At 70.6% G+C, this 113,733-nt stretch carries 101 protein-coding genes and 1 tRNA gene (1 of these 102 only partly in view); 44 read left to right on the top strand and 58 right to left on the bottom strand.

All coding sequences use genetic code 11. The features are described 5' to 3' along the window. Positions 1-219, bottom strand: the beginning of a protein-coding gene (locus tag ACIBI5_RS10880; RefSeq protein WP_397245493.1) for a lipase family protein. Its footprint begins 912 nt before the window's first position; only the first 219 of its 1,131 coding nucleotides appear in the window; the start codon lies at positions 217-219; the stop codon falls past the left edge of the window. A gap of 127 nt (positions 220-346) precedes the next feature. Here ACIBI5_RS10880 and ACIBI5_RS10875 point away from each other — a divergent pair, with 127 nt between their 5' ends. Next, complete coding sequence (locus tag ACIBI5_RS10875) at positions 347-925, top strand: hypothetical protein (protein ID WP_397245491.1); 579 nt, start codon at positions 347-349, stop codon at positions 923-925. Here the strand turns inward: ACIBI5_RS10875 and ACIBI5_RS10870 are convergent. Next, entirely contained in the window at positions 866-1,828 is a 963-nt protein-coding gene (locus ACIBI5_RS10870; RefSeq protein ID WP_397245489.1) for a LysR family transcriptional regulator, read from the bottom strand. The genes ACIBI5_RS10875 and ACIBI5_RS10870 overlap by 60 nt on opposite strands. A gap of 73 nt (positions 1,829-1,901) precedes the next feature. Here ACIBI5_RS10870 and ACIBI5_RS10865 point away from each other — a divergent pair, with 73 nt between their 5' ends. Continuing rightward, positions 1,902-2,153 (top strand): hypothetical protein, encoded by a 252-nt coding sequence (locus ACIBI5_RS10865; RefSeq protein WP_397245487.1) that lies wholly within the window; start codon positions 1,902-1,904, stop codon positions 2,151-2,153. Then, complete coding sequence (locus ACIBI5_RS10860) at positions 2,150-2,800, top strand: cyclase family protein (RefSeq protein ID WP_397245485.1); 651 nt, start codon at positions 2,150-2,152, stop codon at positions 2,798-2,800. The genes ACIBI5_RS10865 and ACIBI5_RS10860 overlap by 4 nt, the downstream gene beginning before the upstream one ends. Positions 2,801-2,815: 15 nt before the next feature. Here the strand turns inward: ACIBI5_RS10860 and ACIBI5_RS10855 are convergent, their stop codons facing one another. The 4 genes from ACIBI5_RS10855 to ACIBI5_RS10840 are packed head-to-tail and all read right to left on the bottom strand — an operon-like array spanning position 2,816 to position 7,848. Next, a complete protein-coding gene (locus ACIBI5_RS10855; protein WP_184970998.1) occupies positions 2,816-2,995 on the bottom strand; it encodes a hypothetical protein in 180 nt (59 codons plus the stop codon). Positions 2,996-3,037: 42 nt separating this feature from the next. After that, complete coding sequence (locus ACIBI5_RS10850; RefSeq protein ID WP_397245483.1) at positions 3,038-5,668, bottom strand: AAA family ATPase; 2,631 nt, start codon at positions 5,666-5,668, stop codon at positions 3,038-3,040. 3 nt (positions 5,669-5,671) lie between these two features. Next, entirely contained in the window at positions 5,672-6,457 is a 786-nt protein-coding gene (locus ACIBI5_RS10845) for an NAD(P)H-binding protein (RefSeq protein ID WP_397245481.1), read from the bottom strand. Next, entirely contained in the window at positions 6,454-7,848 is a 1,395-nt protein-coding gene (locus tag ACIBI5_RS10840; protein ID WP_397245478.1) for a DsbA family protein, read from the bottom strand. The genes ACIBI5_RS10845 and ACIBI5_RS10840 overlap by 4 nt, the downstream gene beginning before the upstream one ends. A gap of 73 nt (positions 7,849-7,921) precedes the next feature. Between ACIBI5_RS10840 and map the strand changes: the two genes are divergently transcribed. Then, entirely contained in the window at positions 7,922-8,770 is an 849-nt protein-coding gene (gene map, locus ACIBI5_RS10835) for a type I methionyl aminopeptidase (protein ID WP_397245476.1), read from the top strand. Here map and ACIBI5_RS10830 read toward each other — a convergent pair. The 4 genes from ACIBI5_RS10830 to ACIBI5_RS10815 form a co-directional block, all read right to left on the bottom strand. Continuing rightward, a complete protein-coding gene (locus ACIBI5_RS10830) occupies positions 8,757-9,146 on the bottom strand; it encodes a sensor histidine kinase (protein ID WP_397245474.1) in 390 nt (129 codons plus the stop codon). The two genes, map and ACIBI5_RS10830, sit on opposite strands and share 14 nt — an antisense overlap. A gap of 178 nt (positions 9,147-9,324) precedes the next feature. Then, positions 9,325-11,301 (bottom strand): cytochrome c oxidase assembly protein, encoded by a 1,977-nt coding sequence (locus tag ACIBI5_RS10825; protein ID WP_397245472.1) that lies wholly within the window; start codon positions 11,299-11,301, stop codon positions 9,325-9,327. After that, positions 11,298-11,873, bottom strand: a complete 576-nt coding sequence (locus ACIBI5_RS10820) for a copper resistance protein CopC (protein ID WP_397245470.1) — start codon at positions 11,871-11,873, stop codon at positions 11,298-11,300. The genes ACIBI5_RS10825 and ACIBI5_RS10820 overlap by 4 nt, the downstream gene beginning before the upstream one ends. A 51-nt stretch (positions 11,874-11,924) precedes the next feature. Next, entirely contained in the window at positions 11,925-13,208 is a 1,284-nt protein-coding gene (locus ACIBI5_RS10815) for a helix-turn-helix domain-containing protein (RefSeq protein ID WP_397245468.1), read from the bottom strand. A gap of 449 nt (positions 13,209-13,657) precedes the next feature. On the opposite strand from ACIBI5_RS10815, the gene ACIBI5_RS10810 reads away from it, so the two are divergent. Further along, the gene (locus tag ACIBI5_RS10810; protein WP_397245466.1) at positions 13,658-16,480 is read left to right on the top strand and encodes a BTAD domain-containing putative transcriptional regulator; all 2,823 of its coding nucleotides are present in this window, start codon (positions 13,658-13,660) and stop codon (positions 16,478-16,480) included. Between the two features lie 13 nt (positions 16,481-16,493). Here the strand turns inward: ACIBI5_RS10810 and ACIBI5_RS10805 are convergent, their stop codons facing one another. Next, entirely contained in the window at positions 16,494-17,972 is a 1,479-nt protein-coding gene (locus ACIBI5_RS10805) for a PucR family transcriptional regulator (protein WP_397245464.1), read from the bottom strand. A 94-nt stretch (positions 17,973-18,066) separates the two neighbouring features. Here ACIBI5_RS10805 and ACIBI5_RS10800 point away from each other — a divergent pair, with 94 nt between their 5' ends. The 3 genes from ACIBI5_RS10800 to ACIBI5_RS10790 are packed head-to-tail and all read left to right on the top strand — an operon-like array spanning position 18,067 to position 21,946. Further along, entirely contained in the window at positions 18,067-20,265 is a 2,199-nt protein-coding gene (locus ACIBI5_RS10800) for a xanthine dehydrogenase family protein molybdopterin-binding subunit (RefSeq protein WP_397245462.1), read from the top strand. A gap of 9 nt (positions 20,266-20,274) precedes the next feature. Next, a complete protein-coding gene (locus tag ACIBI5_RS10795) occupies positions 20,275-20,508 on the top strand; it encodes an EF-hand domain-containing protein (RefSeq protein ID WP_184970631.1) in 234 nt (77 codons plus the stop codon). Between the two features lie 58 nt (positions 20,509-20,566). Continuing rightward, entirely contained in the window at positions 20,567-21,946 is a 1,380-nt protein-coding gene (locus tag ACIBI5_RS10790) for an NCS2 family permease (protein WP_397245460.1), read from the top strand. A gap of 17 nt (positions 21,947-21,963) precedes the next feature. On the opposite strand, the gene ACIBI5_RS10785 is transcribed toward ACIBI5_RS10790, so the two are convergent. Beyond that, positions 21,964-22,920 (bottom strand): excalibur calcium-binding domain-containing protein, encoded by a 957-nt coding sequence (locus ACIBI5_RS10785; protein WP_397245458.1) that lies wholly within the window; start codon positions 22,918-22,920, stop codon positions 21,964-21,966. Positions 22,921-23,093: 173 nt separating this feature from the next. Here ACIBI5_RS10785 and ald point away from each other — a divergent pair, with 173 nt between their 5' ends. Continuing rightward, a complete protein-coding gene (gene ald / locus ACIBI5_RS10780; RefSeq protein WP_397245456.1) occupies positions 23,094-24,209 on the top strand; it encodes an alanine dehydrogenase in 1,116 nt (371 codons plus the stop codon). A gap of 2 nt (positions 24,210-24,211) precedes the next feature. Here the strand turns inward: ald and ACIBI5_RS10775 are convergent, their stop codons facing one another. After that, positions 24,212-24,919 carry a DUF3105 domain-containing protein gene (locus tag ACIBI5_RS10775; RefSeq protein WP_397245454.1) on the bottom strand — a complete coding sequence of 236 codons (708 nt, stop codon included), beginning with the start codon at positions 24,917-24,919 and terminating at the stop codon, positions 24,212-24,214. Positions 24,920-25,036: 117 nt separating this feature from the next. On the opposite strand from ACIBI5_RS10775, the gene ACIBI5_RS10770 reads away from it, so the two are divergent. Continuing rightward, on the top strand, positions 25,037-25,645 hold the full coding sequence (locus ACIBI5_RS10770; RefSeq protein ID WP_397245452.1) for a DUF305 domain-containing protein: 609 nt from the start codon (positions 25,037-25,039) through the stop codon (positions 25,643-25,645). Beyond that, positions 25,642-27,036 (top strand): phytoene desaturase family protein, encoded by a 1,395-nt coding sequence (locus tag ACIBI5_RS10765; protein ID WP_397245450.1) that lies wholly within the window; start codon positions 25,642-25,644, stop codon positions 27,034-27,036. Before ACIBI5_RS10770 ends, ACIBI5_RS10765 begins: the two co-directional genes overlap by 4 nt. A gap of 4 nt (positions 27,037-27,040) precedes the next feature. Here ACIBI5_RS10765 and ACIBI5_RS10760 read toward each other — a convergent pair whose 3' ends face one another. The 5 genes from ACIBI5_RS10760 to ACIBI5_RS10740 form a co-directional block, all read right to left on the bottom strand. Beyond that, positions 27,041-28,090, bottom strand: coding sequence for a threonine aldolase family protein (locus ACIBI5_RS10760; protein WP_397245448.1), 1,050 nt, complete (start codon positions 28,088-28,090; stop codon positions 27,041-27,043). After that, on the bottom strand, positions 28,087-28,716 hold the full coding sequence (locus ACIBI5_RS10755; RefSeq protein WP_397245446.1) for an SDR family NAD(P)-dependent oxidoreductase: 630 nt from the start codon (positions 28,714-28,716) through the stop codon (positions 28,087-28,089). Before ACIBI5_RS10755 ends, ACIBI5_RS10760 begins: the two co-directional genes overlap by 4 nt. Continuing rightward, on the bottom strand, positions 28,713-30,773 hold the full coding sequence (locus ACIBI5_RS10750; protein ID WP_397245443.1) for a DUF6421 family protein: 2,061 nt from the start codon (positions 30,771-30,773) through the stop codon (positions 28,713-28,715). The genes ACIBI5_RS10755 and ACIBI5_RS10750 overlap by 4 nt, the downstream gene beginning before the upstream one ends. A gap of 214 nt (positions 30,774-30,987) precedes the next feature. Further along, the gene (locus ACIBI5_RS10745; protein ID WP_397245441.1) at positions 30,988-32,427 is read right to left on the bottom strand and encodes an alpha/beta fold hydrolase; all 1,440 of its coding nucleotides are present in this window, start codon (positions 32,425-32,427) and stop codon (positions 30,988-30,990) included. A gap of 180 nt (positions 32,428-32,607) precedes the next feature. Next, positions 32,608-33,834 carry a serine hydrolase domain-containing protein gene (locus ACIBI5_RS10740; RefSeq protein ID WP_397245439.1) on the bottom strand — a complete coding sequence of 409 codons (1,227 nt, stop codon included), beginning with the start codon at positions 33,832-33,834 and terminating at the stop codon, positions 32,608-32,610. A 196-nt stretch (positions 33,835-34,030) separates the two neighbouring features. On the opposite strand from ACIBI5_RS10740, the gene ACIBI5_RS10735 reads away from it, so the two are divergent. From ACIBI5_RS10735 to ACIBI5_RS10720, 4 genes are all read left to right on the top strand, one after another. Beyond that, positions 34,031-34,690, top strand: coding sequence for a helix-turn-helix domain-containing protein (locus tag ACIBI5_RS10735; protein WP_397245437.1), 660 nt, complete (start codon positions 34,031-34,033; stop codon positions 34,688-34,690). 285 nt (positions 34,691-34,975) lie between these two features. After that, the gene (locus tag ACIBI5_RS10730; RefSeq protein ID WP_397246765.1) at positions 34,976-36,202 is read left to right on the top strand and encodes a serine hydrolase domain-containing protein; all 1,227 of its coding nucleotides are present in this window, start codon (positions 34,976-34,978) and stop codon (positions 36,200-36,202) included. A 207-nt stretch (positions 36,203-36,409) separates the two neighbouring features. Next, complete coding sequence (locus ACIBI5_RS10725; RefSeq protein WP_397245435.1) at positions 36,410-36,973, top strand: AAA family ATPase; 564 nt, start codon at positions 36,410-36,412, stop codon at positions 36,971-36,973. Positions 36,974-37,044: 71 nt separating this feature from the next. Beyond that, positions 37,045-37,683 (top strand): hypothetical protein, encoded by a 639-nt coding sequence (locus tag ACIBI5_RS10720; RefSeq protein WP_397245433.1) that lies wholly within the window; start codon positions 37,045-37,047, stop codon positions 37,681-37,683. Positions 37,684-37,788: 105 nt separating this feature from the next. Here ACIBI5_RS10720 and ACIBI5_RS10715 read toward each other — a convergent pair whose 3' ends face one another. Continuing rightward, positions 37,789-38,679: a helix-turn-helix domain-containing protein gene (locus tag ACIBI5_RS10715; RefSeq protein WP_397246763.1), complete on the bottom strand. Its 891-nt coding sequence runs from the start codon at positions 38,677-38,679 to the stop codon at positions 37,789-37,791. Positions 38,680-39,022: 343 nt separating this feature from the next. Here ACIBI5_RS10715 and ACIBI5_RS10710 point away from each other — a divergent pair, with 343 nt between their 5' ends. The 3 genes from ACIBI5_RS10710 to ACIBI5_RS10700 are packed head-to-tail and all read left to right on the top strand — an operon-like array spanning position 39,023 to position 42,829. After that, entirely contained in the window at positions 39,023-39,553 is a 531-nt protein-coding gene (locus ACIBI5_RS10710; protein WP_397245431.1) for a (2Fe-2S)-binding protein, read from the top strand. Beyond that, positions 39,540-40,541 carry an FAD binding domain-containing protein gene (locus tag ACIBI5_RS10705; protein WP_397245429.1) on the top strand — a complete coding sequence of 334 codons (1,002 nt, stop codon included), beginning with the start codon at positions 39,540-39,542 and terminating at the stop codon, positions 40,539-40,541. The genes ACIBI5_RS10710 and ACIBI5_RS10705 overlap by 14 nt, the downstream gene beginning before the upstream one ends. Continuing rightward, on the top strand, positions 40,538-42,829 hold the full coding sequence (locus ACIBI5_RS10700) for a xanthine dehydrogenase family protein molybdopterin-binding subunit (RefSeq protein ID WP_397245427.1): 2,292 nt from the start codon (positions 40,538-40,540) through the stop codon (positions 42,827-42,829). Before ACIBI5_RS10705 ends, ACIBI5_RS10700 begins: the two co-directional genes overlap by 4 nt. 208 nt (positions 42,830-43,037) lie before the next feature. Here ACIBI5_RS10700 and ACIBI5_RS10695 read toward each other — a convergent pair whose 3' ends face one another. Continuing rightward, the gene (locus ACIBI5_RS10695; RefSeq protein ID WP_397245424.1) at positions 43,038-43,730 is read right to left on the bottom strand and encodes a winged helix-turn-helix transcriptional regulator; all 693 of its coding nucleotides are present in this window, start codon (positions 43,728-43,730) and stop codon (positions 43,038-43,040) included. Positions 43,731-43,771: 41 nt separating this feature from the next. On the opposite strand from ACIBI5_RS10695, the gene ACIBI5_RS10690 reads away from it, so the two are divergent. Beyond that, positions 43,772-44,191 (top strand): DUF1761 domain-containing protein, encoded by a 420-nt coding sequence (locus tag ACIBI5_RS10690; RefSeq protein ID WP_397245422.1) that lies wholly within the window; start codon positions 43,772-43,774, stop codon positions 44,189-44,191. 347 nt (positions 44,192-44,538) lie between these two features. On the opposite strand, the gene ACIBI5_RS10685 is transcribed toward ACIBI5_RS10690, so the two are convergent. Both ACIBI5_RS10685 and ACIBI5_RS10680 read right to left on the bottom strand, forming a co-directional pair. Further along, positions 44,539-46,080: a serine/threonine protein kinase gene (locus ACIBI5_RS10685; RefSeq protein ID WP_397245420.1), complete on the bottom strand. Its 1,542-nt coding sequence runs from the start codon at positions 46,078-46,080 to the stop codon at positions 44,539-44,541. Beyond that, entirely contained in the window at positions 46,077-47,525 is a 1,449-nt protein-coding gene (locus tag ACIBI5_RS10680) for a hypothetical protein (RefSeq protein WP_397245418.1), read from the bottom strand. Before ACIBI5_RS10680 ends, ACIBI5_RS10685 begins: the two co-directional genes overlap by 4 nt. Before the next feature lie 105 nt (positions 47,526-47,630). Here ACIBI5_RS10680 and ACIBI5_RS10675 point away from each other — a divergent pair, with 105 nt between their 5' ends. Together ACIBI5_RS10675 and ACIBI5_RS10670 are read left to right on the top strand one after the other, a co-directional pair. Beyond that, the gene (locus ACIBI5_RS10675; RefSeq protein ID WP_397245416.1) at positions 47,631-49,610 is read left to right on the top strand and encodes a hydantoinase/oxoprolinase family protein; all 1,980 of its coding nucleotides are present in this window, start codon (positions 47,631-47,633) and stop codon (positions 49,608-49,610) included. Continuing rightward, positions 49,601-51,283 (top strand): hydantoinase B/oxoprolinase family protein, encoded by a 1,683-nt coding sequence (locus tag ACIBI5_RS10670; RefSeq protein ID WP_397245414.1) that lies wholly within the window; start codon positions 49,601-49,603, stop codon positions 51,281-51,283. Before ACIBI5_RS10675 ends, ACIBI5_RS10670 begins: the two co-directional genes overlap by 10 nt. On the opposite strand, the gene ACIBI5_RS10665 is transcribed toward ACIBI5_RS10670, so the two are convergent. From ACIBI5_RS10665 to ACIBI5_RS10625, 9 genes are all read right to left on the bottom strand, one after another. Further along, positions 51,232-51,852, bottom strand: coding sequence for a Uma2 family endonuclease (locus tag ACIBI5_RS10665; RefSeq protein ID WP_397245412.1), 621 nt, complete (start codon positions 51,850-51,852; stop codon positions 51,232-51,234). The two genes, ACIBI5_RS10670 and ACIBI5_RS10665, sit on opposite strands and share 52 nt — an antisense overlap. A 21-nt stretch (positions 51,853-51,873) precedes the next feature. Further along, positions 51,874-52,512: an adenosylcobinamide amidohydrolase gene (locus tag ACIBI5_RS10660; protein ID WP_397245410.1), complete on the bottom strand. Its 639-nt coding sequence runs from the start codon at positions 52,510-52,512 to the stop codon at positions 51,874-51,876. After that, positions 52,509-53,282 carry an ABC transporter ATP-binding protein gene (locus ACIBI5_RS10655; protein WP_397245407.1) on the bottom strand — a complete coding sequence of 258 codons (774 nt, stop codon included), beginning with the start codon at positions 53,280-53,282 and terminating at the stop codon, positions 52,509-52,511. The genes ACIBI5_RS10660 and ACIBI5_RS10655 overlap by 4 nt, the downstream gene beginning before the upstream one ends. Continuing rightward, complete coding sequence (locus ACIBI5_RS10650; RefSeq protein ID WP_397245405.1) at positions 53,279-54,316, bottom strand: FecCD family ABC transporter permease; 1,038 nt, start codon at positions 54,314-54,316, stop codon at positions 53,279-53,281. The genes ACIBI5_RS10655 and ACIBI5_RS10650 overlap by 4 nt, the downstream gene beginning before the upstream one ends. Then, complete coding sequence (locus tag ACIBI5_RS10645; protein ID WP_397245403.1) at positions 54,316-55,260, bottom strand: ABC transporter substrate-binding protein; 945 nt, start codon at positions 55,258-55,260, stop codon at positions 54,316-54,318. Before ACIBI5_RS10645 ends, ACIBI5_RS10650 begins: the two co-directional genes overlap by 1 nt. Before the next feature lie 197 nt (positions 55,261-55,457). Next, the gene (locus tag ACIBI5_RS10640) at positions 55,458-56,318 is read right to left on the bottom strand and encodes a Gfo/Idh/MocA family protein (protein ID WP_397245401.1); all 861 of its coding nucleotides are present in this window, start codon (positions 56,316-56,318) and stop codon (positions 55,458-55,460) included. Between the two features lies 1 nt (position 56,319). Next, positions 56,320-57,504 carry a cytochrome P450 gene (locus tag ACIBI5_RS10635; RefSeq protein WP_397245399.1) on the bottom strand — a complete coding sequence of 395 codons (1,185 nt, stop codon included), beginning with the start codon at positions 57,502-57,504 and terminating at the stop codon, positions 56,320-56,322. Continuing rightward, complete coding sequence (locus tag ACIBI5_RS10630; protein ID WP_397245397.1) at positions 57,450-58,451, bottom strand: phosphotriesterase; 1,002 nt, start codon at positions 58,449-58,451, stop codon at positions 57,450-57,452. The genes ACIBI5_RS10635 and ACIBI5_RS10630 overlap by 55 nt, the downstream gene beginning before the upstream one ends. Positions 58,452-58,512: 61 nt before the next feature. Then, positions 58,513-59,280 carry a phytanoyl-CoA dioxygenase family protein gene (locus ACIBI5_RS10625; RefSeq protein ID WP_397245395.1) on the bottom strand — a complete coding sequence of 256 codons (768 nt, stop codon included), beginning with the start codon at positions 59,278-59,280 and terminating at the stop codon, positions 58,513-58,515. A gap of 78 nt (positions 59,281-59,358) precedes the next feature. On the opposite strand from ACIBI5_RS10625, the gene ACIBI5_RS10620 reads away from it, so the two are divergent. After that, a complete protein-coding gene (locus tag ACIBI5_RS10620) occupies positions 59,359-60,255 on the top strand; it encodes a TIGR03621 family F420-dependent LLM class oxidoreductase (RefSeq protein WP_397245393.1) in 897 nt (298 codons plus the stop codon). A 43-nt stretch (positions 60,256-60,298) separates the two neighbouring features. Then, positions 60,299-60,886 carry a histidine phosphatase family protein gene (locus tag ACIBI5_RS10615; protein ID WP_397245391.1) on the top strand — a complete coding sequence of 196 codons (588 nt, stop codon included), beginning with the start codon at positions 60,299-60,301 and terminating at the stop codon, positions 60,884-60,886. A gap of 30 nt (positions 60,887-60,916) precedes the next feature. On the opposite strand, the gene ACIBI5_RS10610 is transcribed toward ACIBI5_RS10615, so the two are convergent. The 6 genes from ACIBI5_RS10610 to ACIBI5_RS10585 all read right to left on the bottom strand — a co-directional run bounded on the left by ACIBI5_RS10610 (position 60,917) and on the right by ACIBI5_RS10585 (position 64,296). Beyond that, positions 60,917-61,183: a sigma factor gene (locus tag ACIBI5_RS10610; RefSeq protein ID WP_379626756.1), complete on the bottom strand. Its 267-nt coding sequence runs from the start codon at positions 61,181-61,183 to the stop codon at positions 60,917-60,919. Further along, positions 61,183-62,058, bottom strand: a complete 876-nt coding sequence (locus tag ACIBI5_RS10605) for a maleylpyruvate isomerase family mycothiol-dependent enzyme (RefSeq protein ID WP_397245389.1) — start codon at positions 62,056-62,058, stop codon at positions 61,183-61,185. The genes ACIBI5_RS10610 and ACIBI5_RS10605 overlap by 1 nt, the downstream gene beginning before the upstream one ends. 24 nt (positions 62,059-62,082) lie before the next feature. After that, a complete protein-coding gene (locus tag ACIBI5_RS10600) occupies positions 62,083-62,859 on the bottom strand; it encodes a hypothetical protein (protein ID WP_397245387.1) in 777 nt (258 codons plus the stop codon). Between the two features lie 45 nt (positions 62,860-62,904). Continuing rightward, entirely contained in the window at positions 62,905-63,150 is a 246-nt protein-coding gene (locus tag ACIBI5_RS10595) for a hypothetical protein (protein WP_379626762.1), read from the bottom strand. 87 nt (positions 63,151-63,237) lie between these two features. Then, a complete protein-coding gene (locus ACIBI5_RS10590) occupies positions 63,238-63,474 on the bottom strand; it encodes a DUF397 domain-containing protein (RefSeq protein ID WP_184970552.1) in 237 nt (78 codons plus the stop codon). Then, positions 63,475-64,296: a helix-turn-helix transcriptional regulator gene (locus ACIBI5_RS10585; RefSeq protein WP_184970964.1), complete on the bottom strand. Its 822-nt coding sequence runs from the start codon at positions 64,294-64,296 to the stop codon at positions 63,475-63,477. A gap of 223 nt (positions 64,297-64,519) precedes the next feature. Here ACIBI5_RS10585 and ACIBI5_RS10580 point away from each other — a divergent pair, with 223 nt between their 5' ends. Together ACIBI5_RS10580 and ACIBI5_RS10575 are read left to right on the top strand one after the other, a co-directional pair. Next, entirely contained in the window at positions 64,520-65,023 is a 504-nt protein-coding gene (locus ACIBI5_RS10580; protein WP_397245385.1) for an ATP-binding protein, read from the top strand. Positions 65,024-65,111: 88 nt separating this feature from the next. Continuing rightward, on the top strand, positions 65,112-67,511 hold the full coding sequence (locus tag ACIBI5_RS10575) for a helicase-associated domain-containing protein (protein ID WP_397245383.1): 2,400 nt from the start codon (positions 65,112-65,114) through the stop codon (positions 67,509-67,511). On the opposite strand, the gene ACIBI5_RS10570 is transcribed toward ACIBI5_RS10575, so the two are convergent. Beyond that, positions 67,495-68,136 carry a TetR/AcrR family transcriptional regulator gene (locus ACIBI5_RS10570; protein WP_397245382.1) on the bottom strand — a complete coding sequence of 214 codons (642 nt, stop codon included), beginning with the start codon at positions 68,134-68,136 and terminating at the stop codon, positions 67,495-67,497. The genes ACIBI5_RS10575 and ACIBI5_RS10570 overlap by 17 nt on opposite strands. Positions 68,137-68,172: 36 nt before the next feature. Here ACIBI5_RS10570 and ACIBI5_RS10565 point away from each other — a divergent pair, with 36 nt between their 5' ends. Further along, positions 68,173-68,508, top strand: a complete 336-nt coding sequence (locus tag ACIBI5_RS10565) for a rhodanese-like domain-containing protein (RefSeq protein WP_397245380.1) — start codon at positions 68,173-68,175, stop codon at positions 68,506-68,508. A gap of 18 nt (positions 68,509-68,526) precedes the next feature. Here the strand turns inward: ACIBI5_RS10565 and ACIBI5_RS10560 are convergent, their stop codons facing one another. After that, positions 68,527-69,780 (bottom strand): ArgE/DapE family deacylase, encoded by a 1,254-nt coding sequence (locus ACIBI5_RS10560; RefSeq protein ID WP_397245378.1) that lies wholly within the window; start codon positions 69,778-69,780, stop codon positions 68,527-68,529. 87 nt (positions 69,781-69,867) lie between these two features. Here ACIBI5_RS10560 and ACIBI5_RS10555 point away from each other — a divergent pair, with 87 nt between their 5' ends. Further along, positions 69,868-70,734 carry an endonuclease/exonuclease/phosphatase family protein gene (locus ACIBI5_RS10555; RefSeq protein ID WP_397245376.1) on the top strand — a complete coding sequence of 289 codons (867 nt, stop codon included), beginning with the start codon at positions 69,868-69,870 and terminating at the stop codon, positions 70,732-70,734. A gap of 21 nt (positions 70,735-70,755) precedes the next feature. On the opposite strand, the gene ACIBI5_RS10550 is transcribed toward ACIBI5_RS10555, so the two are convergent. Genes ACIBI5_RS10550 through ACIBI5_RS10540 form a run of 3 tightly spaced genes read right to left on the bottom strand, consistent with a single transcriptional unit; the run spans position 70,756 to position 73,143 of the window. After that, entirely contained in the window at positions 70,756-71,319 is a 564-nt protein-coding gene (locus tag ACIBI5_RS10550) for a DUF1349 domain-containing protein (RefSeq protein ID WP_397245374.1), read from the bottom strand. Between the two features lie 4 nt (positions 71,320-71,323). Further along, positions 71,324-72,274: a spherulation-specific family 4 protein gene (locus tag ACIBI5_RS10545; RefSeq protein ID WP_397245372.1), complete on the bottom strand. Its 951-nt coding sequence runs from the start codon at positions 72,272-72,274 to the stop codon at positions 71,324-71,326. Beyond that, a complete protein-coding gene (locus ACIBI5_RS10540; RefSeq protein WP_397245370.1) occupies positions 72,271-73,143 on the bottom strand; it encodes an NAD-dependent epimerase/dehydratase family protein in 873 nt (290 codons plus the stop codon). Before ACIBI5_RS10540 ends, ACIBI5_RS10545 begins: the two co-directional genes overlap by 4 nt. Positions 73,144-73,374: 231 nt before the next feature. On the opposite strand from ACIBI5_RS10540, the gene ACIBI5_RS10535 reads away from it, so the two are divergent. Further along, on the top strand, positions 73,375-73,695 hold the full coding sequence (locus ACIBI5_RS10535) for a GroES family chaperonin (RefSeq protein WP_379625626.1): 321 nt from the start codon (positions 73,375-73,377) through the stop codon (positions 73,693-73,695). Positions 73,696-73,702: 7 nt separating this feature from the next. Here the strand turns inward: ACIBI5_RS10535 and ACIBI5_RS10530 are convergent, their stop codons facing one another. Then, on the bottom strand, positions 73,703-74,620 hold the full coding sequence (locus tag ACIBI5_RS10530) for a hypothetical protein (RefSeq protein WP_397245368.1): 918 nt from the start codon (positions 74,618-74,620) through the stop codon (positions 73,703-73,705). Between the two features lie 53 nt (positions 74,621-74,673). After that, positions 74,674-75,108: a TIGR02611 family protein gene (locus tag ACIBI5_RS10525; RefSeq protein WP_397245366.1), complete on the bottom strand. Its 435-nt coding sequence runs from the start codon at positions 75,106-75,108 to the stop codon at positions 74,674-74,676. Between the two features lie 119 nt (positions 75,109-75,227). Between ACIBI5_RS10525 and ACIBI5_RS10520 the strand changes: the two genes are divergently transcribed. From ACIBI5_RS10520 to ACIBI5_RS10510, 3 genes are read left to right on the top strand one after another with little or no spacing between them, the layout of a single operon-like run. Then, positions 75,228-76,133 carry a phosphotriesterase gene (locus ACIBI5_RS10520; protein ID WP_397245363.1) on the top strand — a complete coding sequence of 302 codons (906 nt, stop codon included), beginning with the start codon at positions 75,228-75,230 and terminating at the stop codon, positions 76,131-76,133. Positions 76,134-76,153: 20 nt separating this feature from the next. Beyond that, entirely contained in the window at positions 76,154-77,047 is an 894-nt protein-coding gene (locus ACIBI5_RS10515) for a sensor histidine kinase (RefSeq protein WP_397245361.1), read from the top strand. Positions 77,048-77,060: 13 nt separating this feature from the next. Next, on the top strand, positions 77,061-77,714 hold the full coding sequence (locus ACIBI5_RS10510) for a response regulator (protein WP_397245359.1): 654 nt from the start codon (positions 77,061-77,063) through the stop codon (positions 77,712-77,714). Here the strand turns inward: ACIBI5_RS10510 and secY are convergent. Beyond that, positions 77,707-78,972, bottom strand: coding sequence for a preprotein translocase subunit SecY (gene secY / locus ACIBI5_RS10505; RefSeq protein ID WP_397245357.1), 1,266 nt, complete (start codon positions 78,970-78,972; stop codon positions 77,707-77,709). The two genes, ACIBI5_RS10510 and secY, sit on opposite strands and share 8 nt — an antisense overlap. 85 nt (positions 78,973-79,057) lie before the next feature. On the opposite strand from secY, the gene ACIBI5_RS10500 reads away from it, so the two are divergent. Further along, the gene (locus ACIBI5_RS10500; RefSeq protein WP_397245355.1) at positions 79,058-79,654 is read left to right on the top strand and encodes an AAA family ATPase; all 597 of its coding nucleotides are present in this window, start codon (positions 79,058-79,060) and stop codon (positions 79,652-79,654) included. Here ACIBI5_RS10500 and ACIBI5_RS10495 read toward each other — a convergent pair. Beyond that, positions 79,596-80,207: a TetR/AcrR family transcriptional regulator gene (locus ACIBI5_RS10495; protein WP_397245353.1), complete on the bottom strand. Its 612-nt coding sequence runs from the start codon at positions 80,205-80,207 to the stop codon at positions 79,596-79,598. The genes ACIBI5_RS10500 and ACIBI5_RS10495 overlap by 59 nt on opposite strands. 48 nt (positions 80,208-80,255) lie before the next feature. Here ACIBI5_RS10495 and ACIBI5_RS10490 point away from each other — a divergent pair, with 48 nt between their 5' ends. Further along, positions 80,256-82,427, top strand: coding sequence for an excinuclease ABC subunit UvrA (locus ACIBI5_RS10490; RefSeq protein ID WP_397245351.1), 2,172 nt, complete (start codon positions 80,256-80,258; stop codon positions 82,425-82,427). Here the strand turns inward: ACIBI5_RS10490 and ACIBI5_RS10485 are convergent. Next, a complete protein-coding gene (locus tag ACIBI5_RS10485; RefSeq protein WP_397245349.1) occupies positions 82,390-83,163 on the bottom strand; it encodes a putative hydro-lyase in 774 nt (257 codons plus the stop codon). The genes ACIBI5_RS10490 and ACIBI5_RS10485 overlap by 38 nt on opposite strands. A gap of 47 nt (positions 83,164-83,210) precedes the next feature. On the opposite strand from ACIBI5_RS10485, the gene ACIBI5_RS10480 reads away from it, so the two are divergent. Continuing rightward, on the top strand, positions 83,211-84,653 hold the full coding sequence (locus ACIBI5_RS10480) for a hypothetical protein (RefSeq protein ID WP_397245347.1): 1,443 nt from the start codon (positions 83,211-83,213) through the stop codon (positions 84,651-84,653). A 69-nt stretch (positions 84,654-84,722) separates the two neighbouring features. Here ACIBI5_RS10480 and ACIBI5_RS10475 read toward each other — a convergent pair whose 3' ends face one another. The 4 genes from ACIBI5_RS10475 to ACIBI5_RS10460 form a co-directional block, all read right to left on the bottom strand. Further along, positions 84,723-85,973 (bottom strand): sugar ABC transporter permease, encoded by a 1,251-nt coding sequence (locus ACIBI5_RS10475; protein ID WP_397245345.1) that lies wholly within the window; start codon positions 85,971-85,973, stop codon positions 84,723-84,725. Continuing rightward, entirely contained in the window at positions 85,970-86,740 is a 771-nt protein-coding gene (locus ACIBI5_RS10470; RefSeq protein WP_397245343.1) for an ATP-binding cassette domain-containing protein, read from the bottom strand. The genes ACIBI5_RS10475 and ACIBI5_RS10470 overlap by 4 nt, the downstream gene beginning before the upstream one ends. A gap of 1 nt (position 86,741) precedes the next feature. Continuing rightward, the gene (locus ACIBI5_RS10465; protein WP_397245341.1) at positions 86,742-87,860 is read right to left on the bottom strand and encodes a sugar ABC transporter substrate-binding protein; all 1,119 of its coding nucleotides are present in this window, start codon (positions 87,858-87,860) and stop codon (positions 86,742-86,744) included. Positions 87,861-87,937: 77 nt separating this feature from the next. Further along, on the bottom strand, positions 87,938-88,348 hold the full coding sequence (locus tag ACIBI5_RS10460; RefSeq protein ID WP_397245339.1) for a winged helix-turn-helix transcriptional regulator: 411 nt from the start codon (positions 88,346-88,348) through the stop codon (positions 87,938-87,940). Positions 88,349-88,415: 67 nt separating this feature from the next. On the opposite strand from ACIBI5_RS10460, the gene ACIBI5_RS10455 reads away from it, so the two are divergent. From ACIBI5_RS10455 to ACIBI5_RS10430, 6 genes are all read left to right on the top strand, one after another. Then, positions 88,416-89,333: an NADP-dependent oxidoreductase gene (locus ACIBI5_RS10455; protein ID WP_397245336.1), complete on the top strand. Its 918-nt coding sequence runs from the start codon at positions 88,416-88,418 to the stop codon at positions 89,331-89,333. 68 nt (positions 89,334-89,401) lie between these two features. Next, on the top strand, positions 89,402-90,466 hold the full coding sequence (locus ACIBI5_RS10450; protein WP_397245333.1) for an ATP-binding protein: 1,065 nt from the start codon (positions 89,402-89,404) through the stop codon (positions 90,464-90,466). Then, positions 90,463-91,515: a VWA-like domain-containing protein gene (locus ACIBI5_RS10445; RefSeq protein ID WP_397245330.1), complete on the top strand. Its 1,053-nt coding sequence runs from the start codon at positions 90,463-90,465 to the stop codon at positions 91,513-91,515. Before ACIBI5_RS10450 ends, ACIBI5_RS10445 begins: the two co-directional genes overlap by 4 nt. Continuing rightward, the gene (locus ACIBI5_RS10440) at positions 91,512-92,180 is read left to right on the top strand and encodes a hypothetical protein (RefSeq protein ID WP_397245328.1); all 669 of its coding nucleotides are present in this window, start codon (positions 91,512-91,514) and stop codon (positions 92,178-92,180) included. The genes ACIBI5_RS10445 and ACIBI5_RS10440 overlap by 4 nt, the downstream gene beginning before the upstream one ends. Before the next feature lie 245 nt (positions 92,181-92,425). After that, on the top strand, positions 92,426-93,358 hold the full coding sequence (locus ACIBI5_RS10435; protein ID WP_397109087.1) for a LysR family transcriptional regulator: 933 nt from the start codon (positions 92,426-92,428) through the stop codon (positions 93,356-93,358). An 83-nt stretch (positions 93,359-93,441) separates the two neighbouring features. Further along, a complete protein-coding gene (locus ACIBI5_RS10430) occupies positions 93,442-94,887 on the top strand; it encodes a S1 family peptidase (RefSeq protein WP_397245326.1) in 1,446 nt (481 codons plus the stop codon). Positions 94,888-94,941: 54 nt separating this feature from the next. Here ACIBI5_RS10430 and ACIBI5_RS10425 read toward each other — a convergent pair whose 3' ends face one another. After that, a complete protein-coding gene (locus ACIBI5_RS10425) occupies positions 94,942-95,469 on the bottom strand; it encodes a histidine phosphatase family protein (RefSeq protein ID WP_397245324.1) in 528 nt (175 codons plus the stop codon). 129 nt (positions 95,470-95,598) lie between these two features. Here ACIBI5_RS10425 and ACIBI5_RS10420 point away from each other — a divergent pair. Both ACIBI5_RS10420 and ACIBI5_RS10415 read left to right on the top strand, forming a co-directional pair. Next, positions 95,599-95,672: transfer RNA gene (locus ACIBI5_RS10420), tRNA-Ile, on the top strand. Positions 95,673-95,867: 195 nt separating this feature from the next. Next, positions 95,868-97,262: a tyrosine-type recombinase/integrase gene (locus tag ACIBI5_RS10415; RefSeq protein WP_397245322.1), complete on the top strand. Its 1,395-nt coding sequence runs from the start codon at positions 95,868-95,870 to the stop codon at positions 97,260-97,262. A 412-nt stretch (positions 97,263-97,674) separates the two neighbouring features. Here ACIBI5_RS10415 and ACIBI5_RS10410 read toward each other — a convergent pair whose 3' ends face one another. Beyond that, the gene (locus tag ACIBI5_RS10410) at positions 97,675-98,616 is read right to left on the bottom strand and encodes a hypothetical protein (RefSeq protein WP_397245320.1); all 942 of its coding nucleotides are present in this window, start codon (positions 98,614-98,616) and stop codon (positions 97,675-97,677) included. Between the two features lie 111 nt (positions 98,617-98,727). Here ACIBI5_RS10410 and ACIBI5_RS10405 point away from each other — a divergent pair, with 111 nt between their 5' ends. After that, positions 98,728-100,872, top strand: coding sequence for a restriction endonuclease (locus ACIBI5_RS10405; RefSeq protein ID WP_397245318.1), 2,145 nt, complete (start codon positions 98,728-98,730; stop codon positions 100,870-100,872). Between the two features lie 50 nt (positions 100,873-100,922). After that, positions 100,923-101,255: a hypothetical protein gene (locus tag ACIBI5_RS10400; protein WP_397245316.1), complete on the top strand. Its 333-nt coding sequence runs from the start codon at positions 100,923-100,925 to the stop codon at positions 101,253-101,255. Between the two features lie 40 nt (positions 101,256-101,295). Here the strand turns inward: ACIBI5_RS10400 and ACIBI5_RS10395 are convergent, their stop codons facing one another. The 5 genes from ACIBI5_RS10395 to xerC form a co-directional block, all read right to left on the bottom strand. Continuing rightward, positions 101,296-102,378 carry a hypothetical protein gene (locus ACIBI5_RS10395; protein WP_397245314.1) on the bottom strand — a complete coding sequence of 361 codons (1,083 nt, stop codon included), beginning with the start codon at positions 102,376-102,378 and terminating at the stop codon, positions 101,296-101,298. Beyond that, positions 102,375-106,778 carry a hypothetical protein gene (locus ACIBI5_RS10390; RefSeq protein WP_397245312.1) on the bottom strand — a complete coding sequence of 1,468 codons (4,404 nt, stop codon included), beginning with the start codon at positions 106,776-106,778 and terminating at the stop codon, positions 102,375-102,377. The genes ACIBI5_RS10395 and ACIBI5_RS10390 overlap by 4 nt, the downstream gene beginning before the upstream one ends. Then, on the bottom strand, positions 106,775-107,506 hold the full coding sequence (locus ACIBI5_RS10385) for a hypothetical protein (RefSeq protein ID WP_397245310.1): 732 nt from the start codon (positions 107,504-107,506) through the stop codon (positions 106,775-106,777). Before ACIBI5_RS10385 ends, ACIBI5_RS10390 begins: the two co-directional genes overlap by 4 nt. After that, positions 107,503-109,104, bottom strand: a complete 1,602-nt coding sequence (locus tag ACIBI5_RS10380; RefSeq protein ID WP_397245308.1) for a hypothetical protein — start codon at positions 109,102-109,104, stop codon at positions 107,503-107,505. The genes ACIBI5_RS10385 and ACIBI5_RS10380 overlap by 4 nt, the downstream gene beginning before the upstream one ends. Before the next feature lie 1,488 nt (positions 109,105-110,592). Beyond that, the gene (gene xerC, locus ACIBI5_RS10375) at positions 110,593-112,194 is read right to left on the bottom strand and encodes a tyrosine recombinase XerC (RefSeq protein WP_397245306.1); all 1,602 of its coding nucleotides are present in this window, start codon (positions 112,192-112,194) and stop codon (positions 110,593-110,595) included. Between the last annotated feature and the right edge of the window lie 1,539 nt (positions 112,195-113,733).

Here is a 113,733-nt window from a genome sequence, read left to right as displayed (position 1 = left end):
CACGAGCACGGTCGCGGAGACGGCATTGGGCGCGCCGGTCGCGGAGGTGGAGCGGTAGAGCACGTTCCAGGCGTTCACCGGGACTTCCAGGAGCTTGCCCGGCAGCAGGTACACCGTGGTCGGCTGGGCGGAGATCACGTCTCCGGCCGAGGCCGCCTGAGCGGGTACCGGGAGCAGGATGAGCGAGATGACCAGGGATAAGATCACGGACAGTCTCATGGCGCCGTCCTCCCGCGCGAAGACCACGCTGGCCGCGTGGAAACCACGCTGATCGTTACCCGGCGGTAACCTTCTGTCAAGGCCCGAAATAACGCCGGTCAGGACATCCGTCCGGCAGTATGGTCGGATGGACTCAGGGTCTGTGGCCTTCCTCCGCGAGCTCCTCGCCGACACAGGCTGGATCGAGCGCACCCGCGAACTCGGCATGGCCCTGCGGGCCACCCGATCCCCCGGCGGCCTGCTCCTGGTCGGCACCCCCGACGACGAGCCGTGGCACCTGACCGCGCATCTGGGCGACGAGGCGCGCCTGTCCGGCCTGCCGCAGCTCGCGCCCACGCTGGTGCGCTGGCAGCCGCCCGCCGACGCCCCCGCCCACCTGCGGATCGGGCTGGAGCGCATCGAGGCGGCCCGGCGCGGCGAGACGTTGTTCGTGGTCGCGGAGCAGCAGGCGCCGGTGCCGCTGCTCGAGCGGGTGGACGACGCCCGCCGGATCGGCGCGACGATCGTCGCGCTGGAGAGCGGCGACCCGGAGCTGACCGGCCTCGCGCACGAGGCGCTGGCGATCCCGCAGCACGGGCTGATCACCTTCGACGGCGCGCAGCACCTGGTCAGCACCGCCGCGGGCGAGATCCCGCAGCGGCCGAGCCTACGTGACCGCCTCGCCAGGCTCCTCGACCGCGTGAGCGGACCGCAGGTGACCGACTAGCTCCCGCGTCGCGTCCTCGATCGCGCCGATCACGACCGCCTGCACGGGGTCGGGCTCCCCCGACCGCGTACGGCTGACGCGCGTCACGGCGTCCAGCCGCCGGGCCCCGACGTCCTTGATGTAGCTGACCCGCACCTCGCCCTCGGGCACGTCGAGCAGGGCCAGCTCGGGCACGATGGCGACCCCGTGCCCGGCCACGACCAGCGACAGCGTCGGGCCGAACTCGGTGATGACGTGCACCTTGCGCGGCTCGAACCCGTGGATCGCGGCCAGCCGGTCGAGCGCCTGCCCGCAGGCCTGCGAGGGCTCACCGGCCACCCAGGGCATCCCGGTGAGCTCGCCGATCGTGCGCGGGGCCTCGGGCCAGGCGGGCGGGGCGACGATGCGGTACTCGTCGACGTAGAGGGTCCGCGTGGACAGCGACGGCTGCGACAGCGCGGGCAGGCTCATGTCCTGCTCGGTGATCAGCACGTCGACCTGGCCGAGCCTGAGCTCCTGGAGGGCGGGCGGGCCGTACACCTCGTGGATGATCGGAATGATCTTCGGATGGTGTACGGCGAGCCGCTGGATCGCCGGAACCAGGATGTGCTTGATCACGGTCGGGAAGGCGGCGATCCGCACCGGCCCGGCCAGCCGCTCGGTGAAGCGGGTGAGCTCGCGCCGGGCCTCGGCGAGCTCGTCCTCGACGCGTTCGGCGTATCCGGCCAGCACGCGGCCGGCGGGCGTGAGCGACACGCGGCGCTGGGAACGGTCGATGAGCGCCAGGCCGACCTCGCGCTCCAGGTGGGCCAGCTGCTGGGAGACGGCGGAGGGAGTGAGGAAGAGCGCCTCTGCCGCGCGCATGACGCCACCGCGGCGGGCCACCTCGTGCAGGACACGCAGGCGCCGAGGATCGATGTCCATGCAGGTCAGCTTACGCGCAGATTTAGATCTCGTTACTTGTGCTTGAGCTGGGGACATCCGGAGAATGTGCGCCATGGAGTTACTCCTCGACGCCCTCGGCTGGCTGGGCGCGGCCACCCTGCTGTACGGCTACGCCATGGTCTCCTCGGGGAGGATGTCCGGGGACGGCCTGCCGTACCAGGTGATCAATCTGTTCGGGTCGGTCAGCCTGATGATCAACAGCGGGTACAAGGCGGCGTGGCCGTCGGCGGCCCTGAACCTCATCTGGGCCGGGATCGGTATCGTCGCCCTCGTCAAGCTCTACCGTCTGGGAGTCGCCCGATGATCGTCGAACTGAGCCACCGCATCGTCGAAGGCATGACCACCTACCCGGGCGTTCCTGGGCCCGTGCTCGGCCTCCACCTGAGCAGGGAGGACTCCCGGGAGGTCTACGCGCCGGGCACGGAGTTCGAGATCGGCGTGATCACACTGGCCGCCAACACCGGCACCTACCTGGACACCCCGCACCACCGCTACCCCGGCGGCGCGGACCTCGCGCGCGTCCCGATCGAGAAGCTCGCCGACCTGCCGGGACTCGTGGTCCCCGCCGAGGGCCGCCGCGCGATCGGCCTCGACGCCTTCGACGGCCTCTTCGTCCGCGGCCGCGCCGTCCTCGTGCGGACCGGCTGGGACGCGCACTTCGGCACCGAGGCGTACACGAGCGGCCACCCGTTCCTGACCTCCGAGGCCGCCGAATGGCTCGCTGAGCAGGGCGCCGCGCTGGTCGGCATCGACTCGCTGAACATCGACGACACCCCGCCACGCGGCGAACGCCCCGCGCACACCGTCCTGCTCGCCGCGGGCATCCCCATCGTCGAGCACCTCACCGGCCTGTCCGCGCTGCCGGCCGGCGGCTTCCGCTTCCACGCCGCGCCGCCCATGGTGTCCGGCATGGGCACCTTCCCGGTGCGCGCCTACGCCGTCATCCCGTAGTCACGGCACGGCGTCTCAGTCGTCCTCGTCCTGGTCGGCCTCGTCCCACGCCTTGTTCCGCGCGGCGGCGCGTTCCAGTGCGCCCGCGGCCTCCTCCTGGGTGGCGTAGGGACCCATCCGGTCCTTGTTGGGGCATCCCTGGTCGGGCTCCACCCTCATGTGCTTGAGGCAGAACCACCACTGGCCTTCGCTCACGTGAGCAATGATGCCCCTTTGATCCCTTCCCAAGCATGAACATCAGAGGCCGAGTCCGGCCAGTTCCCCCCGCGAAGCCACGCCCAGCTTGGGAAACGCGTTGTACAGGTGATAGCCGACCGTGCGCGGGCTCAGGAACAGCCGTGCCCCGATCTCCCGGTTGCTGAGCCCCTGGGCGGCCAGCCGTACCGCCTGGAGCTCCTGGGCGGTGAGCCGTTCCGCGAGGTCGGGCGCGTGCGCGCGCACCGCGCGGCTCTCCCCCGTCGCGCGCAGCTCGCGCCGTGCCCGCTCGGCCCACGGCGGCGCGCCCAGGCGCTCGAAGGCCTCGGCGGCGGTCCGCAGCCACGTGCGGGCCTCGCTCATCCTGCGCTCGCGCCGCAGCCGCTCCCCGTACAGGAGCCCGGCGCGCGCCCGGTCGAGCGGAAAGGCCTCATGGTGTACGGCCGGCGCGTAGTCGTCCAGGTCGTCGGTGAGCAGCGCCCGGTTGCGCAGGGACACGCCCCGGGCCCAGGCCTGACCGCTCTCGTGGGCCCACCGCTCGTAGGTCGCGGCCGGACCGGCGGCGTCGGCGGGGCGGCCGAGCCGTACCGCGGCCTCGACCATGATGGGCAGCGCGGCCAGCATCCCCATCGGCCGCGAGCCCGCGAGGACGGCGGCCAGCCGGTCGAAGGCCGGCTCGTAGCGGCCGAGCCCGAGGTCGAGCAGGCTGAGCGCGGCGGCGGCGTGCACCGAGCCGGGGGCGAGCCCGCGCTCCAGCGCCTCGGCCGTCAGCTCGCGGCAGCGTTCCTCCTCGCCCTCGACGGCGGCCAGTTCGGCGAGGACGGCGCGCAACTCCAGCGCGGGCCGGGTCTGCCCGGTGTCGGCGGCGATGCGCAGCCCGTCCTCGGCGGTGAGCCGGGCGTCGCGGTGCGCGCCGGTGAACAGCTGGCAGCGGGCCAGGATCACCTGGACGGCGGGCAGTGTGCCGAGCGCGCCGTGCTCACGGGCGTCGCGTTCGAGCCAGGAGACCTCACCGTAGGCGCCGGCGATGTCACCGGTGATGAGGCGCATCCGGGCGAACAGCAGCCGGTCGCGCACGTCGGCGTCCTCACCCGGCGGGTCGGCGAGCAGGTCGCGCAGGGCGGCCAGGCCGTCGGCCACCTCGCCGCGCTCGACGCGGTTGGCGGCCAGGGCGGCGGTGGCCAGCGTGGCGACCGGGGCGCCGCCCGCCAGCGTGCTCGCGAAGCCGCCCATCATCTCGACGCACTCGAAGTCGTTGTTGCGCCAGGCCGCCGCGACCGCGTTGCGCAGCAGGACGACGGAGTCGTCCGGGGCCGACGGATCGGTCTCGTGGAGCAGGATGCGGTAGGCGTCCTGGGCGTCGTCGCGGGACTCGGCGAGCACGGCGCGCAGCTTGGCGGCGTGCACCCGCTCCTCCATCCCGGTCAGCCGCAGCAGCTCGGCGGCCTTCTCGAACTGCCCGGCGTCGGTGGCCGCGCGGGCGGCGGCGACGTGGCGGCGGGCGCGTACGGCCGGGTCGGGGGTGAGCTCGGCGGCCCGCGCGTAGGCGGCGGCGACGGCCGCGTAGCCGCCGCGGTCTCTGGCCCGCTCGGCGGTGGCCGCCAGCGCGGCGGCGACGTCCTCGTCGGGTTCCTGGGTGGCGGCGGCCAGATGCCAGACGCTCCGGTCGCCGTCGAGGACGTCGGCCAGCGCCCGGTGCGCGGCCATCCGCCTGGCCAGCGGCGCGCGCCGGTAGACGGCGCTCCTGATCAGCGGGTGGCCGAAGGCCAGGCGGGCGCCGGAGGCGGTGAGCAGTTCCGCGCGTTCGGCCGGTTCGAGGTCGGCGGGCCCGGCGCCGAGCAGTCCCGCGGCGGCGAGCACGGCGGCCGCCTCGCCGGTGTCGTCGGCGGCGGCCACCAGCATCAGCGTCCGCGTGGCCTCGGGAAGGGCGGCGACCCGGTCGGCGAACCCCTGCTGGATCCTGCTCTGCACCGGCACGATCCCCATGGAGTAGGGCCCGGACCGGCGCCGCGACGCCGACAGCTCCAGCAGGGCCAGCGGGTTGCCCGCCGACTCGACCAGCACCTCCTCGCGCTCGGTGGCCGACAGCCCGCCCGCGCGCTCGGTCAGCAGAGCCTGGGCGCTCTCGTCGGCCAGGCCTCCCAGGCGTAGCTCGGCCAGGCCGGCCGCCGGGAAACCGGGGGCGTGCGGCTCGCGTACCGTCAGCAGCATCACCACCCCCTCGGCCTCCAGCCGCCGCGCGGCGAACAGCAGCGCCGCGGCGGAGGCGTGGTCGAGCCATTGGGCGTCGTCGACGAGGCAGACCAGCGGTCCCGCCTCGGCCAGCAGGGTCAGCACGGCCAGTCCCACCAGGAACGGCTCGCCCTCCCCCGCGGGTCCGGTGCCGAGCGCGGCGGCCAGCGCCCTGGCCTGACCCTCCGGCAGCCGGTCCAGCCGCTCGGCGGTACGGCCCAGCAGCAGGCTGAGACCGGCGTAGGGCAGCTCGTGCTCCGACTCGATCCCGGCGCCCCGCAGCACCGGCAGCTCCCCGGCGCGCGCGGCGGCGGCCTCCAGGAGCGCGGTCTTGCCGATGCCCGCTTCACCCCTGATGACCAGCGCCGCGCTGGTGCCTTCCCGGGCTCCGGACAGCAGCCGCTCGATCATGGCCGTCTCGTCCGTCCGCCCGTGCAGCATGCCTCAGAGGCTACCCGCGAAGTCCCCGGCGTGATCGGCGGCCCACTCCCGGTAGGTGCGCGCGGGCCTGCCGGTCAGCTTCTCGACGGTGTCGGTGACCCGTTCCGGCGGGAAGTCCTGGAGTGCGTCGGCGAAGTCGCCGTACAACGCGGCGATCTCCTCGCGGGTCATGTTCTCGAAGCGCAGCGGCCGCCGCAGCACCTCGCCGAGCACGCGCACCCGCTGCCCGGCGTCGAGCGGCTCCGGGCCGGTGAGCACGTAGGTCCGCCCGGCGTGGCCCGGGTCGAGCAGCACGCGGACGCCGGCGGCGGCCAGGTCGGCCTCGTGGATCAGCGTCCGCTTCCAGTCACCGAAGGGCCCGCGGGCCACCTCTCCCCGCGCGAGGCTGGGCGTCCAGCGCAGGTCGTTGGTGGCCAGGCCGGTGATGCGGAGGAAGGTCCAGTCCGCTCCGGACTCCCTGACCAGGCGTTCCATCTCACCGTGGGCGGAGTTGACCGGATCGGCGGCGCCGGCCTCGGCCGAGGAGAAGTAGACGACGTGCCTGCCCGGCCGGGCGATCTTCGCGACCGCCTCCGCCTTCCTGGGGTCGCCGAGGACGGGCCAGACGAGGAAGACCTTGTCCACGCCGTCGAGCGCGGCGTCGAGGGTCGCGGGGTCGGTCAGGTCGCCGTAGACCTCACCGGGCCGCTTCGGGTCGCGGGTCAGCGCCCGCGCCTCGACACCCTGCTCGCGCAGCTGGGCGACCACCTGGCCGCCGACGCTTCCGGTTCCTCCGGTCACCAGGATCATGACGCTTCCCCGATCAGCTCGTAGAGGGTCTCGACGGACTGGGCGCCGGACAGCGTGCGCGATCCGGCCTCGAACACCGGAACCCCGGTGACCTCGATCTCCGCGAGCCTGGCCCGCAGCTCGTCCTCGCCGCCGTCCTGCCAGGTCACGCCGGTCTCGGCGGCCAGGTCCTTGAGCGTCGCGAGGTCGGACAGGTCCAGGCCGTCGGTGAAGTAGGCGCGGAACAGCCGTTCGGTCATCTCCTCGCCGCGCCCCTGCGCGGAGGCGAGGGCGATCAGCCGGTGCGCCTGGAAGGTGTTGGCGAACCGGGCGCGGTCGAAGCGGTAGTCGAGGCCCTCCGCCGCGCCCAGGCGGGTCATCCGCTCGGTCGACCTGGCGGCCTCAGGGCCGAAGGCCCGCTCGTGCACCAGGGTCAGCGGCTCGACCTCCCGCACGTCGGGAGCCAGCTGGTACGGACGGAAGACGACCTCCACCCGGGCGCCCTCGGCCCTGCGCCGCTCCAGCGCCTTCCGCAGCCGGTTGAAGCCCAGGTAGGACCAGGAGCAGGCCAGGTCGAGCGTCATCGTGACCGTGGGCGGGGCGAAATCGGCGCGGTGGTCGGCCACCCACTCCCGGTAGGTGCGCGCCGGCCGCCCGGTGACCTCCTCGACCGTGGTGGTCACGGGCTCAGGCCGCGCGATGAGCCGGCGCATGTCCTCGAAGGTGTCGTCGACGGCCTCCGGCGGCAGCCACGTCTCGAAGTAGGCCCTGGCCTCCGTCAGCGGCATCTCCTCGAAGCGCAGCGGCCGCCCGATGACCTCGCCGATGATCTCCACCCGCTCCTGCTGTGTCTGCGCCTCGGGCCCGGTCACGTCGTACGCGGCCCCGACGTGGTCGTCGTCCAGCAGTGCCCGCACCCCCACGGCGGCCAGGTCGGCCTCGTGCACCAGCGACCTGGCCCACCCGCCGAACGGCTCCCGCACCACCCCGTCGTCCCGGATGCCCGCCACCCAGCCCAGGTCGTTGCCGGCGAAGCCGCCGCCCCGCACGAACGTCCACTCGACGCCCGACTCCCTGATCAGTCCCTCGATCATGTGGTGGGAGGCGTTCACCGGATCGGCCCCCTCCTCCGCCCCCAGCGAGGACAGGTAGACCACCCGGCGCACCCGCTCCGTGATCTTCTTCAGCACCTCGGCGGCCCGCTCGTCGGCCGACAGCGTCGGCCACACGAGGAACACCTTGTCCACGCCGTCGAGCGCGGCGTCCAAGGTGGCGGGGTCGGCGAGGTCGCCATAAACCTCACCGGACCGCTTCGGATCGCGGGTCAGCGCCCGCGCCTCGACACCCTGCTCACGCAACTGGGCGACCACCTGGCCGCCGACTTTTCCGGTTGCTCCGGTAACAAGAATCATGTCTGCGACCGTACGGGCCGGGTGCGTGACGCAACATCTGTCAACCGACTGGGGCTCGGTAGACTCGTGTCCCATGACGACACTGCTCCAGCCCGGACGGATCTCGCCCATGCGTAAGGTCCCCGCCCATATCGAGCGGCCGGAGTACGTCGGCAAGAAACGCCCCAAGACCGGTGAGTCCGACGTGAAGACGCCGGAGGTCATCGCGCGCATGCGGGTCGCCGGCAAGCTGGCCGCCCAGGCGCTCGACGAGGTCGGCAAGCACGTACGGCCGGGCGTCACCACCGACGAGCTCGACCGGGTCGGCCACGAGTTCCTGCTCGACCACGGCGCCTACCCGAGCACGCTCGGCTACAAGGGCTACCCCAAGTCGCTGTGCACCTCGATCAACGAGGTCATCTGCCACGGCATCCCCGACGACACCGTGCTGCGCGACGGTGACATCGTCAACGTCGACATCACCGCCTTCATCGGCGGCGTCCACGGCGACACCGACGCCACCTACCTGGTCGGCGAGGTCGACGAGGAGTCCAGGCTGCTGGTCGAGCGCACCCGCGAGGCCATGATGCGCGCCATCAAGGCGGTCGCCCCCGGCCGCCAGCTCAACGTCGTCGGCCGCGTCATCGAGTCCTACGCCAAGCGCTTCGGCTACGGCGTCGTCCGCGACTTCACCGGGCACGGCATCGGCACGAGCTTCCACTCCGGCCTGATGGTCCCCCACTACGAGGACCCCTCGCTGCGCGTGGAGCTGCGAACGGGCATGACGTTCACGATCGAGCCGATGCTCACGCTCGGCACCATCGACTACGACATGTGGGCCGACGGCTGGACGGCGGTGACCAAGGACGGCAGGCGCACCGCGCAGTTCGAGCACACCATCCTGGTGACCGACAGCGGCAGCGAGATCCTCACCCTCGCCTAGGCACCACTCCGGTCACCGTCGTGCCCTCGCCGCGGACGCTGCTGACCGACAGGCTGCCGCCGATCTCGACGAAGTGGGCCCGCATCCGCGTGATGCCCCGCCCCACGTCGGCCGCGTGGAATCCGTCTCCGTCGTCGCTGACCGTCATCCGCAGGCCGCTCTTGCCGGCCGTCACGGCGACGGAGACCACCCGTGCTCCGCTGTGCCGCTCGACGTTGGCAAGGGCTTCCTGGACAACCGCGAGCACCGCCCGCGCGATGGGTTGCGGGACCTCGACCGTGGGCAGCGCCCAGGTCTCCACCGTGATCCCGGTGCGTTCGCCCCAGTCGCCGAGACAGCCTTCCAGCTCCTCGGCCAGGCTCCGCCCCCCGCGCATGCGCGTCTCTTCCGCCAAGTGATCTCGCCCTTCTAACAAGCGGGCAACGCACCGGACCTGACTCCGGCATCCCGAGGCCACAGCATGCGGCCGTGAGAACTGCCCGGCTCCCCCACGTGAGAGCCTACTAGGGGCATCCGTCGCTCGTGGGGGGTGACAAGATTCTGTGACGCGGGAGTTAGTCGCCCTTGTCCGCCTTGTTGAGCCGCGCGAGATAGTCGTTGTAGTCGTTGAGCGCCGTGTCGCCCGCCGGGTTGCGGTCCGCGCGCCGGTCCTCCCGCCGCGCCGTGCGATCCTCGTCGCGATACCACTGTACGGCGATCGCCAGCAGAACGATCAAGGTCGGGATCTCGCCGAACCCCCACGCGATGGCTCCGCCGTTGTTCTGGTCGGCCAGCAGCGGCCCGCCCCACGTGCGCCCGAGCTGCTCGTACCAGTCGGCGGCCAGCACCGTCCCCATCATCATCAGCGCGATGCCGAAGAACGCGTGGAACGGCATGGTCACGAACAGCAGCAGCAGCCGCCCCACGTACGGCAGCTTGTGCGGCGACGGGTCCACACCGATGATCACCCAGAAGAACAGGCTGCCGCTCAGCAGGAAGTGCAGCGTCATCGCGATGTGGCCCAGGTGCTCCTCCATCGCGCCGGCGAACAGCGGGGTGAAGTAGAGCGCGTAGGTGGAGGCGATGAAGATCGCGGTGGCGATCGCCGGGTGCGCGATGACCTTCACGGCCCTGCTGTGCAGGATCGTCGTCAGCCACTCGCGCGGGCCCCGGTCGCCGCGGCGGGCGGCGGGCTTGAGCGCGCGCAGCGCCAGCGTCACCGGGGCGCCCAGCACCAGGAAGATCGGGACGATCATGGACAGCGTCATGTGCTCGACCATGTGCACGCTGAACATGACCTTGGCGTAGCGGGCCACGCCGCTCTGGGTGGCGATCACCAGGATGGCCACGCCGACGAACCACGACGCCGTGCGGCCCCAGGGCCACTTGTCGCCGCGCTTCAGCAGGCGGTGGACGGCGGCGCCGTACAGGATGGCGAGGGCGGCGGCGATGGCGGCGAAGAACAGATCGAACCACCACATCGACGCCAGCGTCCCCAGCGTCATCGGCGGCGGCATCGCGAAGCCCAGCAGCTCGAACGCGCGGTCGGCGGGCAGGCTCACCACCGGCGGCGGGGTGCGTGAGAGCGCCACGGCGAGGCCGACCGTGGCGAACATCAGCAGCGCCTCGCCGGCCGCCAGCCGGGTGAACGCCCCCGGCCGGCCGGCCTCCAGACTGACCATGGTGCGCTGGCGGTGGTACCAGCCGATGTAGCCGAGCAGCACGAAGCCCACGGTCTTGGCCACGATCAGCACGCCGTAGCTGGAGGTCCACAGGTCGGAGACGGCGGTCAGCCGCGCGACGACGCTGAGCAGCCCCGAGAGGCCGACGACCACGTAGAACCAGAGCGCGGCGCGGGAGAAGCGGGCGGCCGTCTGCTCCAGCTGCGGCGCCTTGCGCACCGCGTGGACCACGAGCACGACCAGCCCGCCGACCCACAGCGCGAGGCCGGTCAGGTGCAGCGAAAGCCCGGCCGTGGCCAGGTCGTGGTTGGGTGAGGAGGAGGCGTGCCCCGTCAGCGCCGGGGGAAGCAGCGCGACCAGCCCGAGCACGAGCAGCCCCGCGGCCGCCCCGGCCGTGATGGCGCCTCGCGAGAACAGCGCGATGGCCACCCCGAACAGGATCACCAGCGTCAGCGCGATGCCGTTGCCGACCTGCGTGGCGTAGCTCGGGATGTAGTTCTTGAGAACGACGTTCGCCACCGAGTCGGTGTAGAGGTCGGACAGCTGGAAGAGCATCAGCAGGAACGCGAAGCCCGACCACGACAGCGCCGTCCACGAGGCGGCCTTGACGTAGCCGAGCGCGCTCTTGCCGAGCATTCCCTTGTCGCTGGGCAGCAGCAGCGCCGCCACGAGCAGCAGTCCGACGGTCGCCACGGCCGCCGCGTCCATGCCGAGCTTCGACAGCGGCAGCCCCCAGCGCGTCAGCGCCCCCGCCACCGGAATACCGGGAATGACCCGGGGGAACGCCGCGCCACCGGCGATCAGCGCGATGACCAGCCCGGCGACGGCTGCGGCCACGGTCCCGAGCGCCACCCGGGCGGTTTTGCTCACGGCTTCTTTCTCCGCATGCTCAGCAGGAACCCGATGCCGATGCCCACCAGGGCGCCGACCACGATGATCAGCCAGATCGGGAACCCGGCCGACTGGTCCTGCTCGGCGCTGGCCGGAGTCTGATCCGGCGTCTGCACCTGCTCGGACGGCGACGGCGACGGCGCCGCGGCGCTCGTGCTCTCCGCCGGAGTGGCCGAGGTCTCGGGCTTGGGCGCGCCCTTCACCGTGAACGGGATCTCGCCCTCGATCGGGTGCCCGTCGGAGGAGACCACCCGGTAGGCGATCGTGTACTTCCCGTCCTGCAGCGCACCCTTGAGCACCTGCGACACCACCTTGCCGTCGAGCTCCGGCTTGCCCTCGTGGAACTCGCCGCCGTCACCCCTCACGATGACGAACGGCATGCGCACCTTGGCGGTGAACTCCAGCTTCACCTGGTCCACGGACTTGACCGTGCTGCCCTTGGCCGGGTCGCTGGTCCGCAGCGCGTCGTGCGCCAGGGCGGGGGAAGCGGTGCCGAGGAGGATCAGGGCGGCGAGAAGCGCGGCGAGCGCCGCGAGCGGGGATCTGTTCATGGCACCCCCAAGGCTACCCACGACGCCGCCCGGTCCCGCCGCCGCGCCGGACTACAATCCGGCCGACGCCAGCGCCCGCTGGTACGCCCCGACGGCCTCCTCGGTCTCGCCCAGTTGCTCGAAGCCTTCGGCCGCGGCGTACCAGGCCCCGGCGATGCGGCCGGAGTCGGGCAGCGGCGCGAGCCAGGAACGCACCGCCTGCACGCTCTGCTTGGCCGCCTTGGGGTGGCCGAGGTAGGAGTAGGCGCGGCCCAGGATGAAGTGGGCCTCGGCCTCGAGCGCCGGCGCGCCCTCCGGCAGCAGGTCGAGTGCTGCCTGCGCGGACGCCGCGGCGGCGGCCGTCTCTCCCGCGATGATCTCGGTCCTGGCGATCTCGATGCGGCAGCGGGCTCGGTCAAGGGTGCTGGCGGAGGACTGGGCGAGCTCGTCCTCGGCCTGAAGCATCAGCTTGCGGGCCTCCTCCACCTCGTTCGGGCGCGCGCGCACGAGGAGAGAGGCGTAGGCCAGGCGCATGCGGGCGAGGCTGCGCGGCAGCCCGTTCTCCAGCTGCACGGCCAGCGCGCGGGTGGCGAAGGTGAGGGACTCCTCGCCGTGGCCCCCCATCTCCGACAGCAGTGCCGCGTTCCAGTTGGCCGCGACGGTGGCCCGCGGGGTGCCGAGCAGGTCGGCGGCGTTGAGCAGCTCGGCGGCGAACTGCCGCGAGCGCAGCATGTCGCCGCGGTTGAGGTAGGCGTTGAGCAGGGTCGCGCCGAGCTCGACGTGAACGTCGGTCCAGGCCGGGCGTGCGGCGGCGCCCAGGTAGCGCTCGCCGATCTCCACCGCCTCGGTGGGCCGCTCGCACTCGCGGTAGAGCCGCGACAGGGCGATGGCGACCTCGATCTGCCGCTCGGTGGGCAGCTCCTCGTCACACAGGCGCAGGTGGATGGCGATGGCGGCGTCGAGGTCGCCACACGCCTCCGTCGCCAGCGCCAGGCCGTATTCGGTGTCTTGACGGAGCTGCGTGAGACCTGTCAGGTTGTTGTCGGCCAGCAGCTCGGAGAAGCGCGTGCGGGCTTCGGCCACCTCGCCGTTCTCCAGGGCCAGGCGGGCGTAGCCCAGGGCGAGTTCGATGTCTTCCATCTGCTCGGCGGTGACCCCGTTGACCAGGTAAGACAGCGAGCAGTCCAGCTTCTGGGCGAGCAGTTCGAGTACCGCCGGCGTTGGGGTACGCTTGCCACTCTCGATCAAGGAGACATAGCTGTCCGACAGCTCAGGATGCGCGAGTTGCGCCTGCGATAGACCCCGTTGCCGCCGCACGGTCTTTATACGCAGTCCGACCAGGTCAGATGTGGTCATATCTGCCGCTCCTTGAGATGATTACCCGAGCAAAACCCCAAGGCGAGGGAGAACCCCCATGCGCAAGCGTCTTGCCCTGTCCGTGACTGCTGTCGTCCTGGCTTTACTAGCCGTTGGAGGACATGCTACGGCCAGCCTGGCAGATTCGTCTCCTTTGGCAAAGGTACGAGATTCGTCCCTTATGGCCAAGGCTATTGACGTCATCGGCTGTTGCTAGTCGCTCCGCTCTCGCATCCGCACATGAGCTGCCGCACATGAGCTGCCGCACGGCCCGGGGCGGGTCGCCGCAACGACTCGCCCCGCACGGGCGGACAAGCAGACGCTCACGGCCCCACGCTCGCGGCGTTCCACGAGCCTAGGACACTCGTCTACATTTCCTCTACACGGCGCCCGGCGCCCGCGGATTAGTCTCCATGGAGGACGGCGAACGATCCACGGGGAGGCGCGGCGTGACCCAGGACGTGTGCATCCGTCTTTTCGGATCGGTCGGCGGCTCCACCGCGGCCGGGCCGTTCGACCCCGGTCCGCCGCGCCGGCAGGCGCTCCTCGCCATACTGGCCGCCCGCGCGCCCCACGCCGTCTCCATCCCCTCGCTGATCGACGGCTTATGGGGCGCCGGCCCGCCGCGAACCGCCCAGCAGAGCATCTACACCTACGTCGCCGGGCTGCGCCATGCGCTGGAACCCGCCAGAGGACCGCGCGAGCCGTCCACGCTCATCGTCGCCGCGGGCGGCGGATACGCGCTGCGCCTGGACCCCCGCCGCGTCGACGCCCGCCTGTTCTCCTCCCTCCTCGACGAGGCGCGGCTGCTGCGGGAGGAGGGCGAGCACGCCGAGGCACTGGTCCTCATCGAACGGGCGCTGAAGCTCTACCAGGACCAGCCGCTCAGCGGCGTGCCCGGCCCGTTCGCCGAGAACGAGCGCGCCCGGCTCCAGGAGCTTCACGCCACCGCCGTCGAGGACGGGGCGCACACACTGCTGGAGCTGGAGGAGCCCGCGCGGGCCCTGCCGCCGCTGCGGGAGACGCTGGCGCGCCACCCTCTGCGCGAACGGCTGCGCGAGCTGCTCATGCTGGCGCTCCACCGGTGCGGCCGGCAGGCCGAGGCGCTGCAGATCTTCGCGGAAGGCCGGCGGATCCTGGCCGACGAGCTGGGCACCGACCCGGGTGAGGACCTGCGCCGCTGCCACGAGCTGATCCTGGGCGGGCGGCCCGCCGTATCCGGGCGGGCGCCGCGCCAGCTGCCGCGGCCGCTCGTCGGGTTCGTCGGGCGCTCCGAGGAGGTCGCCTGGCTGAAGGACGTGCTCGCGCCGCGTCGCGAGGGCCCGCCGCATCCGCTGACCGCGATCTCCGGGCCGCCGGGGATCGGGAAGTCGGCGCTGGCGCTGCACGTGGCCCACCAGGTCAAGGACGACTTCCCGGACGGGCAGCTGTTCGTCAACCTGCGCGGCAAGACACACGGGGTCGCAGCGCTGACCCCGCTGGAGGTGCTGGGCCGCCTGCTGCGCGCGATGCGGACGCCGCCCCAGGCGGTGCCCGGCGACCTCGACGAGGCGGCGGCCGTGTGGCGCGGCCGGATCGACGGCAGGAGGGTGCTGATCGTCCTGGACGACGCCACCGGGCTGGAGCAGATCGAGCCCGTCCTGTCCACGCCGCTGGGCACGGCGGTGGTCGCGACCAGCCGGGAGACGCTCATCGCCGGCGACGACTGCCGCCAGCTGAAGCTGGGCGCGCTCTCCGCCGACGACTCGGCCGCCATGCTGGCCGTGCTGGCGGGCGAGCGTCGCGTGCTGGCCGACCCGGAGCAGACCGGCCTGCTGGCCCGGCTGTGCGGCGGGCTGCCGCTGGCCCTGCGCATCTCGGGGGCGCGGCTGGCCGAGCACCCCGGCTGGAGCGTCGCCGACCTGGCCGCGCGGCTGAGCGACGAGCGCAGGCGCCTGCACGAGCTGCGCATCGGCGAGCTGACGGTGCACTCCAGCCTCGCCTCAAGCTGGTCGGCGCTGGCGGGCGGCGAGCAGGCGCGCGACCGCGCCGCGGCCCGGCTGCTGGCGCTGCTCGGCGCCCTGCACGTGCCCGAGGTGACCTCGGAGGTGTCCACGGCGCTCCTGGATCGCCCCGACGTGGAGGCCGACGCGGCCCTGGAGCGGCTCGCCCATGCCCATCTGCTGGAGCGCGGCGGTCCCGGCCGCTACCACCTGCACGATCTGGTGCGCCTGTTCGCAGCCGGGCTGGAGCCGGACGGCGCGCGCGAGGCCGTGATCAGGGCCCTGACCCACTACGTGGTCTCCGCGCGTCACGCCGGCGTGCTCCTGGACCCGCACCGGGTCCAGCCCGTCGCCCGCCCGGTCGAGGGCGTGCCCGTCCGGCTGGACGACCGGGACCAGGCGTACGAGTGGCTGTCGAAGGAGGAGGCCAACCTGCTCGCCGCGGCGTCGCAGGCCATGTCCTGCGTGGACGAGGAGGTCTCCCGGCTCGGCGTGGACCTGGCCTTCGCGCTGATGTGGTTCCAGTCGTCCTCCTACCGCAGGGCCGACCTGCTGAGCTGCAACTCGCAGGCGCTGGCCGTGGCCGAGCGGCTCGGGGAACCGGCCTTGGCACTGTACGCGCACGGCCACCTCGCCGGCGCTCTCGTCATGCTCGGCCGCCTGCCGGAGGCCGCCGAGCATCGGGAGGCCGAGCTCGCGCTGGCCCGGCGGCTCGGCGACCGCTTCGCCGAGCAGCGCGCCCTGGGCAACCTCGGCAACCTCTACGTGACGTGGAAACGCTTCGACAGGTCCCTGGGCTTCGCCGAGGCGCAGCTCGCCATCGCCACGGAGATCGGCTCGGACATCGGCATCAGGTACGCCCACCTCGTCATGGGCGAGAGCCACCGCGGCCTGGGCCGGCTCGCCGAGGCGCACGCCATGTTCACCGAGGCGCTGGACAGCGCGACGCGCGACGGGGACGTTCTGCACGCGGGCTCGATCCTGACCCTGCTCGGCGAGGTCTGCCTCGACCAGGGCCGCCCGCTGGAGGCGGTCACCCACCTGGAGCAGAGCGTCCGGTTCGAGCACGACACGCGCCGGCGGATCGGGGAGCTGCGCAGCCTCACCGGGCTCGCGCGCGCCTATCGCGAGATCGACCGGCTCGACGACGCCCTGGACCATGTCGAGCGGGCGGCCCCGCTGGCCCGTGCGCTGGGCCCGTCGCCCTGGGCGGACGAGGCCGACGCCGAACGCGCCGCGGTCCACGCCGCGCTGGGCGTGCCCGGGATGTCCGAGCCCGGCCTCTCCTGATCGACTCGCCTGATCAAGGAGCGCGCAGCGCCAGGTAGAAGTCGACGCGGTCCGGCATCGTGGACAGGTCGCGGCCGGTCAGCTCCTCGACGCGCTTGATCCGGTAGCGGACCGTGTTCACGTGCACGTGCAGATGCTCCGCGCACAGCTGCCACGATCCCGCCGTGTCGAGGAAGATCCCCAAGGTGCGGATCAGGTCGGACTGGTGCCGGCGGTCGTAGTCGCGCAACGGCCCCAGCAGGCTCGCGGCGAACGAGCGGCTGACGTCGGCCGGCACGGTGGCCAGCAGCAGCCCGTGCGTGTAGATCTCGGCGCTGGTGACGACGCCGCCGCCGCGGGTCTCGGCCAGCCGGCGGGCATGGCCGGACTCCGTCACCCCGCCGCGCAGCCCCGCCGCCCCGGACAGCGCGCTGCTGAGCCCGGCGCACACGCCGGTGCCCGGCAGCGACGACAGCACGTCCATGCCCGCGCGCAGCCGGTCGGCCAGGTCGCTCACGGACCGCCCGCGCAGGGGCACGACGGCGATCGCGCCGTCCGCGCCGGCCGCAGCCACGACCTCGCGCCCCAGCAGCTCCTCGATCACCTGGCCGCCGAGCGTCACGGCGTCGGGGTCGCGTCCCTGCGCGCCGGTCGCGGTGGCGTTCACGACGGTGTACGGCTCCGCCGCGTCGATCCCGCAGGTACGCAGCCCGGCGTTGAGCTCGGCGGCGTCGCTCTCGGTCAGGGCGGCGGCGATCAGCTGCCCGGCCAGCCGGCGCTCCACCCGGCGGCCCGCGTCCATGCGGATGCGTTCCAGCGCGACGCAGGCGGCCAGCTCGTAGCCGAGGTCGGCCCGGTCGAGCAGGTCGCCGTCGCAGGCGAGGGCCCACCCGGCGGCGCGGTGGCCGCGGCCGACGGCGAAGACGGTGTGCCCGCCGGTCGTGAACGGCAGCCGGGACGCGGCCAGGTAGGCGCGCGCCAGCCGTACCGGATCGTCGAGGGTGCCGGCGATCAGCTCACCCGAGGCGGAGACGACCGCGCCCGTCACGCCGAGCTCGGCGGCCGTGAGGGCGACGAGCTCGGGCAGGTCGGCGCCCTCCGCGACGGCCGCGACGATGCGGCGGTGGCGGCCGAGCTCCTCGCGCACGTCGCCCGACAGGCGCGGCACGACGATCTCGCTGAGGGTGCGGAAGGAGACCTCGGTGGGAACCTCGATGAGCGGCAGTCCGGCGGCGGTGCAGGCGGCGACGAGGTCGTCGGGGATGTGGCCGAGCCAGGCCTGCCCGGCGCCGAGCGCGGCCACGCCCGCCTCGCGCAGCGCGGCGACGAAGCGCGGCGAGTCGCCGGGGCCCTGGCGCCACAGCATGCCGGTGAGCACCAGCTCGCCGCCGGACAGGTAGCGGCCGGGCTCGGGCAGGTCGGTGATGTGCACGGTGCCGAATTCGGCGGACGGGTCGCCCGTGAGCAGGTTGAGGCGCAGCTCCGGGATCTCCAGCAAGTCACTGATGCGCACTTGGAGGAATATACAAGTGCGCCCGCCAACCGCTGACCGTGATTTCACCTGTCGCGCATAGGACGTCCGCGCGGGCCGGTGCTGTACTCGGAAGATGACGGAGACGGTCGGCACGGCGCGGCAGGGCGTCGGTGAGAGCGCGCAGCGGCCCGACGCGACGCTGAAGGTGACGGGCGAGTTCGCGTACGCGTCCGATCTGTGGCTGGACGGCATGGTCTGGGGCGTGACGCTGCGCAGCCCGCACGCCTCGGCCTGGATCAGGTCGATCGACGTGGGCCCGGCGCTGCGGATGGCGGGCGTGCACGCGGTGCTGACGCACGAGGACGTGCCGGGCGAGAAGTTCTACGGCCTGGAGCACCACGACCAGCCGGTGCTCGCCATCGACCAGGTGCGCTACCAGGGTGAACCGGTGGCGCTGGTGGCGGCCGACCATCCGGAGACGGCGCGGCGCGCGGCGGCGGCGATCTCCGTCGAGTACGAGCCGCGCCCCGCGGTCACCGATCCGAGGGCGGCGGCCGACGATCCGGGCCAGCCGCACGTGCAGCCCGGCGGCAACATCCTGCGCAGGCAGCCCGTCACGGCCGGCGACACGTTCGAGGCCGACGTGGTGGTGACCGGCGAGTACGAGGTCGGCATGCAGGACCAGGCCTTCCTCGGCCCGGAGTCCGGGCTGGCGGTGCCCGACGGCGAGGGCGGCGTCGACCTCTACATCGCCACCCAGTGGCTGCACGTCGACCGCGACCAGCTCGCCCCCTGCCTGGGCCTGCCGCCGGAGCGGGTACGGCTCACGCTGTCGGGCGTCGGCGGCGCGTTCGGCGCCAGGGAGGACCTGTCGATGCAGGTCCACGCCTGCATGCTGGCACTGCGCCTGAACCGGCCGGTCAAGATGTCCTATGGGCGCGAGGAGTCGTTCTTCGGCCACGTGCACCGGCACCCGGCCTGGATGCGCTACGAGCACGGCGCCACCCGCGACGGCAGGCTCGTCTACGTCAAGGCCGAGATCCTCCTGGACGGCGGCGCCTACTGCTCCTCCTCCCCGGCCGTCGTCGGCAACGCGGCCTCGCTCGGCGTCGGCCCGTACGAGGTGCCGAACGTGCGGGTGGTCGCCACCGGCGTCTACACCAACAACCCGCCCTGCGGGGCGATGCGCGGCTTCGGCGCCGTGCAAGCGTGCTACGCCTACGAGTCGCAGATGGACAAGCTCGCCGCCGCCTGCGGGCTGTCGCCGGTCGAGATCCGCGTCCGCAACGCCGTCTCGCAGGGCTCGCGGCTCATCACCGGCCAGCTCATCGACGCGCCGGCCCCGCTGGCGGACATGCTGCGCACGCTGGAGTCGATGCCGCTGCCCGCCGCCGCGGACGACCGCGCCGACCTGCGCGACCTGCCGGGCGGCGTCTCACAGACCACCCACGGCGAGTCGGTACGGCGGGGCGTCGGCTACGGCGTCGGCATCAAGAACATCTGCTTCTCCGAAGGCTTCGACGACTACTCCACGGCCAGGGTCCGCGCCGAACTGGTCAACGGCGAGCCGCACGTCACCGTGCACACCGCCGCCGCCGAGGTCGGCCAGGGGCTGGTGACCGTACAGGCGCAGATCGCCAGGACCGAGCTCGGCGTCGACGACGTCACCGTGGCGACGGCGGACACGGCGGTCGGCTCCGCGGGGTCGTCGTCGGCCTCCCGGCAGTCCTACGTGACCGGCGGCGCGGTGAAGGCGGCGTGCGAGGCGGTGCGGGCGCGCTTCCAGGGTCTGGAGGCGCGGGCGGCGCTGGAGAAGTTCGGGCCGATCGAGGAGACGCGGGAGTACCGGCACCGGCCGACGTACCCGCTGCACCCGGTGACCGGGCAGGGCGACTCGCACACCCAGCTCGCCCTGTGCGTGCACCGGGCGGTCGTGGACGTGGACGTCGAGCTCGGGCTGGTCAAGGTGGTGGAACTGGCGGCGGTGCAGGACGTCGGGCGCATACTCAACCCGCTCGCGCTGGAGGGGCAGATCCACGGCGGCACGGCGCAGGGGCTCGGGCTGGCGCTCATGGAGGAGATCCAGGTCAGGGACGGGCGCGTGGTGAACCCGTCGTTCACCGACTACCTGATCCCGACCATCCTCGACATGCCGCCGATGCGGCTGGAGATTCTGGAGAACGCCGACCCGGCCGCGCCGTACGGGCTGAGGGGGGCCGGTGAGCCGCCGACGCTGTCCTCGACGCCCGCGATCGCGGCGGCGGTGCGCGACGCGACCGGCCTGGCGCTTGCCCGGGTGCCGATCCGGCCCGAGGAGATAGCGCTCCTATAGGTTGTCCGGATGAGCAACATCGAGGCTGAGGCGAGAGAAGAATTCGCCAGATTCGACACCGACGGCGATGGCGTCATCACCGTCGAGGAGATCCGGAAGGTCAACGAGGCACTGGGGACGCACGGCCTCGACCACACCGAGATCGAGCTGTTCATCAGATCGGCGGACAAGGACGGGGACGGGCACATCGGACTGGAGGAGTTCGTCGCCATGGTCGGCGGCGGACGGCACGAGAAGGCATGACCGGCTCCCCCGCCGGGTAGGCAACCGGCAATCCCCCTTGATCGCTAGGGGGACCGCTGTGCTCGACCGCTTCTTCGAGCTGTCCGGGCGGGGGACGACCGTCGGCCGTGAGGTACGCGGTGGCATCACCACGTTCATGGCCATGGCCTACATCATCCTGCTCAACCCGATCATCCTGGGCGGCGCCAAGGACGTCACCGGCGCGCAGCTCACCATCGCCCAGCTCACCACCTCCACGGCGCTGGCCGCCGCCATCTGCACGCTGCTCATGGCCGTGGCGGGCAACGCGCCGTTCGGGCTGGCGGCCGGGCTCGGGCTGAACGCGGTGGTGGCCTACCAGGCGGCGCCGTTCATGACCTGGGCGCAGGCGATGGGGCTGGTGGTACTCGAAGGCGTCGTGATCATCATCCTGGCCGTGACCGGGCTGCGCACACTGATCATGAACGCGATCCCGCTGGCGCTCAAGCACGCGATCAGCGTCGGCATCGGCATGTTCATCGCCCTGATCGGCCTCGTGGACGCCGGTTTCGTCGGACGCGGCACCGGAACGCCCGTACAGCTCGGCGCGACGGGCCATCTGACCGGCTGGCCCGTGGCGGTGTTCTGCTTCGGGCTGCTGCTCATGATCGTCCTGTACGTCAGGAAGACGCCGGGCGCCATCCTCATCAGCATCGTCGTCACCACGATCGTGGCCGTGGTCGTGAACGCGCTGGCCGTCATCGACCCCAAGACCTGGGGCATCGTGGTGCCCCGGCTGCCCGAGTCGCTCGTCGCGGCCCCCGACTTCGGGCTGGTCGGGCAGGTGGACGTGTTCGGCGGCTTCGCGCGGGCGGGCGTGGTCACCGCGACCGTGGTGCTGTTCACGCTGGTGCTGTCCGGGTTCTTCGACGCGATGGGCACGATCATCGGGGTCAGCGACGAGGCGGGCCTGGTCGACGCCCGGGGCCGGGTGCCCCGGCTCGGCGCCATCCTCACCGTGGACGGCGTCGCCGGCGTCGTGGGCGGCTCCATGAGCGCCTCGGCCAACACCGTCTTCGTGGAGTCGGCCGCCGGGGTCGGGGAAGGGGCGCGTACCGGTCTGGCGAGCGTCGCGACCGGGGCGTTGCTGGGGCTGACGCTGCTGTTCACGCCGCTGGCGGCCGTGGTGCCGCCCGCCGCCGCCACGCCCGCGCTCGTGCTGGTCGGGGCGCTGATGATGACGCAGTCGCGCAAGGTTCCGTGGGAGGACCTGGACCTGGCCATCCCGGCGTTCCTGACGATCGCGCTGATGCCGTTCACGTACTCGATCACCAACGGCGTCGGGGCCGGGGTGATCGCCTACACGCTGATCAAGGCGGCCCGCGGGCGGTTCCGGGAGATCCCGTGGCTGCTCTGGGTGGTCTCGGTGATCTTCGTGGCGTACTTCGGGATCACGGCCCTGGAGGGGCTGTTCGGCTGACGACGGGCCCGCGCGGCTCAGAGGTCGGCGGAGTTGCAGGCGGTGCCGTTGTTGTCCTTGTCCACGTACCAGGTGTACTCGGTGTGCCGGCCCTTGGTGTAGGGGCCGAGACCCGCGGCCACCGCCTCCTTGCAGGACGGGTGGCGCTTGTCCTTGGCGGGCAGCAGGGAGCCGCCGGTCGGGTTGGCGCCGACCGGGGTGTTGGCGGCCGGCGCGGTCGGGTTGCCGGTGCCGGGGGGCGTGGTCGCGTTCGGTGCGCCGGTGCCGGTGTTCGGCGCCCCCGTGCTGGGCGCCCCCGTGCTGGGCGACCCGGTGTCCGGCACCCCGGTGTTCGGCGACCCCGTGTCCGGCAGGCCCGTGGTCGGGGCTCCGGTGCCGGGGGCGCCGGTGCCGGCCGCGCCCAGGCGGGCCGCGAGGGCTTCGGCCTCGGCCTTCGGCAGCGGGCCGATGCTCACGCTGTCGCCGTCCATCGCCTGCAGGACGGACGGAGCGGCCACGACGACGTTCGGCGGCGTCAGCACCACGGCCAGCGGGCGCTGGTCGCCGGCGAGCTCCTGGATGATCGTGGCCACCCGCGCCTTGAAGGCGGGCGCCATCGCGATGCGGACCGAGTACGTGCCGTCGTCCTCGGCCACGGTCTCGATCTGCTGCACGGCGTTGACCGTGACGCCCTTGCCGATCAGGTAGCAGGTGGTCTTGAGCTCGTCCAGGACCGCCTCCTCGCCGGGGCAGGGCGCTTCCTTCGACTCGCGCACGGGCGCGAAGTGGATGGGGGTGGCGAGCTGCAGCGGCGGCACCGCGCCCAGCAGCGGGGCGTCGGGGCTCCTCGTCATGAGGACGGCCACCGCCCCCAGCACCCCGGCGATCACGATCACCAGGACGAGCGAGACGATCAGGACGATCGTGGTGAGCTTGCTGGCCTGCGGCTGTTCAGGCCGCGGTGTGTCGGAGACCGGCGGATTCTCCATCGACATGGACGACGACCCCATCCTGGCGTTCGCGGGCTGCCGGTGAGCTTATCGAGGACAAGCCGGACCGGGGTAATCAGCCGGAATTTCTCCACTTTCCACCATGGTGTGAGGAAGAATGGAAGAACAATTACAGATTGTCGATAGTTCTGTTTGACTGGCGAGTCGAGAGTGGTCTCATGAAGGTCGGAGTACCCCGCGAGATCAAGAACAACGAGTTCCGCGTGGCTCTCACCCCCGCGGGCGTCCACGAACTCGTACGGCACGGCCACCAGGTCCTCGTCGAGCGGGACGCGGGCACGGGCTCGGCGATCCCCGACGCCGACTTCGCCGCCGCCGGCGCGCTCATCCTGGACGGCGCGGACGCCGTCTGGGCCGAGGCTGACCTGGTCCTGAAGGTCAAGGAGCCGGTGGCCGAGGAATATCACCGGATGCGCAAGGGCCAGGTGCTGTTCACGTACCTGCACCTGGCGGCTTCCGAGCCGTGCACCCGCGCCATGCTCGAGTCGGGCGTGACCGGCGTCGCGTACGAGACCGTGCAGACCGCGAACGGCGCGCTGCCGCTACTGGCCCCGATGTCCGAGGTGGCCGGACGGCTCGCGCCCCAGGTCGGCGCCTACCATCTGATGCGCTCCGAGGGCGGCAGAGGCGTGCTCATGGGCGGCGTGCCCGGCGTGCGGGCGGCGAACGTCGTGGTGATCGGCGCCGGCGTCTCCGGGATGAACGCGGCCGCCATCGCGCTCGGCATGCAGGCCGAGGTGCTGCTGCTGGACCGCAACATCGACAAACTGCGCCAGGCCGACGCCATCTACCAGGGCCACTGCCAGACGGTCGCCTCGAACACGCTGGAGGTCGAACTCGCGGTGCTGGAGGCCGACCTGGTCATCGGGGCGGTCCTGGTGCCGGGGGCGAAGGCGCCGAAGCTGGTCTCCAACGACCTCGTACGCAGGATGAAACCCGGCTCGGTGCTCGTGGACATCTCCATCGACCAGGGCGGCTGCTTCGAGGACTCGCGCCCGACCACCCACGCCGATCCCACCTACCGGGTCCACGACTCGATCTTCTACTGCGTGGCCAACATGCCCGGCGCGGTGCCGCACACCTCCACGTACGCGCTGACGAACGTGACCCTCCCCTACGCCCTGGCCATCGCCGACCTGGGCTGGGCGCGGGCCCTGCGCGAGGACCCGGCGCTGGCGCACGGTCTCAGCACACACGAAGGGCACCTCACCAGCCGGCCCGTGGCCGAGGCGCACGGGCTGGAGTGGGTGCCCATCGAGGACGTGCTCGGCTAGCCCTACTGGTTCGACGACGACGGCGTCGGGGCGGGGCTGCCGGTCGGCTGCTGCTGTTGCTGCGGCTCGGGCGGCAGCGGCTGCTGGTCCGCGGTCGTGGTGATCGCGTCGTTGCCGCCGCAGGTCGCGCCCGGCTCGGGGGTGTCCTTGCCGTTCTGGTACTTCTTGATGAACGCGGGCAGCTTCTCGTCCGTCGCCTTGTCCAGCTTCAGCTGGTGGCCCCAAGAGGAGGCCACGATGGGCGCGGGCAGGTTCGCGAACGGGCTGACGAGCATGTACTCGATGTTGCCCGTCTCACCGGCGACCTTCTTCAGCGCGTCGACCTCGGCCTTGGGCAGGTCGGGCCGGTAGGTGATCCAGACCGCGCCGTGCTCCAGCGAGTGCACCGCGTGCTCGGGGTGGATGGGCTTGTCGTAGATGTCGCACTTCTGCCAGTAGTTGTTGTGCTCGCCGCCCACGGGCGGGGTCTCCTTGTAGGAGACCGCCTTCCACACGTGCTGCCCGGCCTCGTACTTGACGCTGGTGACGGCGTCGAGGGAGCTGGCCCTGGACTGATTGATCAGGTAGAAGCCGACCACGCCGACGAGCAGCACGATGACCGCGCCACCCGCTCCCCACATGAGGAACGCGGTGCGGCGCTCCTTACGCCTCTGCGCGGCCCGCATCTTCTCCAGATGCTCGCGCCGCGCCTGCGCTTTCTCCTTCGTCATCGCGATTTTCCTCCATCGGCATGCCAACTGCGGGTCACCCTATGCCCTACGGGCGTATATGGAGAATAAGAAGCTTAACGACGAGCTCACGCCGGCCCTGGGTACGCTGGAAGCGACATGAACAAGCTCATCGCCGTCGCCGCGGTCGCCCTCGCGGCCATTGCCGCATTCCTGCTCCTCGGCAGGGGAGGCACTCCTTCGGAGACCTCGCCGGAGGCCGGGTTCGCCCGTGACATGGCCACCCACCACGCCCAGGCCGTGGAGATGTCGTTCACGATCAGGGACAAGGGCCCGGCCCCCGAGGTCAGGAACCTGGCCTTCGACATCATCAACACCCAGGCGAACCAGCGCGGCATGTTCCTCGGCTGGCTGCAGCAGTGGGATCTCAGCCAGACGACCGACCTGCGGCCGATGGCGTGGATGAGCGGCCACGGGCACGGCGGGCAGCCGGTGAAGGCGGGCGTGATGCCCGGCATGGCCTCGCGCGAGGAGCTGGACAAGCTCAAGGGGCTGTCGGGCAAAGAGGCCGAGGTGCTGTTCCTGCAGCTGATGATCCGCCATCACGAGGGCGGGGTGCAGATGGCCAGAGGGCTGCTGCCGCTGTCGCAGCGCGACGAGGTGACCGACATGGCGCAGAAGATCATCGACGGCCAGAACGGCGAGATCAAGTTGATGACCGAGATGCTCGGGCATCGCGGGGCGCAGCCGCTGCCGTCCATCTTGTGACCTACGACGCGGCGGTGGTCGGTTCTGGGCCCAACGGGCTCGTGGCCGCGATCACCCTCGCCGCCGCCGGACGCCGGGTGCTGCTGCTGGAGGCGGCCGGCCGGTTCGGGGGCGCGCTGCGCTCGGCCGAGCTGACGCTGCCCGGCCGCGTCCACGACGTGGGCGCCACGGTGCTGGCCATGGCGCTGGTCTCGCCGGCCTTCCGGGCGCTGGGGCTGACCACGCTCGTGCCGTTCGCGCAGCCTCAGGTCGCCGTGGCCCATCCGCTGGACGACCGGCCGGCCGCGCTGGTGCATCGCGACGCCGGCCGTACCGCGGAAGGGCTGGGGCGGGACGCGGCGGCGTGGCGCGCGTCGGTCGGGGCGGCGGCCCGCGCGGGCGCGCCGCTCGTGGAGACGCTGCTGTCGCCGCTCTCGGCGCCCAGGGCTCCGGTGGCGGCGGCGCGGTTCGGGCTGCTCGGGGCGCTGCCCGCGACCGTGCTCGGGCGCGCGCTGTTCCGGACCGCCGAGGGGCGGGCGCTGCTGGCGGGCATGGCCGCGCACTCGATGCTCGACCTGCGTTCGCCGATCACGAGCGGGTACGGCATGCTGCTCGCGGCCAGCGCGCACATGGTGGGCTGGCCACTGGTCAGAGGCGGTTCCCAGGTGCTGGCCGACGCGCTGGTGGAGCGGCTGAGAAGGCTCGGTGGCACCACGGTGAGCGGCCACCGGGTGCACGACCTGCGCGAGCTGGACGCCCCGATCGTGATGCTGGACGTGACGCCCCGGCAGTTCCTGCGGATGACCGAGCCGCCCACCGGCTACCGCGACCGACTGCGGCGCTTCCGGTATGGGCCGGGCGTGTTCAAGATGGACTGGGCGCTCGACGGTCCCGTGCCCTGGCGGGACCCTGAGGTGGCGCGGGCGGGCACCGTGCACCTGGGCGGCACGCTGGAGGAGATCGCGCTGAGCGAGGCCGAGGTGTCGGCGGGCCGCCACTCGCCGCGGCCGTACGTGCTGCTGGTACAGCCGTACGCGGCCGACCCCACGCGGGGCGGGCACACGCTGTGGGCGTACTGCCACGTGCCGCGCGGCTCGCCGGCCGACATGAGCGCCGCCATCGAGGCGCAGATCGAGCGGTTCGCGCCCGGCTTCCGCGAGCGGGTCCTTGCCCGGCACACGATGAACACCGCCGACCTGGAACGGTTCGACCCGAACCTGGTCGGCGGCGACATCAACGGCGGCACCGGCTCCCTCGGCCAGTTCGTGAAGCGGCCCGTGTGGTCACCGGCGCCGTGGCGCACGCCGCTGCCCGGCGTCTACCTGTGCTCCTCCTCCACCCCGCCCGGCGGAGGGGCGCACGGCATGGGCGGCTACCACGCCGCCCGCCTGGCTCTGCGCGAGCACCCCTGACGGCTCAGGCCGACATCTCCTCGCGTACGGCGGCGGCGAAGGCGTCCACGTCGGCCTCGGTGGTGTCGAAGGCGCACATCCAGCGCACCTCGCCGATCGCCGGGTTCCAGGTGTAGAAGCGGAAGCGCTTCTGCAGCCGCTCGGTCACCTCCGGCGGCAGGATGGCGAAAACCGCGTTGGCCTCCACCGCCCTGGGCACCTCGACGCCGGGGATGTCACGCACGGCCTCGGCCAGGCGGCGGCCCATGGCATTCGCCTGGCGGGCGTTGCGCAACCACAGGTCCCCGGCGAGCAGCGCCTCGAACTGGGCCGAGACGAACCGCATCTTCGACGACAGCTGCATGTACGTCTTGCGGATGTAGTCGACTCCGCGGGCGGCGTCGGGGTTGAGCACGACGACGGCCTCGCCGTACAGCAGCCCGATCTTCGTGCCGCCGAAGGAGAGCACGTCCACGCCCGCGTCGGTGGTCAGCGCGCGCAGGGGCACGTCCAGCGCGGCGGCGGCGTTGGTGAGACGCGAGCCGTCCAGGTGGACCTTCAGGCCGCGCTCGTGGGCGTGCTCGCAGATCGCGGTGATCTCGGCGGGGGTGTAGACGGTGCCGAGCTCGGTGGTGTTGGAGATCGACACGACGCCGGGCTGGGCGCGGTGCACGTCGCCGAAGCCCCACGCCTGGGTGTCGATCAGTTCCGGGGTGAGCTTGCCGTCCGGCGTGGGGACGGTGAACAGCTTGATGCCGCCCGCCACCTCCGGCGCGCCGCCCTCGTCGGTGTGGATGTGGGCGGTGTCGGCGCAGACGACCGCCTGCCATGTGTCGAGCATGGCGCGCAGCGACACCACGTTGGCGGCGGTGCCGTTGAAGACCGGGTAGGCCTGGGCGCGCTCGCCGAAGTGCCGCTGGAAGACGCCCTGGAGGGCCTCGGTGTAGACGTCCTCGCCGTAGGAGATCTGGTGGCCGCCGTTGGCGCGGGCGATGGCCTCCAGGATCTCCGGGTGGACGCCCGCGTAGTTGTCGCTCGCGAACGCCTTCAACTCGGGGTCGTGCCGGGGATTCACGTGGTGAGGTCCAATCGGGTGCCGTTGATCTGCGCGGCCGGGCGCTCGTAGAGGCCGCCGATGGCCTCGGCGAGGGTACGCACGTCGGTGAAGCCGTTGAACGCGGCCTCCGGCTTGGCCGCTCGCATGGAGTCGTTGACCAGCGCCTTCACCACCAGGATGACGGCGGCCGAGCCGGTGTCCCTGAGCGCGTCGGCCAGTGACCTGGTCCACGCCTCCGAGGCGGCCTTGGCCGCGGCGTAGCAGGCGCCGCCCGCGGTGGGCGACTCGGCGGCCTTGGCGGAGACGATCGCGAACCGGCCGTTGGCGCTCTTGCGCAGCAGCGGCTCGAAGGCCAGCGTGACGTGCTGGAGGGTGCGCACGAGCAGGTCGTGCAGCAGGTTCCAGTCGTCCAGGTCGGTGTCGGCGAACGTCTTCCCGCCGCGCCAGCCGCCCACGAGGTGCACCACCCCGTCGACGCGGCCGTGCTCGATGTCGATGCGCTCGGCCAGCGCCTGTACGGCTGCGCGGTCCAGCAGGTCGACGTCGTCCTTGTCCACGCCGACGACGGTGTGGCCCTGCTTCTCGAAGTACTCGGCGACCGCCTGGCCGGTGGGCCCGGCGGCGCCGGTGATGAGGATGATCATGCGCGGATCCCCTTGGTGCTCTCGACGACGTCTGCGAGCTTACGGCGCAGCGCCTCGTAGAACATGCTCAGGGGGAACTCGTCCGACAGGACCGCGTCCACCTTGGCCTTCTGCTCCTCCGGCAGCGCCTGGATGCCCTTGGCCCAGGTCGAGGCGGGGTTCGGCTCCACGTAGGCGCTGACCAGGTCGTAGGCCGCCAGCCAGTGCGCGATCTTGGACCGGTCGATGCTGTCGCGGTAGAGCTTCTCCACCTCTCCGCGCAGGTCGGCGACGCCGTCGGCGACCCGCTCCCAGTCGATCGTGAGCCGGTTGTCGGTCCAGCGCACGACGTCGTTGCGGTGCAGGTACGCGAAGAGCAGTTGGCCGCCGAGCCCGTCGTAGTTGCGCACCCGCTCACCGGTGATCGGGAAGCGGAACAGCCGGTCGAACAGGATCGCGTGCTGCACGTAGCGGGCGTGCGGCACCCCGTCCTTCTCCAGCTTCACCGCCTCGCCGAACGCGGTCAGGTCGCAGCGCAGCTCCTCCAGCGAGTAGAGCCAGTACGGCATCCGCTGCTTGATCATGAACGGGTCGAACGGCAGGTCGCCGTGGCTGTGGGTACGGTCGTGGATCAGGTCCCACATGACGAACGTGTCCTGGGCGAGCTGCTGGGAGTCCAGCAGCCGGGCGGCGTCCGGGGGCAGGGCCAGCTTGAGCGTGGCGGCGGCGGCGCCGGAGACCGCCCGGAACCTGGCCGCCTCGCGGTCGGCGAAGATGCCGCCCCAGGTGAACCGCTGGGGCGCCTGCCGTACCGCGACGGTCTCGGGGAACAGCACGGCCGAGTGGGTGTCGTAGCCCGCGGTGAAGTCCTCGAAGGCGATCGGCACGAACATCGGGTTGTCGTAGCCGCCGGCCTCCAGCCTGGCCAGCCAGTCGGGCCAGATCGTACGGATCCAGACGGCCTCGACGTTGCGGTTGGGGTTGCCGTTCTGCGTGTACATCGGGAACACCACCAGGTGCTCCAGCCCGTCCACGCGCTGGGTGTCGGGGTGGAAGAGCTCCAGCGACCCGAGGAAGTCGGGGACACCGAGGTCCTGCTCCGACCACTGGCGCAGGTCGGCCTGAACCGCCTGAAGGTAGGCGGCGTCGTGGGGGAAGTGCGCCGACATCTCGCCCACCTGACGGGCGATCGAGCCGACCAGTTCCTTGGCCCGCTCCTTCTCCTCCGGCACCGAGCCGTCCTTGACCTGCAGCGGGCGCAGCTCCTCGACCGTGGCCTTGAGCCTGGCGAACCCGGCCGCCTTGGCCTCGTCCGTGCCCGTTCCCGCCCGGTCGTCATCAGGTACGCGCGCGGCCCAGGTGACCACGTTGCCCCAGAGGCGGCGGTGGTCGTAGTCCTCGATGGAGTCGTCGCCGAACAGGTCGGAGTCGGCGAAGACGACCACGCGGCCCTTGCCGTACGCGCGCGCCACGGCCAGCGGGGCGCCGGCGGGGGTGGCGGACGGCGAGGACGCGAACAGGACGGTGGCCCCGTCGGCGGCCAGCACGCCCGACCGGTAGAAGCAGGCCGCCCCGACGCCCGCGAGCAGGCCGTCAGAGGTGTTCTTCGCGGCCAGGACCCAGGTGGCGACGTCCCGGTGGGCGTTCTTGGGGTCGCGGACCGTGGTGTGCTCGACGGCCACGCCGAAGCGGGCGAGCAGGTCGTCGAGGTTGTTGCCGTACTTGTCCTGCTCCTCCTCGGCCAGGACGACCAGACCGCCGCCGTCCTGGACGTAGGCGGTGATGGCGTCCAGCTCGGCGGCGGAGAAGACCGGGCTGCCGTGGCCGGTGGTGCGCTCCCAGCGCTCGCCCGACGGGTGCGCGATGACCAGGACGTCCTGGTCCTGGAGCGTTCCCGCGTCGAGGGCGCCGGTGGTGTGGGCGCCGACCGTGTGCCCAAGGTGTCGCAGCTGGGCGGCGGCGCGCGCGTAGCTGTTGTCGTCGGGGTGGCCGGGGTTCATCGCCTCGGCGACATCGCGCCGGATGGTCCACGACTCGCTGTGGGCCTCGTCGAAGAGCACCTTGGGGAAGGACTTCATGAAATATCTCCTGCCAAAGTCACCTATTGACGGAAAATATACACGACTAGAGGGGGTGCAACGCTAGTCCCTTCATGATCTGAGGGTGTGCACCGAAGACGTCGATGGTGGTGGCGGTGGCGGTCCCGCGCCCGCGGCACGCCGATGGTGGCATCCGCGATGTCCCCGGACATACGCGCCTTCTACGCGCCCGCGAAGGGGCCACCGCCGGGGATCACTCGGCGGGGCAGGTCGTGCCGGGCGCGGGGAGTTTCAGGTCGGTGAGGTACGCGGTCGCGTGCCCGATCGGGCACTTCTTGCCCATCATCCACAGAACGTGGCCGGGTCCCTCGTAGGCGACGGTCACCGAACCCGGGATCATCTGGGTGAAGGTCCTGGTCGTCTCCACGTCACCGGACGTGGTGCCCACGCCCAGGACCGGCGGGAGGCCGTGCGGCGGGAGCGGGCGCGGAGGGTTGGCGATCTTCAGCGGCCAGCCCGTGCACCCCGGGCCGTCGAACCGCACGGAGCCGAGGTTCGGCATGGTCCTCTCCGCCGTGCGCCGGTAGTTCCGCAGTTCGGCGTAGCCGGCGAAGCCGCGGCCGTCGCCGCAGTTCATCGCCAGGATGCCGGGCCAGGCCCACGCCTGGATGCCGAGGACCGAGGGGCCGAACCCGGACCCGTCCCCGCGCCGCGCTTTGTCGACCGACTCGGCGAAGGTGAGCCAGGCCGCGTGGTCGTCGTCTGGGGCGGCGGGGAAGGCGAGCTGCCTGAGCATCCACCCGGTCATCTCACCGTCGCCGAAATGGGGAGAGGAGGCCGGGATCGGTTTGCGGTCGGCGGCTCGGACGAGTGCGCGCCAGACCGCTCCGGCGTCCTCGCCGTGCAGCGCGCAGGCGGGCGTGTCCGCGCACCAGGTGACGAACTCCTCGAACTTCTTCTCCCAGACGGCCGAGATCCGGAGCGCCTGGTCGTCGTATCCGGCGGCCTGGTTGATCACCCCGTCGACGTACAGGGCCCGGATCCGCTGCGGGAAGAGCCGGGCATAGGCGATGGAGGCCACCCCGCCGTAGGAGTGGGCCAGGAGGCTCAGCCGTTCCTCGCCCAGCCCCACCCGGATCGCCTCCATGTCCCTGGCCATCGCCATGTTGTCCAGGTGGGCGAACAGTCCGGTGGTGTCCGCCTTCTGGCAGGCGAGGAACGCCTTGGCCATCGCGGCGGCCTGGGCGTCGAACCGCCTGCGGCTGCGGGGGTCCTCCAGCGTGACGCCGGCCTTCTTGCAGATCGTGGGCATCGTCGTGAACCAGAGGTTGGTGCGCGGACGGTAGAAGACGAGATCGAAGCGGCGGCCCAGTTCCTTGAGATTCCTCGCGGCGTACTTCAGATCGGGGATGCCGCTGTTTCCCGGTCCGCCGGGCACGCCCAGGACGCTGCCGATCCGGCGGGCGGGCTCGGTGGCGGGCAGCCGGGCCAGGTCGAGCCGGATCTTCCGCCCGCCGGGCTCGGCCCAGTTCACCGGCACCTCGATGGACGCGCACTCCGTGGGCGCGGGAAGTGTCGTGTCCGAGCACGCGCCCCAGGTCAGCCGCCCGGCCTCGGCCGCCGCCGCGACCGGCGCCGGTGCGAGCGCCGCGATGGCCGCCGTGGCGGCGAGGATCGCGAACGTCCTCTTCACCGCACCCACCCCGGCGCCACGGATCTCGTCGCCCCCATGGGGATGTCCAGGGGATCCTTGTGTGATCATGACTTTCATCCTCCGCCGATCGGGACCGGGTCTCGTCGTCCGCGCGGAGGATTGTCGTCTGGGAGCCCGCTCCCAGACGCACTCCGGTGCGTCCGCCTGTCCACGGGGCGTCTACCGGGTCGGCTTGGCCTCGTCGGCCGGTCCGGCTTGCCCGCCGCCGAACACCTTCGCGAGGAGGTTGTCCCGCGCCTTCGGGAAGGCCTCCGCCAGATCGGGCGCGGCGTCGCCGTAGGTGATCGAGGCGGCGAGGGTGGTCCTGCCGTCGGGCGTGCCGTACAGCACCGACACGTAGCCCCCCGCGGTGCTGCCGTTGTGATGGAGGACGGTGCCGCAGTCCGGGCCCAGGTCCTGCACGTAGGTCCCGAGGCCGTACCCGCCGAAGGGGCCGGCGCTCCTCGGGTCCGTCCTTCGCATCTCGGCCAGCAGTTCGGCAGGCAGGAGCTCGCCACGGTTCAGCGCGGAGAAGAACGTGGCCAGATCCTCGGTGGTCGAGATCATGTCACCGGCGGCGGCCGTCATGGAGGGGTTCTGGCGGGTGACGTCGATCACCTTCCCCTTCCCCGCGGCGTCCTGGTAGCGGAAGTAGCCGTGGGAGTACGGCCGGGGAAGCTCGGGCGAGGAGCCCGGCAGCACCGTGTCACGCAGCTTGAGCGGACCCAGGATCCGCAGTTTCATCTCCTCGGCGAGCGAGTGGCCGGTGACCTCCTCGATCAGCAGTTGTGCCAGCGTGTAGCCGGTGTTGGAGTAGCTCCACCTCTCGCCGGGCTCGAACCTCGGCCCCTTGGACAGTCCGAACCGCACCAGTTCTTCCGGCCGATAGGTCGTGAACCGGGCGTCCGCCCAATCCGCGCCCCCCGCCGGGATCCCCGGCTCGACCGACCCGTCAACGCGAAACTCGCCGGTGTAGCTGTACAGACCGCTGGTGTGCTGCAGCAGCATTCGCGCGGTGATCCCCCGGTCCAGCTCGAACGCGGGCAGGTAGTCGGCCACCGGGCCGTCCAGCTCGATCTTGCCCCTGGCCACCAGTTGCAGCACCAGGGTCGCGACGAACGGCTTGGTGCTGCTGCCGATCCGGAACCGTCCGTTCGCCGGCGGCTTGGCGTTCTGGCCGAGCTTGCGCCGCCCGGCGCTGCCGGCCCACTCGCCCCGCTCATCGTTCACGCGCGCCTGCACACCGAGAAATCCGGCGTCGACGATCGCCTGGATGGCCTGCTGCAGTTCCGGGCGGTCCTGTCCGGCAGTGGCCTTCGGCATGTCTTCGCCGTCCGCACCGGTCAGCGGCGCCGCCTTCGGCGTTCCGCCTCCGGTGTTCTTGGCGGTGGGGAGGGATTCACTCATCGCCGTTCCTCGATTCACGATAGTACTCGTCTTGTGGTGATCGAAAGCTACGTTGCATTCGAAATTGTGTCAATCAAACGGAACACATAAGTGCAGCTAGAAAGCCATATATTGGAGCAATGACGCTGAGCTCGAACGCAAGACTGTTGCATTGACTGGCGGCGAAGACAACACTGTCGATATGCCAGGAGGACGATTGACCCAGCAGGACCGCGAGCGCATCGCGTCCGGACTCGCCGACAAGCTCTCCTACGGCGAGATCGCCAGGCGGCTCGACCGGCCGACCTCGACGATCACCCGGGAGATCGCACGCAACGGAGGTCCTACCGGGTACCGGCCCCAGCACGCACATCAGGCGACGCTCCAGCGAGCCCGACGCAGCGCACCGGCGCCCCCGCGGGCGGACACACCGCCCGACGGCCTGATGGAAGAGGAACTCCTGGAGAGGGCGGTCAGAGCGGGGATGCCGCGGATCACCGCGCGCGTGCACCACGACCTGATGCTGTCCGAGGACGGCAGGCGCACCGCGGCCGAGCTGGCCCACAGGCTGAAGGTCAGCCCGGCCTCCATCTCGGTGGCCGTGAACTTCCTGCTCCAGCAGGGATTCATCCGGCGCGAGCGCGATCCGCGGCGGCGGCGCGACATCTACGTGATCGACGACGACGCCTGGTACCACGCGATCATGATCAGCGAGCGGCAGACGCTCGAGTCGGCGCGGGCCACGATGGCGGCGGCCGAGAGGTACGGGCTCGACAGCCCCGTAGGGCGACGGCTGGCCAAGGCAGCGACCTACCTGGAACGCGTCAGCCTGGACATCATGGATTCGGCAGGCCGCTGGCGCACCCTCCTGAGGTGACGGGATCCAGCGAACCATCCGGCTGGCCAGCGGAGCTTTCACCCGTGCGGAGCCGCGAGATCGCGGCCGTCAGTCACTTCGCCCATTTATGCCATGCTTAGGTGCCATTTGGGCGGTTTGACACGCCTGTGACCACTGAGCGGCGGCGTGTCAGCGGCCGTGTCAGTACGGCGACGGCCCTGTGTCAACGTGGTCGGCGATCGTCTCCTTCATGAACAGCGCGGCGATCGCGGCCTCCGGGCCCGGCGCCTGGCGAATCGAACACTGAACGCAAGGGGATCGATGATGGAACACGGTAAGAGCGGCTTCTCCGAGGCGGGCCTGCGCCGGGTGCGTGAGGTACTGGAGCGGCATGTCGAGTCCGGGAAGATCCCCGGGCTGGTCGCCCTGGTCAGCCGCGGCGATGAGACGCACGTGGAGACGATCGGGACGATGCGCCATGACGGCGGCGCGCCGATGCGCCGGGACACGATCTTCCGGATGGCCTCCACCTCCAAGCCGGTCACGATCGCGGCGGCGATGGTCCTGCTGGACGAGTGCGGGCTGCGGCTCGACGACCTGGTCCAGGAATGGCTGCCTGAGCTGGCCGACCGGCAGGTGCTCAAGAGCATCGACAGCCAGCTGGACGACACCGTCCCGGCCCGGCGGCCGATCACCGTCCGCGACGTGCTCACCTCCACCTTCGGGCTCGGCATGGACATGACCGTCCTGGGCACCCCGATCATGGGCGCGATCTTCGAGCGGGGGCTCACGCCCAACCTGCCGACGCCGGTGCCCGAGCAGGACGAGTGGATGCGCCGCCTGGGCGAACTTCCGCTGATGCACCAGCCCGGCGCGCGCTGGCAATACCAGATCAGCAGCGACCTCGTCGGCGTGCTCGTCTCCCGGGTCAGCGGACGGTCGTTCGAGGACTTCCTGCGCGAGCGCGTCTTCGAGCCGCTGGGCATGAAGGACACCGGCTTCCACGTGCCCGCCGACCAGATCGACCGCCTGCCGACCCTGTACGCCCCCGACCCGCAGACCGGCGAGTTCCAGGTGTGGGACGAGGCCGAGGGCGGACGCTGGAGCCGGCCGCCGGCGTTCCAGGGCGGCGGTGGCGGCCTGGTCTCCACCGCCGACGACTTCCACGCCTACTTCCGCATGCTGCTCAACGGCGGCACGCACGACGGCCGGCGCATCCTGTCGCGGCCCGCCGTACAACTGATGACCACCAACAGCCTCGCGCCCGAGCAGCAGGCGGCCAGGCACGCCATGGCCACGGAGAACGTGCACATCTCCTTCGGCCAGGGCCAGCAGGGCGGCTGGGGGTACGGCATGGCCGTGCGCACCCACCGCAGCGACTTCGCCCCCATCGGCCAGTTCGGCTGGGACGGCGGCAGCGGCACCTCCACCTACGCCGACCCGGAGACCGGGATCACCGGCATCCTGCTCACCCAGGTCGGCTACACCGTCCCGGCTCCGGCGCGGCTGATGACCGACTTCTGGACCACCCTCTACCAGGCCATCGACTAACCGCCATGGCCCTCGCGGGGCTCCCCTCCCGGCGGAGCCCCGCTCCTTCTCACCTTCCACCCCGAGGGTGGTGCGCCGGCCCCGCGAGCTCCCACCTCCAGAACGGCCGTAGGGCGCGTCACACGACGGCGTTGACGCGCGTTCTCCCGGGGGCTGGACACCTGAAAGGCGATTGCCGATCACCAGGCAGGCTGACACGATTCCGGCATGATCACTGCTGGGACGACGGACTGCCTGATCGTGACGGGAATGCCGGGGGCCGGGAAGTCGACGGTGACCAGGCTCGTCACTGAACGCCTGCGGCGCGCGGCGCGGCTCGACGGCGACTTCATCAGCAGGCTGATCGTCAGCGGTCGTGTCGGGGCGCTCGGCGAGCCCGCCGACGAGGCGGCGCGGCAGGTCGAGTTGTGCAACCGCAACCTGTGCACGCTGGCGAACAACTTCTCCGACGCCGGCTTCACGCCTGTGATCGACTGGGTGATCCCCAGCCGCGAGCAACTGGACTTCTTCGCCTCTCTCCTTCCAGCTCGGCAGGTCCTGTTCGTCGTTCTCGCACCGGGCATCGAGGTGTGCCGGTACCGCAACACCATCCGTGACCCACGGGAGCGGTTCTCCTTCGACGGATACGAAGATCTCGAGGCCGGCATGAAGCGAGAGCTCGGCGATGCCGGCTGGTGGTTCGACACCGCGGACCTTACTCCCGAGGAGAGCGCCGACCACATCATCCGGGAAGCTCCCCATCGCGCCCTGGTGTCGCGTTCTTCCTCCTAGAGGCGCACTGGTAGCCAATACGGCAGGGAGCCGGATCCGCTCTCGATGACAAGCGCTAACCTCTGTTCGTTATGAAACGAGTGTTACTGGTGGCAGCGGTGCTCATGCTGGCGGCAAGCGCCTGTACGGACGCCACCAAGGAGGCTTCGCCCAGCAGCTCACAGGCCGCCCCGAAGCCGGCCACGAAGTTCACCACCGTCGCCGAAGGGTGTGAGCTCCTCGATCGGGAGACCCTCGCCAAGTACCTCCCCGCGACGTCCTGCTCGCTCAAGCTCCAGGACAACTCCCGGACCCAGAACGGAGATGGCGAGCCCATCCTGGACAGACGGGGGCGCTATGAACCCACGGGCTCCGCTGGCAAGAGCGGATTCCACGCCGTCGCCGAGGTCGGCCTGAAACTCAACCTGGACACCTACGCCGACAGCCAGAAGTCGGCGGCCATGGGGAATTCCGGTGCAGGCTCCAGCGACCGCGCGGTCGCTGGGGTCGGCGACCGCGCGCACCTCTACTACCAGGCAGGAACCGAGGCGTCGAACAATCTCACCATGACCACCGGAGTGCTCGTGTCCAGCTGGGGCAACGCCTCCCTCACGGTCTACTACTGGCACTACCAGGCCGCCGCCATCGGCAACGGCGCCGGCCTCAGCGAGCAGAAGACGGCCAAGGCTCTCATCGCCATCACCCGGGACGTCTACGACGACCTGAGCTAGAGCTGGTGCGGTGCCTGATCGGGCTCCATGTCCAGGCCTCTCTGTCACTGGACACCTTTGGCTGATGATCAACTCGCCAGGAAGTGGAGACGAGGGTGGTGCCGGCTACATGTGGGACGGGGGGTGGCCGGGGGTTTCGGTATCTGCCGGTGCCTGCTGAGGTGGTCCGGGCGGGGGCGCGGCGAGGGTGGCGAGGCGGGTGCCGCTGGTGGGGTCGGCGGGTGTGAGGACGACCAGGTATTGGTCGGGGTCCTGCATGACGGTCAGGACCTGCCAGTGCAGGTGGATCTCGCCTGCGGTGGGGTGGTGCAGGCGCTTGCGGCCTATGGCGTTCCTGGCGACCTGGTGGGTGGTCCACCAGTGCTGGAAGTGGGGTTCGCGGCGATTGAGGTCGTCGATGAGGGTGGCGAGGCGTTCGTCGGTGGGGTAGCGGCTGGCGTCCATGCGCAGGAAGGCGATGCATTCGCCGACGGTGCGTTCCCAGTCGATGAGGCGTTCGCGCATGTTCGGGTCGAGGATGGCCAGGCGCAGGTAGTTGCGCCGGGCGGGCGGGACGGCGCCGAAGTCGGTCAGCAGGTCGGCGGCCAGCGGGTTCCAGGCGAGAACGTCCATGAAGCGGCCGAGCACGAGGGCCGGGATGGCCGTCAGCGACGCCAGCAGGACCTGGACCGGCGCGGGCACGCTCTGGCGGCGATGCGGGCGATGCCGTGCCGGGGCGTGGCCGGCCAGCAGCCGCAGGTAGTCGCGCTGGTCGGCGTCCAGCAGCAGCGCGGTGGCCAGCGCGTCCAGGACGCGGCCGGAGGGTGCGGGCAGGCGGCCCTGTTCGAGGCGGGTGTAGTAGTCGCTGCTGATGCCCGCCCGGCCGGCGACCTCCTCTCGGCGCAGTCCGGGGACCCGGCGTGGGTGGTCGGCGGTGTGCAGTCCCACGTCCTGTGGCGCGAGCTCGGCGCGGCGGGCGCGCAGGAACGCGGCGAACTCGCGCCGCTGCTGGTTCATCGGTTCCACATCTCTCACTCTGGCAGATACGGCACCTGCCCTGACCTGGGAGGACATTTCATTCCTAGGAAGGATGCTCCCTTCCTCCCCGGCCGCTTACGAGGCCACCATGGAAGGACAGGAGCTGGAGCCCGTTGCGATTCGGCACGAGGGGTCGCGCTCAGGTGCCGGTGCCGCGACGGCGGCTCGCGTTCCGGTTCGGGGTGAGCCACGAGGGGCACCACCTCAAGAGGGAACACATAGAGTCACGGCCGTCACATACCGTTACGACGGCGGCCGGGATCACGAATCTGCGGTTTCGCCTTATGCCACAGCTGATCATCAGAGGGTGGGGATTATGCCCATGCCGGACGACATCACCTTGCGGGTCAATGAAGTCGAGCGAACGTTGAGCGTCGATCCGCGCGCCACGCTGCTGGACGTGCTGCGCGAACAGCTCGACCTGGCCGGCACCAAGAAGGGCTGCGATCAGGGACAGTGCGGGGCGTGCACGCTCCACGTCGACGGGCGCCGCGTGCTGGCCTGCCTGACGCTGGCCTGCCAGGCCGAAGGCCGGGACATCACCACGATCGAGGGCCTGGCCGGCCAGGACGGGAGCCTGCATCCGGTGCAGGCGGCGTTCGTGGAGCACGACGCCTTCCAGTGCGGCTACTGCACGCCCGGTCAGATCATGTCCGCGGTGGCATGCATCCGGGAGGGCAACGCCGGCTCGGACGCGGAGGTGCGCGAGTTCATGAGCGGCAACCTGTGCCGGTGCGGCGCCTACCCGCACATCGTCGCCGCCGTACGCCAGGCCGCCGGGCAGGAGGCCGCATACGACGCCCAACAGCAGGAGCGGGAGCGGGCGGAGGAGACCGGTTATGCGCGCGCTTGACTACACCCGGGCCGATGGATTCGAGGCGGCGGTCGAGATCCTGCGCCACGATCCCGGGGCCGAGCCGCTGGGCGGCGGCACCACGCTGGTCGACCTCATGAAGTGCGGGGTGGCCCAGCCCTCCCGCCTGGTCGACCTCACGCACGTGCACGGGCATCGTGCCATCTCGGTGGATGGGTCGGCGTTGCGGATCGGCGCGCTGGCCACGATGAGCGAGGTGGCCGTGCATCCGGACGTACGGCGGCGCTGGCCGGCCGTGTCGGAGGCGCTGCTGAAAGGCGCCTCGCAGCAGTTGCGCAACATGGCGACCATCGGCGGGAACCTGATGCAGCGCACCCGCTGCGGCTACTTCCGCGACCCGAGCTTCGCCGCGTGTAACAAACGCGACCCCGGCTCGGGCTGCGCGGCGCTGGAAGGGGAGAACCGCGGCCACGCGATCCTGGGCACCAGCGATGACTGCATCGCGATGTTCCCCGGCGACCTGCCGGTCGCCCTCACGGCCTTCGACGCGCTCGTGCACGTGCTGGGGCCGGACGGCCCTCGAAGCGTCCCGATCGATGATTTCTACCTGCTGCCCGGTGACACCCCGTGGCGCGAGCACCCGCTGGAGCGCGGTGAGCTGATCACCGGCGTGGAGGTGCCCGCCTCACCCGCCGCGGCGTACTCGCACTATCTGAAGGTGCGCGACCGGGTCAGCTACGAGTTCGCCGCCGCCTCGGCCGCCGTGGGGCTGGAGATCGCCGCCGACGGCACCATCACCGATGCCCGCGTGGCACTCGGCGGGGTGGCGACCAAACCCTGGCGTGAGCCCGCCGTGGAGGCCGAGCTCATCGGGCGGCCCGCCACGCCTGAGGTGTTCCGGCGGGCCGGCGCGCTGGCCGCCGCCGGCGCCCGGCCGCGTGCGCACAACGGCTACAAGGTCGAGCTGGCGCGCCGTACCGTCACCCGAGCTTTGACCGAGCTGACGGAAGAAGGGACGCAAGGATGAGTATCGACGACAGGCCGATCGAGCCGGCCCCAGGTTCGCCGATCGGGCGGCCCACCAGCCGCCGCGACGCCCGCGACAAGGTCACCGGGGCCGCGCGCTACGTGGCTGAGTTCCGTCCCGAGGGGATGCTGCACGCGGTCCTGGTGACCAGTACGGTGCCCGCCGGCACGATCGGCGCCGTCGACACCACGCGGGCCGAGGCCATGCCGGGCGTGCGCCTGGTGCTCACCCACCACAACTCCGCCGCGCTGGCGCCGCCGCCGCTGTATCCGTTCGGCGCGGCGTTCCAGAGCCTGCTGCCGCTGCAGGACGACAAGATCCGCTTCAGCGGCCAGGCGGTCGGCCTGGTCGTCGCCGACACCGTCGAGCAGGCCACCGACGCTGCGGCCCGCGTCCGGGTCGACTACCACACCGCCGCGTTCGTCCCCGGCGCCTCCGCCCCGGGCGCCACCTCCTATGGCGCCGAGGACTGCGGCCAGATCGCCGAGGCCGTCCCCAACTACGCCCGCGGCGACGCCGAAGCCGCCCTCGCCGAAGCGCCGGTCACGCTGGATCTCACCTACACCACCCCGCGCCACTACCACTGCGCGATGGAACTGCACTCCACCACCGCCCGCTGGGAAGACGACGGCACGCTGACCGTGTGGGAACCCACCCAGTGGACCGCCGGAACCCAGACCGTCTTCGCCGCCTGGTTCAAGCTGTCCCTGGAGCAGGTGCACGTCATCTCCCCCTACGTCGGCGGCGGATTCGGCTCCAAGTGCGGCTCACACCCGCACGCCGCGCTGGCCGCCATGGCCGCCCGCGAACTGGGAGCGCCGGTCCAGCTCGTGCTGACCCGGCCCCAGCACTTCACCTGCGTCTCACCGCGCCCCGCCACCAGCAACCGGGTGCGCCTGGGCGCCGAGCGGGACGGCAAACTGACCGCGCTGACCTACGACAGCGTCAACGAGGTCTCCACCGACAACTTGTACGTCGAACCATCGGGCGGTCTGGCCACCCTGTACTACGACGTGCCCCACGTGCGGGTGGACTACCGGTTCGTGCCCGTCAACGCGGTCAGCCCGGCCAGCATGCGCGCCCCCGGCGAGGCCGTCGGCAGCTTCGCCCTGGAATCGGCCATGGACGAACTCGCCGCCGCCCTCGGCCTGGACCCGATCGAACTACGGCTGCGCAACTACACCGAACACGACCCCGTCACCGGCAAACCCTGGTCGGGCAAGAACCTACGCCGAGCCTACGAGGCCGGCGCGCGGGCGTTCGGCTGGCACGATCGCGATCCCCGGCCCGGCAGCATGCGCCGCGGCAGCGAACTGATCGGCTGGGGCATGGCAGGCGGCTCCTTCCCCACCTACGTCCACCCGTGCGCCGCCACGGTGCGCGTGCAGGCCGACGGCGGCGTGGAAGTCGTCAGCGGCGGCAGCGACCTGGGGACCGGCACCTACACCCTGCTCGCCCAGACCGTCGCCGACGTGTTCGGCGTCGACACCGACACGGTGCGGGTACGGCTCGGCGACAGCACCTACCCCTATGCCGCGTGCAGCGGCGGATCGATGCTGGCCGGCTCCCTGACCCCGGTCGTCCACCAGGCCGCGACCCTCGCCCGCGACGAACTCCTCACCCTCGCCGCGGCCCTGACCGGCACCGACGCCGGCGACCTCGAAGTCAGCGGCGGCCGCGTCCAGCAGACCGCCCAGCCCGGCACCGGACTGAGCCTGGCCGAGGTGCTCGGCAGATCGGGCCGTACGGTCGTCGAGGGCGCCTACGACACCTTCACCGGAGTCTCCGCCGAGGATCAGGCGAAGTTCCACGGCACCCTCGGGCTGATCCGGCTGCCCACGGCCGGGCCGTACTCGGTGTACTCCTGGAGCGCGGTCTTCGCCGAGGTCGCCGTCGACGAAGATCTCGGCACGATCCGGCTCAAGCGCCTGGTCGGCGCCTACGACTGCGGCCGCGTCCTCAACCCGACCACCGCCCGCAGCCAGCTCATGGGCGCCATGGTCATGGCCACCGGCGCCGCCCTGCTCGAAGCCGGTGTCGTCGACCCCGGCCTGGGCCGCCTGGCCAACCCGAACCTGGCCGAGTACATGCTGCCCGTCAACGCCGACATCCCCGACATCGAGGTGCTGTTCGTCGGCGAACCCGACCCGCACGCCAACCCGCTCGGCGCACGCGGCATCGGCGAGATGGGCATGACCGCCACCATCGCCGCCATCGCCAACGCCGTCCACCACGCCACCGGCAAGCGCGTCCGCGACCTGCCCATCCTCATGGAGAAGATGCTCTGACCCCGGCGGTCGCCGGGCGCGCCACACCAGCCCGCCCCGGGACGGGAACCATCCACACGCCCGCCGACCCCCAACGGCGGGCACACGAGCCTGACCCGGCCTGGACGGAGACCAACCCCACACCCACCGACCCCCAACGGCGGGCACACGAGCCTGGCCTGGCCTGGCCTGGTCTGCTCTGGTCCGGTCTGGCCGAAGGAGGAAGCACCTACGGCCCGGCCATCGGTGACGGTGCCGGCGCGGTCACCGTGGTCTCCCGCCCCGGCGGGAATGCCTTGCCGAGGATTTCCCTGTCGCCTCGGACAGCCCCCAGGGAGAGAGCCTGGTCGATCGTGAGCCCACCGGCGGCGAGCCCAATGACGACCTCGGGCGCGGCGGTGAAGACCGTGTCCGGCCGCTGATCCGGCTGGATGATCGCGCTGGGCCCGTGCTCGTCGATGCGCAGCACCATGAGAAGTCCGTCCGTCTCGACGCCGAGTTCCACCGGGGGAGTCGCGGTGACTCCCCGGAGCAGGCCGGGGAGGGCGAGTGCCAGCCAGCGCGGCTGGAACGCATCGCCGTCACGCCCTGTCATCACCAGCGGCGCGCCCCATCGGCCGAGCGCCTCCATCGGCTCGCGGAGCCCCGCGCCCCAGGGCGTGAGCGCGTAGACGACACCCGCCTCCTCCAGGCGGCGCTCGACGATGCCATGCGACTCCAGGGCTCGTAGCCGCTCCGCCAGGAGGTTGGTCGCGATCCCCGCGAGCGAGGTTTTGAGCTCGGTGTAGCGCATCGGGCCGGGGAGCAGCTCGCGCACGATCAGGAGGGTCCAGCGCTCACCCACGAGGTCCAGGGCACGCGCGAGGGCGCAGAACTGCCCGTAGGAGCGAGATTGCCGCGACGTCTGCTTGATATTTTCCATCACGGTTGATTATATCAACTTCCCGGATTGGAGGGATCCACATGATGATGAGCATCAGCTGGCCGGCCGTGGTGGCCGCGATCGTGGCCGGGACGGCGATCGCCTGGGTGTGGTACGCCGATTGGGGGCTCTTCGGCACCATCTGGCGGAAGCTGACCGGAGTATCCAAGGAGGACTCGAAGCGGGCCGGCAAGCGCCCGTTCGCCGTCCTCCTGGCGTCGATCCTCGTCACGGCGGTGGTACTGGCGGCCGCGTGCTCCATCGTGTCGGCCCTTTTCGGCAGCGACCCGCTCTGGCTCGATGTGGCCGTCGGGCTCGCGACCTGGCTCGGGTTCTCGCTGACAACCCTGACGCAGCACAACGCCTTCGAGCAGAAGCCGGTACGGCTCACCGTGATCAACAGCGCGTATCAGCTGACGTTGTTCTTGGGTATGGCACTCGCCGTCGGGTTGCTGCAGTGACAGCCAACGGCCGAAAACCTGCGCAGGACGAAGCCGTGCTCCCGCGAGCGAAGAGTCCGGCAACGCTGGTCAGCCCGCCTCACCCGCCGCATTCCCTGACACCGGAGAGGCGTTGCCGGATCGGATCGGAGGTTCCTACAGGGCTCTGGCTGGTCGAGTGGGATCCCATCAGCCGGCCACCGATCGGGGCGACGGGCGGAAAGCAGGGAAGGCGCGCGAGCGTGGCGAGTTCCTTGTTTTGAGCCACGGAACCCGGCCGGCACTCGGGGGCCGGAAGGTCACCCGCGAGGGGGAGCTGGGCTCCCCCGTGAGGGGAGCCCGAGCGCGAAGCGCGAGGACCTTGCCGGTCAGTTCACACGGACGCTCTGCCGTACCCGGACCTGGGTGGTGTCGTCGCAGGTGGGGCGGGCGCAGAAGTACAGGAGCAGCATCGGTTTCGCCGGGCGGTCGACCACGTACCCGACGAAGCCCAGTCTCGATCCACCCCTCGGGTCCTGCAAGGTGCCGTGGAAGCTGCGGGCCTGGCTGCTGCCCGCCTGGTCCTCGACCGGGTTGCGCGGGATGGTCACCTGGCCGGGCAACAAGCCTTCCAGCGTCGACTTCATCTGGTCGGCCGTCGCGGTGCCGTCCAGGGTGTCGGAGAGCTGGACGTACACCCCGGACGCCGACTCCGGGTCCTCGGAGATGATCGGGGCCACTCTCGACCAGTCCGCGCTGGCCCCCGACACGAACAGCGACTCGAACTCGGCCGCCCTCGGCGACGCCACCGCGAACAGGTCACCGTGCGTGATGGCGGTCCAGCCTGACGGGTGGTCGAAGGTCAGCGGGGCCGCGGCCGTCTGCCGGTAGCCGGTCCACGCGTCGGAGCGCTGGTTCATGAGCAACAGCACCACCAGGACCAGCGCCGCCACCGCCGCCGTCAGGGCGGCCAGCACGATGGGCAGCCTGCCGCCCCGCCGTACCGGCCTCGGGTCCGCGCCGCCGCCTGAGACCGCGCGGCCGCGCGCGGCCGCGCGGAGGGCGGGTGGCTGCTGCCGCGGCGCGGTCTCCGAGACGTGGCCGCTGATCGCGTCGCGCAGCGCGGCCACGAACGCGGTGCAGCTCGGGTAGCGCTGTTCCGGGGCCTTGGCCAGGGCCCGCATCATCACCCCGTCCACCTCGAGCGGCAGATCGGGCCGTATCTGCGACAGCGGCGCCGGCTGCTCGGCCAGGTGCGCCCACAGCAGCGCGATGTCGTTGTCACGCTGGAACGGCAGCCGCCCCGCCAGCGCCTCATAGGCCACGCAGGCGAGGGCGTACTGGTCGCACCGCCCGTCCACCGTCTCCTTGTTGATCTGCTCGGGAGACATGTAGCGCGGCGTGCCGATGAACTGGTCGGTCTGCGTCAGCCCGGAGATCGAGGTGCGGTGCTTGGTGATGCCGAAGTCGGTCAGGTACACGTGGTCGGCTGCCAGCAGGATGTTGGCGGGTTTGACGTCGCGGTGGATCAGGTCGTGGGCGTGGGCGGCGTCGAGGGCGGCCGCCACCTGGGCGAGGATCGTGTTGACCTGGGCGACGGGCAGCGGGCCCCGGTCGTAGATGAGGCGGCGCAGGTCGGAGCCGTCGACGTAGCGCATGGCGATGTAGAGCACGCCGGAGGGGTCGGCGTTGGCCTCGTAGATCGGGATGATGTTGGGGTGTTCGATGCTGGCGACGGTGCGCGATTCCAGGATGAAGCGCTGGCGGAAGCGGTCGTCGACGCTGAGGATCGGGTTGAGGATCTTCAGGGCGACGCGCCGGCTCAGGCGCGGGTCGAGTGCCAGGTAGACGACGGCCATGCCGCCCTTGCCGACGATGTTCTCGATGAGGTACCCGGCGACCTCCTGCCCGATCAACGATCTGTCGTTCACGTCGGCAGCCCGCAGTAGCCGCAGAACCGGTGTCCGTGTCCGAGTCTCATGCCGCAGCCGGTGCAGTAGCGCTGTTCCGAGGCGGTGAGCACGGGGTTGGGCGCCGGTTGGAGCGCCTGGTCGCGGCGTACCACGACGGTCTCGGTGGAGCCTTCGTCGAGGCGGGGCCGTACCGCGGCGAGGCCGTCCGGCGGACGGGGCACGGGGGCGGGCCCGCGGCCGCGGCGCCACAGGAAGTACGCGCCCAGCAGGGCCGCCACGAACAGCACCCCGGCGGCGGCGATGAACGGCCACAGCGGGACGGAACTCCCCTGCCGCACCGGCGCCTGCTTGGTGCCGGCGTCCTCGGAGGTGCCCCGCTTGGCCAGCGAGGTCTTCAGGTGCGCCCCGGCGACGACGTGGCCGGGGTAGAGCTCCATCACGCGCTGGAAGCCGGGTGCGGCCTCGGTGTAGTACTTGGTGTGGAAGCGGGTGAGGGCGGCCTCGAAGGCGGAGTCGATCGCGCCGCGCCTGGGCGTGACGCCGGCCGCGGCCAGGGCGGTGGTGATCTCCCTGACGCCGATCATCCTGGCGTCCTTGCCGCCGCCGATGAGCATGCCGATGACGTGGCCGTCCTTGTCGCCGATGACGGGGGCGCCGATCATGCCGCGGTCGGCGAGGCCGCCGAGTTTGACGGGTTCGTCGACCTTCTTCTCCGGGTCGGCGAAGGGCCGTCCGCCCTGTCCGGAGCCGCCCTGGCCGAGGTGGGCGATCTCGACGGTGTGCTGGAGCTTGGCCGCGGGGCGGCCGAGGAATCCGGCGACGTTGGTCGGCGAGCCCGGCTTGTCGGGCACCTTGTCGGCCAGGGGCGCGGTGGGCATGCCGACGCTGCCGTCGGCGCGGCCGGTGGGGACGAGCACGGCGGGGGTGTCGGGGCCGGCGCCCGCCTTCACGACCTCGGCGGCGAAGCCTTTGGCGTCAGGCGGCGAGATGTTCGGAAATATCGTGATGCTGGTGCTGGCGTTGATGATGCACGTCGCGGTGGGGCGCTTGGGCGGGTAGCAGTCGCGCAGGTGCCGGTCGAGTTGCGGGTCGTCGAGCTTGTGCCGCTTGAAGTCGGCCGGGACCTTCACCTTGTGGTGCTCGGAGAAGACCTTGTTCGCGGCATAGATGCGCACGTCGTCGGGGCTCTGCACGATCCCGGTGAGCGTCACGATGGCGCCCTCGGGATTGACCACGATGCCGGTGCCCTTGCCGATCGGCAGATCGTAGGCACGTTCCACGTGGACGAGGTCGCCGATGTGGTCCAGCAGCGTGATCTCCACGTGCGCCGTCGCCTCGATCCTGACCACCGCCGGCGTCACCAGATCGGTGATGCCGCTCGGGTGTTCGTGAGCCAGCGCGGGCAGGCCGAGCACGACCACGGTCATCGCCGTGGCGCCCACCAGAGCCGTGAGACGCGACATTTCCGCTCCCTATGAAATGGATAGGAACAGCGTCCCAACCACCCGGCATAAGTCAAGGTCCCGGCACATAGACAAGCGCTTGCTCGCCATCCTACGGTGAACCCGATGAGCTACGTGATCGCCGTCGACGTGGGCGGCACCTTCACCGATGTGGTGCGGCGCGGATCCGATGGCCGGACCGTGGTGGCCAAGGTACTCAGCACCCATGACGATCCGGTATCAGGCGTAACGGCGGGCATCCGCCGGGTCCTCACCGATCCGTCCGGAGTGACCAGGGTCGTCCACGCCACCACGCTGGCCACCAACGCCGTCCTGGAGCGCAAGGGCGCGCGCGTCGCCTTCGTCACCACCCGCGGATTCCGCTCGGTCATCCCCCTCGGCCGCTACGCCCGCGTCGAGGAGGACCGCTACGACCTGCGCTTCACCCCGCCCCCGCCGCCGGTCGCCGCCGAGGACTGCTTCGAGGTGGCCGAGCGCGTCTCCAGCCGCGGCGCCGTACTCACTCCCCTGGACCTTGAGTCGGTACGGCGGGCCGCCACCGCCATCGCCGCCCGGGGCATCACCTCTGCCGCCGTCTGCCTGCTGCACTCCTACGCCAACCCCGTCCACGAGCGCCAGGTCGCCGCGATCCTGCGCGAGAGCGTCCCCAACGTGGCCGTCTCCAGCGAGGTGTGGCCGGAGATCCGCGAGTACGAGCGCGCCACGACCACGATCATGTCCGCCTACATCGGCCCGCTCATGTCCGACTACCTCAGCCGCCTGCGCGGCAGCCTGCGTGAGCTGGGCATCGACGCCCCCGTGCACGTCATGGACTCCGCCGGCGGCGTCATCTCCGCCGAACTCGCCGCCCGCCGCGCGGTGGCCACGATCGAGTCGGGCCCGGCCGCCGGAGTCCTGGCCGCCGCGGCGAGCGGGCTGCCCGCGGTCATCTCCTTCGACATGGGCGGCACCACCGCCAAGGCCTGCCTGGTGCGCGACGGCGTCCCGGAACTGACCCGCGAGTTCCACGTCGGCGGCAAGGGCAGCTTCGGCGGGCGGCGCGCCGGCACCGGCGTACCGATCAAGACGCCCGCCATCGACCTGGCCGAGGTGGGAGCCGGCGGCGGCAGCGTCGCCTGGGTGGACGAGGCGGGCGCGCTGCGCGTGGGTCCCCGCTCGGCCGGCTCCTCCCCCGGGCCCGCCTGCTACGGCCTGGGCGGTTCCGACCCGACGGTCACCGACGCCAACCTCGTGCTCGGCCTTCTGTCCTCGGCGTCGATCCCGTTGTCGCGGGCTCTGGCGGTGAAGGCCATGGAACGGCTGGCGGTGCCGCTCGGGGTGTCGGCCGAGGAGGCGGCCGGGGCCGTACACGAGATCGTGTGCGCGTCGATGGCGTCGGCGGTGCACGTCGTCACCGTGCAGCGCGGCATCGACCCGCGCGGCTTCACGCTGGTGGCCTTCGGCGGGGCGGGGCCGATGCACGCCTGCCGGGTGGCCGAGCGTTTCGGCATCACGGACGTGCTGGTGCCCGCGCACTGCGGCGTGGCCTCGGCGGCGGGCCTGCTGACGGCGGTGCCCGCGACCGAACGCGTCCGCTCCGCCCTGGCCGCGCCCGGCCCCGCCCGGATCTTCGCCGAACTGGCCGAGGAGGCGGCGCACGACCTCGGCCTGCCCCTGTCCGAGCTGAAGGTCACACGGCTGGCCGACGTGCGCTTCACGGGCCAGGCGCACGACCTGACCGTGGAGTGGAGCGACGACCCCGCCACCCTTTCCGCCCGCTTCTTCGCGCAATACACGCAGGTGTACGGCATAGCCCAGCAAGGCCCGACCGAGCACGTGAGCTACCGCGTGCGCGTGATCCACGAAGCCGAGGCCCCGATGCCGGGCACCATCCTCGCGGAGAGCCCCGCGGCGTCCCCGACGAGCAGGACCGTGTACCTGGGCGGTCCCGTCGAGGTCCCGGTGCACACCCGCGCCACCTTCACGGCCCTGGACGGCCCGGCCGTCATCGAGGACCCGGAGGCCACCATCGTCGTCCCGCCCGGCTGGAGCGCCCGCCTCGGCGGGGCGGGAGCCGTACACCTGGAGCGCGCGCCATGGACCTGACCGCCGAGGTGCTGCGCCACGCGCTGGTCGTGGCCGCGGAGGAGGCGAGCATCGTCGTCGTGCGCTCGGCCTACTCCACCTTCATCGTCGAGGGCTCCGACGCCTCCGCCGCGATCCTCGACGCCGGCGGCGCCCTGATCGCGCACTCCATGGCCACCACGCTCATGAACAGCATGGCGCTCAAGGTCGCCCTGCCCGAGGTGCGCAAGGACCACCCGGACATGCGCGACGGCGACGTCTACGTCACCAACGACGCCTACCGGGGCGGCGTCCACACCAACGACCTGCTCGTCTTCCGCCCCGTCTTCGTCGGCGGCGTCCCGCGCTACTTCACCGCCACCATGATCCACGTCTCCGACCTGGGCGGACTGTCGGCGGGCGGCATGGCGCCGCTGGCCACCGACATCTTCCTGGAAGGTCTGCAACTCCCCCCGATCCTCCTGGCCACCGACGAGGGCGTGGTGCCGGCGGTGGAGGCGGTGCTGCGCGCGAACAGCCGTACCCCGGACAAGGTCATGGGCGACGTCCGCGCGCTCGTGGCCGGGACCGCCGTCGCCGCAACCCGCCTGCGCGCCCTCATCCGGGAGTACGGCGAAGCCGGCCTGGCCCGCGGCATAGCCGGCTACCTGGACTACACCGAGGAAAGGACCCGGGCCGCCCTGGCCGGGCTGCCGCGTGGCCGCTTCACCGCCGCGTACCCCGTCGACGACGACGGCCTGGATCCCGGCACCCCGCACCACGTCCGGGTCGCGGTCACGCTGACGGGCCGCGGCGCCGTGCTCGACTTCGCCGGCACCGGACCGCAGGTGCCCGCCGCCATCAACGCCTCGGCGTCGCAGTCGCTGGCCGCGGCGGTGTTCGCGCTGCGCTGCTTCCTGGACCCGACGATCCCCATGAACGAGGGCTGCCTGCGCGCCCTGGACATCCGCCTGCCCGAGGGCTCCCTGCTGAACGCCCGCTCCCCCTACCCGTGCGGCGGCCGGTTCGTCCCGATCTACGCGGCGATGGAGGCGGTCATCCAGGCGTTGTCCGAGGCGGTGCCGGAACGGGCGATCGCGGCCAGCGGGATTCTGCAGCCGTTCTCGATCGCCGCGGTGGACGCGCCGTACTGGATCCACCTTTCCTACGACTTCGGCGGCGTGGGCGCGCGGCGCGGCCTGGACGGCCCGGACGCGACCGGCGTGCACTTCGGCATCGGCCGCAACTCGGTGCCGCAGGCCGAGCCGGTGGAGAGCCGGTGCCCGCTGGTGGTGGAGTCGATGGAGACCATCCCGGACTCCGGCGGGCCCGGCCGCTGGCGAGGCGGCCTGGGCACGCGCACCGTCTACCGCTTCCTGGCCGCCTGCCACGTCACCACCCGCGGCGACCGCCTGCGCATCCCGCCCCCTGGGCGCGAAGGCGGCGAGCCAGGCCGGCTGGGTGGCTTCTTCAAACGGTCGGCGGACGGCACGATCGAGCGCCTGGCATCAAAGGTGAACAACGTCCTGTTCACGGAGGGCGAGGCGTTCATCGTCGAGACCACGGGCGGCGGCGGCCTCGGCCCGCCCGCCGACCGGCCCCGCGAGGAGATAGAGGCCGACCTGCGCTCGGGCCACATCACCGAACGCGGCGCCCACCGGGACTACGCCCCGCGCGGCCTGACCAGATCGCCGGGGTCGAACGCGACCTCATAGGGCGTGTTGAGCTGTGCGACCTCGCCCGCCTTGTAGACCTCGGGACCCTCGTAGCTGCCCTCGTCGAGGGTGTAGACGTAGAGAGCTTCGGGCTCGATCCGCCAGTAGGTGGGGATACCTGCCTCGGCGTACGCGGCGGGCTTGGCGGAGCGGTCACGCGCCCTCGTGCTCGGGCTGACGACTTCCACGGCGAGCAGGATGTCCGCCGGGGCGAACATCAGCTCATTGGCCTCCACCGCAGCCGTCGGCACAACCACCAGGTCAGGGATGAAGAAGTCCTTCTCGGTCACTCTGAGGTTCACTGTCGACAACGGCTCGAGCGTCGGTGGCGCGAACTCCTCAAGGATCCGCTCCAACCGCCGGATCGCACGCTGATGCAGAGGGAGGGGGGCAGGGCTCACCAGTAGGCTCCCGTTGAAGAGCTCGTAGCGGTTCCCGTCGTCGGGGAAGCGCAGCAGGTCATCGACGGTGAACGGCGGCTTTCCTGGAAGAACCGTGCTCGTCTCGGTCGGTTCGATCACTGCCATCGCGGTCACCCACCCCGTATCGCGATCGTTGCCCTGGCTCACATGGTACTTCCCCAATCTTCATCACCTTCCGTTGTGGGGTCGCCACTTATCGGCGCCGATGCGGACCGCGGTGTGGACGGCGCGGGCCACGCGGGAGCCCCAGTCGGAGCGGGGGCCGCCGAAGAGTTCTTCCGGGCCCGAGGAGCGGACGGCCACGCAGACCGCGTCCGAGGCGGTGCCGGTGCACGGGAAGCCGGTTTCGGCCAGCGCCTGCGCCTTGGCCTCCGTCACCGTCATCACGGTGTTGACCAGGGCGGCGTCGGTCATGGCCACGGGTACGACCACGACGATGTTGATCGTGCCCACGCGGATCGGGGCGAGTTCCGGGTCCACCGCGTCCGGAGGCGCGGCGGCCCAGGTGGGAACGCGCAGGCCGACCGTGGCCCAGGCGGTCGCGCCCCCGTCGGTGGCGGTCTCGACGCGGTCGACGGAGGCGGCGGTCATCATGCCGACCCCGGAGCCGCCGGGGCCGAGCGCCGTGAGGTGGTCCACCGGGTCCATGCGTGAGTACCCGGCCACGACCTGGGCGTTCAGGATCCAGGAGCGGGGGCCGATGCCGCCGCCGAGCATGGCCGAGGAGATCGTCCGCCAGCCGGGCCCCAGTTCCCACAGCAGCGACCCGAGCCGGACGCCGTCCTCGGCGCGGTAGGAGAGGTTCACGGTCCTCCTCGGATCAGGTGGACGACGGGCCGCCCGTCCGGACCCGGTTCGATCTTGACATGAGCGTCGAAATGCTTGCCGACCAGCGCCCCGGTGAGCACCTGGACGGGCTTGCCGTGCGCGGCGGCGCGGCCTTCTGCGAGCAGGAGGAGGGTGTCGGCGTACTGCCCGGCGACGGTGAGGTCGTGCAGGGTGGAGACGACGGTGAGGCCGTCGGCCAGGCGCAGCCGGTCGACGAGTTCGAGCACCTGCTGCTGGTGGCCGAGGTCGAGGGCGGTGGTCGGCTCGTCGAGCAGCAGGACGGGCGCCTGCTGGGCCAGGGCTCTGGCCAGGACGACGCGCTGGCGCTCGCCGCCGGACAGTTCGCCCAGCCGGCGGCCGGCGAAGGCGCCCAGGTCGAGCCGTTCCAGGACGGACGCGGTGACCTCCCGGTCGTGGCGGCTCTCCCGCCCCAGATAGGGGATGTACGGCGTGCGGCCCAGCAGCGCGTACTCCGAGACGGTCATGTCGGGCGGCAGGGCCGGCGTCTGGGGGGCGTAGGCGACCAGGCGGGCCCTGGCCCTGGGCTTGAGCGAGGCGGCGGGACGCTGGTCGATCGACACCTCACCGCGGTGGCCGACGATGCCCATGACGGCCTTGAGCAGCGTCGACTTGCCGGCGCCGTTGGGGCCGATGACGGCCAGCCATTCGCCGCGCCGTACCTGGAGGGTGACGTCGGAGAGCACCTCGCGCTCGCCGAGCGTGACCGACAGGCCGTCGACGCCGATCATGTCGAGGTCCGGCGGGTCATGCGGAGCACGGCCACGAAGAACGGCGCGCCGATGAACATGGTCACCACGCCGATGGGGAGTTCGGCGGGGGCGATGACGGTCCGGGCGAGCAGGTCGGCCAGGACGAGGAAGGCGGCGCCGCCGATGAGCGAGAGCGGCAGCACGATCCGGTAGGAGCCGCCGGCGAGCCTGCGCACGACGTGCGGGACGACGATGCCGACGAAGCCGATCAGGCCGCTGACCGCTACGGCCGCGGCGGTGGCGAGGGAGGCGGCCAGCAGGACGGCCAGCCGTACGCGGGAGGCGCGCACCCCGAGCGCGGTCGCCTCGTCGTCGCCCACCGACAGCACGTCGAGCATGCGCCCGTGCACGAGCAGCGCGGCCGAGGAGACGGCGGCGTAGGGCAGGACGAGCCAGAACTGGTCCCAGCCGCCGCCGACGTCGCCGAGGATCCAGGAGTAGATGCGCTGCAGTTCCTCGACCTTGAACTGCTGCACGAACGTCTGGATGGCGGTGAGGAAGGAGGTGACGGCCACCCCGGCCAGCACCAGGGTGGCGGTGCCGCCCGAGCGCCCGGCGGTGTTGCCGAGCGCGAAGGCCAGCATGACGCCGCCGATCGCGCCGGCGAACGCGGCGACGGGGATGGTCAGGACCGGCGCCGGAACCATGACGATCACCAGGGTCGTGGTGAGCCCGGCGCCCGCGGCCGCGCCGAGCAGGTACGGGTCGGCCAGCGGGTTGCGGAAGACGCCCTGGTACCCGGCACCCGCCATGGCGAGCAGGCCGCCGACCACGGCGGCGACCAGGACTCTGGGCAGGCGCAGCTCGTACAGCAGGCCCTTCTCGATCGGCGCGAGGCCGGAGTCGATCTCGACGAACGGCAGCCAGTCCAGTGCCTGGAGCACGACCTGCCACGGCGAGATGCCGGCGGCGCCGCCGAGCAGGCCGGCGACCATGCTGGCGGCGAGCACGGCGAGCGCGCCCGCCACCCAGAGCGGCCGCGCCCGTGCGGGCCTGAGCTGCGTGTCGAGCACTACTTCGCGGCCGCCTTGTTCACCGCGTCGCCGATGGCCTTGGCCAGATCGACGACGCGCGGGCCCCAGCGGGAGGCGATGTCATCGTCGAGCAGGACGACCTGGTCGTTCTTAATGGCCGACAGGCCCTTCCAGCCGGGCCGCTTGGCCAGGGTGTCCTTGTTCTGCTGGCAGCACTTGACGTCGGCCAGGAAGATCAGGTCGGGGTCGGACTGGGCGACGAACTCGGCCGAGAGCTTGGGGTAGCCGCCGGCGGCGCCGGGGGCCTTGTCGGCGATGTTGGTCATGCCGAAGATCGAGTAGATCTGGCCGATGAAGGTGCTGGACGTCGCGGCGTAAGGGGTCTGGTCGAGCTCGTGGTAATAGGTGAGCTTCCTGTCCTTGGGCGCGGCGGCGGCGAGCTTGTCCATCTCGGCCTTCATGCCGGTCACGACCTGGTCGGCCTTGTCCTTGTTGCCGGTGGCGGCGCCGAGGTCGGCGATCTCGTCGTAGGCCTCGTCGATCTTCGTGGGGGCCGGTTCGAGCAGGACGGGCACGTTCAGCTTGCCCAGCTCGGCGACGATCTTGTCCTGGTCGTTGGACAGCACGACGAGGTCGGGCTTCTTGGCGACGATGGCCTCGACGTTGGGCTTGAACCCGGACAGGTCGCTCTTGGGAGCTTCGGGCGGATAGTTCGACTGGTCGTCGGCGGCGATCACCTGCGGGCCGGCGCCGATCGCGAAGAGCGTCTCGGTGTGGGCGGCGGACAGCGAGATGATCCGCTCGGGCTTCTTCGCCAGCGTGACGGAGCCGTTGCCCGCCTCGATCGTGACGGGGAAGCCGGCGGCGGGGGCGGCGGAGGTGGGCGGGGCGGACGAGGTGGTGGTCGTGCCGGTCTGACCGCAGGCGGTCAGGACGAGCGTTCCCAGCAGCGCGCCCGCGAAGGCCGTGCGTACGGGCCTCACGAGAAGTCCTTTCAGATCGGAACCGAGAGACCCGCTTGTAAGCGACGGATCACCCTTTTCCACGAGGGTTGATGACGTCGGCGCGGTGGCAGGCGACCTGGCTTTGACAGTTGCGGGACAGCGCCGGACTCACACCGGACTTCGCTGCGACACTGCGCGTCGGACAAACGCTATCAATTCTCCGAAGCTGGTCGGAGTCAAGGGGTGGTGACTTGATTCTCCGCCTCGGAGATGATGCGCTGCAGCCGCAGTCCGTGGGCGGCGTCCAGGGGGTGCCCGCCGCCCTGCCTCACGGTCCGGGCGAACTCGGCGGCCACGACGTCCAGGGGGTCGTCGTCGAAGTGCGGGAGCGTCACGTTGCCCTTGCGGCCGTAGACGGCGAACGTCGAGGGCGGCAGGTCGCCGGCGCCGGCCATGCACAGGGAGATCTCGCTCACGGCGCCGCCCTCGTGGTCGAGCAGCAGCCCGACCCAGCCGAGCGGGTTTCCGTGCGCGCGTACGCCGGTCACCCGGCCGAGCGCGGCGTCGAGCAGGTCGATGACGTGCGGGCCGACGTCGAGCAGCGCGCCGCGCTGAAGCCGCCACGGGGTGCCGAACGGGTGCTCGCCGTTCAGCACGTCGCTCACGTTGACGGCGTGCCCGCCGAAGGGCTCGATCTCGGCGCACCGGGCCAGGAACTCGCGGGCCTGCGGGGCGTACCGCAGCGTGAGCAGCATCTGCGAGGGCACGCCCGCCTCGGCGACCGCGTCGGCCAGGCGCTGGGCGCCGTCCAGGGAGTCGGCGAGCGGCTTCTCCAGCAGCAGCGCCTTGCCCGCCCGCGCCGCCTTCACCCCCAGCTCAGCCTGTACGGCCGGCGGCACGCAAAAGCACACCGCCTCACACGCGTCGAACAGGTCCTCGATCCGCTCGAACACCGGCGCCCCGAGCCGGGCGGCGGCCTCCGGCCGGCGGGCCCAGACCCCGGCGAACTCGATCTCCGGGCTCTGGGCCAGCATCGGCGCGTGCGCCATCTCCGCCCACGGACCTGCCCCGACCAACCCGACCCTCACCGGTTCCATGTCACCATTTAACCGGCAATTCGGTCAGCCCTCGACCGACGATCGACCTGCGGTACACCACGGGCCCCGGAACCAGGCGCAGGCCGGGCAGCCGCCGTCCCAGCACCTCCAGCGCGGTACGCAGCTGCAGCCGCCCGAGCGCCGCCCCCACGCAGAAGTGGATGCCGTAGCCGAAGACCATGTGGGCGTCGGCGTTGGGCCGGTCGAGGTCGAAGGTGTCGGGATGGGCGAAGACGGCCTCGTCGTGGGCGGCCGAGTCGGTGGACAGCAGCACGAGCGACCCGGCCGGGATCGTCACCCCGTGCAGCGTGATGTCGGACGTGGCGTACCGGAAGGAACCCAGCGACGCCCCGTCGATGCGCATGCACTCCTCGACCGCGGCGGTCAGCTTCTCCGGCGGCACCGGCCAGATCCCCTCGCGCAGCAGCCGCAGCACGCTGTTGCCGAGCTGGTTGGGGACGGTGTCGTTGCCGCCGAGCAGGATCGTGGAGATCAGCTCGACGACCTCGCGATGCGACAGCTCCTTCCCGATCAGCCCGGTCATCAGGGAGGTGAAGTCGTCGCGCGGCTCGCGGGCGCGGGCGGCGACGAGGCGGTCCACGTAGTCCAGGTACTCCAGGAAGCTGTCGGCCAGCACGAGCTGCCGCTCCGGCGGCTGCGGCGACAGGAAGAGCTGGAACCAGTCCTTGACATGAGCCCGCACGAACGCCTCGTCCGCCTCCGGCACCCCGATGAAGCGGGCGGTCAGCTTGACCGACGGCTCGTGGCCGAGGTCGCGCACGAAGTCCGCCTCGCCCCTGGCCTCGATCCGGTCCAGCAGGTCCTCGTTGAGCCCGCGGAAGCGCTGCTCCAGCGCGGCGACCGCGCGCGGCGTGAACGCCCGCGAGACCGACCTGCGCAGCCGCGTGTGGTCCGGCGGGTCCACGTTCGCGACGAAGCTGGACAGGAACGAGCCGTGCTCCCCCAGCTTCTCGCGCGTCCGCCCGGTCAGGCTGCGCGAGATCGTCAGCGACCCCTCGGAGGAGAAGCGCCGGGGGTCGCCGTAGGCGGCGCGCACGTCGGCGTGCCTGGTCAGCACGTACGCGCCGAGGTGCTCGCTGCGGAAGACGGGGTGCTCGCGCCGCAGCCGCCTCAGGAAGCCGTAGGGGTCGGCGACGTGCCAGTCGGAGCTGACGTCGAAGTCCATCCAAAGATCCTTCGCGGGTTGTCGACCAGCATCTGGCGGATCTGGTCCTCGGTGACGCCGCGCTTGCGCAGCTCGGGCAGGACGTCGCGGGAGATGTGCAGAAGGTGGTAGTCGGGGTGGCGGCGCCGTACGACGTCGGCGTCGAAGCGGTCGTTGAAGCAGTAGGAGTCGTGCGACAGCACCATCCGCCCGGCGTGGCCCCGCTCGCAGAGCGCGGCCACGACCGCCACGCGGTCCTCGAACGTGCTGATGGTCGCGATGCCGAAGCGGTCCATGCCCAGGTAGGAGCCCGCGGCGAGGAGCTCTTCGAGGTAGCGCAGGTCGGTGGAGTCTCCCGCGTGCCCGATGACCACGCGCGTGAGGTCCACGCCGCAGGCGGCCAGCAGGCGCTGCTGGTCCAGGCCGCCCGGCTCGTGGCTGTGGGTGGTGATGGGCGCGCCGGTCTCCACGTGCGCCTCGGCGACCGCGCGGAAGACCCTCTCGCAGCCCGCGGTCATGCCGGGCCGGTCGGTGGCGCACTTGAGCATGGCGGCCTTCACGCCGGTACGCCCGATGCCCTCGGCGATGTCGCGCACGAAGAACTCCGCCAGCCGGTCGGGCCCGCCGAACAACGAGCCGGGGCCCCGGTTGCCGAAGTACGGCGGCAGCGCGTCATAGGTGTAGAGCCCGGTGGCGGCCACGATGTTGACCGAGGTCAGCTCGGCCACCCGCTGGACGGCCGGCACGTGGCGGCCCAGGCCGAGCACGGTCAGGTCGACGATCGAGTCGATGCCCTCGGCCTTCAGCGCGTCCAGCTTGGCCGCGGCCTCGCGGGCGCGGGCCTCCAGGTCCCAGCCTTCGGGGATGTCCGGCCAGTTCCAGAGGATCTCCGGGCTGAGACCGAAGACGTGCTCGTGCATCAGCGTCGCCCCGAGGTCGGCGACCGGCCCTCTCACGGTCTCGGGCACGACAACCTCACACGGGTCTCAGGCACGGGAACCTCTCACGGGTCTCAGGCACGGGAACCTCTTACGGCCTCAGGCACGGGAACCTCGGGTGGTCGAAGGGCTGGTTGACGGTCAGGCCGAGACCGTCGGTCTGCCCGTACGGCGCGCCGGTGTAGAGGGCGTCGGCGTCGAAGTAGGTGGCGGTGAACGACAGGCGGGCCGCCTCGCGCCGGTTGGCCGGTGCGCCGTGCACGGTCAGCGCGTGGTGCACGGTCGCGTCGCCGGCCTTGAGGTCGAGCGGCGGCGACAGCTCCAGCTCCTTCAGCCAGGGGTGCTGGCTGAGCTGGTCGTCGCCGGCGCCGACGAAGCTGCGGCCGAGCAGGCCGTGCCGGTGGGAGCCGGTGTAGAAGCGCAGCGCGCCCATGTCGGCGGGCACGTCCGCGAGCGCGAGCCAGACGGTGAGCATGGCGGAGCGGTCCATCGGCATCCACGGGAAGTCCTGGTGGAACACGGTGGAGCCGTGCTCGCCCGGCTCTTTGACCAGCAGGTTCGTGACCTGCACCCGCACGGCGGCGACGCCGTGGAGCATGGCGGCGGCACTGGCCGCGATGGCGGGGCTCCTGGCCAGCGCGCCGAAGGCGGCGTCGCGCTCGGCGATGTCGCGGGACTGGCCGAAGGCCTGGTCGACGGCGGTGGTTCCGGCCTTCGGGCGGGCGGCCAGGTGGGCTTGGGCGCGTTCGCGCAGCTCGGCCGCGCCGGCCGGGTCCACCAGGCGCGCCAGCCGTACCCACCCCTGGTCCTGGAAGGCGGTGATCTCGTCGGCGGTCGCCCGCCGTGCCTGGATGTCCATGTACCCGATATTGGTAGCAAGCGCTTGGTAAGTCTAGCCACTCTTGCTTCTCAGCCAAGCGCTTGTTTGGATTGCCGCATGCGTCCCTTCAGGTTCGGTGCGGTCGTACGGCACGCGGACTCGGCCAAGGCGTGGGCCGAGCAGGCCAGGAGGCTGGAGTCCTCGGGCTTCGACGTGATGCTCGTCCCGGACCACCTCGTCGGCGCGCGCTTCGCCCCGCTGCCCGCCCTCGCGGCGGCGGCCACGGCCACCACCCGGCTGCGGCTCGGCACGATGGTCCTGGCCAACGACTTCCGCCACCCGGCGGCGCTGGCCAAGGAACTGGCCACGCTCGACGTGCTCTCCGACGGCCGGGCGGAACCGGGCATCGGGACGGGCTGGCTGGCCGCCGACTACGCGGCGGCCGGGCGGGTCCTGGATCCGCCGGGTGTGCGGGTGGAGCGGCTGGCGGAGGCGCTGGCCGTACTGAAGGGACTGTGGAGCGAGGGGCCGTTCAGCCACGAGGGCGCCCACTACCGCGTGGACGCCCTCGATCTGCACCCGAAGCCGGTCCAGCGCCCGCACCCGCCGCTGCTGCTGGCCGGCGGCGGGCCGCGCCTGCTGCGCCTGGCCGGTCGCGAGGCCGGCTCGGTCAACCTGGCGACCCGCGTGCGCGCCGACGGCTCGGGACCCGACCCCGCCGACGGCGGCCTCGACGCCTTCCTGGCCAAGATCGCCATCGTCCGGCAGGCCGCCGCGTCGCGCCCGGTCGAGCTGGGCACGAGCATCCTGGAACTCGGCGAGGGCGGGCCGGAGGCGTGGAGTCACGCCGACACCTCGGCCATGGCCGAGACCCCGCAGGTGCTACGCGGGACCCGCCATGACATCCGCGACAAACTACGTCACTGGCGCGACGAGCACGGCCTCACCTACTTCGTCCTCCACCACGAGCGGGACCTCGACGCGTTCGCCCCCGTGGTGGAAGACCTGGCCTGACCTGGCGGGAAGTCAGCCGATGGCGTCCTGGTTTGATGGGTGCATGAGGGAACTACTGCTGCTCAGGCACGGCGAGACCGAGTGGAGCAAGAACGGCAGGCACACCGGCCGCACCGACCTTCCGCTGACCACGCACGGCGAGGGCCAGGCCGTGGCCCTGGCGCCGCTGGTGAAGGGCAACGGTTTCGACCTGGTGCTGGTGAGCCCGGCGCGACGGGCCAGACGTACGGCCGAGCTTGCCGGATTGACCGACTACGAGGTGGATCCGGATCTGTGGGAGTGGGACTACGGCGGCTACGAGGGCATCACCACGGCCACGATCCGCGAGACCCGGCCCGGCTGGTACCTGTGGCGTGACGGCGTGATCCCCGGCGACGCCGGGCATCCCGGCGAGAGCGCCGCCCAGGTGGGCGCCCGCGCCGACCGGGTGATCGCACGGGCCAGGGCGGCCGACGGCGAGGTGGCCCTGGTGGCGCACGGCCACTTCCTGCGCGTGCTGGCCGCGCGCTGGCTCGGGCTCCCGCCCGAGGACGGGCGCCTGTTCCGCCTGGACACAGGCACCTACTCCAAGCTCGGCTTCGAGCACGCCGAGCCGGTGGTCCTCAACTGGAACGCGCCGGTGCTCAACTGACCGTGCCGCCCAAGGCCGACGCGCCGGTGCTCAACTGACCGTGCTGCGCAGGGCCGACTCGTGCAGGCTCCTGGTGACCAGCCAGGCCCGCAGGGTGCCGTGGCGCGGGTCGTAGGAGCCCGGCCGCTCCCAGAGGGCGGCGAACACCTCTTCGGTGATCTCCTCCGCGGTCGCCGCGCTGCCGGTGACCCTGACGGCGACGCCGTACACGGAAGGGGCGTGCAGGTCGTAGGCGGCCTCCAGCGCGCGCAGGTCCCCGCACAGCAGCCGGGCGCGCAGATCCTCGTCCTCGGCCATCAGTCGCAGCCCAGCGTGGCCGCGGCGGCGACGAGGTCGCGGGCGAGGCCGGGGTCGCCCTCGGCGGCGTAGGGGAACTCGCGCGCCCGCCCCGCCAGCAGCGTGCAGAACCCGGCGGCCTCGGCCGACAGCAGGACCGCCACCCGCTCGGACGGCTCGGCCAGCGGCACCGTCCAGGTGCCGCCGCCGGGCCCGGTCAGCACGAACGTGGCCGAGACGTGCCGGCGCGGCCCCTTCAGCGCCCTCGGCAGCATGCCCAGCCCGAACTCCACGATCTGCCGCAGGTGCTCGCCGGCGGGCGGCGCGCCGCGGGGACGGCCGACGGCGGCCCTGATGTCCTCGGCGTGCGTCCAGGTCTCGAACGCCCGCTGCACCATCGCCTGGCGCAGCGACCCGCGCGAGGGACGCGTCCCGGCCAGCGCGACCTCGACGCCGAGCAGCGCGTGCGCGCCCCCGGCGACCCGTTCGAGCAGCGCGCCCGCCTGCTCGCGCCAGCGCCGGTGCACCGGCGCCTCCCGCGCCCGCACGCCCATGAACTGCGCCACCCGCGCGTCGTTGGCGGCCAGGTGCTCGACCATCGCGCGCACGGTGCCGTGCTTGAGCACCGGCGCGTCCCACTGGGGCACGCTCAGCTCGCCGAGCAGCTCGTCCATGAGCGCCACCTGCGTCGCATACGGTACGGCTACCGCCGCCACCTCCGCCGTCGCCGGCTGCCTGCGCCCCCGTGCCCTGGACAGCACGCGCTCGCGCAACCTGGCCGGCGGCGCCTGCGCGTGGCCGGGCCGCTCCACGAGCGCGATCGCCGCCGTGCACTCGGCGCACTCGGCCACGTGCTCGTCGGGACTGCGACCGTTGAAGAGGTACGGGTCCGTCATTGGCGACACCTCCGCAGCCCGACGCTACGTCCGCGCGCGCTCCGCGTCGAGTGCCAGCTTGCTACCGGGGAAGGGCGAGAGCACCGTCTCGCGCCAGGGCCCGTCCAGGAAGTCGCGGGCGCGCTTGCGCCAGCCGGGCAGCCGGTCGTCGGCCTCGGCCTCGTCGTCCAGGCCCAGCGCGGCGTCGTGGGCGCGCTGCGCGGCCAGGTGGGCGTCGAGCGACATGCCCCAGACGGTGACCGCCTCGGTGTCGCAGAACAGCACCTCGTAGAGCCCGACCAGGCGGTGGCCGTGGTCGGCGAGGATCGGGGCGCGCTCGGTGCGGACCGCCTCCAGGTAGTCGAGGGCGGCGCCGGGGCGTACGCGGGCGCTCTCGAACAGGTAGAACTCCGCCCCGTAGCCCTCCGTCACCAGGTCGGACAGGGCGGGCGAGCCGGGCGCGGCGCCGAGCGGGCGGGAGAAGGCGGAGAAGCGCAGGTCGTCGATGTCGGACAGGAAGAGCCGGTCGTCGACGCCCTGGTAGATCTCCATCATCTGCCGCCAGCCGCCGTCCCAGCCGCCGTGGCAGTCCCAGAGCGTGACGGCCTTGAACTGCGGGTGGCCGGTGATGCCGACCGCGTAGAACGCGCCGACCAGGTCGATCTCGCGTGACCTGATCGACATGCCCTCGGTCAGGGATGGCTCGCGCCTGCTCCGGTCCTCGCGCTTGTAGCGGGTCAGCCAGGTGAGGTACTCCATCGGCCTGCGGGAGTTCATGGGCCGGAAGTCGACCTCTTCGAGCAGGTAGATGTCACGCCGCACCACGCCACCTCGCCTCTGCCAAGCGTTTGCTTGGCAGACACGCTATCAGGCCGGGACCGGTTGCGGGCCGCGCCCGGTGAGCCATTCCAGGACACGCCGGTGACCCGAGGCCGCGTCCTCGAAGTGCCCCCAGTGCCAGTAGCGCGGCTGGTCGCGGATGCCGGTCACCCACGTGCGATAGGAGACGGAACCGTGGGCCGGGGCCACGCCGTACGTGCGGACGACGACCTTGCCGCCGGGCGCGAAGAGCACGTCGTCGGCGATCGGGTAAAGGGTCAGCTGGTCGAGCATGGAGCGATCCTCACAGCGCGCGAGGTCCGGACCATTACACCCCCGGCGCGCCGCCGTTACGCGGCGGCGCCGGAGGTAAAAATGACGTTAAACCAGGAGGCCGTCGAACTCTCCGTCCTTCACCCCGAGCATGAGCGCCCGGATCTCATCGCGGGTGTAGATCAGGGCCGGCCCGTCGGGGAAACGCGAGTTGCGCATGGCGATACCCCCGTCGGGGAGCTCGGCGAGCTCCACGCAGTTGCCCTGCGAGTTGCTGTAGCGGCTCTTGCGCCAGGCCACCTGCTTGAGGTCGGCCGCGGGCATGCCGTTATACGTGTGCTTCATCTAGATCTTTCTGAGAAGACCGCCGATGAGCTCCACGGTGCCCCCTGGCGTGGTGCTCTCCACGCACAACTGCTCCATAGCGGTGAGGTACGGGTCGACGTCCTCACGCTTGTCGAGGTACAGGGCACCCCAGAGCTGTTCGACGTATACGACGTCCGACAAATCGGACTCGGGAAACCGCAAGATGCTGAACGCGCCACCTTCAGCGGCGTGCATGCCGTACCTGAAGGGCATCACCTGAATGGTGATGTTGGGGAGGGCGGCGACCTCCAGCAGGTGCTGGAGCTGCTCGGCCATGATGTCTCTCCCGCCGATGGTCCTCATGAGCGTCGCTTCGTCGATGACCGCCCACAGACGCGGGCCGTCCTTCTGGGTGAAGCGCTCCTGCCGCTGTAAGCGCAGATGCACGCGGCTTTCTATCTCTTCGGAGGTTGCATCGGGGTTGCCGAGCCGGTAGACGGACCGCGCGTAGTTGGCCGTCTGCAGCAGACCGGGCACGTGCTGCACCTCGTAGGTGCGGATCACGCTCGCGGCCTCCTCCAGCCCCACATATGTGGTGAACCAACCGGGCAGGACGGAGGAGTACTTGTGCCACCATCCCGGGGTGTTGGCCTCGCGGACCATCTCCAGCAGCGCTCGCCGCTCGGCGTCGTCGCTGACGCCGTACAGCGTGAGCAGGTCTTCAACGTCACGTGTCTTGAACCCGACGCGGCCGAGCTCCATCCGGCTGATCTTGGACTCGGACGCCCGGATGTGGAAGCCGGCCTGGCCGCGGTCAAGTCCGCAATCCTCGCGCAGGCGCCTCAGGCTCGCCCCGAGCATGATGCGCCGAACTGTCGAAGCTGAACCCGGCGGATCGATGGACACGTGCTGCTCCTTGGTCGATTCCTTGTCACACAGTCTGTCACTTCACGGCCGAAAGATCATGGGCCGCGGACAAGATCCCCTTTCCCGCCGATTGACCATTTGATGGCCAACCGTAGCGCGCAGCGCGTGCTTCTGCACGTGCATTCGCTCTTGCACCTGCACGATAGTTTGCCCCAGAATGATCAACGTGCAATCCACCTTGGCGCACGGCCAATGGACCACGTTCGACTGGTGGCCCCCGGTCGGCTGGTGGCCGGAGGCGGCGCGTGATCTGCTGGTGTCCGGTCCCCACGCGAGCGCCACCTTCGTACTCCCGCCCGCCGCACCCTCCGTGCACTCCGCCCGCGTCTTCACCTCCGGCACGCTGAGCGGCTGGAGCCTGCCGGAACTGGCCGAGAACATGGAGCTGGTCGTCTCCGAGCTGGCGACCAACGCCCTGCGCCACGGCCTGCGGCTCAACGAGCCCCACCACAGGCGCCCCGTCCACATGTCCCTGGTACGGCGCGGCCCCCTGGTCACCTGCGCGTTCACCGACCCGGGCTCGTCGGTCCCGGTCCTGCGCTACCCGGGTCCCCTCGACGCCGGCGGCCTGGGCCTGCACATCGTCGACTCGCTCAGCATGCGCTGGGGATGGTCCGCCCTGGCCCCGCACGGGAAGATCGTCTGGGCAGTCCTGTCCTGACAGCCCCATCCCGGCGGGTCATCTGCACTACCGTGGTTGGTCATGGCTCACGGTGAGTCCCGCGCGACCCCCATGAGAGTGCTGACAGATGGATGATCACCTGCTCGGCTGGCTGCGAACACTCGACGAAGACAGGCTCGGCCGCGTCCTGGCCAACCGGCCCGACGCCATCGCTCCCCCATGGCCGCGCCGCCTCGACCTGCTGGCGCAGCGACTCGGCAACGGCTTCGCCGTCATGGAGTCGATGCGCGGCCTGCCCCTGCCCTGCCTCGAACTCGCCCAGGCCTGCCTGGTGGTCCACGCGCCCACGCCCAGCACCGTCTCCGCGCTGCTCGGCGCCCCCGTCGAGGAGACCACCCCCTGGCTCGACTGCCTCTACGACCACGCGCTGGCCTGGCCCGACGGCGAGGGCGTCATCCACCTGTCGGAGGCGGTCTCGCGCTGGTGGGCCGCCCCGCTCGGCCTGGGCGAGCCGCTCGACCACTACCTCAACTCCTGGACGATCAGCAACGACGCGCTGCGCGCCATGGCCCGCAGCCTGGGCGTGCCGCCCCACGGCAACAAGCGCCGCACGATCGTGCGGGCCACCGAGGTCCTGGCCGACCCGGCCCGCATGGAGGCCATGCTGGCCAACGCCCCCGAGGGCACCAGGCAGCTGCTGGAGTCCTTCGCCTGGGACGGCCCCGTCCGCGGCGTCGAGGGCGGCCGCTTCGTGCTGCCCGGCACCCCGGAGAAGTGGGCCGCCGACCACGGCCTGCTCTACCGCCCCCGCTGGGACCTGGCCGAGATGCCCCGCGAGGTGGCCCTGTGCCTGCGCGGCCCCGACTACCACCCGCCCTTCACCCCGCACCCGCCGGAAGTTGCCACCATCCCGATCGACCCCGCCGAGGTCGACCACCTGATGACGCTGGCCGCCCCCCACGTGGTCGAGCGCTGCGCCGCCATCCTCGACAACACCTCCAAGACGCCGCTGCCGCTGCTGAAGACCGGCGGCGTCGGCGTACGCGAGGTGCGCAGGGTGGCCAAGGAGACCGGCTGCGACGAGGACGAGACCCGGCTGCTGCTGGAGGTCTGCGCGGTCTCCAGGCTGCTGGCCTGGGACGAGCAGCTGGGCGGCATGGTCCCCACCGACCGCTTCGACCGCTGGCGCCTCGACGAGGGCTCGGCCCGGCTGCGGGTGCTGCTGTCGGCCTGGTGGCGGATGGAACGCTCGTCGCTGCGCAAGATCGACGGCAAGTACGGCACGGTGCTCGGCGACGACCAGTCCGGCTCCTCCGTGGCGAGGGTACGCAGGGCCGTGCTGACCGGCCTGGCCCACCTGCCCTCCGGCACCGCGTTCGCCGACCGGGGCAGCCTGGTGCGCAACGTGCACTGGCACGCGCCCCTGCTCGACCAGGCGCTGCTGGCCGAGTGCGCGGCCGGGGTGATCGACGAGGCGCGGCTGCTCGGCCTGCTGGCCAACGACGGCCTGACCGACCTCGGCCGGGCCCTGGCCGGCCTGGCCGCCCAGGCCGGGGACGAGAACGACGACTCCGTCCCGCTGGTGGAGCACGATCCGGTGCTGGTCGGCGCGTCCACGCGGGCCCTGGCCAGCGTGCGCAGGAGCGCGCTGTTCGGCCCCGACCTCACCGCGGTGGTGACCGGCCCGCCCTCCTCGGAGCTGGCCGCGCTGCTCGACAGGGTCGCCGAACGGGAGTCCAGGGGCGCCGCCTCGGTGTGGCGCTTCACCACCGAGAGCGTGCGCCGCGCGCTCGACGACGGCTACGAGGCCGACGAACTGCTGGAGGAGCTGAGCGGCGTGGGCTCCATCCCGCAGCCGCTGGAGTACATGGTCCGCGACGTGGCCAGACGCCACGGCGAGGTGACGGTGACCTCGGTCGGCTGCATCGTGCAGGCCGGCGACCCGGCGCTGCTGGCCGAGATCGCCGGCCACCGCCGCCTGGCCAGGCTGGGGCTGCGGCTGCTCGCGCCCACCGTGCTGGTCAGCTCGGAGCCGGCCGAGCGCACCCTGGCCGTGCTGCGCGAGCACGGCTACTCCCCCGTGCCGGTGGCCGACACCGGCGAGATCGCCATCCGGCGCACCCGCGTCGAGGAGCGCCAGGGCGGCAAGCTCATCCTGCTGCCCGGCGGCCAGGTCGCCGAGCTGTCGGAGATGGACGACCCGGCCCACCTCATCCCCGAGCCGGGGCCCGACCCCCACGAGCACGCCAGGCGGCTGGTCGCCTCCTCCTCGCAGACCGGCCAGGCCGGGCGGACGTGGGCGGTCATCGGCCGGATGGCCTCGCGGCTGCCCACCGCGCAGCAGTCGCTGCTCGGCTTCGTGGTCGACCGCGGGGTGCGGGCCGGGATCACGCTCACCGACGGGCTGACCGCCACGATCAGCCACGGAGAACTGCGCGGCAGCGCGCTCGACGCGTGGTGCGAGGAGGCCGGCGACTACCTGGAGTTCCCGCTGGCCGAGATCGTCGAGGTCAGGGCGACGTACTAGCCAGGGATCCGGCCAGTTCCAGGGCCGCCTGGCGGGCGCGGGCCTCGCCGTACTCCTGCTTGAGCACGTGGGCCAGTTCGCCGCCGACGGCGGCGAGCATGAGGTGGGATAGGGCCTCGGCGTCGGCGCCGGGTCGGGCCTCGGCCAGCAGGATGACGACGTGGCGGTGCCAGAAGCGGTAGGCGCCGATGCGGTAGCGGGCGCCGGGGCTGGCGGTCTCCGACATGCGCACCAGGTCGAGGTGGGCGAACAGGTAGTCCAGGTAGGCGGCGGTGAAGGCGGCCAGGCGCTCGGCGGCGGGCGCGCCGGGACCCAGGGGCGGCGGGCCCGACAGGATGCGCTCCTGCAACTCCTGCTCCCGCCGGTCGAGCAGCGCCACGGCCAGGCCGGACTTGTCGCCGAACCGGCGGAACAACGTGCCCTTTCCCACGCCCGCCTCCGCGGCGATCGTGTCCATGGAGACCGCCTCGACGCCCTTCTCCGCGAACAGGCGGGCCGCGGCCTTGAGGACCTTCTCCCTGTTCCTGGCCGCGTCGGCGCGTTCCGCGACCGGGCGCGTACGCAGGATCTCCAGCGTCTCACTTGACGAAGCGGACTGCGGTCCGCTAGTTTTCGAGCCATCCACAAAACGGACTGTAGTCCATTTACTCTGGAGGTCGCAATGACCGCGCTCATTTCCCGCGAGGAGCTCAAGACCGCGATCGAGGACGGCACCGTGACCGTGCTCGACGCGCTGGGCGGGCAGTACTACGAGCAGCAGCACCTGCCCGGCGCGATCGCGCTGGTCGAGGCCGAGGTGAACGAGCGCGCGGCCGGGCTGCTGCCCGACCGCGACGCCGCGATCGTCACCTACTGCTCCAACCCGGCCTGCCCCAACAGCCAGGCCGTCGCCAACCGGCTGGAAGCGCTCGGCTACACCAACGTCCGCAAGTACCGCGAGGGCATCCAGGACTGGGTCGAGGCCGGGCTCCCGGTCGAGTCCGGGGTGCTCGCCTGACGCGAAGGCACGCCTGATTCAGAGCGCGCCGCAGCGGCGCAGGGTGAGCAGGGCCAGGGCGCGCGTCACCTCGCGCACCTCGGCCAGCTCGACCTGCTCCCTCGGCGCGTGCGCGAAGGCCACGTCGCCCGGCCCGTAGTGGAGCGAGGGGATCCCGCCGCCGTTGTACAGGCGCAGATCGCTCCCGTACGGCGCCGCCGTCTCCGCGGGCCCGGCCCCGCGCACGGCGGCCACGGCGGAGGAGACCTCGGCCGTCAGCGGGTGGCCCGCCGGCAGCCGCCCGCTGGCGAACTGCCCGCCGGGCCAGGTGACGACGGGCGGGTTGGCCCGCAGCCACGGGTCGGCCGCGCCCAGCACCGCCTCCTCGAACGCCTCGCGCGCCTCGGCCGGATCCTCGTCCAGCCGCACGCCCATCCGTCCCTCGGCCACCAGCAGGTCCGGCACGCTGCTGGCCCAGTCGCCGGCCCGCACCGTCCCGACCTCGATCGGGTACGGCATGCGGTTGCCGTCGAAGATGACCGGCAGGTTCCGGTTCCGCTCGGCCTCCAGGCGCCGGATCGCCTGGAACACCGGCCAGAACACCTCGATCGCGCTGACCCCCTCGTACCGGGTGGCCCCGTGGGCGGCGCGACCGGCGAGTTCCAGCCGGAAGGTGAGCGCGCCGGCGTTGGCCGTGATCACCGCGCCGCTGGTCGGCTCGGTGATCACCGCGGCCTCGCCGGTGTGGCCCCTGGCCAGGGTGGCGAAGGCGCCCAGGCCGCCGTCCTCCTCGCTGACCACGCAGTGGACGGCCAGCGGCCTGGCCAGCCGTACCCCCGAGCGGTGGAGCGCGCGGACCACGGCCAGGTTGACGGCCACGCCCGCCTTCATGTCGCAGGCGCCGCGGCCGTGCAGGGTGTCGCCGGTGATGCGGGCGGCGAAGGGGTCGCTGCCCGCCCACTTGGCCAGGTCGCCCGTGGGGACGACGTCCGCGTGACCCTGCAGGATCAGCGCGGGCGGGCCCTCGCCCGAGGTGGTGCCCACGACGCCGTAGCCCTCGGCGCGCGGTGCCTCGGTGCCGGGGAAGCCGTCGCGAGCGCGCAGGTCGTCCAGATCGAGCTTCCAGACGTCGACGTCCATGTCCGCTTCGGTGAGCAGGCGGGCGAAGCGGTGCTGCAGGTCGGACTCGGCGTCGGTGCCGGTGACGCTCGGGATCCTGACCGCCTCGGCCAGCAGGTTCACGGTGTCCGCGTCGTCGATGGCGTCCAGGACGCGGGCTTCCACATCACGCATACGGTGAACCGTATCCGGCTTGTCCGGCAATAAAGCCATGTGATGTGGATTCTGGTGATTCCCTTCGCGGGGTGGGCGGTGTTGCGAGTGGCCGGAGTGGTACCCGCCTGGCCGTGGGTGCCGCTGGTGGCGTTCACCCCGTACGTGGCGATCGCGTCGGTCGTGCCGCTGGCGCTGGCCGCCGCGCGACGACGGTGGGCGGCGGCCGGAGTGGCCGCGGTGACCTGCCTGGCCCTCGCCGGGAGCGTGCTGCCCCGTCAGCTGCCCGAGGCCAACCCGCCCGCCGCGGGCGCGCGGTTGCGGGTGCTGTCGGTCAACCTCCGCGTCGGCCAGGCCGAGCCCGAGGCCCTCGTCGCGCTGGTACGGCGGCTGCGTCCCGACGTGCTGACGCTGCAGGAGTTCACGGCACGCTCCCGCGAGCGGATCGAAGCGCTGGGGCTGAGCCGGCTGCTGCCGTACCGGGTGGACCGCTCCGCGCCGGGGGCGAGCGGGTCGGCCGTGTACGCCCGGTATCCGGTGACCGAGCTGCCGATGATCGCGCACGGGAACTTCCGGCAGACCCGGGCGGCGCTGACCGTGTCGGGCGTTCCGGTCGAGGTGGTGTCGGTGCATCCGTGCGCGCCCCGGTACGACGGCCGGGTCACCTGCTGGCGCCAGGGCCTCGACGCGCTGCCGCGGGCCGGAGGCGGGCTGCGGGTGCTGGCCGGCGACTTCAACGCCACCCTCGACCATCCGCCCATGCGCGCCCTGCTCACCTCCGGCTACCGCGACGCGGCCGACGTGACCGGGCAGGGGTTCACGCACACGTGGCCGGTGGTGGGGTGGACGTTCCTGCCGGGAGTGCAGATCGACCACATCCTGGCCTCGCGGGAGATCGCGGTGACGGAGTTCGGCATCCACGACCTGCCCGGCACCGACCACCGGCCCGTCTTCGCCGGCCTCAGGCTCCCGTGACCCGTGGCGACGCGCAGCCGGTCAGGCCGCGGCGACGCGGACGTCGGTGAAGCGGAGCGGGAAGCCCTTGCCCACCGGGGCGGCGGCCATCGCGCCGGCCAGGACCGGGGCCTCGGGCGGGAAGTAGGCCACGCGTAACAGGTGCTCGGGAGGTTCGCCGGCCAGGCCGTACCGGATGCTGACCGCGTCGCCCACCCGGTCCAGCTCGAAGGTGACCCCGTCCGGGCTCTCGTGCAACGGGAGCATCGAGGCGTCGGAGTAGTCGCGGGTCACCACCGTGGCCAGGCAGAACGCGCCGTCGGTGAACTCCACCCCCGCCTTGATCCAGGTCGTCTCGTCGATCCGCAGGACGGCGCCGGCCTGGTCGTGCTGCTCGGCGTACTCGCCGGTGAACGTCACCGACAGCCGCAGGTCGCCGCTCTGGGTGCGGCCGAACACATGGGCGTTGTCGAAGGTGTAGCCGTAGCGGGTGCGCCGCCACAGATCCGTGCCGCCGTCGCAGAACAGGGTCAGGCCGTCGTCGGCGGTCCACTCCCGGGGAGGGTTCAGCCACTGCCAGCCCGTGGCGCCGAAGGCCATGATCATGGATTTATCCTGCCACGATCCTCCGACCGTAGTAAGCGGGCAGGTCTGTCCAACCGGGGCCGTCGCTGAGGTGGACCGTTCCCGCCAGCCTGGCCGCCTTCCGCAACGTCGCCACGCGGACGCGTTCGCCCACCCCGTGGATCAGGTGACAGAAGCGGCCCCGCGCCAGCGCCCTCGCCCAGGCGGGCTCCCTGATCGCGCGGTAGGCGGCCAGCGGGCCCTCGAACGTCACCAGGACGTCCGCCAGCGCCGCGTAGCCGGGGTCGGGGTAGACGCCCGGGTTGAGGACGATCGTGCCGCGGACGCCGTCGACGATCTCGCGGTAGTGCTCCAGGCGGTCGGCGTCGGCGGCGACCTGGTCGAGGAAGACGCCGCGCAGGCCGTACCAGGACCTGATTCTGCGCAGGTCGGCGCGGACGTCGGCGGCGGCGCGCAGCCCGAAGTCGGTGTCCACCCGCGCCAGCACCTCGCTGCCCGCCGCGACGAGCCTGGCCACGATCGGCGCGTAGGCGGCCTCGCGCTCCTCACCGAGGTCGAGCACCACCAGCCTCGGCGGTACGGCCAGCAGCCGCCGCCACGTGTCCGCCGCCTCCCCAGGGTTGAAGTAGGCCGGCACACAGGCCCCGACCAGTGCCTCCCCGACCTCCAGCAAGCGCACCTCCTCCTGCTCGCGCACCCGTCCGCCACCTCTCCCCAGAACCGGCGTGCTTCTCCTCACGCCGGACCCGGCCTGAGGCTCCGGCCGGATCTCGACCGGCCCGCGCGCGTGAGACCACGGCGTCGCGTGCACACCCGGTGTCGGGTGCACGCCCGGCTTCACGTGCACGCCGGGCTTCACATGCGCGTCCGGCAGCACGTGCGCGTCCGGGCCGCCGGGGGTCATCGGTGTCGCGGGCCTCTGGTGGCCGTGTGCCGGGTCGCCCGGTGTCCAGTCCCGTGCCGCGTTCCCGCTCATGGTGTCGTGCCACTCTCCACCGGCCGGGCCGGCGCGTTCAGGGCCGACCACAGGGCCTGGAGCGAGTCGCGCAGCGTCGTGCGCGGCCGCCAGCCCAGGGAGTCGGCCGCGCGGGTGATGTCGGCGCACTGCCACGGAACGGCGGGCGATCCCTGCCCGCCGGACAGCACGCGCGCGCCGGGCCTGGCGACCTCCACGAGGGTGGAGACCAGGTCGTGCACCGGGGTGGCGCGCCCGCTGCCGATGTTGAGCACCGGGGGCAGCGGCCCGTCGGCCCTGGCGGCCATCGCCACCGCCTCGGCGACGTCGCGTACGTCCACGAAGTCGCGGTAGACGTCCTGCCCGCCGGCGACCAGGTCGCCGCCGCCGCGCAGGGCGAGGGCGAGCCGGGTGGGCAGCGAGCCGGGCGGCGCGCCCGGTCCGATGACGTTGAAGACGCGCAGGACCGAGGCGTCGAGGCCGTCGGCGGCCGCCGCGCGGACGAGTTCGGTCCCGGCCAGCTTGGCCAGGCCGTAGGCGCCGAGGGGGTCGCAGGCGTCGTCCTCGGAGATGGGCGGGCCCATGGGCACCCGGCCGTACTCGGCACCGCTGCCCACCTGAACGTACTTGGCCCGCGGGGCGGCGACGGCGAGCGTGGCCAGCAGGCGGGCGACGGCGACGACGTTGTCCTTGGCCAGGGTGGCGGGGTCGCCGCCGGTGGCCCCGGCGCAGTTGATCACGACGTCGGGGGCGATCTCGTACATGAGCCCCGTGAGCTCGGCGTGCCCGGAGGCTGCCAGATCGATGCGGCCGCGCGGGACGGCGACGACGTTCCGCTCCCCCAGCGCGGCCCGTACGTGCCGGCCGATGAAGCCGGCGGCGCCGAACATACAGCCACGTGCCCCCCTTGACACCGCGGCTGAGCAAGTTATAGCCGAGCCCCGAGAAGGCCCGCCGGATGTTCCCGCAAACAACGCTCTGACCTGCGCTAACACCATCAACCGACATTTCCGCAAATTTCGCGCGAAAGGCCTGACGCGTCGAACGTCCCCCGGCCGGAGCGCCCGGCCATCCGGGGCATGCGGGCGGGCCGAGGTTCCCGATGGACGTAAACTGCGCATGTGGCAGAACCGAAGTTCGAGATCCAGATGCTCCACGACCGGGTGCTGATCCGGCTGGAGCGCGAGGCCGAAGAGCGGCGCAGCGGAGCGGGGATCGTCATCCCGGCGACGGTCAAGCTCGCCAACCGGCTGTCCTGGGGCCAGGTCTGCGGCGTGGGCGCGAGCGCGCGCACGGTCAAGGTCGGCGACAAGGTCCTGCTCAACCCGGAGGAGCAGTTCGAGGTCGAACTGCACGCCCAGACCTACCTGGTCATGCGCGAGCGCGACCTGCACGCCGTGGCCACCACCGAGACCGACCACGGCACCGGCCTCTACCTGTAGGCACGCCTCACTGATCGCGTACGAAGTGCAGCCAGAGTCCCCCGCGCCACGTCTTGGCCGGGACCCCGGCGAGCACGCGCTTGGTCTTGCCCGTCAGATCCAGGACCACCAGCCGGTACGCGCCCTGCCACGCCGTGACCGCGATCACGTGGCCCTCGTCCCACCACCCGAACAGCGCCTCGGGCTCGGCCCGCACCCGCCGGACGATCTTCCCGCTGGCGGGGTCGACGACGCACAGCTGCTCGGTGAACGACGACGGGCACCACATGGCCAGCTGCCTGCCCGACGGTGAGAAGGCGTCCTCGGGGCCGGTCGGCAGCCCGATCGAGGGGAACGTCCGCACCACCTTGCCGTCGGCCGGGTTGTAGACGCGCAGGCCCTTGCCGTACTCGGCGATGAGGTTGCCGTCGGGCGTCCACCAGAAGCCCGCGCGGGCCGCGGTGCCGGTCACCGTGACCGTGCGGGCGGTGGAGGCGAGCGCGTCGACGACGGTGAACCCGGTCGTGCGCCACTTGCCGCCCACCTTCTTCTCCACGGTCAGCACGACCTTGGTGCCGTCGCGCGACCACGAGGCGTAGGAGGCGGTGAGCGGCTTCCTGACCGTGCGGACGCGGGCGGGCTTGCCGGCGACCCGGTCGGTGACGACCACCGAGTCCCAGCCGGAGCGGTAGGCGTCGGGCACCGCGGCGACTCGGCGGCCGTCGGGTGAGAGCGCGGCCTCGGAGAAGCCCTTCTGCCGGACGAAGGTGTCGCCGGTCAGCGCCCTCAGGTAGGTGCGCTTGGTGCCGAACCCGTAGGAGCTGAGGCGTACCGGATCGCTGGCCTGCTCCTGGACGGTCACGCCCGTGCCGGGCAGGGGCACGTTGGCGGCCACGCCCGCAGGGGCGAGCAGCGCGATCACCGCGAGGACGCTTTTGACGAGCACGCCCGCAGATTAGACACTCCTGGGGACGAAGTCCCGCGTGATGCCGAACGGGTCTAGAGGTAGTCCTTGGCCATCTGCAGGAGGTCGACGCCGAGGGTCCTGAGGCCGAAGTAGACGATCACGCCGGCGGCGGCGACGGTCACGACGGCGACCACGATGCGGACCGTCCAGCCCTGGCGCTTGTACCACTGGGTCCAGGCGTGCAGCGTGCGCTTGCCGAACTCCAGCACCTTGTGCGCCCAGTGGAACTCGGTGGCCAGCACCGCGAGGCCGGCGAAGACGACCAGCCAGCCCGGCCCGGGGAAGGGCACCATGATGAGGCCGCCGATGACCATGACGGATCCGATGACCCCGATGACGATCTTCAGCGTGAGCGCGCCGGAGCGGGTCGACCTGACTCCGTCCAGCCACCCGTGTATGCCGGACCTGCGCGCCGCCTCGTCCTTGAGCTTGTCGGCGTCGCCGGTCTCGGAGTTCTGGATAGGCACGATCCCCCCGCGACTGTTCGGTGTGCGAACCACGATACCGGTGCCGCTTTCATTTTCCTTGCAGGTAGATCTTCGCCCCAAAACAGGCATTGAGCGGCAAATATCGGTTAATGTCTGGCATGCCCGAGGTCATGCTTCGCACCGTCACCGGCCCCATACGCGCGGCCGCGATCACCGGTGCCGTTCTCCCCCATGAGCACCTGCGCAACGACATGCGCTGGGCGGTCGGCGTCGACTCCGACCCGCACCGCTGGCTCGACGAGGAGCGTCCCGTCACCGAGGAACTGCGCTCGCTGCGCCAGCAGGACGGGCTCGGCCTCGTGGTCGAGCTCACCTGCATGGGCATGGGCCGCGACGCCGCCTCCCTGGCCAGGATCGCCGCCGGCAGCCGGGTCCCGGTCGTCGCCGCCACCGGCCTGTACGCCGAGCCGTTCGCCGACGCCCGCGACGCGAGCGTCGAGGAGCTGACCGGCCGGCTGATGAGCGAGATCACCTCCGGTCTCGACGGCACCGGCGTCTTCCCCGGCGTCATCGGCGCCGTCGGCTGCTGGGGCGAGGAGCCGACCGCGGTCGAGGAGCGCTGCCTGGTCGCCGCCGCCCGCGCCTCGCAGTCCTCGCGCCTGCCGGTCGCCACCCACGGCCAGGACCCCACCGGCGTCCTGGAGATCATGCTCGGCCAGGGCCTGCCCGCGCAGCGTGTCAGCGTCGGCTACACCGGCACCGACCTGGGCGCCGCCCGCAAGATCGCCGAGGCGGGCGCGTACGTCGGCCTGTCCTCCCTCGCCCAGGGCCCCGAGCAGGCCGCGCGCCTCGTGCTCGGCCTCATCGAGGACGGCCACGCCGAGCGGATCCTGCTCGGCTCCGGCATGAGCCGCGTGGCCCAGCTCCAGCGCTACGAGGGTCCCGGCTACGCGCACCTGTTCCACGCGCTGCTGCCCCGGCTGTGCGAGGCGGGCGTGCCCGACGAGACGCGCCGCCTCCTCACGCACACCAACCCGCTGCGCTGGCTCACCGGGACCGGCTGAGGACTGGTTAGGATCGTGGGGTGAGCAAGCTCCCCCGCCTGTCCAAGCTGAGCGACCTGCCCGCGGTCGTCGTGCTGGCGTGGGCGGGCTGGCTGGCCGTCCCCTGGTCCTTCAGCGGCCTCGCACAGGCGCAGGCCGCCGCCGCGGAGGCCGCCGCCCAGACCGTCCCCCACGATCCCGCCCGTGTCGCCGCCGAGATCCGCACTCCGCCCGAGGTGCGTGCTCCGGGCGTGGAGGGGCACGAGGCCGCTCCTGCCGACGATCCGGTACGGCCGGCCGAAACGGTCCGCCAGGCAGGGCCGTACAAGACGTGGGGCATGGCGGCGCGGCGCGACGCGGTTGCGATGGAGCGGGCCAGGATCGCCGGAGAGGTGCACGACGCGGCGGGCCACGGCCTCGCGGCGATCGCCATGCAGGCGGGGCTGGCCCTGGTCACCCTCGACGAGAACCCCGAGCAGGCACGCGCCTCGCTGCTGGCCATCAAGGAGACCAGCACCCAGGCGCTGGCCCACCTGCGCGCCGCGCTGGACGGCATCGAGGCCGAGGGCGACCTGCCGGGGCTGATCGACGGCGTGCGGGCGGCCGGGCTGCCGGTGGACGTCGAGCCCGCCGAGCCGAAGGTGCCCGCCGACCTGAGCGGCGCCGTCTACAAGGTGGTGCGGGAGTCGCTGACGAACGTGCTGCGCCACGCGGGCCCGACCCGGGCGCTGGTGCGGCTGTCGGCGGACCCGGGGGTGTACGTGGTGGAGGTGGCCGACCGGGGCGCGGGCTGGTCGGGCGCGGCGGAGGGCCGCGGGCTGACCGGGATGCGCGCGCGGGTGCGGTCCGCGGGCGGGCAGTTCACCGCGGGTCCGCGTGAGGGCGGCGGCTTCCGGGTGATCGCCCGCTTCCCGCGCACCGGCGACACCGCGTGAACAGAGGCGGCGCGTGATCAGGGTCGCCGTGGCCGACGACCAGGCGGTCGTGCGGATGGGGCTGCGGGCGCTGATCGAGCGCGAGGGCGACCTGGAGTGCGTGGGCGAGGCCGCCGACGGCGCTCAGGCGCTCAGGCTGCTGCGCGACACCCGCCCCGACGTGCTGCTGCTGGACATCCGCATGCCCGGGATGGACGGCGTCGAGACGCTCAGGGCCATCGCCGCCGACCCGGGCCTGAGCGGCACGCGGATCGTGGTGGTGACCACGTTCGCGGTCGACGAGTACGTCTTCGCCGCCCTGCAGGCGGGCGCGAGCGGCTTCGTGCTGAAGGACAGCGCCCCCGACGAGCTGGTCGGCGCGATCCGGGTGGTGGCGGCGGGCGAGGCGCTGCTGTCGCCGTCCATCACGCGCAAGGTCATCGGCCTGTTCGGCCGCCACGCGGGCGCCGAGCCGGTCGCGGGCGTGGAGACGCTGACCCCGCGCGAGCGGGAGCTGGTGGCGTGGGTGGCGACCGGGCGCTCGAACGAGGAGATCGCCGGGGAGCTGGTGATCAGCCCGGACACGGTCCGCACCCACGTGAGCCGGGCGATGGTGAAGCTGCACGCCCGCGACCGCGCCCAGCTGGTGGTGTTCGCGATGCGGGCGGGCCTGGTCCTGCCTACCTGAGCAGCCCCTCGTAGGTGCGCTGCTGCAGCTGGGCCTCGATCTGCTTCACGGTGTCGAGGCCGACGCCGACCATGATGAGCACGCTGGCGCCGCCGAAGGGGAAGTTCTGCTGCGTGGACGGGTCGCGCAGCAGCGCGAAGGCGACCAGCGGCAGCAGGGCGAGCACGCCGAGGTAGACGGCGCCGGGCGCGGTGAGCCGCGACAGCACGTACGACAGGTATCCGGCGGTCGGCTTGCCTGGGCGGATGCCGGGGACGAAGCCCCCGAAGCGCCGCATGTTGTCGGCCACCTCGACGGCGTTGAAGGTGATCGACACGTAGAAGTAGGCGAAGGCCACGATGAGCGCGAAGTATCCGGCCATGTAGAGCGGATGGTCGCCTTCGAGGTACGGCGCCAGCCACGGCACCTGGCCGGCGAAGAGCGTCGGGATGTAGAGCAGCGAGGAGGTGAAGATGACCGGCACGATGCCCGCCTGGTTGACCTTCAGCGGGATGTAGGTGCTGGTGCCGCCGTAGGTTCTGCGGCCGACCATGCGCTTGGCGTACTGCACGGGGACGCGCCGCTGCGCCTGCTCCATGAAGACGACCGCCGCCACCAGGAAGACGCCGGAGACGAGGATGACGACGGCGGCGAAGCCGTTCATCGTGAAGATCGTCGACATGTAGGACGGGAAGACCGCGACGACCTGCGTGAACATCAGGATCGACATGCCGTTGCCGATCCCCCGGTCGGTGATCAGCTCGCCCAGCCACATGACCGCGCAGGTGCCCGCGACCATGACGCTGACCAGCACGGCGATGCTGAGCAGGCCGTCGTCGCGCAGCACCGGCTCCTGGCAGCCGGGGAACAGCTGCCCGCTCCTGGCCAGCGCCACCACGGTGGTGGCGTTGAGCACGGCCAGCGCGACCGTGAGGTAGCGGGTGTACTGGGTGATCTTCTGCTGTTTGCCCTCCTTGCGCAGCGCGTCCAGCCGCGGGATGAGCACCGCCATGAGCTGCATGATGATGCTGGCCGTGATGTACGGCATGACACCGAGCGCGAACACCGACAGCTTCAGCATCGCCCCGCCGCTGAACAGCTGCACCATCTCGGCCAGCCCGCCTTTGACGCTGCCGAGGCACCGCTGCACGGCGACCACGTCCACGCCCGGCGAGGGCAGGATCTGGCCCAGCCGGAACAGGACGATGAGGCCGAGCGTGAACAGCAGCTTCCGGCGCAGATCCGCGATGCGGAACGCGCGCACGAACAGGGTGAGCATGCGCCGAGTCTGGCCACGCGCCGCGCGAAGGGCGTCCGACGGCAGGAGGCTGTCGGGTACGCAAATCCGCGTAGGCTCTGACCTCGTGGTTCCTGTCTGGGTGATCAGCGGTCCGCCGGGCGCGGGCAAGTCCACCGTCGCCGCCGCGCTGCTTGCCCGACTGACGCCGGTCCCGGCGCTGCTGGACAAGGACACCGTCTACGGCGGCTTCGTCACCGAGACCCTCCGGGCGTACGGCCGGCCGCCCGGCGAGCGCGAAGGCCCCTGGTACGACGAGCACGTCAAGCGGCACGAGTACGGCGGCCTGACCGGGCTGGCCCGCACGATCAGGAGCCACGGCTGCCCGGTGATGCTGGACGGCCCGTTCACCTCGCAGGTGCACTCGGCCGAGCTGTGGGCGCGCTGGGTGGAGGAGCTCGGCGGCGGCCCGGCGCGGCTGGTGTGGGTGCGCTCCGACGGGCCGACGCTGCGCGAGCGGCTGGTGGCGCGGGGGCTTGAGCGGGACGCGGGCAAGCTGGGCGCGTTCGAGGACTACCTGGCGGCGATCAGGGTGGACGAGCCGCCGGCCGTAGCGCACCTGGAGATCGACAACCGGCGGGGCGCGCGCGGCGTCGGCGACCAGCTCACCGCGGCGGGTATGCCCCCGCGAACACCTGGGGCAGGCGCGGGACCAGGCGCATGAAGACGCCGTCGTCGTAGGAGGCTCCGGGCTGGTTGGCGAGCTGCTGGGAGACGACTCCGGCGATCAGGCTCGCGGCCAGGGCGAGGCCCTCCTCCTCCGCGGCCTCCGGGGCGACCTCGCCGCGGGCGACCGCGCCCTCGATCAGGGTGGCGAAGTGCCCGCGGATGGCGAGGGCCGGGGCGTAGGCCTGCTCCGAAGGGGTGAACCCGGGCACCGGGCGCCAGAACAGGAGCTGGGCGAGGATCTGGTTGGCCATGATCCAGCGGGCTCCGGCCTCCAGGGAGGCGCCCATGGCGGCCAGGCCCGGTTCCAGGCCTTCGGCGGCCTGCCGTACGGCGTCGAGGTAGCCCTTCTGGCCGCGCTCGAAGAGCGCGTCGTAGACCGCGGCCCGCGACGGGAAGTACTTGTACAGCGAGGGCGGCTGGATGCCGAGCCGCCGGGCGACGGTGGTCATGCTCAGCGCGGCCACGCCGTCGGCGGCCATCACCTCCAGGGAGATCCGCAGGATCTCCTCCTGGGTCTCCGTCCGGCGGCGGGCTCGGCGATCTGTCACAGCCATAGCATAAGCTATAGGTAGTAGCTAAAGCTATGAGGAGTGCCCGTGGACATCATTCTGGCCGGACTGAAGCAGAACAACCTCAAGGACATCTCGCTGAGCCTGCCCAAGGAGCGCCTGACCGTCTTCACCGGCGTGTCGGGCTCGGGCAAGTCGTCGGTGGTGTTCGGCACGATCGCCACCGAGTCGCAGCGGCAGATGAACGCGACCTACAACGCGTTCATCCGCAACCGGCTGCCCAAGTTCGAACGGCCGCGCGCCGAACGGCTGGCCCACCTGACGCCCGCCGTCGTCGTCGACCAGAAGCCCGTCGGCGGCAACGCGCGCTCGACCGTCGGCACCATGACGGAGATCCACCCCATCCTGCGCGTGCTCTTCTCCCGGTACGGCCGGCCGTCCGCCGGCCCGGCGAGCGCCTACTCCTTCAACGACCCGCAGGGCATGTGCCCCGAGTGCGACGGCCTGGGCAAGACCGTCCAGCTCGACCTGGACCTGGCCATCGACAAGACCCTGTCGCTCAACGAGGGCGCGCTGCGGCTGTGGTCGGTGGGGTCGTGGACCTGGAAGCTGTATGAGCAGTCCGGCCTGTTCGACATGGACAAGCCGGTCGGCGCGTTCACGCCCGAGGAGACGCGCCAGCTGCTCCACGGCGAGAGCTTCAAGATGGAGCGCGGCACCTACGAGGGAGTGGCCGACCGCTTCGACCGCCTCTACCTCAAGCGCGACAAGGAGCTGGTGTCGGCGAAGAGGATGCTGGCCGAGGGCCCGTGCCGGACCTGCGGCGGCGCCCGGCTCAACCGGGCCGCGCTGGCCTCGCGCATCGGCGCGCACAACATCGCCGACTACGCCGCGATGGAGGTCGCCGACCTGATCGTCGTGCTGGAGGGCCTCGGCAACCCGGTCGCGGGCCCTGCCGTGGCGGCGCTGCGCCGCATCGAGGCGGTCGGCCTCGGCTACCTCAGCCTCGACCGGCAGACCAGCACGCTGAGCGGTGGCGAGGCGCAGCGGCTGAAGACCGTGCGCCACCTGGGCAGCTCGCTGAGCGGGCTCACCTACATCTTCGACGAGCCGAGCGTCGGCCTGCACCCGCGCGACGTGCACCTGCTCGGGGAGCTGCTGCTGGAACTGCGCGACAGCGGCAACACGGTGATCGTGGTCGAGCACGACCGCGACATCATCGAGTTGGCCGACCACGTGGTGGACATGGGCCCGCGCGCCGGCGCGTCCGGCGGCGAGGTCGTCTACGAGGGCGGCGTGGCGGGCCTGCGCGCCGCGAAGACGCTCACCGGCCGCATGCTGCGCCGCACCACCGGGCTCAAGCCGGAGGTGCGCGCGCCGTCGGACTGGATGACGATCGCGGGCGCCTCCCGCCACAACCTCCACGACGTCTCGGTACGCGTCCCGCTGGGCGTGCTGACGGCGGTCACCGGCGTGGCCGGATCGGGCAAGAGCACGCTCATGGCCTTCGCCGACGGCATCGCGATCGACCAGTCGCAGATCGGCGGCTCGATCCGCTCCACGCCCGCCACCTACCTCAACGCCATGGACTCCATCCGCAAACTCTTCGCCACGGCCAACGGCGTGGAGCCCGGCTGGTTCAGCTTCAACGCGCTGGGCGCCTGCCCGGCCTGCGAGGGCAAGGGCGTGATCAAGACCGACCTCGCCTTCATGGACCCGGTCACGTCGGTCTGCGACGCCTGCGGCGGCAGCCGCTACAACCCGGCGGCCCTGTCCTACCGCTACGAGGGCCGCACGATCGCCGACGTGCTGGCCATGACGGCGGAGGAGGCCGACGGCGTGTTCGGCATGTTCGGCGCGCTGAGCGAGCTCGGCCTCGGGTACCTGACCGTCGGGCAGCCGCTGAGCACGCTGTCGGGCGGCGAGCGGCAGCGGCTCAAGCTGGCCCACCGGCTGCGCGAGAGCGGCAACGTGTACGTCTTCGACGAGCCGACGACCGGGCTGCACATGGCCGACGTGGACACGCTGCTGACGCTGCTGGACCGGCTGGTCGACGGCGGCAACACGGTGGTCGTGGTCGAGCACGACCTGGACGTGGTCAAGCACGCCGACTGGGTGATCGACATGGGGCCGGAGGCTGGCCAGCACGGCGGCCGCGTGGTGTTCACGGGCACGCCGGCCGAGCTGGCCGACGCCTCCACCCATACGGCGAAATATCTCGCTAAGTCACTCGAAAATCCTCATCGCGGGCATCGATGATCGCCATGTGCCCCGGGAGGTGGCCGATGGCGAAGTCCACGGCGCCGATCGCGAGCTGAGGCGTCACCCCGCACGCCCAGAACACCGGCACCTCCCCCGGGCCCACCGGCACCCGATCCCCGAAGTCCGGATTTTTCAGGTCTTGGATACCCAAGGCCGCCGGATCCCCCACGTGGACCGGCGCGCCGTGGACCGCCGGGTAGCGGCCGGTGATCTCCCGCGCGAGGTCCACGAGCTCTTCGGGAACGGGCCGCATCGAGACGACCAGCGGCCCCGCGAAGACGCCGGCCGGCTCGCAGGCCACCGCTGTGCGGTACATCGGCACGTTCACGCCCAGCTCCACATGCCTGACCGGGACCCCCGCCGCCATGAGCGCCGCCTCGAAGGTGAAGCTGCAGCCGAGCAGGAAGGCGACCAGGTCCTCACGCCAGTCGGCCACCACGTCCGCGGCGTCCTTGACCGGGCGGCCGCCTCGGTAGACCCGGTAGCCGGGCAGGTCGGTACGCAGGTCGCCGGGGAACGACCGGGTGGCGGCGGCGCCGGGCTCACCGGCGTCCAGGATGGGGCAGGGCTTCGGGTTGCGCTCGGCGAACCGGCGGAAGTCGGCGGCGTACGCGGCGGGCAGCGCGATGAGGTTCGCCTGCGTCCAGCCCGCGCACCAGCCCGCCGTGGGCGCCCGCTCCCCCTGCCTGAACCTGGCCCGCGCCTGCGCCGGGTCGAGCGCCGATTCCCGCATGTCATCTCCCCTGGGCTTTTCGGTCGGGCGCGAGTAGAAAGTGACTCGTGCCCCCAACGGACTGGAACCACGCCGAGACCCGCCTCTGGCACTCCTTCCGCCAGGGCGCCGAGCTCGACCTCGGCGCCCTGGACGAGGCCGAGCGCAAGGTCCGCGCGGACGTCATCGCCGAACTCCTCCTGCACGGCCCGGACGCGCTGCCCGGCAGGGTCGCCGCGCTGAAGCTCACCGGAGCCGAGATCCAGGGCCGCCTCGACCTGGAGGGCGCCGTCATCGAGCCCGCGCTGGCCCTGGTGGGCTGCACGTTCGAGCACGGCGTGAACCTGACCACGGCGACCGCGGGCGCGATCTGCCTCAACGACTCCCACCTCCCGGAGCTGTCGGCGGAGCTGCTCAGGGCCCGGACGTTCATGATGCGCGACGCCGTGCTCGACGGGAACCTCTGGATCCAGGGCGCGCGTGTCGACATCGACATCGACCTGGACCGCACCCGCGTCGCCGGGTTCCTCAACGCCAACCTCGCCGTCACCGGCGGCTGGCTCAACGGCCGCGGCTCCCCGCGCCACGACGACGCAGGACCCGGCCTCACGATCGGCGGCGAGCTCGACCTCGTGGGCGCCCAGCTCGGCGGTCTCGACCTGCACGGCGCCAGAATCGGCGACGGCGTGTGGGCCAGGGGCGCCGTCATCGGCTACGCCTGCCTCGCCACGGCCGAGATCGGCGGCCCGCTCAGCCTGCGCGCCGCCCGGATCACCGGGGAACTCGACCTCGACGCCGTCCTCATCCGCCCCTCGTCCGACCCCACCATGATCGACCTCGCGGACGCGGAGGTGGCCACCGCCGTCGTCACCCCCGCGCCGGGCGGTTCCGGCCGCGTCTCGCTGCGCAACGCCCGCATCACCGCGTACGCCGACCAGCCCGGCGCCGGCCACGAGACCGACCTGGACGGCTTCGCCTACCAGCGGCTCGACCCCCTGTCACCGGAGCGCGCCGACGAGCGCCTGGCCTGGCTGGAACGCGGGGCGGCGCCGGGCACGCCGCAGCCCTACGAACAGCTCGCCGCCGCCTACCGCGCGGCCGGGCTGCACCGGGAGGCGGGGCGCGTGCTGCGGGAGAAGCTGCGCCGTACCTCGCGGGCGCGGGGCGGTCTCGCGCGGGCGTGGGGCGCGCTGCAGGACCTCGTGCTCGGGTACGGCTACCAGCCGTGGCGGGCCGTCGTGGCGTTCGTGGCGGTCCTGGCGGCGGGTACGGTCTACTTCGCCACGGTCAGCTGCCCGTCCCTGTGCCCGATCAAGGCCGGTGAGCATCCGGCCTGGGACCCGTTCCTCTACACCCTCGACCTGCTGATCCCGCTCGCCAACCTGGGCCACGACGGCGTCTGGAACCCGCTGGGCCTGGCCAAGGCGGTCAGCCTGGTGGTGATCGTGGCCGGATGGGCCCTGGTGACCACCATCGCCGCCGCGGCCGCCCGCGCCCTGACCCGGCCGTGAGAATCTGTCGGTGACGGCGGGTTCGATGGCGAACCACGGAACATCGGAAGGGCGCCCTGAGCGCGGCGGTCAGGCGCGGCCGCTGGCCTTCTGGCTGCGGCGGCTGACCGAGTCGATGACCACGGCGGCCAGCAGTACCGCTCCGGTCACGATGAACTGGATCGCGTTGCTCACCCCCTGCAGGGCCATGCCCGAGGCGATCGACTGGATGACCAGCATGCCGAGCAACGCCGAGTAGGCGCTGCCCCGGCCGCCGAACAGCGAGGTGCCGCCGATGACGGCCGCCGCGATGGCCATCATGAGCACGTTGCTCTGCCCGGTGGCCTGGCTGGCGCTGGAGATGCGGGAGGCGGCGAAGATGCCGCCCAGCGCGGCGAAGGCGCCGGAGATGGCGAAGACGGACATGCGGATGAAGGCCACGTTGATGCCGGCCCGCCGGGCGGCTTCGATGTTGCCGCCGACCGCGAAGATGCTGCGGCCGTACTTGGTGCGCCGCTGGACGAAGTCGGTGACGACCACGACGGCCAGGAAGATCAGCAGGGCGAGCGGCAGGCCGCGGTAGAGGTTGAGGACGTAGGCGACGCCGAACGCCACGACGGCCAGCACCGCCGTGCGGAAGACGATGTCGCCGACCGTGCGGGAGGGGACGCCGGCGGCGCGGCGGCGGGCGTTGCCCACGAGCGAGACGAGCAGAAACCCGGCGGTCGCGGCGGCGGCCAGGCCGTAGGCGGCGATGACGTAGGCGAAGTAGGTGTCGGTGAGGCTGGAGATCAGGCCGTCGGGCAGGTTGATGGTGCCGTTCGGGCCGAGTACCCAGAGCTGGAAGCCGGTCCAGGCGAGCATGCCGGCCAGCGTGACCACGAAGGAGGGCACGCCGATCTTGGCGAAGAAGAAGCCGTGGAACAGGCCCATCGCGCCGCCGACCGCGACCGCGACGATCATCGACAGCAGCGGGTCCCAGCCCTGGCCGACGCTGAGCACGGCCAGCACGGCCGCGCAGGCGCCGCTGACCGCGCCCGCCGACAGGTCGATCTCGCCCAGGAGCAGCACGAAGACGATGCCGACCGAGATCAGGCCGGTGGCGACGATGTCGACGCTGAGGTTCGACAGGTTCTGCGGCGACAGGAAGCGGTCGTTGAGCGTCTGGAAGACGAGCCAGATGACGACCAGCCCGATGATCACGGGGAGCGGGCCGAGCTCGCCGCCCTTGATCCGGCGCCTGAACTCGCCGAGGTAGCCGGCGAAACCCTTCTCGCGCACCAGCAGCCGTGGGTCCACCTGCGCCTCGGCCGCGGGGCCCGCCGGCTTCTCCTGCGTCATTCGCCCTCCTCGGAACGGGCCCGGCGGCGGGTCACCGCGTTGTCCGTGGCGCCGGTGATCGCGGCGATGATCTCCTCCTGCGTGGTGCTCCTCGCGTCGAAGACGCCGTTGTTCCGGCCCAGCCGCAGGACGGCGACACGGTCGGCGACCGCCTTGACGTCGACCATGTTGTGGCTGATCAGGATCACGCCGAGCCCTTGGGCGCGCAGCCGTTCGACGAGGTCGAGCACCTGCGCGGTCTGCTCGACGCCAAGGGCGGCGGTGGGCTCGTCCAGCAGGACCACCTTGGGCTCGCCGAGCAGCGAGCGGGAGATCGCCACGGTCTGGCGCTGGCCGCCGGACAGCGAGGCGACCGGGATCCGCACGCTCGGGATCTTGATGGACAGCGTGTCGAGCAGGTCGCGCGAGCGCTTCTCCATGGCGACCTCGTCGAGCACGCCGAGGCGGCGGATCTCGTTGCCGAGGAACAGGTTGCCGACCACGTCGAGGTTGTCGCACAGCGCGAGGTCCTGGTAGACGGTGGCGATGCCGAGCGACTGTGCCTCGCCCGGACTGTGGATGGTGACCGGGCGGCCCTGCCAGCGGATCTCCCCCTCGTCGGCCGGGCCGACGCCGGCGATGACCTTGATCATCGTGGACTTGCCCGCGCCGTTGTCGCCGACGAGCGCGAGGACCTCGCCGGCGTTGACCTCCAGCGAGACCTCCGTGAGCGCCTGTACGGCGCCGAAGCGCTTGGAGACCCCCTCCAGGGCCAGGACCGGTGCCACGTCATCCCAGCCCGGCGGCCTTGCAGGCGGCCTGTACCTGCGGGGTGCAGATCTCCTTCACGGTCCAGAACCCGTCCTTGACGACGGTGTCGTCGATGTTCTGCTTGATGACGACGATCGGCGGGATGATCTGGGCGGGGATCGAGTCGTTCGTGCCGTTGTTGACCGTGGCGGTGCCCTTGACGTCCTCGCCGGTGCCGAGCGCGATGGCCATCTCGGCGGCGTTGCGCGCCTCCGGCTTGATCGGCTTGTAGATCGTCATGGTCTGGGTGCCGAGCAGGATGCGCTGGATGCCGGCGAGTTCGGCGTCCTGGCCGGTCAGCGGGGTGCCCGCCTTGACGCCCGAGTTCTGCATGGCCTTGGCGATGCCGCCGGCCATGCCGTCGTTGGCGGCGTAGACGCCGATGACGTTCTGCGCGCCGAGGGCGGTGAAGGCGCCGTTGGCCTCGGTGTTGGCCTGGTCGGGGCTCCAGTCGGGGGTGTCGTACTCCTTGCCGATGGTCACCTGGCCGTCGAGCACCGAGTGGGCGCCCTTCTTGAAGTCACCGGCGTTCGGGTCGGTGGGAGATCCGTTGATCATGACGATCGGGCCGCGTTTGGGGTCGCCGCCCGCCTTGACGGCGTCCAGCAGGGCCTGGCCCTGCATCTTGCCGACCTGGATGTTGTCGAAGGAGGTGTACGCGTCGACGGGCCCGCCCGCCAGCCGATCGTAGGCGATCACCTTGGCGCCCTGGTCGGTCGCCTTCTTGACCGCGCCCGCGATGGCCTTGGCGTCCACGGCGTCCAGGATCAGCACCTTCACGCCGTTGGTCAGCATGGTGTCGACCTGCTGCTGTTGCAGGTTCGGGTCCTGGTTGGCGTTGTTGTAGACGACCTCGCACTTGGGGCACAGGGCCTTGACGCCCGCGGTGATGTACGGCCGGTCGAACTTCTCGTACCTGGCCGTCTTGGACTCGGGAAGCAGCAGGCCGATCTTGAAGCCCTGCTCCACGGTGCCGATCGCGCTCGGGCTGCCCGGCGCGGTGCCGCCGGTGCTGCCGCCGCCCGACTGGCCCGCCGTACCGCAGGCCGTTGCCAACCCCAGGACGGCCAGGAGACCGCCGATAACCTGTGCTTTCACACGGCGAGCCGTACCCAGGCGGAAGAGCGGCGCGCGCCGGCTTGCCAATCCTTGCCCGGGTGATGTCGGGGTCTTGATCAGATGGGCCGGACGGGCTCCGCGGCGCGTTCGTCGTAGGCGCGGCGGGCGGCGAAGACCTCGTCGGCGTGCTCGGCAGACCACTCCGCGATGGCCGCGAGCAGGCCGCCCGCGCTGCGGCCCAGTTCGGTCAGCTCGTAGTCGACGCGCGGCGGGATCGTCGGGTAGACCGTGCGCCGGACGAGGCCGTCGCGTTCGAGGGCGCGCAGGGTCTGGCTGAGCATCTTCTGGGTGATGCCGTCGAGGATGCGGCGCAGTTCGTTGAAGCGGCGCGGGCCGTCCAGGAGCGCGCCCATGACCAGCGTGGACCACTTGCCGGTCAGCATGTCGAGGATCGCGCGGGGCTTGCAGGCCCGCAGGAACGCGTCCGCGCCGCCGAACCCACGGAGGTCGGGGAAGGTGGTATCCATCAGGTACCTGGATATCAAAAGGGTGCCTTCTTCACAAGGGATACCGCCCGCGGCCACGATGACAGTCATGAGAACGATCGTTTACCGCTCCTTCGGCGGGCCCGAGGTCCTGGAGCTCGCCGACGTCGACCGACCCGTCCCCGAGCCGAACGAAGTGCTGGTCAAGGTGCACGCCGCCGGGGTCAACCCGCCCGACTGGAAGTTGCGGCGCGGGCCTTACCCGCCGCACTGGGTGACGCCGCCGCTGGTCCCGGGCTTCGACGTCTCCGGCGTGGTGGAGGCGTCCGGGGCCTACCAGGGCAGGTTCGTGCCGGGCGACGAGGTCTTCGGCATGATCCTGTTCCCGAACCCGGCCAACGCCTACTCCGAGTACGTGGTGGCCAGGTCCCGCCAGTTCGCCCGCAAGCCGCCGGGCCTGAGCCACGTGGAGGCGGCGGCGCTGCCGATGTCCGGCCTGACCGCCTGGCAGGGCTTCGAGGACTCCTGGGACGTACGGCCCGGCCGGCGCCTGCTCGTGCACGGGGCGGCCGGCGGGGTCGGCCACCTGGTGGTCCAGCTGGCCAAGCGGCGCGGGGCGTACGTGATCGGCACGGCCAGCGCCGGCAAGCACGACTTCGTCCGGCGGATGGGCGCCGACGAGGTGATCGACTACCGCGCCGTGGACTTCGCGCACGCGGTCGAGCCCGTGGACACGGTCTTCGACGTCGTCGGCGGCGACTACCCGGAGCGCTCGCTGCCGCTGGTGAAGGAGGGCGGCGCCTACCTCGGCGCGGCCGACATCTCCGACGAGGTGGGCGCCCGGTACGCGGCCCGCGGCGTGCGGTGGCGGCGCTTCCAGGTGGAGCCGGACCACGCGGCGCTGGCCGAGCTCGCCAAGGTGCTGAACGTGCACGTGGACCGCACCTTCCCCCTGGAGGAGGCGGCCAAGGCGCACGAGCTGGCGGAGAGCGCGGACTTCGTCGGCAAGATCGTCCTGGAGGTTTGACATCCGCCCTCGCGTCAATCTACGTTGACCTAGAATCGTCAATGAAGGTTGACGCGAGAGGAGTCCGCATGCATGCGCTGGCCATGGCCGTGAGCGCGAACCTGCCCGTGATCCTGTGGGGCGCGCCCGGCACCGGGAAGACCTCGTCGGTGCTCGCCCTCGGCGAGCAGCTGGGGCTGCCCGTCGAGGTCGTGGTGGGGTCCGTCCGCGAGCCGAGCGACTTCGCCGGGCTGCCCGTCGTGCGGGACGGCGGCACCTGGTTCGCGCCGCCCCGCTGGGCCGAGCGGCTCGCCGCCGCCGGGCGCGGCATCCTGTTCCTGGACGAGCTGACCACGGCGCCGCCCGCCGTGCAGGCCGCCATGTTGCGGGTCGTGCTGGAGCGGGTGGTCGGGGATCTCACGCTGCCCGCCGGCGTGCGGATCGTCGCCGCTGCCAATCCACCGGCGCTGGCGGCCGACGGGTGGGATCTGTCGGCGCCGCTGGCCAATCGGCTCGTTCATCTGGACTGGTCGATCAGCGCGGCCTCGGTGGCCGACGGATTCATGGGAGGCTTCGCCGTACCGGATCTCGCGGGGGCCGCGGCGCCCACCTCGGCGCAGGTGGGGGCGGCTCGGGCGCTGGTGGGGGCGTTTCTGCGGGTGCGGCCCTCGCTGGTGCTGGCGGTCCCGGAGGACAGCGGGCGCGCGTGGCCCAGCCCCCGCACGTGGGAACTCGCGGCGACCGCCCTCGCCTGTACCTGCTCCCGGCCGGACGCGTGGGCGGAGCGGGTGCGGGCCGAGCTGGTGGTGGGCGCGGTGGGCGAGGCCGCCGGGTTCGAGCTGCTGTCCTGGGTACGCGACCTCGACCTCCCCGACCCCGAGACCCTGCTGTCCGACCCGGCGGCGCCCCTGCCCGAGCGCGTGGACCGGCTGCACGCGGTGCTCGGCTCGGTCGTCGCCCACGTGCGTGCCGACGGCGGCGGCGACTCCTGGCAACGCGCCTGGAACCTGGTCGCCCGGGTGGCCCGCCGTACCCCGGACGTGGCCGCCGGGGCCGCCCGCTCCCTGGCCTCCCGCCGCCCGGAGGGCACCGCGCTCCCGCCCGCGATGCTGGAGCTGGCCCCGATCCTGCGCGCCGCGGGCCTGATGCCATGAACATCGCCGCCGCCCGCCTGTGGGCCGTCACCCAGGCGCCGTATCTGGCCTCCGCCCTGTTCGCCCTGCGCCCCGTCGAGCACCCCGGCGGCCCGCCGGGGGTGAGCGCGGACGCCAACTGGAACGTCCACCTCTCCGGCGGCCTGCCCGCCGAGGAGGCCGGGTGGTGGCTGATCCACCACGTGGGCCACCTCCTGCGCGACCACCCCGCTCGCGCCCGCGGCGCGGCCTGGCCGCTGGCCTCCGACGCCGAGGTCAACGACGACCTCCCGCCGCCGCCCTTTCCCGCCGTCTCCCCCGACACCCTGGGGCTGCCCCCGGGGCTGCTCGCCGAGCGGTACCTGGAGCTGGTCGACCTGATCGACGTTCCGCCCGAGCTGGTCGCGTGCTCGGCGCCGCCGTACACCGGCCCCGCCGTCATGACCGACGTCGAACGCTCCCTGCTGGTACGCGCGGTCGCCGCCGACGTCGACACCCACCGGGGCGCGGCGCCCGGCGGCTGGCGGCGATGGGCCGAGCAGGTGCTCCGCCCGGCCGTGGACTGGCGCGCCCTCCTGGCCACCCTCGTCCGCCACGGTCTCGCCCGCGCCACCGGCCGCGTCGACTACAGCTACGCCCGCCCGTCACGCCGGTCCGCCCCGTCCGTGGTGCTGCCGTCCCTGGTCCAGCCCGTCCCGCGCGTGGCCGTCGTGGTGGACACCTCCGGCAGCGTCCGGGAGGAGGCGCTGCGCCGGGTGCTGGGCGAGGTGGACGGCGTGCTGCGGGCGGGCGCGCAGGTGGACGTGATCTGCTGCGACGCCGCCGCCCACCCCCCTCAGCGGGTACGGCGGGCGCGCGAGGCCACCCTGGCCGGCGGTGGCGGCACCGACCTGCGCGAAGGACTGAAGGCGGCCGGCGCCCTCCGCCCCGGCCTGACCGTCGTCCTGACCGACGGCGACACCCCCTGGCCGGCCTCCCGCCCCCGCCACCCGGTCGTCATCTGCCTGATCGACGCTCCCGATTCGGTCGAAGTCCCCGCGTGGGCGCACGTGGTGCGGGTGGAGTCGTGAGCGCCTGGAAGGGGTTCACGCAGGGCGAGACGCGCCGGTGGCGGCGGGCCGGGTTCGGGGAGGAAGAGGCGGCGGCCTGGCGGGAGGCCGGAGTGGAGGATCCGGATGACGCGCGGCTCTGGCGCACCACCGGCGCCACCCCCTCCAGCGTCATCTCCTGGCAGCGCGGCGGCCTGACGCCCAGGGAGGCGGTGCGCTGGCACGAGCACGGGGTGACGCCCCGGGAGGCCGCCGCCCGCCACCTGGCCGGCGAACCTCCGCGCCGGGTGCCGCTGATGGCCCGGCTGTTCCCGAGAGCACGGCTGAGCGATCTCGAACCCGGGCAGGCGGCGGCGTTGCGTACCCTGCTCCGGGCGGGTGTCCCGGTGGACGTGGCGCGCGCCTACACCGACGCCGGGTGGGACGGCGGCGCGGCCCGCGACTGGGCCGAGCGCCGGATCCCGCCCGCGCAGGCGGAGGTGTTCCGGGCGATGGGATTCACCGCGCCCGAAGCCGCACGTCTGGGACGAGCGCCCATGGAGGTGCTGGCCGGCTGGTGGGGCGCGGTGCCGCTGGAGGAGGTGGCGGCGTGGTGCGCCGCCGGGCTCGGGCCGCGGGAGGCCGCGGCCCAGCGGGCGGCGGGGGTCACCGCCGAGCAGGCGGCCGTCCTGCGCGCCCTGCGGTAGCCCTGACTCATCTAGACCACCGCTCTGGTCAGAGGTGGTGTGGCCGTCAGTTTCGGGCACGATGGCAAGTGACGCGGACATGAATGCCGACGTCGGACCGGGTCCGCACGTCATGCCCGCATATGTGCAAATCCTCCCCGTATAGTCGTGCTTAACCGGCTAACCTAGGGGGCCTCGACAATATCTGTCATATTTCCTGACTTATCCCCATTGCTACCCAAGAAAGGCCGTCTTACCTTCCCGTTATGGACCTCGAGCTCAGGCACCTCAGAATCGTCCGCGCCGTCGCCGACGCGGGCAGTGTGAGCAAGGCCGCGAACCTGCTCGGCCTGGCGCAGCCCGCGTTAACCGCCCAGCTCAAACGGATCGAAAGGGTGCTCGGAGGCTCCCTGTTCGAACGTGACAGGCGCGGCGCCAGGCCAACACTCCTCGGCGAACTGGTACTCGAACGCGCCCGCGTCCTGCTCCCCGCCGCCAAAGAACTTCAGGATGAAGCCCTGCGATTCGCCAGCACCCCCTCCGTGCGCTACCGCATCGGCGCCACCAACGGACCCGTCCTCGGCGGGCTCGTCGACCGCCTCGCCGCCGAGCGCCCCGTCACCACCCACACCTCCTGGTCGGAACACGAACTGACCACCATGGCCGACCTCGGCCGCCTCGACTACGTACTGATCGGCGCCTGCGGCGACAGCGGCGCGCCCACCGGTTCGCTCGAATGGGAGACGATCAGCGTCGATCCCGTGTTCGTCCTGCTCGGCGCCGGCCACCGGCTGTCGGAGGAGAAGGAGCTCGAACTGGGCGACCTGGCCGGCGAGCAATGGTCGGTCACGCCCGGCGACGGCTGCTTCGCCGACTGCTTCGCCATGGCGTGCGCCCGCGCCGGCTTCACCCCCGGCACCATCTACGAGACCGACGTCTCGACCTGCGCGCACCTCGCCCAGGTCGGCCGCGCCGTCGTGCTCTGCCAGGCCACCCACCAGCCCGCCGCGGGCCTGGTGAAGGTCCCGCTGACCGGCGCGCCCCTGCGCTGGCGGCAGCTCCTCGGCCGCCATCCCACCGCCCCCGACCCCGCGTGGGTCCTCGCCCAGGCCAAGGCCGCCCACGCCGACGCGGTACGGCGCAGCCCCGTCTACCAGGATTGGCTGGTGAGAAATCCGGGTTTCGGTACGGCGCCATAACCCGGTGATATGAGCAAGCTGATACTCCTCGCTCCCTGGGGCCCCGTCTACCGTGACGGCACCCCCAGCAGCGAGGAGACACCATGCTTCGTCGCACCCCGGCTCTGGTCGCGATCGCGATCGGGGCCCTGGTCGTCACGACCATGCCCGCCGTCGCCAAACCCCCGGCCGACGGCATGATCAGCGCCCTCCAGCGCGACCTCGGCATCACCAGGGAACAGGCTCTCGACCGCCTGGCCAACGAGGCGCGCGCCGGCCGTACCACGCCGTCCTTACAGAAGCGGCTCGGTAAACGCTACGCCGGCGCCTGGCACGAGGGGCCGCACGCCGCGCTCGTCGTGGCCACCGTCGACGCGGCCGACGCCAGGACCATCACCTCGGCCGGAGCCCAGGTCAAGGTGGTCCCGAGGACGCTGGCCCAGCTCACCGCGGTCAAGGACGGCCTCGACCGGGCCGAACCGCCCGCCTCCGTCCACGCGTGGGCGCTGTCGCCACGCGACAACTCGGTCCTGGTCCAGGCCGCCTCCGAACAGGAGGCCCGCGACTGGATCACCGCCAGCGGCGTGGACGCGGCCGCCGTACGCGTAGAACTCTCGGCCGAACGGCCCAAGCCGTTCTACGACATCCGCGGCGGCGACGCCTACTACATCCCGTCGAAGGGCTACCGCTGCTCCGTCGGCTTCGCCGCCCGCCGCGGCACCACCCTCGGCTTCACCACCGCCGGCCACTGCGGCGACGTCGGTGACGCCACCCAGGGCCACAACCGGGTCGACCAGGGCGTCTTCCGCATCTCGTCCTTCCCCAGCGACGACTACGCATGGGTGGAGACGAACTCCCAGTGGACCGCCCCCGGCGTCGTCAACGGCTACAGCGCCGGAATCCTCCCGGTACGCGGCTCCGCCGTCACGCAACCCGGCGGTTCGGTGTGCCGCTCCGGCTCCACCACGCAATGGCACTGCGGCACCGTCCAGGCACTCAACTCCACCGTCAACTACCCCGAGGGCACCGTCTACCAGCTGACCCGCACGAACGTCTGCGCCGAGGGCGGCGACTCCGGCGGCGCCTTCATCTCCGGCGACCAGGCCCAGGGCATGACCTCCGGAGGCTCAGGCAACTGCAGCAGCGGCGGCACCACATACTTCCAGCCCCTCGCCGAACTGCTGTCGGTAGGCGGCCTGACCCTGGTCACAGCGGGCGGCGACCCGAACCCGCCCACCGGCTGCGCCACCTACAGAGAGAAGTACACCGGCTCCCTCACCTCGAACCAGAACCAGATCCAGCCGAACGGCTCCTACTACCAGTCCACGACCTCCGGCACCCACGCCGGCTGCCTGGACGGCCCCGACGGCGTCGACTTCGACCTGTACCTGGAGAAGTGGAGTGGATCGTCCTGGTCCATCGTGGCCCGCGGCGACAGCGCCAACCCCGATGAGAGCGTGAGCTACAACGGCACCTCCGGCTACTACCGCTACCGCGTCCACGCCTACAGCGGCTCCGGCGCGTACACCATGGGCCTGAACCGCCCATAGTCCCCCATACGAGTACTCGCTCGCCCGCGCCACGATAAGCGCAGGTCGTACGGCTCAGGCGAGCGAGTACTCCCACCCCGGCCGCCAGTCGAACGGCGCATCCACCAGCTCCTCGAGCGGCACTCCGTGCAGCAGATTCTGCAAAGCCCACCGATTGGCCGAATGCGCGATGACCAGCACCGTCCGCCCCTGCCACCGCTCCATCACCTCTTCGAGAAACGCGGCGGTCTCCGCGACAACCTGCCGATAACTCTGCCCGCCAGGCCAGGGCACATCGATATGCCGCCGCCTGAGCCGAGCCAGCTCATCCACCGGCCGCCCGTTGTAGATCCCGTAGTCACACTCCCGCAACCGGGCGTCCCGCAGAATCTCCCGCCCACCCCCAAAGGCAACCTCCGCAGTCTGTACGGCCCGCCGCAGGTCAGAGCTGTACACCACATCAACGCCCGCCCGCCGAACCCCCAGCTCCACCGCCAGCTCCCGCCCCCGAGCAGACAACTCCCCCGGCAGCCGGCCCGTGGCGATCCCTGTCTCGTTGTCCACGGTGATGGCATGCGTCTCATAGATCAGCTTGACCGCCATAGGTCCGAAACTACCTCTGCCGAGCGCCGAGAAAGCCACGAATGTGATCGCCTTGGACTCCATCTAGGCTGCGGGGCATGGAATGATGTCCCAGGCGGTGCTGTAGGCGCCGCCGTACAACTCCATCCAGGGGCGGTAGCTCAGCCGGTCAGAGCATCGGACTCATAATCCGTGGGTCGTGGGTTCAAGTCCCACCCGCCCTACCGACATCACCGCAGGTCAAAGACCTGTTTCGGACGATGCCAGTGGGCCGTTAATGATCTTCTCAAGATCATGTTCCCCCGATGTCCCCGCATCTCATCATGCAGCAGTCGACGTTTGATCAGCTCCGCGCGTCGCTGCCACCCATCATCCCCGATGCCCGCCACCATGCGACCAGCACGTCAAAGGGGGCACAGATGGCGAGGATCATCGAACGCACGGCCAAGAACGGCGCGAAGTCCTGGCTGGTCAAGTGGCGCATCGGCGGTGGCAGGAACGGTAAGGAGGACTTCGAGACCTGCTACGACCGCCAGGTCGCTGACGAATTCGCCGCTCTGGTCACGCTCAGCGGCGAGTACCGACCGCACGGCTACCCCAGGGGCTGCCACGGCGTCGAAGACCCGAACTACGACGCCACACGCGATCCTGAGATGCCAAGCTACGAACACTACGCCCGCCACAACTACGCCACCCGCCTCGGCGCCTCCCCCACCCAACGCGCCACCTACCTCGCCGAAGCCGAACGCCACATCTTCCCCCGCTTCGGCCACCTGCCGCTCGACCAGGTCACCCGCCGGGTGCTACGGGAATGGGTGGAATGGATGCTCACCAAACCCTCCGCCAGCAACCAACACCAACCACGCCCATCCCTGTCCGACGAACAAGCCGCACGACGATGGGCACGAGTGAACGACATCGCGGTGAAGACGACCGGCCGCGTCGCCCCCGAGGTGCTGCGCCAGTGGCAAGAAGCAGGCTCGCCCCGGCCTGCACCGCCGGGCGCGGGGACGCTGTCGGCCGCCACAGTGGCGAAGGTGTACCGGGGAGCGGTCAAACCCGTCTTCCAAGCAGCCCTCCATCAAGGCGAGGACGGCGAGCCTCCCTTGCTGACCTCCTCTCCCTGCACCGGGTTCCGCCTGCCGACCGCACCGGTCACCGCCCGAGCCGTCCTCTACGGTCCCGAAGTCGCCCTCTACCTCACAGCCGTCCACGACATGGACCCCGACACCGCCCTGTTCATCATCACCGAAATGGCCACCGGCCTCCGCTGGGGCGAAATCGCCGGCCTCCACGTCACCCACCTCGACTCCGCAGGCCGCCAGATGCACGTCGTCCAGACCTACGCCTACCTGCTCGACGAGAGCACCGGCCGGCGCAGATGGCAAACCAAGCCCTACCCCAAGGGCAAGAAGCAGCGCGTCGTCCCCATCAGCCCAGACCTCGCGGCCCTGCTAACTCGCCACACAGAGGGAAGACACCCCCATCAGCCACTCTTCCAGAGCCGTACCGGCGGCTACATCGACTACCACAACCAACGCAACCGCACCCTTGCACCGGCCCTCACCCTTGCCCACGAACGCGGCCTGGCCAAGCACATCACCCCACACGCCCTCCGCCACACCATGATCACCATGCTCCGCGACGGCGGCGTCGCCCCCGGAGTCATGCAACTCATCGCCGGCCACGCCTCCTACCAAACAACCGCCACCTACGCCGACCAGCACACCCCCGCCCAACGCACCCTCATCCTCAACGCCGTCCAACCCATCATCACCGCAGCCAGCGTGCTGTTCGAGAGCCCAAAGCCCTGACCGGTCCAGATCAACGATCCTCGGATGAAAGTCCGCAGAGGCAGCACCGCCACCTCATGCCTGAGCACCATGAGCTCGGCATTCTTGGAAGCCTCACTTCGGCCCAGCAGTACCAGCTAGCCGAACGCCCTGGAGCGCAATCAGATACAGGAGCCGGAGAGGCACAAGACCGATCTTGCCCGTACCCCGCATCAGTTGGACCCGCAGGTCAACGCCATGCGCGACATTCGGAGCGGTACAGGCGTCCTCCACGAGGACTTACATGCCGTTCGAACTGCATGGATAGAATTTTCGGCAGCGCGTAGCGCTGGATAGCCATCGTCACGGGCCAGAGCTTCAACGAGAGCCGCGCAGCAATGCCCGGCGCCTGCTGGTTCGTTCTAGCTTCCCGGGGACCCATTCTTGAAGAGGGTTACTGATAGGTATCGTACGGCCGCGCCGGAGCATCAATGACGATCTGCCACCCGCCATCCGGCTTCGCTGTGATCTTCAGCATCTCCTGCATACTGCGGGCCGTCCCCTTGATCGTAATCTCTCCAGCCTGAATGGTTCGAGTGATCGGCCTAGACGTGTCGACGCGTCTCACCGGCCTCGGCGCATCTTCCAACTGTGTAGCGATCTCGTTTTGAAGGTGCGACTCCATCCCGGAGACGACCTCACCCAATCGAGCGAGAACCTCTCTGGGCGGCCCAGGCTCGATCTCTGGGAGGACGCTTACCGCCGATTCAAGCACCTTCGGTCCCGCCTGCTGGAGAAGCTCGAGGAAGGCGGCACTCGACTCCTTCGGCTTGAGGAACATCTGGATGCCCATCGCCTCCGGGAAATACTTAGATTGTTGAAACAGCTTATCGCGGCAGATGACCTCATCATCAGGTAGGCCGTCCACCACCAGCACACCCTTCTGGAGATCCCCTGGCTTCTCCAGCATGTCCTTGACTGCAGACAGTTCGATCTCTCCGTTGTGTAGCCGCTTCAGGACAGCACCCGTAGGCTCCTGGATCTCCAGCTTGAGGACCGCGGCAAGACGTCCGGCGCCGCTCTCGGCTCGCAGAATCATCAGGATCCCGGACTTGGTTGCCTTGTTCATCTTGCCGATCAGGCGCTTCGTCAGCGTGCTCGCCCCTGCGAGGAAGTCGTCAGCGCTCCCGGCATGCAGCGCTTGAAAGATCTCTCGCGACTCAATGTCGGCCACGATTCCAGGTGGCGAAGCGTTGGCGCTCTTCTGCGCCTTTTGCATGTGTTCGACATGTTCCGTTAGAAAGTCCCTGATCCCGTCATCAACCCCGTAAAGCCGGGACTCCAAGTGGGGACGGTCATGCGCGACCACGCTATAGGTCAGGAGAATGACGTCCAAGGTATACCCTTCGCCACGAGAGGGTAGGCTACGTCCAGCCCCGCTAAGAGCATTTAACATCCAAAGCCAGCGATGGCCAATCCGAAGTCATGTTCGAATCAGGAGTGGCTAATGTCCGAATATGACTTCCGAACACTCTCTCCGTCGGATTTCGAACGCTTCGTATGCGATCTCCTAAACACCCACCTCGGCCTTGCGCTCCACAACTATCCCGAAGGCCGTGATCAAGGCATCGATCTGCTCGAGGTGCGCGACGACAATCACCGCACCGTAGTCCAGTGCAAGCATTTCCTGAAATCAGGCGGATCGAAGCTTGTAAGCGGAGCACGGAAGGAGGCCGTCAAACTTGGGCGCAAAACGGCTGATGAGTACATATTCGTGACATCTCAGGAAATGTCAAACTCTGTTGAAGCCGACATCATAGATATTCTAGACATTCCCCAACGCAACGTTTGGGGGCAACAAAAGCTGAACCGAGTACTCACACTGCACGACGAGGTGGAACAGCGCCATCCCAAGCTCTGGCTGTCCTCCACCGCAGCTCTGGATGCAATCTTCAATGCTGGGCGTTGGAATCGGTCCGAAGCACACTATGAGGCGGCCTGCGATCGGGCTAAGTTCTGGGCGGAGACGCCGCACTTTACACAGGTCGTAGAACTCCTGGAGCGAACCGGGGTATGCATCATCACTGGGCCACCAGGGGTAGGAAAAACTTTCTTGTCGGAAATGGTAGCTCTGCGATACGCCCACGACAGGTGGAACATCGTCTACCTGAACGACATCAGCGACGCCTGGGCCGTCCTAAAGAAGGATGACAGCCCCCAACTCTTTTACTACAACGATTTCCTGGGCGAGATCAGGCTTGAGACCTCTGCGAGATCAGCGGCCCCAGACATCGCCAGCTTCATGGACGCAGTCGACCGTCGGCGCGATCAGAACAAGCGACTTCTTGTTTCCAGTCGCTCAGAGGTGCTCCAAGAGGCTGCGCTCGCACCGAGCACGTCTCTCAGAAAGATCGCAGGAAATATCAAACATCGGTTCAACGTCGAACTCACCCACTGGGACGAGGCGCTGCGCCGCCAGGTGGTGCTCAATCACCTTCACTTCGCAGGCATGTCCGAGGACGAACTGGGGGCGACTGCCCGTGACCGGCGACTCACCAGCATCGTGCTCCACCCCTCCTTCAACCCCCGCCTCATCGAGGCGATCTGCCGTGAACTGGACGAGGAACCAACCGCGAGCCAAACCCTTGCCAAGCTAATCAACGCCTTGAACTATCCTGAAGCTATCTGGGAGGTTAGCTTCTCCGCACTAGACGCTTCCGCAGAAGAGGTCGTGCTCACCTTGGCGACCTTGCGCCCCCGCACGGTTGCCATCTCCGAGCTACGTGAACTGATCACGGACACGTCCAGGGCCAGCGACTGGGGCGACGCGTTGACTTCGCTCGAGCCGACATGGATATCTATCTCTGGCCCCTCGGAGGCACGTACCCTTGCCCTCGCCAACCCCTCATGCCGCGACTACCTGCTCGGCAAAATCGGCAGTGATCGTATCCAGGCCGACGAACGGGTCGAACGAGCCTCCAGCCTCGAGCAACTAGCGGAGCTCGCACGCGCAGCAGGCGAGCTCACGGCCTATCCCAGCCAACCCCCCTTGGCCAACCGGGCGAGCATCTCCAATGCGCTGTCACATCGCCGCGATGATATCGCCCACCGGGTCCGCCTCCACACCGACCTCGAACTCGCTAAGGTCACCACCCCCCTGGCTCGCGTACGGACGCTCACCACATCGGCTGCGTTGATCGCCTGCTACGGAGCTAGAGACGATCACATCTGGATGACACGTCAGGTGACCAACCTCCTCGATGAAAGCGGGATGGAGAAGATCTCAGCGATAGACGGGTTGGCTCTTGCCGCGCAACTCAATGGCTTCTCTCCGACCCCTGCCTTGACTGAGGCAACGAACAGGATCACACTCGGCGCCATTGCAAACGTCCATACAGTGCGCGATCTAGACGCCTACGCCACATTCGCCACCGAGCTGAAATGCGCTGAAGCCCCGAAAGCGATCCGCCAGAAGGCGCACCGCATCCTCGCTGCCGGGCTTGACGAGCTTTTCGACGAGCACGACGCTGAGCTCATCCGCGACACAGCAGATGAGCTCAAGGCAAGGGCCGCGTTCTTCGGCTACACCATCGACATCGAAGAGGTACTCGACTACGCGCTCGAGTTGGACATGAAAGGCGGACACCTTTAGACATCTTGGCCCGGGCCGCTGGCCTGTCCGAACCGCGGCGGCATCGAGGAGTGGACGAATCCATCCTTACCCGCCGCATCAGCGGTTCGATCTCGGCCAGCAACGCCGTAATTAACACGACTAGCGGCTCTGCCAGGACCAACCAAGCACCTGCCGAGAGAATGGATGGCAAGGCCGAGTCTGGCCGCCGCCCCAGCGCAACGAACATCCGGGTCACATCTCGCCGCGACAACTCCGCCAGCCTGATCCGGCCCAGGTACAGCGCACATGATCTCGGTAAGCCCGGTACGTGGTCGGCTGGAGGCGACTCCACCACCGTCAACCAGTACCGCAACCACTACGCGATCGGCCGGTTCGGCCATCGTGCGGCCCGCCTTGAATAGGTCTCGCACCCTGCGCCAGTCTCCACCGAACGGGGGCGATTCACTCGCCTGCGGCGAAGCCATCCCAGAAATGTGGGTGGCGACGCAGCATCTTGAGACCGAGCCGTTCCTGCGGCACACGCAGGCGGGTGGAGAGCAGCTCGACCGCGCTCGGGCGTAATGCGGGAGGCAGCCAGGAGCAGACCGCGGGGTAGTCGGTGCCGGTGCGCTGGTTGCTGGCGTCGTTGCTCCGCCAGTGTGAGGGCCCATCCAGGAGAAACTGGTAACAGGAAGAAGCCGGACGCAATGTCGGAAGTCCTGCGGCGGCGGCTTGCGCGGCGGCATTGGCCGCGGTGAGAAGCCCGGCAAGGTCGAGATCTCCGAAGTAATGCACGACGCCGGGAGCCGGTTCGAGCAAGGGGATGCTCAGGACGCTTTGTGCGAAGCCGTTGCCTTGGCCCCAGCCGACATGTAGGTCGGGTCTCGATCTTGGATCGAGGCCGCGCAGGGCGGTGAGAAAGGACGTGTAGGTGGCGCGATTCTCCAGGACGAGCAGTCCGGTGGGTCCGGCACCCGGCACGTGCTGGGACACGAGCGGCAAGGCGGGCCGGAAGCAGACCAGCAACTCGAGGGTGAGGGCGCCGGAGGTGAAGAGCCGGTTGCTCAGGTAGCCATCAATCGCCTTCTCGTCGTCGAAGAGTTCCAGGGAGCGTTCCTGGACGGGGACGAACTCTGGGAAGGGGTCGTCGCGAATCCAGGTTGCGATCCGATCGAGGATCTTCCGTTCGTCGGCTCTTGTGGCAATGGCCCCAGCGGCTTCAAGCCGATGAGGCCACACGCGGGGAGAGTGAGATGGGGGCACAACGGTAAGCGGTTCGACACGCGTGACCCAGAACGGGATGGCGGGAACGGTTCGGCGATCCCAGCCGGTAGTCGATTTTGGTGCCGGCAGCGTGATCTTCTCGGCAGTCTCGAGTTCGCCGAGGGCGCTGCGGAATCTGGCCAGCCCCTTAGCATCGCCGACCAGCCCAGGATCGAACCTGCTGGCCTCACCGAATAGCTCGGTCACGGGAATCCGTTTGCCGCGAAACCGGATGACGAGCCGGGCGAGCTCGGCAGCGAGCGGTGACATCGGCTGGTTCATTCGGCGCTGTCCCACAGGTGGTCGGTGTGCGCGACGCGGATGCCGGTGACGTAACTTGCTTCGGGGACGATGTAGCGGCGGTTGTGCGTGCGTCCTTCCCGGTTGTCGAGCCGGATGACGTTGGGGAATTGGACCACAGCGGCCGGGTCCTTGACTCCGGTGGTGTAAATGAGCTGGACGCCGTGTGAGGCGGCGACATCGCGCTGCAGCCGTATTAAGGATGCGGATGAAGCCCGGCCGATGGGGTTGTCGAGCAGCAAGACCCCTCCGGAACGTCCCTTGCGGCCGATGTGCGCGGCGCGGAGCGCGGCGAGGGTGCAGTAGAGCGCGACGCATACGGTCAGCTTCTCGCCGCCGCTCCACTTGGCGAGGCGGCTGATGTCCTCGGTGGTGCCGACGGTGTCGTCGGTGGGTTTGAGGACCTTGACGGTAAAACCTCGAGGTCCTGCGGCTTCGTGAACGGCGGCCTTCAACAGCGGCATGCCTTCAGGCTTGAGCCCTTTCTCCACGAGCCTGTCGATGACCCTCTCGGCGTAGACGACTAGGTCGGCGTCACCGGGCCGGTCGAAGCTGATCCGCAGGACCTTCTTGTCGGCCCACGATCCGGAGCCAGTCTTCATGTGGGAGGCTCGTTCTGCTTTGCCCAGCATGTCGAGGCTGTCCTTCACCAGGTGCGCGAGCGCCTCGCTGAGGATGGCCTGGTCCTGGGCTATGGCACCGAGCTCGTCGGCCAGGGTCTGCGCCCGCAGCCACAGTTTGCCGCTCAGCTCGTCGGCGTGCGGGCCGAGAAGCGCGGGCGGGTCGTTCGCCACCCGGTCCTTCATTGGCCCGGAGATCCCGGTGAAGCGAGCGGCTGTGCGCCGGAGCCGGTCCACGGACGTGTTAAGGCCGGCCTCGGCGCTGGTGAGGCTCTTGGCCGCCGTACTCACCGCATCCCTGGCTTGCCGGGATCGAGTGCGTGCCGAATCCTCGTCTTCAGCGAACGGCTCCGCAAGCTGCTCGCCCGGATCCGGGAGTGATTCCAAGAGCGTGCCGAGGAGCGTCTTGCGGTGCTCAGCCTGCGAAGTCTGCTGCTCGACGCCATCGATGAGGCCTTCGGCCTGGCTGAGCCGTTCCTGCGCCCCTTGGCTGCTGAGCTCCTGCTCGGCGGCGAGGGCCTCGGCTTCCTGGGAACTGGTCGGGACGACGAGCAGGGTACGGCGTGGAGGCTGCCTATAGACCTTTTCGATCGCCTCCAGTTCGGAAGTACGTTGTTTCACCTGATTTCTGGCCGCGCCGCGTTCGTCGGTCGCCGCTTCCGAATCCTGCCGGGCGCGGGCGAGGGCGGCAGATCGGAGGTCCGGCTCCTGGCCTTCGGGAGAGGCAAGCAATCGCCCGGCTGCCGCGCGATCGGCGGCAGGCCGTAGCATGAGTTCGCGCTTGGCATCGGCGACCTGCTGAGCGAGGTTCTGCACCCGGTCGGCCAGCACCGATTGGGCAGCGCGGTTTTCTAGAGCCTTGAGTGCGTCTTGCTGGCGGCGGCGCAGAGTATCCAGAGGTGTGACCGGATCCCCCTGCACGTCTGGTGGGTCAGTCGTGGTGCCGGGGAGGCTGTCGCACTGTGACCGGTAGTCAGCCGCTCTGCCGCGCTCGGTTTCGGCGGTGACCTCCCACTGCTTGGTCTCAAGGAGGGCTTGCCGGGCATCGGCATTATGCTGGTGGGCGCGACGGTCCGCATCGGCGCCGCGCTCTTGCGCGGCTGTCAGCTGCTCGCGCCAGCCGTCCGCATCGGCCAAGACGAGGGCGAATTCTTCCAGCCAGTTGATGGTGGCGTCGGCCTTGCGAAGATCGGTGTTCAGCATTTCACGAAGGGCGTCGTCCAGACGGTCGCCGTCATCGAGGCCCTGAAGTTCTGCGCTGTTGGCCTCCTGTTCGTCGGCGATGGCCTGCAGCTTGCGGTCAAGCCGGTCGATCTCGTCATTCAGGATGGCCAGGTGTCCGGCAGGACAGTCGTCGAGAAACTGGGTGACCTGACGACGCAGCTCATCGTCGGCCGTGCGCTGCCGGGCCAGATCCTGGTCCTTGAGCATATGGGCGTGGGCGCGCTCCTTGAGCAGCCGGACCGCTGCCTCTGCCTCGGCCTGGTCGACCAAGCCCGGTTGCAGCCGGGTCCAAGCTGCGGTGGACAGGGAGTCCGCCGGCACCTCGCCGTCCCGAACCAGGAGGTCCGCGGCTTCGGCGGAGTAGACCCCGATGAGCGAGGTCGTGACAGCCGCACGAAAGTCCAAGATTCGGGTCGCGTCGGCGACCCGGCTGGTCGGGACCACCACTCCACAACCGAGCCGGGCGATCTCGGGCAGGTTCAGAGCAGTCATCAGCTGGTGAGCGGGCATGACCGAGCGCAGATGGGCCCAGCCTGTCTGGGCGGGTACGCCGGCATCGAGGAGCTCACGTTCAATGCGTTCGGCATCCAGGCTGGACGGCAGGACATGATTGCGTTCCTGCGCCTCGATGCTCCGCCTGTCTGCGTGTTGTTCGGCTCTGCGCAGAATGCGCTCGTCGTCCGCCGCGATGACCGCGTCGCTCAACCGGCGCAGCAGGATCGGGCCCTCGGCCCACAGGTCGATGGTCTCGTCGACGGCAGTCTCAGCCAGCCCGCGCAGCCGTTCGGAACCGGTCAGTTCGGCCCACGTGGCGTCCAGATCGGAGTGCCGCTGGACTGTCTGAGCGCGCGTCGCGTCAGCGGTGCTGTGCTCGCCCGCCAGGGCGGCGTCCCGGGCGGTGATCTCGGTGCGGCGGGCACGGCGCTCCTCGCACCGTGCCGCCAGTTCCTTGAGCTGTCGAGCGAGTCCGGCGCGCTTGGAGGTCACCATGTCCAGGTGGCTTTGGAGGGGGATACTGTGGCTGGGCAGGTGACCGCGGGCGACGCCGTCTCTACGGCGTTGATCGAGAATGTCGAGCTGGGTCTGGGCCTGGGTTTCTTCGGTGGTCGCCTGTGTCTTGTCGGTCCGCGCTCGCTCCTCCAGCTCTGCATGTTTCGTGAGGGCCTCTCGCGCGGTCTCCTTCTGCTCGTCGGCCAGGTCGGCCGAGAAATCGGCTTCTTCGGCCAGCGCGTTCAGACGGTGTCGCAGCAGAGCTGCATGCCGAGCGTGTTCTTCGCGGAGTGGGGCGATCTCGGCTTCTTCGGCTGCGGCCACCAGCTCAGCCTGGGCCAGGCGTGACTCCAGTTCGGCGAACGCGGCAAGCTGGACGGTGGTCTCCCAGGCCTGCACCAGAGCTCGCGCTTGGTCGACGTTCTGGGCCGCCTCCTGCTCTTGGGTTTCGGCCTCGGCCAGACGCAGCCTGGCGCCTTCCTTCCGGTACAGGTAGGCCAGGTCAGTGGCCGTGGAGCGATCGTTGTTGGCCGCGGTGCGGGCTTCTGCGAACACCGTCAGTTGTGTTTTCAGGCTCGCCTGGAGCTCCTCCGAGGCGGCGACTGCGGCGGCGAAGGACGCGGCCAGGACCTCCGCGGCGGTGGTGACAGCGGTCAGTTCGCCGACAGCGGCTTGCACATGCTCATAACTGGCGGCGACGTCGCTCAGATCGTCGGCGGCAGCGCTGCAGAAGTCGCGCTCCTCCATCTTCTGCGGCTTCGCCGCCAGCAGGGCCGTGACGCTCGCGAGCCGGGTCGCGACGCTGGTGGCGGCGTCCGGCTGGGTGGCCAGATCCAGCAGGAAGTTGACGAAGTCCTTGGCAGCGGGAAACTTGAACAGGTCTTCCACGCCGCCCTCGACGTGGTTCATCTGCTTTTGCGTACGGAAGATCTCCGGATCCAAGTGCCGGTCCAGGAGCGCTTTCGTCCAGACGTGCTGCTTGTCGGTCACCACCAGGTTCGCGTGCCGGGCATGTGGTTTGGCCAGCTCGCGCAGCTCCTCCAGGAACCCGGTCAGCCGCCTGGGGCGTCCGGAATCATCGCAGAACGGCAACGTGTCCGGCTCCAAAACGCCGGAGACGGCGTGGAAGGCGTAGAAGTAGCTGCTCAGCTTGTCCTTGGAGTCGGCGGCCTTCACAGGCTTGCGCAAGTCCGACCATTCATGGACCACACCGGTGACGAGGATTTCCTCCGGGTCGCCCAGTAGGGTCCGGCTGGTGTCATGAGGCTGCCATGTCGCGATCACGTGTGAGGTGTCGCCTGTGTCGACGTAGTCGGTGAGGCTACGCTGCACGGTCTTGCCCATGAAGTCGTTGGCATGCGGCAACAGGAGCGCGTACGTCAGTGACAGGATGCTCGACTTGCCTCCGCCGTTGCGCAGCCAGACGACCGAGTCCTGAGGTACGGCGGCGCCGTCGACCGGCGCAGTGAAGTCGAGGGGAAGATCGGTGAATCGGGCGGAACGTTCGCCCACGGTCCGAAACCGCAGCGCGGCGAGCTGATAGGTCATCCGCGGGATTCCTCTCTGCGATGCAGGTCGGCGATGAAACTGTAGGCCCGCTCGAGAGCGACCTCCTTAGCGTGCACCCGAAACCGTTCGGTCAGCGTCCAGGTTTCCTCCGCTGAGCTGTCGACGCGGGCCATGCCCTGTCCTGTCAGCCAGGTCAGGATCGTCTGCACCCAGTAGCGGGTGCAGCGGCTGGTCAGCTTGCCGGAACCGCGGCCGGCCTCCCCGTAATGCACCGGCGGCAAGGCCAGATAGGTCCGCCAGGCCTCGTCCAGCCCCTCTTCGGGGATCACGTCGCCGGCGGCGTCGTGAGAGCGCAATCGCTCGCACAGCTCCCGCAGCCATGCATCGAGGTCCCTGGCTGAGATACGCCGGACGCGGTCGTCGTCGAGCTCCTGCGTACTGGGGTAGGCGAACGCGACCAGGCCGGTGAGAACCAGACCGGCCAGCAGCTTGTTCTCCGGCTTTCCCGTGTAGGGCAGGTCGGAGATGCGGAAGGCCAGCGGAGACTCGGGCTCGATACCCAGGATGAGCCCGAAGTCACCGTCGGACAGAACCCGCGCGCCCAAGCCGTGCAAAATCGCGTTCGTGGCGGTCTTGAACTCCAGCTCGCTCCGGTAGCGGCTGAGAACCCGCTGGTAGTCAGGGTTGCGGCCGGGCCGCTGAGTCGGCCGGATCGCGAACGACACCAGGATGCCTATATCGGTGTGATCGGTGTCGATGAGACTCATGCTGACTCCCTGCTGGTCGGGACCGGATTCGCATCGGCGAGGGCATCGGCGTCGGGCGCGACGATGACGTCGTCGCCGTCCCATCCGGGCAGTTGCAACGGGGTTCCGTCAGTGTCAACGGCGGTGCGCGTTCCCAGGATGCGGGCCATCAGGTCATCGGCCATCCGGCCACCCTCATCGTCGGCGTCCTCGGGGGAGAAAGCCCACAACACAGCCAGGTTCAGGACCTCCGCACCCTGCTGGCGGACACGAGGAGATGGGGCCTGGGCATCGTTCAGGCAGGCCTGCAGCAGCCGGGACAGCCGGGCGGGCAGGCCGACGCTCCGCACGGCGCGGATCGCCACATCGACGACCTCTGCCCGGATGAGTGGTGCCGGCAGGTCGGCGAGCTCGGTCGCATCGTCGCTCCGCTCACCTGCGGCGGCACCGCCGCTGCGCGTCCACAGGTCGTTGATCAGCCGGTAGAGGCGGGGCAATCGCGGGGTACGGGGGCCCGCCATGTCGATCAAGAACCGCTCGGTCAGACTGCCCGCCTCTGCGCTGCCCAGTTCCAGGACCGGCAGGAGGATCTCCTGCTGCGGATCTGGCAAGTTAACCAACGCGGGCGGACGGAAGGCTTGGCGTTCCTGCTCCTCCAGGAACACCCCTCGGGCCGCGATGACCCGATGATGCAATGACTCGTGGCGGCGCTGGCATTCCTCCAGCAGCTGAGCGATCCGCACCGCAGACGTAAGAAGCTTCGCCTCGCCGTTCACCAGCGCATCCCGGACCTTCCCCAGCAGGTGCCGTTCGGTGTTCAGCCGCTCCCTGATGTGCGTGCGAGCAGCCTCCAGGCTGTCCGGTACCGTCGCAGCCCATTCCTCCTCCACGATTCGCAGATCACGGCGCGTTTGCTTCAGCAACCGGTCCAGCCCTTCCGCGAGGCTGACCGACAGCAGCCGGGCTCGTTCTGCGGACTTCAACGCCGCGTCGAAGGCGTTGCGCGCCAGTTGCCGTTCCAGCACCAGCTCCGTGGCGACCTGCTCGTCTTCGACATCGAAGTCGAGACCGCCGATCAAGGCGTTGATAGCGTCTTTCGTGGCGCGGAGCACATTCTCCTCGCGTGACGCATGATCGTGCTCGACCAGCAGGGAGAAGGGAACCTCGCGTTGCCGGTGGCCGACTTCGTGATCGGAGTAGTCGCTGGTGACGTATCGGAAGGGAGCTTGGCCGCTCGACCGGTTCAGCAGGGCGTCCACCACGAACATCGCGACGTCCATGTGCTCGCCGACCAGGCGTTCCGGAGCCGCCACCCCGGAGAGCACCGACAGCGCGTCTACCACGTCCTGCCGGGTGGCTTCGAACTCGAAGCCTTGTCGCGCCACGACCAAATCGATGGCGGTTAAGGCCAGAGTGACGATGTCATAGATTCCCTCCGGCCAGTCCCGGCGGTGAGCCGCTTGCGCGGCTTCGATCACCGGGCTGAACCTCAGGAATGCCGCCACGCGTGCGGGAAAAGAGGACTCGTGCACGCTGAGCCCGTCGGAGCCGGTGGCGAACACATCCGCCGCAACGGGCCCGCTTTCTGGCTCGTCCGCCTCCTCTAAAAACAGCGTCATAGGCCTCCTTCGACCGCCGCGCCCTGATAAACCGAAATGGTACGACCCGGCTACGACAACTTCCGTCCGATTGGCGAACCAGCACCTGCGCTTAGGTGATCAGGTTTAGAGTGATCGAGGCCATGGTTCCCTTCGAACTGAACGTGTCGAGTTCCAGCGAAGGGGTCGCGGCTCCACAATCTTTGATCCAAAACTCGAACAAATGCACGATCAGAACCCTTAAGATCAACTCATGAGGGCCCTGTCGCCATAGATGGGAGTCCCAAATCCCGCTTGGAACCAGCCGCAGGTTGAACTTCTGATTCGTCGCCGCCACCGTGTCCCGCTCGGGATAATGTTACGTGTCCTGAGCTGCGGTTGAGCAGAGTGGCGGCGCTCACTGATCATGCTGGCAACCATCGGTTCTAACGGATGGATTGCAGGTCGTTTAGGTCGGCCACATCACGGAAGGGCTGGGCGCGACGCCTGGGGGCCATTGCTGTCGGGATTGGCGCGCTGGCGCCCGCTGCAATAGCTCAGGTACCCATGGAGCAGGCGGTCAGGTGGCGTTCATTGAGGATCAGGACCCGGTCCAGAAGTTCACGGGACAGGATGCCGATGACCTGCCTCGTCCATCCATACAAGGCAAGCAGGCCGCGTATCACAGCCGAAATCCTGCAAGCGATCCTGGCTCGCGTACGCAGACTGCCAGCCAATGACTGCTCGACAGCTGCTCATACACGTTCGATCTGCTGTGAAACTCAAGCCTCTCACGAAGCCATAGCCTTGAGCAGCCGCGCAGAATATGGAACATTTCGACACATAATGCCGATGGCAAAGACCGCATGGTTGCTCGGTGGTTGCTCGCGTGTGCACGGTACGGGCCGGCACGCACTGACAGCAACCGACACAGCGGTGAAAAAAATCAAGGAAAGAGCAATACAAAACAACACATTGCGACAGCGGACGACACTAACCGAGGATTCTCATAATCCGTGGGTCGTGGGTTCAAGTCCCACCCGCCCTACTCTCCTACACCATGCCTGACCTGGGCTTTCTCGGAGTTTCGCCTGCTGCGACCTCGATGTTGATCATGGTTGGTCGCTCGGTGGTCGCTCGCGCGCACGGACGGTGTCAACCGGTAGATCATTGAGACCGTCAATCTCAACTCAGACCCCTAAGACGACCACGTGAAGGTCCTGCCGGAACGCCCGTTGAGGGCGGACGATCAGGATTGTTCTACCGCTCGGTCACGCATCCGCCAAACCACTAGGGCCCGTGCTTTGAAAACGCATATCCCGCGAGGTGTGGGGCCTGGCAGAGTCTGCATCTGTCTGCCCGTTCAAGGCATGTGGCTGATAGCCAACACACCGGTGATGCCCACCCGAGGAGCCTGGCCCGACGCCACCCTCTTGCGCATAGCCCGGTCGCCATCCGCACGAAGCTGCTGGCAACGATGAAGCGGGCCCGCCCAAGGCATGGCGGGCCCGCTTTCACATGCCGAATGGTTCAGGTGGAGGCGTTGTCGCCGGTCTTGGCCGGCAGGTTGATCAACCGCGCCGTCTGGCCGTTGCGTGCCGTGGTGTTGACGAGAGCGGCGGTGGATTCGGCGGCGGTCTTGGCCAGCTCGGGGTAGACGCTGGTGTAGGTGTCACGGGTGAAGGTGGAGGAGACGTGCCCGAGGGTTTCTTGCACGATCTTCACATCGACACCGGCCGCCAGCATCAGCGTCGCCGCACCATGCCGTAGATCGTGCAGGCGCACCGGTGGCAGCCCCACCTGGAAGGCCAGCAGGTAGAACTGGTCACTGACCTGCTGCGGATGCAAGGGCCTGCCGATCTCGTCGGTGAAGACGAACCCACTGTCCACCCACATCTCCCCCGCGACCAGCCGCTCGGCGGCCTGAGCCTTGCGGTGCGCACGCAGTGCGGCGACGGTGTCGTCATCCAGCGCGATGGTGCGGTCGCTGGCCTCGGTCTTCGGCTTGCCCTGCATCGGCTGCCAGCCGAGCTGAGTGATCTGCCAATGCACCCCAGCAATCCCGGCGCTCAGGTCGACATCCCGCCACCGCAGCCCAACCGCCTCGCCGCGGCGCAGCCCGCGCAACGCGATCAGCCGATACAACGCGGACAACCGATGCGCGGCAGCGTGGGCGAGGAAGGCATAAGTGTGCGAGGGCGTCCACACCATCACCGGAGACGGACGCGGCGTCGAGGCGTACACATTCAGCATCACCGCCCGACTCAGCTCGCTCCCGCGCCGCTGCTGCTGCTCGGCCGTGAGCCGCCGCTGCAACGTCCGGTTCCAGTCAGCGACCCGTTCATCGGTCCACACCAGCGCCTTCGGGGACGCGGCGTCAGGCAGTTCGACCACGGCGGCCGGGTTGAAGTCAATCAGCCGATCCTGCTTGATCGCGATATTCAACGCGTGCCGCAACGTCGCCCGGATCCGATGCATGGTCGCCGGGCCGACCGGCCTGCGATTCCGTACCCCCAACCGCTCGCCGGGGTCTCCGCTGGCGCGGGCGGCGGTGATGACGTCGTTGAACTCCTCGATCGCATCGAACATCCCCGCGACGTCCGAGACCCGCAACCGATCCAGCCGGATCTCCCCCAGATAAGGGACGAAGTAGAGCCGGATATGCGCCTCATACGAACGGCGCGTGGTCGGGTCAATCCTGCGCTTGCGGCGCAGGAACTCCTCCATCCACTCCGCCACCGTGACCGACGGGTTGAGATCCTGACGGGTGCGGACCTTACGCCGCACCTCCTCCACCGCCGGCAACGCCCGCGTGTCCTTCAACACCGACAACATCAACTCGGTCACCCGGCGCCGGATGTGTGGGTCCTCATCCAACGCCAGCAGTTCCCGCGCCTGGCCCAGCTCCGCCTCCGCCTCCTCCAGCGTGGCGAAGCCCTGACGGCGCAGCGGATTACGCCGCCGCCCATCAGCGTGCGCAGGCAGCTCCAGCTGATAGGCCCACCGGCCATGGGTACTGCTCCACCGTTCTCCTCCCCCGCTGGAACGGCGCAGCCTCGGACAGGACTTGCCCAGCTTCTTGCCCGTCTCCTCGTCCCGGCACGAACACGCCTTGAAGATGGTTCCGTTCATCGTTGGTGCCTGACCTTTCCTGGTTCCTGGCGTCTGCTGTCGCCGCCCCGGGCGAGCAACCCCTTTCGCCGCTTTCGCCACACCGTCGAATGCGATGGAGCGGGCGGCGGGCGGGGCCGACCGATCGGTTCCGCCGACGACCCCGGGCGGGCGCTGTCAGCGGCCCCTACGGGGCGTCACCGCCAACGGGCCCGTCCCGGGGCGCACCCCCGGGACCGGGCCGCCGTGTACGGCCCACAGCGCGATCCCGTGGGCGCACCACCCGACCCGGGGGCGGACGGTATCGACGCCCACCTCCACGCCCCGTGTCAAGCGATATCCCCTGGTCTCAACCCGCGCCGCGAACACGTGCCGATGAGAGGAGGAGGCGATGCCCGCCTCAGCAAACAGAGCCGGCAAGAACACCAACAGCCAGCGCCCCGGCCTCCCGACGATGTGCGCACACCAGCGTGAACGCCGTTCAGACAGTCAGTAGCGTTAGCGTGGAATGGTCTGGCCACAGCTCTCCTTGATCAGCCAGCGAAAATCTCCTGTCACTGATCCAAATACCGGCCTGAACACCCGAGTTAGGACAACGCGGCAAACCAACTCCTGGTCAAACGAGAAATCGGTGACATCGCCGAATCGGCGAGCAACCACCACACGCGCACGCCCTCAAATCCATGACATACCCGGGCAAAACACCACCCCGCGTGGGTTCCCATATGCCCGACTTCCATAGATTCGCGCCATCACTACCCGGCCCGCCGCGACACGGCCAGATACACCCGGACATGCGAGAACCGAACTGCGGACTTTTAATCCGTAGGTTCCGGGTTCGAGCCCCGGGCGCCCTATCACTCGATACCCCATCTGACCTGGGCTTTCTCGGTTCTCGTAGCCTTCTGACAGGGCCGAGACGGGCCGTTGGTTGCTCGCTGGTTGCTCTTCGGCACGGTCCCGGCACACGGCCGGGCGCCCCGGGTCCCGGTTCGCCCCTGATTGTCAGGCCAGACCCAAAAGAAGGCCACGAGAGCACCCATCCGGAAGATCTGGTCGGCGCCTCGATCTAGGTTGTGCCTGGAACTGCGTCAAGATTTGATCATGCCGGCCATCTGCATGCCACCGCTCCACGGCGACCTCCTCGGGGATCCTCTCGTGGAGCGGTTTAGGCCGGCTTGAAGGAGGCTTGGATGAAGCCGGCGGGCAGAGCCACCCCAGAGGAGATCGTGAGCATCGCGAGCAACTGTGGAGCGGGCACCCCAGACCGGGTTTGAGTTACTCGCCAGTCAGGTGCAGATCAAGCCCGACCAGGCCGATAAGCGCCACCATGATCACGCCTTCGTTCATCAAACGTGCCGTCGGATATAGGTGACCGCCACCAGGAAATGAACGGCCAGATGAACGCGAGACCCGGGCATAGCGGCGGCATCGGCGTCTGGCGGGAAAGGTTCGCTGCTCGTTCGTCATACGGTCGTTAGATGAACGCCTGCTTTCGCGCTGGCCCGATCAGGTGTCCCGTCTCACGCGACCTTGTCCTTGTCTCACCTGATCTTGGCC

Origin of the sequence: Nonomuraea sp. NPDC050540 (assembly GCF_044457485.1) — a bacterium.
Taxonomy (GTDB): domain Bacteria; phylum Actinomycetota; class Actinomycetes; order Streptosporangiales; family Streptosporangiaceae; genus Nonomuraea.
The sequence above is the reverse complement of the archived record's forward strand: the minus strand, read 5'-3'. Positions and strand labels throughout refer to the sequence as shown.

Coding starts and splice junctions, on each gene's coding strand:
- ACIBI5_RS10545 (WP_397245372.1), bottom strand. CDS start 72,274: ATGAGCGGGAACGCGGCACGGGACTGGACACCGGGCGACCCGGCACAC.
- ACIBI5_RS10590 (WP_184970552.1), bottom strand. CDS start 63,474: ATGAAGCACACGTATAACGGCATGCCCGCGGCCGACCTCAAGCAGGTG.
- ACIBI5_RS10635 (WP_397245399.1), bottom strand. CDS start 57,504: ATGGACTTCGACGTCAGCTCCGACTGGCACGTCGCCGACCCCTACGGC.
- ACIBI5_RS10435 (WP_397109087.1), top strand. CDS start 92,426: ATGGACCTCGAGCTCAGGCACCTCAGAATCGTCCGCGCCGTCGCCGAC.
- ACIBI5_RS10700 (WP_397245427.1), top strand. CDS start 40,538: ATGAGTATCGACGACAGGCCGATCGAGCCGGCCCCAGGTTCGCCGATC.
- ACIBI5_RS10875 (WP_397245491.1), top strand. CDS start 347: ATGGACTCAGGGTCTGTGGCCTTCCTCCGCGAGCTCCTCGCCGACACA.
- ACIBI5_RS10850 (WP_397245483.1), bottom strand. CDS start 5,668: ATGCTGCACGGGCGGACGGACGAGACGGCCATGATCGAGCGGCTGCTG.
- ACIBI5_RS10380 (WP_397245308.1), bottom strand. CDS start 109,104: ATGACGCTGTTTTTAGAGGAGGCGGACGAGCCAGAAAGCGGGCCCGTT.
- ACIBI5_RS10615 (WP_397245391.1), top strand. CDS start 60,299: ATGAGGGAACTACTGCTGCTCAGGCACGGCGAGACCGAGTGGAGCAAG.
- ACIBI5_RS10625 (WP_397245395.1), bottom strand. CDS start 59,280: ATGGACATCCAGGCACGGCGGGCGACCGCCGACGAGATCACCGCCTTC.
- ACIBI5_RS10830 (WP_397245474.1), bottom strand. CDS start 9,146: ATGCGCGGGGGGCGGAGCCTGGCCGAGGAGCTGGAAGGCTGTCTCGGC.
- ACIBI5_RS10415 (WP_397245322.1), top strand. CDS start 95,868: ATGGCGAGGATCATCGAACGCACGGCCAAGAACGGCGCGAAGTCCTGG.
- ACIBI5_RS10390 (WP_397245312.1), bottom strand. CDS start 106,778: ATGACCTATCAGCTCGCCGCGCTGCGGTTTCGGACCGTGGGCGAACGT.
- ACIBI5_RS10670 (WP_397245414.1), top strand. CDS start 49,601: ATGGACCTGACCGCCGAGGTGCTGCGCCACGCGCTGGTCGTGGCCGCG.
- ACIBI5_RS10405 (WP_397245318.1), top strand. CDS start 98,728: ATGTCCGAATATGACTTCCGAACACTCTCTCCGTCGGATTTCGAACGC.
- ACIBI5_RS10675 (WP_397245416.1), top strand. CDS start 47,631: ATGAGCTACGTGATCGCCGTCGACGTGGGCGGCACCTTCACCGATGTG.
- ACIBI5_RS10485 (WP_397245349.1), bottom strand. CDS start 83,163: ATGCGGGAATCGGCGCTCGACCCGGCGCAGGCGCGGGCCAGGTTCAGG.
- secY (WP_397245357.1), bottom strand. CDS start 78,972: ATGCTCACCCTGTTCGTGCGCGCGTTCCGCATCGCGGATCTGCGCCGG.
- ACIBI5_RS10605 (WP_397245389.1), bottom strand. CDS start 62,058: ATGACGGACCCGTACCTCTTCAACGGTCGCAGTCCCGACGAGCACGTG.
- ACIBI5_RS10785 (WP_397245458.1), bottom strand. CDS start 22,920: ATGTCGATGGAGAATCCGCCGGTCTCCGACACACCGCGGCCTGAACAG.
- ACIBI5_RS10450 (WP_397245333.1), top strand. CDS start 89,402: ATGCATGCGCTGGCCATGGCCGTGAGCGCGAACCTGCCCGTGATCCTG.
- ACIBI5_RS10655 (WP_397245407.1), bottom strand. CDS start 53,282: ATGATCGGCGTCGACGGCCTGTCGGTCACGCTCGGCGAGCGCGAGGTG.
- ACIBI5_RS10430 (WP_397245326.1), top strand. CDS start 93,442: ATGCTTCGTCGCACCCCGGCTCTGGTCGCGATCGCGATCGGGGCCCTG.
- ACIBI5_RS10705 (WP_397245429.1), top strand. CDS start 39,540: ATGCGCGCGCTTGACTACACCCGGGCCGATGGATTCGAGGCGGCGGTC.
- ACIBI5_RS10750 (WP_397245443.1), bottom strand. CDS start 30,773: ATGAAGTCCTTCCCCAAGGTGCTCTTCGACGAGGCCCACAGCGAGTCG.
- ACIBI5_RS10680 (WP_397245418.1), bottom strand. CDS start 47,525: ATGTCGCGTCTCACGGCTCTGGTGGGCGCCACGGCGATGACCGTGGTC.
- ACIBI5_RS10710 (WP_397245431.1), top strand. CDS start 39,023: ATGCCGGACGACATCACCTTGCGGGTCAATGAAGTCGAGCGAACGTTG.
- ACIBI5_RS10395 (WP_397245314.1), bottom strand. CDS start 102,378: ATGAACCAGCCGATGTCACCGCTCGCTGCCGAGCTCGCCCGGCTCGTC.
- ACIBI5_RS10715 (WP_397246763.1), bottom strand. CDS start 38,679: ATGAACCAGCAGCGGCGCGAGTTCGCCGCGTTCCTGCGCGCCCGCCGC.
- ACIBI5_RS10560 (WP_397245378.1), bottom strand. CDS start 69,780: ATGCGTGATGTGGAAGCCCGCGTCCTGGACGCCATCGACGACGCGGAC.
- ACIBI5_RS10575 (WP_397245383.1), top strand. CDS start 65,112: ATGGATGATCACCTGCTCGGCTGGCTGCGAACACTCGACGAAGACAGG.
- ald (WP_397245456.1), top strand. CDS start 23,094: ATGAAGGTCGGAGTACCCCGCGAGATCAAGAACAACGAGTTCCGCGTG.
- map (WP_397245476.1), top strand. CDS start 7,922: ATGACGACACTGCTCCAGCCCGGACGGATCTCGCCCATGCGTAAGGTC.
- ACIBI5_RS10840 (WP_397245478.1), bottom strand. CDS start 7,848: ATGATTCTTGTTACCGGAGCAACCGGAAAAGTCGGCGGCCAGGTGGTC.
- ACIBI5_RS10755 (WP_397245446.1), bottom strand. CDS start 28,716: ATGATCATCCTCATCACCGGCGCCGCCGGGCCCACCGGCCAGGCGGTC.
- ACIBI5_RS10595 (WP_379626762.1), bottom strand. CDS start 63,150: ATGCTCGACCAGCTGACCCTTTACCCGATCGCCGACGACGTGCTCTTC.
- ACIBI5_RS10610 (WP_379626756.1), bottom strand. CDS start 61,183: ATGGCCGAGGACGAGGATCTGCGCGCCCGGCTGCTGTGCGGGGACCTG.
- ACIBI5_RS10720 (WP_397245433.1), top strand. CDS start 37,045: ATGAAACGAGTGTTACTGGTGGCAGCGGTGCTCATGCTGGCGGCAAGC.
- ACIBI5_RS10725 (WP_397245435.1), top strand. CDS start 36,410: ATGATCACTGCTGGGACGACGGACTGCCTGATCGTGACGGGAATGCCG.
- ACIBI5_RS10565 (WP_397245380.1), top strand. CDS start 68,173: ATGACCGCGCTCATTTCCCGCGAGGAGCTCAAGACCGCGATCGAGGAC.
- ACIBI5_RS10865 (WP_397245487.1), top strand. CDS start 1,902: ATGGAGTTACTCCTCGACGCCCTCGGCTGGCTGGGCGCGGCCACCCTG.
- ACIBI5_RS10860 (WP_397245485.1), top strand. CDS start 2,150: ATGATCGTCGAACTGAGCCACCGCATCGTCGAAGGCATGACCACCTAC.
- ACIBI5_RS10800 (WP_397245462.1), top strand. CDS start 18,067: ATGACGGAGACGGTCGGCACGGCGCGGCAGGGCGTCGGTGAGAGCGCG.
- xerC (WP_397245306.1), bottom strand. CDS start 112,194: ATGAACGGAACCATCTTCAAGGCGTGTTCGTGCCGGGACGAGGAGACG.
- ACIBI5_RS10795 (WP_184970631.1), top strand. CDS start 20,275: ATGAGCAACATCGAGGCTGAGGCGAGAGAAGAATTCGCCAGATTCGAC.
- ACIBI5_RS10455 (WP_397245336.1), top strand. CDS start 88,416: ATGAGAACGATCGTTTACCGCTCCTTCGGCGGGCCCGAGGTCCTGGAG.
- ACIBI5_RS10815 (WP_397245468.1), bottom strand. CDS start 13,208: ATGACCACATCTGACCTGGTCGGACTGCGTATAAAGACCGTGCGGCGG.
- ACIBI5_RS10460 (WP_397245339.1), bottom strand. CDS start 88,348: ATGGATACCACCTTCCCCGACCTCCGTGGGTTCGGCGGCGCGGACGCG.
- ACIBI5_RS10585 (WP_184970964.1), bottom strand. CDS start 64,296: ATGCTCGGGGCGAGCCTGAGGCGCCTGCGCGAGGATTGCGGACTTGAC.
- ACIBI5_RS10425 (WP_397245324.1), bottom strand. CDS start 95,469: ATGGCGGTCAAGCTGATCTATGAGACGCATGCCATCACCGTGGACAAC.
- ACIBI5_RS10820 (WP_397245470.1), bottom strand. CDS start 11,873: ATGAACAGATCCCCGCTCGCGGCGCTCGCCGCGCTTCTCGCCGCCCTG.
- ACIBI5_RS10550 (WP_397245374.1), bottom strand. CDS start 71,319: ATGATCATGGCCTTCGGCGCCACGGGCTGGCAGTGGCTGAACCCTCCC.
- ACIBI5_RS10540 (WP_397245370.1), bottom strand. CDS start 73,143: ATGTTCGGCGCCGCCGGCTTCATCGGCCGGCACGTACGGGCCGCGCTG.
- ACIBI5_RS10730 (WP_397246765.1), top strand. CDS start 34,976: ATGGAACACGGTAAGAGCGGCTTCTCCGAGGCGGGCCTGCGCCGGGTG.
- ACIBI5_RS10640 (WP_397245401.1), bottom strand. CDS start 56,318: ATGGAACCGGTGAGGGTCGGGTTGGTCGGGGCAGGTCCGTGGGCGGAG.
- ACIBI5_RS10845 (WP_397245481.1), bottom strand. CDS start 6,457: ATGATCCTGGTGACCGGAGGAACCGGAAGCGTCGGCGGCCAGGTGGTC.
- ACIBI5_RS10695 (WP_397245424.1), bottom strand. CDS start 43,730: ATGGAAAATATCAAGCAGACGTCGCGGCAATCTCGCTCCTACGGGCAG.
- ACIBI5_RS10740 (WP_397245439.1), bottom strand. CDS start 33,834: ATGAGTGAATCCCTCCCCACCGCCAAGAACACCGGAGGCGGAACGCCG.
- ACIBI5_RS10580 (WP_397245385.1), top strand. CDS start 64,520: ATGATCAACGTGCAATCCACCTTGGCGCACGGCCAATGGACCACGTTC.
- ACIBI5_RS10620 (WP_397245393.1), top strand. CDS start 59,359: ATGCGTCCCTTCAGGTTCGGTGCGGTCGTACGGCACGCGGACTCGGCC.
- ACIBI5_RS10385 (WP_397245310.1), bottom strand. CDS start 107,506: ATGAGTCTCATCGACACCGATCACACCGATATAGGCATCCTGGTGTCG.
- ACIBI5_RS10690 (WP_397245422.1), top strand. CDS start 43,772: ATGATGATGAGCATCAGCTGGCCGGCCGTGGTGGCCGCGATCGTGGCC.
- ACIBI5_RS10445 (WP_397245330.1), top strand. CDS start 90,463: ATGAACATCGCCGCCGCCCGCCTGTGGGCCGTCACCCAGGCGCCGTAT.
- ACIBI5_RS10770 (WP_397245452.1), top strand. CDS start 25,037: ATGAACAAGCTCATCGCCGTCGCCGCGGTCGCCCTCGCGGCCATTGCC.
- ACIBI5_RS10870 (WP_397245489.1), bottom strand. CDS start 1,828: ATGGACATCGATCCTCGGCGCCTGCGTGTCCTGCACGAGGTGGCCCGC.
- ACIBI5_RS10475 (WP_397245345.1), bottom strand. CDS start 85,973: ATGACGCAGGAGAAGCCGGCGGGCCCCGCGGCCGAGGCGCAGGTGGAC.
- ACIBI5_RS10775 (WP_397245454.1), bottom strand. CDS start 24,919: ATGACGAAGGAGAAAGCGCAGGCGCGGCGCGAGCATCTGGAGAAGATG.
- ACIBI5_RS10520 (WP_397245363.1), top strand. CDS start 75,228: ATGCCCGAGGTCATGCTTCGCACCGTCACCGGCCCCATACGCGCGGCC.